Origin of the sequence: Pedobacter immunditicola, assembly GCF_037482985.1 — a bacterium.
GTDB lineage: Bacteria > Bacteroidota > Bacteroidia > Sphingobacteriales > Sphingobacteriaceae > Pedobacter > Pedobacter immunditicola.
On the sequence record NZ_JBBHKC010000001.1, the window covers coordinates 403,700 to 519,042 of the forward strand.

Consider the following 115,343-nt stretch of genomic DNA (forward strand, 5'->3'; position numbering starts at 1 on the left):
CACAAGGCACGATAAATGATTTTCCGGACCTTCCTTTCCGTGGTACAGTAGAAGGGTTTTATGGCGAGCCATGGAGTCATGAAGACCGCATCTCTCAGTTTCGTTTTTATGGAAAAATGAAATTGAATACCTATATCTACGGGCCAAAAGATGACCCTTACCATTCTTCACCCCACTGGCGTCAACCTTATCCTGAAAAGGAAGCTGCCCGAATTAAAGAATTAGTGGCAGAAGCAAACAAAAACCGCGTCGATTTTGTCTGGGCCATCCACCCCGGTAAAGATATCAAATGGACAAAAGCAGACAGCATCGCGGTATTACAAAAGTTTGATGCCATGTATGGTTTAGGCGTCCGTTCTTTCGCTGTCTTTTTTGATGATATTTCAGGTGATGGTACCCATGCAAACAAACAAGCGGGCTTATTAAATTATATACAACGGCAGTTCGTAAAAAAGAAAAAGGATGTCGCCAATTTGATCATGTGTCCTACCGAATATAACAAAGGCTGGTCTGATCCTAAACCTGGTACCTATCTTGATATTTTAGGAGCAGCGCTTGATCCGGACATTTATGTGATGTGGACGGGTAATACCGTGATTGCCGATGTCACTAAAGAAGGTTTAGAATGGGTGAATAAACGCATCAAACGCCCGGCTTTTTTCTGGTGGAACTTTCCGGTGAGCGATTACGTAAGAGATCATTTATTAATGGGACCGGCTTATGGCCTGGACACCAATGCGCGGGAGGATATGTCAGGTTTCGTTGCTAATCCGATGGATAAAGCAGAAGCCTCTAAAGTAGCGCTTTTTGGCGCTGCAGATTATGCCTGGAACATCCGTAAATATAATTCACAAGCGAACTGGGAGGCTGCTAATCAATATGTGATGCCGGAAGCAACAGCTGCTTTTCGCTTATTTAATTCTCATAACAGTGATCTTGGACCGAATGGACATCGTTACAGAAGAGCTGAATCAGTTGAGATTGAGCCGGTGATCAGCGCCTTTTCAAAAGGTTTTTCTGCTGGGCTTTATCCTGCCAAAGAAGCACAGGAAATTAGCGCTGAATTTGACCGGATCATTGCGGCGCCCCTTCAGATAAGATCAAATAGTAAAAATTTAAGGCTGGTAGAACAAATTTCTCCATGGCTTCAGCAATTCAGTCTTTTGGGGCATGCAGGTAGTGAAGCAATGAAAAGTGTTGCCGATTGGCAAAACAAAGCTTACCCTGTGGCATGGAACCATTACCTGGAAACTGAACGTTATTTAGATAGTATGGTCGTGTTGGACCAGACGCTTAATCAAAACCCCTATCAGCCAGGTGTTGAAACTGGATCTTTGGTGTTGATCCCTTTTGTCAAATCGGTGTTCGAGAAAATGGGACAGTATTTTGTTAACCAGGGGCAGGACAATTTTGCCACTAAAAATGCAATTGAAAAGCAAGTGCAGACCGCTTTGCTGACCAATACATTGAAGTTAAAGAGCCAGCCTTTACAGCTGACTAATGCTACAGTAGCTATTTCACCGGTGCTGGAAGTGGTGAAACTGAATCCTGGAGAATATCTAGGTGTTCAGATCAATCCTTTATTGAAAATAACGGATTTACAATTTCACCTCGAATCGGCTAACCTATTTACATGGGGCCGCTTAGAAACTTCATCAGATGGCCGTTCATGGATGCCTTTATTAGCGGAGCAAAAACGAGGAAAGGGTACGACAGACAAGTTCAATGCTGATACGAAAATGCTGCGCTTCTTGAATTTTTCTGATAAGGAACAAAGTGTTTTCCTGAAATTATTTAAGCTGAATGTGGCTGCAGTCAGTGAATTGGCTGAAACAGAATATGCATTTGATCAAAGCATAACCACTTTTAGCAACTTTTCGAAAGATAAGGCATTGGAAATTTCCCTGCCGAAAGAAATGCAAAAATCTGGTGTAAGGATTCTTGCCAGAAGTAACGGGGCGGATTACAGTATTTCCGGCTTGAATAAAAGAGGTAAAAAAATCATTTTATACCAGGGAAAAGGCAGCTATGTGGAGATCGAACCCGCTCAAATGAAAAAAATAAAAGGTCTGTATTTCAGTACATCCGCAAATGTGCCCATGCGCATTTATGAGATTAATAAATAGCCTTTTTTAACAATATATTTTAGCAGAAACTTCCACATGACTACCAACAATGGTCGTGTGGTAGTTATTGCAAACGGTTGTGCAGATCATTCAAATTAAGCAAGCACATTAATTGTTATTTTGGAACATAATTTAGCCCAATATGAATCGTATGTTTAAATCGGTAGTCATGGTAGTTTTTCTACTCTTGGCTCAAAAGTCACTGATGGCACAGGTCGGGAAACCTAAATATCCCGATTCTTTGTTTGCTACTTATTATCACCAACGACTTTCCTTATTTCAGTCCTTGCCTCAAACCAAGGGCGATATCATTTTCGTTGGTAATAGTATTACGGATGGTGGCGAATGGAATGAGCTATTCGACGATAAAAGAATCAAAAACCGTGGCATCAGTGCTGATATTACCGCAGGTGTGATTCATCGTCTGGATGAAATCGTGAACAGAAAACCGGCGAAAGTTTTTTTGATGATCGGAACCAACGACCTTGCAAGAAATATACCCGAGGATAGTGTAGTTAAAAATATCCTCATCATCGCTGATTACCTGCGTCAGCAGACGCCGGCAACAAAGCTGTTTATTCAAAGTATTTTACCGGTAAATGATGTCTACGGGAAGTTTGCGGGACACACCAATAAAGCAAATCAGATTAACAAGGTAAATGCCCGGTTAAAGTCTAAAGCAGCAGAAAAAAAGTACACGTATATTGACTTATCCACCCCATTTAGTGACCCGTCAGGGAAGTTAAAAGCTGAATTGAGTAATGATGGCCTGCACCTCAAAGGAGAGGCTTATCTCTTGTGGAAGCATTTAATTTACCCTTATGTTTATGACCTTCAGGCTAAACCTGCTATCATCCCCTTGCCACAATCGCTGACCTGGAATAAAGGCCATTTTTCTCTGTATGCCAGTAAGACTATTGTGATAAAGGATGAAGCCTTGCGAAAGGAAGCTGTAGCGCTGCAACAATATTTACGACAAAAAGGAGTAGAGGTCACGATTTCGAAGAACCTGAAAAACCTGAAAAAGGGTGAGCCTTTTATTGAATTGCAGTTAGATAAAAACTTTAAATCGCCACAATATACAGCGGAAGCTTACCGTTTAACGGTGGAGCCGGGAAAGATTAATATCCAGGCAAAAACCGCACATGGTATTTTTTATGGCGTTCAAACACTGCAGCAATTAATCCGCGATGGGGTGATGGTCAATGCCTGTGATATAGTGGACTGGCCAGCTTTTTCCTGGCGGGCTTATATGGTCGATGTGGGAAGAAATTACCAGTCTATGGCGTCACTTAAAAAACAGATCGATGTGATGGCAAAGTACAAATTAAATGTATTCCACTTTCATCCAACCGAGGATGTTGCCTGGCGCATTGCTATAAAACAATACCCTGAGCTTACTGCCCCTGAACACATGACGCGTAATAAAGGAATGTATTACACGGAAAGTGATATGAAGGAGCTGATTGCTTATTGCAAGGAACGCTACATCATGTTTGTACCTGAAATAGATATGCCCGGCCATAGTCAGGCTTTTAAAAGAGCCATGAAAACCGATATGCAATCAGATTCAGGACTGGCGATTGTAAAAAATATTCTTAGCGAGGTGATTGAGACCTATGACTTTCCCTATATCCATATTGGGGCAGATGAAGTGAAAATCACAAACAAGAACTTTGTGCCGGAAGTAACGGCACATATTCAACGTTTGGGAAAGAAGGTAATTGGCTGGGAGCCCGGAGGTAACTTCACTGCGAATACGATTCGCCAGATGTGGATGGAGGACAATAAGAGCATCTCCTCCAATGCCGCTATTCAGTATATCGATTCGAGACATTTGTATATCAATCATATGGATCCCCTGGAAGCTGTGGTCACGATTTTCAACCGACGGATATCCAATAAGGTGAAGGGTGATGATAATGCCATAGGCGCAACTTTATGTGTTTGGCACGACAGGGCGGTTTCCAAAGAAGAAGATATAGAAACGATGAATCCTGTTTATCCCGGCATCCTGACATTTGCTGAAAGAATATGGCGCGGTGGTGGAAAAGAGGGATGGGTTGCCGATATTGGCGAACCGAATACCGAGCGCAGCAATGAATTTATAGAATTTGAGAATCGCTTGCTTGATCAGAAAAAGCAAAACTTTTCAAACGAGTCTTTCCCTTATCAACAACAGTCGACTGTGACCTGGAAATTATATGGTCCTTATGAAAACCGCGGTGATCTGAAGAACAAGTTTGCTCCTGAAACCAGCGACATCAAGCAGTTGAAAGCCTCCAAGGAAGTTGTTGGCGGTACAATCGTATGGCGCCATTGGTGGGCACCGCTGATTAGCAGCGTTTTGGATAGTCCGAAAGAAAATACGACCTGGTATGCCGCCTCCCGAATCTGGAGTGATGAAGATAAAGTGCAGGATTTTTGGATCGGCTTCAATAATTTGTCGCGCTCTATGGCCACAAATTCTCCAATGCCCGGCACCTGGGATAATCACCAGAGTAAGGTTTGGGTAAACGGAACAGTGATCGATCCGCCAACCTGGAAAAGGGGAGGGCAAACTGGGCATCCGGAAATACCTTTGGCAGATGAAGGATATGAATACCGTGAGCCTACAAAAATCCGACTGAAAAAAGGCTGGAATGATGTCCTGATCAAATCGCCCATAGCAAGCTTTAAAGGGAAAAACTGGCAAAACCCGGAAAAATGGATGTTTACCTTTGTTGCTGCTGAATAGCAATAATATTACGCTAAATCACCTTTTTAGCTGAAATTTCATCGTCATTCCTGACTCCGTTTTTCGATCCAATTATAGATAGGAGAACGGGGTCCGGGATGACGTTAAACAGGTATTACACCCAGGATTTGCCGTTTCTCCTGTGAAAAAAATACTGACTAATTTCACTTATCAGTCAATATGCAAACGCTTGTGTGAAGATAATCCGTTGTTCTGTACCTGTAATCACCCAACATAAGGATAAAGAACGTTTCTGTCACTCATCTTAATTCTATTAATTTAAAGGTAAATAACCGGCAAACCATACGCCTTTTCACTCAATCGTTTGCGTTGACCTTAGTCCCTGTCCGTTTAATTTAAACATTTAGTTTAGAAGTTGAAAATTTACCTGTTTTCTTAATACAGGGTAAAGGTTTAATTAACATAACAACTAAAACCTATAATGATTAAAATTTTACTAAACGTGCTACTTCGAAAAGCGAAGTTAACCGCAGTATTCTTTTTTCTTGCGATACTGCAAGTAAGTGCTGCGGATCCGATTACTGTTAGTGGAACAGTAACTGACAGCCAGGGTCAGCCCATTCCTGGAGTGAGCATTAGAGTCAAAGGCACCACACAAGGTGTTGTTGGTGATGCAGACGGTAAGTACACCGTTAATGTAGCTGATCAAAATGCGACATTGGTATTTAGCTACCTAAATTACACCACAAAAGAAGTGGTTGTTGGTACGCAGAAAATCATTAATGTTTCTTTAACTGAATCAACCGAATTATTGAATGAGGTTGTGGTAGTAGGTTATGGTACACAGAAAAAAGTAAATTTATCTGGTGCTTTAAATACCGTGAGCACAAAGTCCATTACCAATAGACCAGTTACTTCATTAACTAACGCGCTGCAGGGTGCAGTACCGGGGATGGCCGTTCTTGCCCGTCCGGGTGATGTTGGTGCTGATATCGGTACCATCAATGTGAGGGGCCGCGGTAACCTTGGCGCTTCCAGTCCGTTATTCGTAGTGGATGGCGTTCCTGTAGAAGGTGGTGATTTTGCCCGTATCAACCCTAATGACGTGGAAAGCATGTCTGTGTTAAAAGATGCTTCTGCTTCCGCAATTTATGGTTCAAGAGCGGCTTACGGAGTAATCCTGGTAACCACTAAAAAGGGTAAAGAGGGCAAGATGGCAGTGAACTACAATGCCTATTATGGTATTCAATCTGCATTGATCCTTCCTGATTGGTTAGGTTCTTATGATTACGCTACCTTAAGAAACGAGGCAGCAACAAATGCCGGAAAATCTCCTGTATATTCTTCAGCAGAACTGGATAAAATTTTAAACCAGAGTGATCCTGATAATTTTCCTGATAATAACTGGTACGATTTAACCTTAGATAAAAATGCACCCATCATGGAGCATTCCCTTAATATTTCAGGTGGTGGTAAAACCAAGTATTATATCAGCGGATCTTATTTTGACCAGAATTCATTGAATGCTGGAAAGAACTTAAAGCGTTATTCTATCCGTTCAAACACAGATTCTCAGATCAGCGAAAAGTTTAAAATTGGATCTAACATCTCCTTCATCAGGGATAACCTAAAAAATGATGCAGGGAGCACCAATTTTGTTTCTTTGAACCGTGTAGTTCCTTTGTTAGTGAATAAACAAAGCAATGGTGAATGGGGAAGTATGAACGGTGGTAAAGTAGATGGTACTTTAGCAGCCAACAACCCATTGCGGATGTTGGAAGAAGGTGGTAGAAACTCTTATAACTACAGCAGGTTATTGACTTCTGTAAACGGAACGTATACGCCGATCAAAGGTTTGGATATTAACGGTATGTTATCTTATAACTATTACAATACAGTTTCTTCAGCCTTTATCAACAGGATGGATCCAATTAATAATTTCCTTACCGGAACACCAATTAATAGTACCGGTGTACCGATCAATCAATTGGATGAAAAATGGTATAACAGTGGAAAGTTTTTAGCTCAGGTAACAGCAGGTTATGAGAAAACAATCGGAAAACACTATGGCAAAATCTTAGCTGGTGCATCTTACGAGGATTTTGATGATAAATCTATCCAGGTGATCCGCAGGAATTTCGTAAACAATGATTTAGATGCGATTAATGCAGGATCAAGGGATCCATTGAATACCAATAGTTTTGGTTCAATCAATGAAAATGCATTTCAATCAGTATTTGGCAGGTTTAACTATGCTTATGATGATAAGTATTTATTTGAAGCCAGTATGCGTGTGGATGGTTCTTCGCAATTTGCTACAGGCAAACGTTGGGGTGCCTATCCATCATTCTCTGGTGCATGGCGTTTATCGCAGGAAGATTTCATGCAATCAGTATCCTGGGTTGATGAATTAAAAGTACGTGCTTCATGGGGTAAATTAGGAAACGTAAGTAACGTAGGGAACTACGACTTTTATGATGGTTTAAATACAGGAACCGCCGTAATCCTTGACCAAAGCAAACAAGATGGTGTATGGCCGGGAAGATTGGCTAACCCTACTTTATCATGGGAAAAAGTTAACATGACCAATATTGGTTTAGATGCGAGCATATTTAACAACAAATTAAGCGTTCAGGTTGATGCCTTCAACAGAGTAACCAATGGTATTTTGTTGGTGAATCCATCATTGCCTGATGAAGCTGGTTTAGTGGTTTCAACTGATCCTGCTGCTAACACAGCACCTTCAGTTAACCTGGCACAGGTTCAAAACAGAGGTGTTGAATTAAGTCTTACCCACAGCAATACAATCGGTGAATTCAGTTATTCTATTGGCGGTAACTTCAGCAAAATCTGGAATAAAGTGAGTGACCTTGGTGGAACAGGTGACCAGATCAGCGGTGTGTACATCAACCGTGTTGGTGCACCAATCGGTTCATTTTACATGTATGAAGCAGATGGCCTTTTTGTAGACCAGGCTGAAGTAGATAACCATGCTTTTCAGGCGGTGAACACCAAACCAGGTGATATTAAATTTAAAGATTTAAGCGGTCCTGATGGAAGTCCTGATGGTATCGTTGATGGCTTCGACCGTACCATTACCGGTACTGATGTTCCATATATCACTTACGGCCTGAACCTGAGTGCAAATTATAAAAACTTTGATTTATCTGTACTTGGTCAGGGTGTTGCTGATGTGGATGTTTACCTTACGGGAGAAGCTTCACAAGCATTTTTTAACGGTGCAGGTGTGAAAAGATATGCACTTAACCGTTGGACAGCTGAAAATCCTGATCCAAATGCAGATTACCATCGTTTACTTCAATCTGCAGACAATGCACAAAACATGAAAGGTTCGAGCTTCTGGTTGTACGATGCCGATTATTTCAGAATTAAATCAATTACGCTAGGTTATACACTTCCGAAAAGTGTTGTTGAACCCTGGAAAGTTTCAAACCTAAGGTTCTATGTATCCAGCAACAACTTGTTTACCGTTCGCGCTGATAAAAGAATGAAAGATTTTGATCCGGAAATGGCTTCTACAAGAGCTTCATACCCTCAAATGAAATCATTTTCTTTCGGAGTTAATTTAACCTTTTAGTCACCCTTTTTTAAAAGAACATGAAGAAAATATATTATTTACCCCTGGTGATATTTGCTGTAAGCACACTGACTGCATGCAAGAAATCATCTCTTGACAGGGTACCGCAAGACCAGCTTTCAAGTGAGACTTTCTGGACTTCTGAAAATGAGGCAAGATTGGCCTTGAACGGATTGTATACCTATCTAAGTAATGGTTATAATTATACCTATGATGATAGCGCTTCCGATAATGCTTATGCACAATACCCATGGGAAACCACTGCTGTTGCAGTAAGTGCAGGTAATGTCGACGCAACGATTGACGTAGGCTATAAATCAAGGTATACTCAAATCAGGAAATTCAACTACTTCCTGGCCAACGTTGACAAAACCCCGATGGACGAAACCTTGAAAAAGAGGTTCATTGCAGAAGCTAAAGTGATCAGGGCATTCGCTTATTTTGAACTGGCAAAAGTTTTTGGTCCTGTTCCATTGCTTACAGAATCTTATACAGATCCTGAAACAACAGGTGTAGCACCAACGCCTGAGGCTGAGGTGATCGCATTTTCTCTTGCTGAGCTGACTGCCGCAATTAATGACTTGCCGCAAAGTTATGCAGGTGGTAAAAATAATGAAACTGGCCGTATTACGGCTGGTGCAGCCTGGGCCATCAAGAGCAGGATAGAATTGCATTATGCTAAATGGGCAGATGCTGCTGCCAGTGCTCAAAAGGTAATGGGCATGGGCTACCAATTATTCAGGGTGCCTGCAGCTACCGCTGATGATATGAAAGATGATTATTCTGCTTTTGTAACTTTCGCTGATGAGGCCGAAAAGGAAAAATTCTATAAGGGTTTAGCAAGTTATGAGCAACAATTCTGGAAAGTAAATGAAAATAATAAAGAACCTATTTTAGTTTCTCAGAATATTGATAATTCACCTTATGATTATGGAAACGGATTAGGAACGATGTTTGTTTCTTCCGATTTAGGTGGATGGAGCTCCATTACGCCAACGCAAGAACTGGTTAATGCTTATTGGGATAGAAACGGGCGCCCTTTTACTCCGCCAACTGCTGCAGCACGTGCCACCAGCTATAATGATGGAAAGCCAACTGCAACTTATTACAACGAGTTTAAAAACAGGGATACACGTTTATATGCAAGTATTTTATTCCCTTCAAATCCATGGAACCACTTTAATGAGGGTTATAAATTTACATGGGGCCGTGGTGGTAATAACAACAGTAAGACAGGTTATAACTTCAGGAAACTGGTTGACCCGAAATTTGTTAAAGAAGAATTCGACGGAGCACAGGATTTCGCGATCATCCGTTATGCAGAAGTGTTGTTGACTTATGCTGAAGCACAGAATGAAGCATTTGGTCCTGATGGTACAGTTTATGCCGCCATCAACGACATTCGTGACCGTGCCGGAATGCCAGCTGTAGATCAGGCCGTGGTAAATACCAAAGAAGCCATGCGTGAGCTGATCAGAAATGAGCGCCGCATTGAGCTTGCCGCTGAAGGTCAGCGTTATGCCGATATCAGAAGATGGAAAATTGGTAAAGACGTGATGAAAAGCACTTATGACCTGACTAACAGTATCGTTCAGGAACGTATATGGCAAGATCGTTTTAACCTGATGCCTTATCCTCAAAGTGCTTTGGATCATAATGCTAATCTCAAAGCAGCACAGGCAACCAAAGGATATTAATAATTTTTGCGTTTGTGTTTTAGCCCCGGTTCTGAAAAGAGCCGGGGCTTTTTTGTGAAATGAGCGTTCATATAAGTTTCAGTTGAGGATTATCGAAGGATCTTTAGAAGATGGCTTGTTTTCTAGTTTAGCTTTGGTGTACTTTAAGGTATGAGTGATGCTAAGCTTATTCTTCAGTAAATTTGTTATTTTCCATTAACTATCGTAATATTGCAATGTATATGGGACTCACAAAAACCGAGATGTTTACGGCTGAACAGAATCAGCTCGCACGATTGTTAAAAGCGATGGCTCATCCTGCGCGTATTGCTATTCTCCAAAGAATCCTGGTATCTAATACCTGTATTTGTGGTGATTTAGTCGAAGAGTTAGGACTTGCCCAGGCTACGATATCGCAACACCTTAAGGAATTAAAAAACGCCGGAATCATACAAGGTACGATTGAAGGTGTAAGCGTTTGCTACTGCATTGATCCTGTAACATGGAAGTTGTTGGAAACACAAATAGGTGCCTTCCTTGGATCTTATAAAGCAGGGGCTATCTGCTGCTAATTTTTTGCATACATCGATCGTTTAATTGTAATATAACAAAGTTAAAAATATCAATCATGAAACTATCAGCTATAAAAAATCATTTGGCACAGGCCGAAAGCGTAAACTTTCAATTAGAAAACGGCACACTTGTTCCTGAACATTTCCATGTGACCGAAGTTGGCATGATCACAAAAGACTTCATTGACTGCGGCGGAACTGTTCGCCATGAAAAAGTAGCCAATTTTCAACTTTGGGACGCTAATGATTACGAACATCGTTTAAAAGCAGGCAAGTTGTTAAACATCATAGCGCTTTCAGAACAAGTATTGGGAATGGAAGATTTAGAGATTGAAGTGGAGTATCAGGCAGAAACAATCGGTAAGTATGATCTTGGTTATGACGGTACAAATTTCCTTTTAATCTCTAAAAAGACGGCTTGCCTTGCACCAGACAAATGTGGTGTGCCTGCAGAAAAACCGACAGTACAATTGCAGAATCTTGCTGTATCTGGATCAGCCTGTACACCAGGCGGAGGTTGCTGCTAATACTTTATCCTATGGAAATCGTTGAAATGTTACTGAGTCATTGGGATGAAGTCAAGTTAATCTATCAGCAGGGGATAGCTACAAAACAGGCGACCTTTCAAACAGAGGCACCAGGTTGGGAAGAATGGGACAAAAGCCATATACCCACTTTTAGATACATTGCGATCATAAATGATACCATTGCTGGCTGGGCAGCATTGACACCCGTTTCTAGCAGATGTGTTTATGCCGGAGTTGCCGAGGTGAGTGTATACGTTCACCAAGATTACAGGGGTAAAGGAGTTGGGAAATCTTTACTTGAAAAATTAATAGCTGAAACAGAGCAAGCGAATATCTGGACAATACAGGCAGGCATCTTCCCTGAAAACCTGTCAAGCATAGCCTTACATGAAAAATTAGGTTTTCGGCAGGTTGGCTTCAGGGAAAGTATAGGCAAGCTGGACGGGGTTTGGAGAAATACCATTTTATTAGAGCGACGAAGTAAAATTGCAGGACAAGGTTAACAGTAAATCATAACCACAGGTATAATAACGGCATAATCTTATGAAAACGATATTAATGCTAACGGATTTTTCGGAGACTGCGAACCACGCAGTTTCCTATTTGACTTCCATTGCAGGGCAACTGGGAACAGAAAAGATCATTTTGTACCACTCTACTCACGTCACTCATCCGGATATGGTGATGATCACAGATGTATTAGTGCCAATGCCAAGTGGACGTTATGAGGTATATAAGGAGGCATTAACGGAGCTCGAGAAGATCAAAATAAAGCTGGAGATTTTATTTGAACAGAAGATGTCTGTTGAACTCCTTACAGATGATCGTCCTGTTATCAAGGCTGTTGAAGAAATCGTTAGTGCTAAAAATGTTGACTTGGTCGCGCTTGGAATAAGCGGGATGCATGATCAGGGGAACAATAGTGTAGGCAGAATTCCTGCACATTTGATGACGAGACACGAATTCCCCTTACTTATTATTCCCTCTTTAGCTCCTGTTGGTAAAGTGGACAGCATCATGTTAGCTTGTGAATTGAAAGATATTTCTGATAGGTTGCCAACTGTTCAACTGAAAGCCATCGTTAAAACTTTCAATGCCTCCTTTTATATCGTTAATGTAAACCAAAATGAAAATACCGCTGCGCCAGAGCTCATTAAAGAACAAACTGATTTACATCGTCTTTTAGATGAACTTCAGCCGGAATTTCACTACATCGAAAATAAAGATATAGTAGCAGGGCTGCTTGAATTCGCTGATGTTCATCAAATAGATTTGATTGTGGCAGTGCCCAAACAACGAGGACTTCTGGAAAGGCTTTTCCATGAAAGTGCCACAAAAAAAATAGCTATAAAAGCGACCAAGCCATTATTATTACTTCATAAAAACAATTAAAATGTCAGCAACAAATTGCGCACCTGCAATTGAAAGAAAAAAATTAAGTTTTTTAGACCGTTACCTCACCCTCTGGATTTTCCTGGCGATGGCGATTGGTGTATCCATCGGTTTTTTTATTCCATCTTCTTCAGGTTTCATCAACTCTTTTTCTAGTGGAACAACAAATATCCCATTGGCAATAGGGCTGATTTTGATGATGTACCCACCTTTAGCGAAGGTTAAATATGAGCACATGGGCAAAGTATTTAAAGACACTAAGGTTTTAGGTGTATCATTGGTATTGAACTGGGTGATTGGCCCGATACTGATGTTTTTGTTAGCCATTACCTTTTTACGGGACTATCCCGAATATATGGTTGGATTGATCCTGATCGGCCTGGCAAGATGTATTGCGATGGTGGTGGTGTGGAATGAACTTGCTGAAGGAAATCGTGAATATGCCGCCGGATTAATTGCCTTGAATAGTATTTTTCAGGTATTGTTCTACAGTGTATTTGCCTATGTTTTTATTACTGTTCTTCCACCGTATTTTGGTCTTCAAGGTTTAGCTGTAGATATCACTATTTCCGAAATTGCTAAAAGCGTGGGGATTTACTTAGGTATTCCTTTTGCGATGGGTGTGATCAGTCGGTATGCTTTGATAGCACTTAAGGGAGAGGAATGGTTTCAAAACAAATTTATACCACTGATCTCGCCAATTACTTTAATTGCATTGCTCTTTACCATCGTCGTGATGTTTAGTCTGAAAGGAGAACTGATCGTTCAAATTCCTATGGATGTGGTAAGGATAGCTATTCCGCTTGTGATTTACTTTTCGATCATGTTTGTGGTGAGCTTTTTCGCAGGGCGATATTTTGGTGCCGATTATGCTAAAAGTACTTCAATTGCCTTTACTGCTACGGGAAACAACTTTGAACTGGCTATTGCTGTTGCCATTGGTGTGTTTGGCATCAATTCCGGGCAGGCTTTTGCCGGGGTGATTGGGCCGCTGGTGGAAGTTCCTGCTTTAATTGCCTTAGTAAACCTTGCTTTCTGGTTTAGAAAAAAATATTATAAAATCGCACCAGCTGTTTAATCGCTTTGATGTCGCATCAAATCTGCAGCATTCAGAAACCATTAAATAATAACTATGATATGAAAATAGCGTTATTCTCAGATATCCATGCCAATCTACCCGCGTTGGAGGCCTTTTTTAAAGATGTGGAAACACGAAACACAGATGCCATTTATTGCCTGGGCGATTTAGTTGGATATAACATCTGGCCCAACGAAGTAATTGATGAAATCCGCAGACGTGGAATTCCTACCATCGCCGGAAATTATGACTGGGGCATTGGCAGATCAAGTGATGATTGCGGATGTGCCTATAAAACTGATGAGGAGAAAGCCATGGGTAAAGTGTCCATATCTTATACGAACGAAATTATAAAAGAGGAGCAACGTGCTTATTTAAGAACGCTTCCTGCCCACATCAGGTTGGAATATCAGTTGAACCATGATAAACGCAATGTGTTATTTGTCCATGGTAGTCCTCGTAAGGTGAACGAATATCTATTTGAAGACCGTGATGAAAAAAGTATGCTTCGTATCATGGAGCAGGCTGATGCTGACATTATGTGTTTCGGCCATACCCATCAGCCTTATCACCGTATTTTAAATTCGGGTACAGAAGGAAATGACCATTACCGTCATGCCATCAATATTGGATCAGTAGGCAAACCCAAGGATAAAGATCCAAGGGGAGGTTATGTGATCCTGACGATCAATCCAGATAGCACAGTAACTGATAAAGACAGCATTAATGTGGAGTTCATCCGTTTTGAGTATGATATAGAAAAAGCGGCAAAAGCAGTTGAAGACAGTCCTTTACCTAATGGGTACGCTGATATGTTACGCAAGGGATAGGAGCTATTGATCGGCAGCAATAATTTTCATTGCCTTATCAAGGATCTCATCTTTTCCTTCTAGAATTCCTTTTATAGTCGGTTCAACGATAATGTCCGGTATGATGCCAATCCTTTGTGTTTCTTTTCCGTCGGGATAGTAAACGCCTAAACCAGTAAACAAAGTAGAGATGCCGCCAGGAAGGTTAAACAAAGGCGTTACATTACCATCAGCGCCTGCGGTTTGACTTCCAATAATAATTGCATTCTTAGCGGTGCTAAAGCCCATGGCTGTAAACTCTGCATTACTTTGCGTAACTTCATTGACGAGCATAATGACTTTACCTTTATAAAAGTCCGGGTTCTTTTTCCCTATTTCTAATGGTTCATCAAATAAAAAAAGCCCTGGTTGATCTGCAACTTTGGTGAATTTTACAAATGGTGTGGGTTTTTCAAGTAAATATTCTCCCATCTCTTTAACAATTGGTTCTCTCGGATATGATCTTAAATCTATGATAAGGTGTTTAGTTTTTGATACCGCCTTGAGCACATCAGCTAGATATTTTTTTTTAACGCTACCCGGATTAAAGTAAGCGACATCCTTATTCAAGATTTTTAAACAGGTGTCTTGATACGTTGAATTCTTGTATAGGTTTAATACCTGCCTGGTATAGGTTGGAATTTGGGTGTCGATAATAGAATTATTGCGACTATAGGAGATGTTCAACAGGGAATCGTTGGTTTTTAGAAGTTCGGAGCTTAGATTTCGAAGTTTTGTAGGATAATTTGAAGCAGATATAAAAGGTAAATGGTCTTTGACAAGTTGTTCTACTGGAGTTTTATTTACGGAAAGGAGGATATCTCCTCGTTTTAATCCAGAAGACCGCCCCAGTTTCTCATCCAAATAACCCGTTACTACTGGCTTGTCTTCAATAAATTTAACCTCGATTGCCGGAAATCGCAATCCCACCGTCCGGGATAATGCAGAATTGTCTTCTGTCATGTAGGCGTGTGAATCGTGAATCCTTGCTATTAAGGATTTAACTGTTCTTTTGTTTGCTATTTCGGAGGATGCTTTAATGTATTTTGGAATATATTCCTCTAGAACTGTGTTCCAATCCTCTGCTATCAGGTATTTGTAGGGGAAGTAATAGTGTATGATATTCCAGTAGCGGAAAAGGCTTAGCAGACGGAAGCCTACATCAGGATTTTTTATGGTAGCATAGCTGGATTCATGCTTAAACTGGGGCACTGGTACTTCATTCAGAACACTTACATAATAATTTGGTTTTCGTTCTGCATCATTGATCCTAAGAAGAAGTTCATATAACTCTGGGCCAAGAGTTTCTGTGTTTATCCATTTAGCATCCGGCACTATTTTTACTTTTCCTGCATTTGGCAATTGAGCTTTCTTCACTTTAAATGCACCAAGGCTATTCATCCAGGTTAGAAAAACTTTATTTCTATCTTCAACTGAGCCTGCTTTCAATACATTCGGCAATATCCTGAACAATTCGAAATCCCAATTGTAGGTCCCGGAATAGGCTACAGGATGATGATACTTTAAAAATCCCCAGATCTGCCCCAATAGTGCAATGTTCTTTATTTGCTGAGGCTCCAAATTCGTAATAGCCACTTTCGACCCTTTGAGAAAAGTAGTATCCAGCTCAGCGGGCATTTTAATTTTAGCTTTCGCCAAACTTATATCTTTGCCATCTATCAATACTTTTAAATCATCAGCCCAAACTTGACCGGTCCCGCCATATAATCCTACACCCACCCAAAGGGTTTTCACGTTTTCTGTTAATGGTAACTTAACTGAGTACCGGGCCCATTCTTTAGTTCCAGTTAAATTTTGTGTTCTCATGAAGTCATAAAAGAGCACGCCATTCTCTCCATCAGCACGTAAGAACAAGCCGGCATAACCACCAATCACCCTGTCTAACTTGAGATAGCCTTGTAACTCAATAGTTTTACCAGAAAAATCAGCAGAAAAGGTGATTGCGGTGATCCCCTGCTTATCCAACTTTCCTTCTGGCGATTTTATAGCAAGTGAATAGTTGCCATTATGTTTGATCGAACTATCTTTTCCGATGATGTAATTTCCGTAAAACGTAAACCAATCCGGTGACAAGGCACCCTTGATGCTCTTACGCTCCATATTTAGATCCAAATCTTTAACAGTGCTGATTTTCTGTGCAAGCAATTGCATAGCGCTTATTAAAAGGGTAAGGGTAAGGGTAAGGGTAAGGGAAAGGATTCCTTTTTTTAACATAAAGATGTTGGTGTTTATAGTTTTTGAAAATTCTACAGCAATATACGACCCTGTCCTTTCAAATATATCTATATACGATTGTTTAACATTTTTTAACGAAAATGTCTTGCTTTATTTTTACGGATTCAGAAGCGCCTCATGACTCGATCGATTTTAATTTAATTAAACCTTTACTTTTTTTAGTACTTTATGAGGTCGTACGTTTAGATATGTTATAACAAGGCTGATTAATAATCCTTTATTCTAATGATGAAAATCAGCTACTCAACATACTGCTATTTAACTATAAAAATGTAATTATGAAAAAACTACACGCTCTTTTACTTCTCTCTTTCTTTACCATTTCCCTTTTTTCATGTAAAAAGGATGACAGGCACTGTATTCAAGTGAGATATATAAGTGGTTATTGCTTTTACCCTGGTGCTGGTTTAGTCGAGGTATTACAACCCAATGACGATGCAACAGCTAATACGCATAACCGTCATACCACCTATACAATGGCTTTATTGGATTTACCTGAGGAATTTAGGGTAAGAGATAAAGTATTTTTCGTGAGATATTATCATGATGCAGATTTGCCGGAAGCTGAGCCAAGAGCCTGCCCACTCGACATTGTACCTGCCAATCTGTTTGTAGCTAAATCAGCAAGCCTGACAGGATGCGATAATTAAATATCCTAATTTTCGGAAAAACCAATTAACATTTACGATATGAAATATTTTTTGGCCTTTTTTTATTCATCAATTTTAATTCCGGTATCATCAATCGACAATGCGAAAAGGTAAGGACTATTTTACCATCTTAAAAAGACAATAAACGTCGTTTTGGCCAATTCTCCAATTCGTTTTAACCGTTACAAATTCAGTTAATGCTATCAGCGAGAGTCAAAAGCCTGCGCTGCTTCCCAGCCAATCATGGCTGTTTTTCGTGTTGGTCCCCAGTGGTAACCACCAAAAATGCCTGTCGACTGGATGACCCGGTGACAGGGAATAAGGAAAGCGATTGGATTTTTACCGATGGCTGATCCCACTGCGCGGCATGCCTGCGGCTGATTAATTCCCGCAGCAATGGTGCCATAGGTTGATAATCTGCCTGCGGGGATCTTCAATAAGGCTTCCCAGACTTTTAGTTGAAAAGGGCTTCCTTTTAAATGGAGTTTGATTTCTTGCGTTTGGCTCCAATCCCTGCCAAACAGCTGCATTGCCTGTTGATGTATTTGTGGTTTGTCCTGGAGGTAATGCGCATTGGGGAATGTTTTCAGCAGCAGCTGAAAGGCATTTTCTTCTGTTCCTTCCACAAAGGCCAAATAACAGATCCCCTTATCGGTGGAGGCAATGATGATTTTTCCAAACATGCTTTCCGCAAAGCTATACTGGATGCGGAGCTGCTCAGCTCCGTTTTTAAATTCTCCGGGAGTCATTCCTTCAATATTAAGGAATAGATCATGAAGGCGGCTGGTTCCCGAAAGTCCTGTTTCAAGGGCGACATCAAATAAGGTAGCCTGTTGGGTTTTCAGCATGCTTTTGGCGAAATCCAGACTTAAGTATTGCAGGAATTTTTTCGGACTCACACCTGCCCATTCGCTAAACAGCCGCTGGAAATGAAACGGACTAAGGTTTACACTTTCAGCAACTTCATTTAAATCAGGCTGTGATTTAAAATTAACTTTGATGTAATCAATTGCCACGGCTATACGTTGGTAATTAATTGAATCTTGTGTTGTATTGATCACGGTATGCATGGTATTGATTTTAATTCCCTTCTTCAATAATCAAAGTTAAGCTTGTTAGCGTAATTTGAAACCCGAATCTTGCTAATTTAAATGGCCATAAGCAGGTGGTTAATCTTTCAGGGCTTCTGCCAGCTTAATTAAGCCTGTGATGGAAAACAAATTCAAGCTCATAAAAAATCAGTATTTTAGCACAAAATATCAATGCTTTCGCCGAGGCAACAATTATGGAAATAAAAAAGAAGGAAAAAAAAGCAAGTATTTTTAGTTTACTTAAGCCCTATAAAAAGTTAATTGCCCTGTTAATCTTTTTGGCACTTTTAAGTAATGGTATCAATTTGCTTCTGCCGACCATTGTTGCAGGTGGAATAGATGCTTATACTGCTGGGGTTTTTGAGGTGAAGCCTACTTTACTGCAGTTTTCAATGGCTATTGTTGCGGTATTTGTTTTCACTTATCTTCAAAGCATTGTGCAAACCTTTGCTTCCGAAAGGGTGGCTAAAGATTTGAGGGCAAAACTCTCTGATCAGATCTCCCGGCAAAGTCATTCTTTCATAGAAAAAGCGAATCCTTCCAAACTGCTCACCAACCTTACTGCAGATGTGGATTCTATTAAATTGTTCGTTTCCCAAGCTATAGTTTCTATTTCTTCCTCAATCTTCCTGATCATCGGCTCCAGTATTTTACTGCTGATCATCAACTGGAAACTGGCGCTACTCATTATCTCCATCATACCTATTATAGGAATCACTTTTTATATGGTGTTGCGAAAAGTTAAAGTGTTGTTTAAAAAAAGCAGGGAGGTGATCGACTGGCTAAATAAAGTCATTAATGAAAGTGTGTTGGGTTCTTCCCTCATTAGGGTGATCAATTCACAGCAACTGGAATACCATAAATTTTTAACTGCAAATGCACAGGCCCGTGATTTAGGCTTAGCTATATTGCGGCTTTTCGCCGGACTTATTCCGGCCATCGTCTTTGTGTCTAATTTGGCCGGCTTATCTATTCTGGCTTTGGGTGGGCATTTTGTCATCCAGGGAACTATGACCCTGGGAGAGTTTGCTGCCTTTAACAGTTACCTGGCTTTGCTGATCTTCCCCATCCTGGTGATTGGTTTCATGAGTAACGTGATTGCACAGGCTTCGGCTTCTTACCAGCGGATAGAAAATGTATTGCTAACAGCAGAAATTCCTGATGCGGGTACCATCACCGATACTTTAACTGGTCATATCGAAATGAAGGATGTTTCCCTGTATTACGGGCAAAAGCCGGCACTGAAGCAAATTTCTTTTTCCTTAGCGGCAGGGTCAAAAACAGCCATCATTGGTCCCACGGCTGCCGGAAAAACCCAGCTTTTATACATCCTCACAGGTCTGACTAACCCTGCATCGGGTGAAGTTTTATTTGATGGACACGCCATCAGCGAATATAATCAGGAAGCCTTTCACCGCCAGCTGGGCTTTGTGTTCCAGGATAGCATTATGTTTAACCTGAGCATCCGTGAGAATATTGCCTTTAGTGATACGGTAACCGATGAATCCCTGCAAAAAGCCATTGAAACGGCTGAGTTAAAGGATTTTATTGATGCCCTTCCCGAACAACTGAATACCATCGTTTCTGAGCGGGGCTCAAGTCTTTCCGGCGGACAAAAACAGCGGATCATGCTGGCACGGGCATTGGCTTTAAACCCTAAAATATTATTGCTCGATGATTTTACGGCAAGGGTGGATACACAGACCGAACAAAGGATACTTGAAAATGTTCAACGCAATTATCCTGGCTTAACCCTGCTTTCTGTGACGCAGAAAATTGCTGCGGTGACACATTACGACAAAGTGATTGTGTTGATGCAGGGCGAGATCATTGCCGAAGGAACACATGAGGAACTGATGAAAAACAGTCCTGAATATGTTCAAATCTATACTTCACAACAGAGTACCAGCAATTATGAATTACAATCTTAATCAGCATACAGAGAAACAGGAAAAGAAGTCGACTTTAACGGCCCTTAAAAAACTTCTTCAACTGATCAGTGATGAACGCGGCAATCTTCTAAAGGCACTGCTGACCATTCTTATTAATTCAGGCTTGTTATTGTTAGGTCCTTTTTTAATTGGATACACCATCGATTCCTATATCCGTACCGGTCAATACGATGGGGTATTGAAGTTTACAGGTATTTTGCTGGTCATGTATTTAATTGCATTGTTTACCGGTTACCTCCAAACAAAATTAATGGGCGGGGTAGGACAGCGCATGTTATATACCCTGCGGAATGCTATTTTTAACAAATTACAGGAATTACCGGTTGGCTTTTTTAACCAGAATAAAGCTGGTGATTTGATATCAAGGGTGAACAATGATACCGATAAGTTGAACCAGTTTTTTTCGCAGGCTTTAATGCAGTTTATTGGCAGCATTGTGACTATGATCGGTGCGGGGATCTTCCTGCTGGTCATCAATTTTAAACTCGGTGCCGCCACACTTTTTCCTGCTTTAGTCATCCTCGTGTTTACTGCGATTTTATCACCATGGGTAAAACGTAAAAATGCAGTCAACCTGCAGAGCACCGGAAAACTGAGTGCTGAAATACAGGAAAGCCTGACTAATTTTAAAGTGATCATTGCTTTTAACCGGAGGGATTATTTCCGCAAAAAGTTTGATGAGGTGAATCAGCATAATTATGATACCGCCATCAGCGCTGGTATCGCCAACAATATTTTTACCCCTTTTTATGGCCTGTTTTCGAGCTTCGCCCAATTAATTGTGCTCCTTTATGGGATCTACCTGATTGCTGAAGGTCAATTTACCATAGGTTTATTGGTCAGTTACCTATCTTATGCCACTAATTTTTATAATCCCCTTCGACAATTGGCTGCCCTTTGGGCCAATTTCCAGGTAGCTATGGCTGGCTGGGACAGGATCTCACAAATTCTTTCGCTGGAAAGTGATCTTGTTGATGTGAAAGCGGAACCTGCGGAAACCAATGCTTCTTTTTTGGAATTCAGGGAGGTTCATTTTGCTTATGCCGGCGGAAGGGAAATATTACATGACATCAATTTTAAACTGGAGAAAGGGAAAACGTATGCTTTGGTTGGACCCACCGGTGGGGGGAAAACAACTACAGCTTCTTTAATTGCCCGTTTATATGATCCTACAAAGGGTAGAATTTTATTGGAGGGAAGGGACATCCGTTCATTTACTGCTGAAGAAAGGGCAAAAAAGATTGGTTTCATTTTACAGGACCCTTTCCTTTTTACCGGCACGGTAAGGGAAAATATTTTATACGGCAACCCGCATTATAAAGATTATGCAAAGGAAGAACTCGAGGTCGTGATCCGTGAAGCGGAGCTTGGAGATTTGCTGGCTATATTTGATGAGGGCCTCGAAACGGCCATTATTTCTAATTCAGACAGCATCAGCCTTGGCCAGAAACAATTAATTGCTTTTATGCGGGCTGTATTGCGTAATCCCGAATTGCTGATCCTCGATGAGGCTACCGCAAACATTGATACCATCACAGAAAAATTGCTGAGTCATATTTTAAAGAAACTTCCAAAAGAAACAACCTTGGTAATTATTGCACATCGGTTAAATACGATAGAAAATGCAGATGAGATCTTTTTCGTGAATTCGGGGGAAGTAGTAAGGGCAGGAACACTGAGCCATGCGATGGATATGTTGTTAGATGGGAAAAGAATAAGTTAATGATAAAAACGGGTACGCTTAAATATTATGTTGCAGGTATAATAGCTTTTGTGGTATGGGGTGCTTTTGCCATTCCGCTAAAATTACTTAGTGACTATGCTTCCATGCAGATTCTTCAATACCGCATTTTTACCGCATTGATTCTTATTGCACTTTTTATCCTTGTAGCGGGCAAAGCTAAATTAAAACAAGACCTGAAGGTTTTTAAGGCCGGTACCAAAAAAGAAAAAATTAAATTGAGTGGCCTGATTCTGTTGTCTTCGGTTTTACTGATGGGTAATTGGTTCACTTACATCTATGCCGTTAACCATGTTAGTTTAACATCGGCGGCCTTTGCCTATATGGTTTGTCCTCTTATCACCGCATTTGGGGGCTTTTTTATCCTGAAGGAGCACCTTACACCGCTTAAATTATTGGGTCTGGGCATTGCCCTGGTCAGTATCTTGCTCCTCGCCACGGGATCCATCAGGGAAGTCCTTTGGTCGGTGGGTATTGCCTCTGTTTATGCTTTTTACCTGATTATCCAACGATTTATTACCCAGGTGGATAAATTAAATATGCTGGCGATTAACCTCCTGATTTCAGCAGTGCTCATGCTGCCGTATTTTTTTATGGATGACACCCCTTTTCCAACAGAACCAATTTTCTGGATTGTGATTGTGATTATTGCATTGGCCTTTACGCTCATTCCATTGTTTTTGAATTTATATGCTTTAATTGAATTGCCATCATCTACGCTAGGCATTATCATGTATATCAATCCTATTATTGCATTTATGATTGCCTTTATGTATTTCGACGAGCCTTATCATCTCAATCAGTTGCTGGCTTATGGTTTATTGGTTATTGCTATAGTAGTGTTTAATTGGGGAGTGGTCAAAGACTTGTTCAGTACAAAAAATAGCGTTCTGCCTGAATAATTATATATTTGTAATAATTGATTTAATATTAATTTATTTTATATTTAAAATAGTAATGGAAGTAAAAGATGCAAATGGCAACCTGCTTGCCGATGGGGATTCAGTAGTCGTTATGAAAACTTTAAAGGTTAAGGGTTCATCTGTGAGTGTTAAAAAAGGCGCTGTAGTAAAAAGGATCAGGTTAACTGATGATCCGGAAGAAGTGGATTGCAAAGTTGACGGAATGAGCATCGTTTTGAGAACAGAATTCCTGAAGAAACAATAACAAAACCCTAAAAAATTATATTTAAAAACCAGTTCATTACATGAAGATCGCCTTTTTTAGTACACAGTCTTATGACAAGATTTACTTCAATGAGGTAAACGTCCATTATGGTTATGAACTGGTTTATTTCGATCCACCATTAAACGAGCGCACCGCTGTATTAGCAGAAGGATGTGATGCGGTATGTATTTTCGTGAATGACAAGGCGGATGCTGCAACAATGGAAAAGTTGATCAAGATGGGGATCAGCAATATGGTACTCAGGTGTGCAGGCTTTAACCAGGTTGATCTGGATGCGGCAAAAACATTAGGGATGAAAATTCTGCGTGTTCCCGCTTATTCGCCGGAAGCTGTTGCTGAACATGCCGTTGCCCTGATTCTTACGCTCAATAGAAAAACCCATAAAGCCTATAACAGGGTGAGGGAAGGTAACTTCTCCCTCGACCGTTTAACGGGTTTTAACCTTCATGGTAAAACTGTAGGCATCATTGGTTTGGGCAAGATTGGCCGGGCATTCTCCAGGATCATGCATGGTTTTGGTTGTAAAGTAATTGCTTATGATCCTTTTGAAGTCAATGTGGCCGATTATATACAGTTGGTTACTTTAGATGAACTATTCGACAGGAGTGATATTATCTCCATTCATTGCCCGCTAACTCCAGAAAACAAACACTTGATCAATAAAGATACGCTCGAGAAAATGAAGCCTGGTGTAATGCTGATCAATACAAGCCGCGGTGCACTGGTCAACTCTGCAGATGCCATTATAGCTTTAAAACACGGTAAGTTGGGCTATATGGGTATTGATGTGTATGAGCAGGAGGAAAACCTGTTCTTTAGGGATTTATCAGAAAGTTTGATTCCTGACGATGAAATCTTGCGCTTAATGAGCTTTCCTAATGTGCTGATCACCGCACATCAAGCATTCTTAACCATGGAAGCGTTGACGGAAATCGCCGAAACTACCCTTGAAAATTTGAAGAATCTTGAAGAGGGAATTGCATCGGTTAACAGCGTGCTTTAAAAACCTATTATTTAACTTGTATGACCTTTGGAATTAGGGACTTGTAAATTAACAGGTTCATCAACACCATGGCCATTCCATAAAAAATATCTTCAACAGGAATCGTGAAAATCCTGGTGCCGAATATTTCTGCTTCATTATACCATACCACCGGGTTTTCTAACCCCGTACCGGTAAGGACGCCGTTCACTATCAAAAAAGGGAAAAGCAGGATGCCATAAATGAGGTAAAATCTTGATAACCATTGTACTTTCATAATGTATTTTGCTAGGATCAGGAATAATGCGGCGCAGATAAATGCAAACAACGTATAAACCTGTTGGTAATGGAGGACCCCGATGAGGATAAAACTCAGCACAAATAAAAGCGTCAGTTTACTTTCCAATGGATGTTCTGCCCTGTCTTTAAGAAACAGATCGATGCAATGATAAGTATAAACGCAAGCGTAGGGGATACAGAAGAAGAAGAGGATCTCTTCTAGGGGCAAGTTTCCGATAAAAATACCGCTAACATATTGTTCATTAAAACCCCAGATACCCAGGCCTGTAAAGTAATTATCCCATAACACGAAGAACAAGCCGGTAAGCAACACGGCAGGAAAGAAGGCTCGCCAGGTTTTATAGAATTGCAGCTTAGGGTGAAAAGAGAATATAAAAGGAACAATGATGGTGAAGAAATTGACCAGCAGATAGGTATATTTCATGATTTAAAATACTTTAAAGGGACCCAAAGCATTCCAAAACATTCACCATGTTCCTTATTTAAATGTTTATGATGCATTTTATGGGCACGGCGTAATGCTTTAAAATAGCGGTTATCTGTTTTTCGTAATATTTTGAAGCGCTGGTGGATAAAGATATCGTGCACAAAAAAATAAGCGGCTCCATAGGCGGTGATGCCGATGCCAATATAGAAAGCCAGGGAGACATGGTAAATTGTACCCAATGCCAGGCAAATGATCCCAGGGATGGCGAAAATTAAAAAGAAAAAGTCATTCCTTTCAAAAAAACCGGGATGATCTTTTTTATGATGGTCCTGATGCAGAAACCAAAATAGCCCATGCATGAGGTATTTATGCGTGAGCCAGGCCACCGCCTCCATAGCGATGAAGGTGAGCAGAACCACCATCAGTTTAACTACCCAATGTTCCATATATTTTATGTTTAAAATCAACCACCTTTGGGAAACAAATATTCAACCAGGCACTGTAATGTTCAGGGTTTTTGATCAGGTCTTGCTCCAGTTCAGCTAAGCTCAGGTATTTAAAAGCAGCTACCTCCGCCGGATTGGCAAGGGGCAGTAAATCACTCGAGCCGAAAAACACATGGTCAAACTCATGTTCAATTAAATGATTACCGAAGTTTGCCTTATAGGTGAAATTAAAGCCATACTGAAGTTCCGTTTGCATACCCATTTCTTCCTGCAGCCTCCTGTTTGCGGCAGCTAAAGTATCTTCACCAGGCCTGGGGTGACTGCAGCAGGTATTGGTCCATAAACCGGGAGAATGATATTTATCCAGTGCGCGTTGCTGCAAAAGCAGTTCTCCCTTACTGTTAAAAATAAATATTGAAAAGGCACGATGGAGCAATCCGGAAACATGTGCCTCCTGTTTTTCCATGGTTCCCATTTCCTGGTCATCCTGATTTACAAGTATTACCCGTTCTTCCATTGTTTCAACTTATTCAATTCTTCTTTGGTGCAAACCTTTGCCGAAAGCAAAAAATTAAACACCCGGTTTCTCAGATCAGTATCGGTTATTTTTCTCAGCCTGTCTATTAACAGCTTTTTATCTGCCTGGATATCGGCAGAATAACCTAAAACAGGAGGTATATTAGTTTGAATGGCAAACCTGAGGTACCTTAATTCATAATTTAAACTATCAGCTTTTATCGCATCTTCTATCAATGCCTTACCTTGTTTGAATTTATTCCACCTGGCCAGCGGATTAAACATGTGCTTGGCTTCAATCATCACTGAGGCACCCTGATAACCATTGATCAGCGGGTTCTTAGGATTGCAGGCATCTAAAATGGTCTTCAGCTCTTTGTTGGCTTTTTTACTCTCTGCAGCCTGTATCAACAAAGTACGTATTTTGACAATAGGTACGTTTTCAACAGTATATATATTGTTTTTTAACGGTGATGAAGCTATCATCAGCTTATAGTCATTGCTTTTTGTAAGCTGCAAGCTGATGATGGTTTCAGCAGCATGATTTTTGAACGGGAGAAGGAAGGTCAACAAAATAAGAAGTAGTTTCATAATGCATTCATTTTATACCTGATCATGGAATCAAACATTAAACCAATTTTGTGACTATTGGAAATTCTAATCCGTTGGTCCATGATCTGGTGTGCCGAAGCCTGTTTAATTTTGTTAAATAGTTCCTTGTAATAGATGTAAGACAAATATACGCCGCTCCTGGAACATAAGGGTAATTGTTTAATGCCAATGAGTGCCTGTTTAAATTCCTCCTCAATCTCTTCTTCAATATGCTTCTTTTGCAGGTCAGAAAACTGTGCCAGGTCTACACCCGGGAAATAATTCCTGTTTAGTTGCTGGAAATCTGCTTTTACATCCCTTAAAAAGTTTACCTTTTGAAAGGTGGATCCTAATTTCATGGCATATGGTTTCAAACGCTCATAGTTTTGCTTGTCGCCCTCTGTAAAAACACTTAAGCACATTAATCCTACCACCTCAGCCGATCCTAATATATAGCTTTCATACTTCTCTTCGCTGTAAATGGCTGGCTCCAGGTCCATTTCCATGCTCCTCAGGAACTGGCGGATAAGTTCATGGTCGATTTGATATTCATGCACTACCTTTTGAAAAGAGTTCAACACCGGGTTTAAGCTTATGCCCTGTGCAATCGCTTCAAAGCAATCATTCTTGAACTTCTCGAGTAAGTATTTTTTGTCGTAATCATGGAAGCTGTCCACAATTTCGTCTGCAAAACGTACGAAACCATAAATTGCATAAATGGGGTTACGTATTCTTTTGCTCAGGAAATAGATCCCCAGAGAGAAACTGGTGCTGTATCTTTTTGTGGTGATCTTGCTGCATTCTGCAGACAACTGGTCAAATAGTTCTTTCATCACACGGTTGATTTAAAGTGTTTTATGACTTGGTTTGCAGCCACCTGTCCGGAAATTAAAGACGGCGGGACTCCCGGACCAGGTACAGTGAGCTGTCCCGCATAAAAAAGATTGGAAACTTTTTTATTTCTGATGGACGGTTTTAAATTGGCAGTTTGCGATAAGGTATTTGCCAGGCCATAAGCATTACCTTTAAAAGAGTGATAGTCCGCAATAAAATCCTTTACACAATAGCTTTTTTTATAATCAATGCTCTTGCGGATATCCTGGTTACAATAGGTTTCGAGCCTGTTCATGACCATGGTGAAATATTCCTCTCTTTTAAATTCTTCATCTTTCAAGTCCGGTGCAATTGGAATGAGCACAAAAAGGTTCTCATGTCCTGCCGGTGCAACGGAGTGATCTGTTTTAGATGGACAGCAAACGTAAAACAGCGGCTTGGATGGCCATTTAGGATTTGTATAAATTTCTGAAGCATGGACCTTTAAATCTTCATCGAAAAACAGATTATGATGCTCCAGTCTTTTTACAGAAGTGTTGATGCCAAGATAAAAAATCAGGCAGGAGGGAGCCATCACGCGGTTTTTCCAGTAAGCATTTTTATAGTTGCGATAAGGCTCCTGCAGTAGTTCTTGTTCCATGTGGTGATAATCTCCGGCAGCTACTACCGCATGATAATTGCTGTGCCTTTTTGAAGTCGTAATTGCTTTAGCCTGGTTATTTTCAATATGTATGGTTGACACCGGTTCCCCAAGATTAAATTGAACACCTAAACCATCGCATATCTTCCGCATGGATTTGATGACTTCACCGAAACCACCTTCAGGATACCAGGTGCCTAATTTCAAACCCGCATAATTCATCAGACTGTATAAAGCAGGTGTTTCCTCGGGCGTGGCACCCAGAAATAAAACCGGGAATTCCATTAAGGCAATGAGCTGGGGATTCTTGAAATACTTCTTTACGTGTTTGCTGAAAGAAGTAAATACCTGCAGCTTAAATATGCCCCTGATCAGGTCCATGTCGGCGAATTCAAATAACGACAAGCCCGGTTTATAAACGAGGTTTTCTATTCCCACTTCATATTTAAACTTGGCTTCTTCCATAAAAGCGGCTAAATTTATGGAGCTGCCCGGTTCTATCAATTCAAAAAGTTTGCAGAGTTCGGTATAATCATCCGGAATAGGATAGACTTTATTTTTTGGGAAAATTATGGTAAAGGCGGGGTCAAGACGGGTAAGTTTATATAAATCACTCACCTCATACCCGAAATCCCTGAAGAATTTTTCAAACACATCAGGCATCCAGTACCAGCTGGGGCCCATATCAAAAACATAGCCATCGGTGGTCAATTGCCTTGCGCGGCCACCAACTTCCTCATTCTTTTCAAATACTTCTACCTGAAAGCCATTTTTAGCTAAATACGCAGCCGCACTTAATCCTGCAAAACCTGAGCCGATAACAGCAACCCTTAATTTATTTGTAACTGTGCTCATACTGTCAACTCATTAGGGTGAATGAAATTTTCAAAGGCTCCGATATCATTAAACCAATTTACCTGTTGTGGCATTTTTAAATCTGACAGCAGTTTATGACTTCCAGAAAGGTGTATTTGTAAATCCGGAAATTGTGCCGTTAAATGATCGATATAACTTTGTGCATCGGTCGTTAACCTTGCATAAACCATGAAAAGTAACAGGTGGTCTACCGGATTGTCTTTTACGGCTTGTATTAAAGAAGGCATTGGAACATGGCTTCCTAAATAGATTACCTTTTCTCCAGCTTCCTTTAGTACATAATTAGCGTAAAGTAAACCGATATCATGTCCTTCATCTTCCGGTAGAAATAAAAGCCAGACAGACTGTGGATTCTCTGGCGTTGGCAGTGCATCAATGGCAGAATAAAGTTTTTGCCGGATCAGGTTGGATAAAAAATGTTCCTGTGCCGGATAAATACTATCTTTTTGCCAAAAGAGGCCAAGCCTGACCAATAAGGGATAAATGATGTGCTGATAGGTTGCTTTCAGTCCATAATGGTCTGTACATTTAGATAGCAACTTGTTTATGGTTATTTCATCATAAGTGAGGCCATGATGAAGCAACTGAGATATATAAGGCTCAAATTGTTTGTTGTCAGCACTTAAAGCCACAATTTCTCTTTCAATATAAGCCTGCAACTCCTGGTCTGAAAGCGCACATATTTGGGATATTTTCAATCCCGATTCGCTCAGGCTAACAATATTCAAGAGTCTTTTCACTTCATTATCATCGTAATACCGCGTATTCCCGGCCGTGCGACTGGGCTTCAAGGCATTGTAACGCTGCTCCCATATCCTGATGGTATGTGCCTGTATGCCAGATAACTTTTCTAAATCGGAAATGGAGTATTGCATCGTTGTTTAAATAAACGCGTTTAAATTTAAACAAAGGTAAATAAATATGGTGTTGATTCTACATTTTTATTAAAAAAAAAGGCCGTCATAAATAACTCTTTAATATACGCTTTAGGATCAATATCTAAATGTCGTATTATAAAAAAAAGCAGTGGTTTGATGAAAACGACCAATAAGTATTATTGAATGATTCTTGTTAACTTAGCTGCTTAATTAACTTTTTATTATCATGAAAAAAATAGTTTACCTGTTACTACTGGTGATGACATTCTCGTTTGCCAGTTCAGTAAAGGCAGATGAAGGGATGTGGATCCCTATGCTCATAGGAAAGAATTATGAGCAAATGAAGAAACAAGGCTTTAAGTTGACTGCCAAGGATTTGTATAATGCTAATGGTTCCAGTATGAAGGATGCCATTGTACATTTCGGTGGGTTTTGCACTGGTGAAATTGTGTCAGATAAGGGTTTGATTTTCACGAATCACCATTGTGGCTATGATGCAATTGCGTCGAATTCTACTGCGCAGAACAACATTCTTGACAATGGTTTTTACGCCAAAAATTATGGTGAAGAAAAACCTGTGGAGGGTTTATTTGTACGTTTTCTGTTAAAAATGGAGGATGTTACAGATCAGGTTAACTCGGCTACTAAGGGCCTTACCGGCGCAGCAAAAGAGGCTAAATTGACAGAAGTTTCCGCTGCTATTTCGAAAAAAGCAAGCACTGGTCCGAACATTGAAGCCAATGTAAAAGATTTCTTCAAAGCTAACCAGTATATCCTATGTATTTATGAACGTTTTGATGATGTTCGCCTGGTTGGTACCCCGCCTCAAAATATTGGAAAATATGGTGGCGACACAGATAACTGGGAATGGCCACGTCATACAGGTGATTTCTCTGTTTTCAGGGTTTATGCCGGCAAAGGAAATGTTTCTGCAAAATATAATGTAAATAATACGCCCTTTAAGCCTAAGCAATTCCTTCCGGTTTCTATTAAAGGTGTTGAAAAAGGTGATTTTTCCATTGTTTATGGATACCCTGGCCGTACCGACAGGTATTTAACTTCATACGGTGTTGACCTGGCGACGGAAAAGGTGAACCCTACCATCGTTAAATTGCGTGATATCCGTTTGAAATCATGGAAAGAGGATATGAACAAAAGTGTGGATACCCGTTTGAAGCTATCTTCTAAATATGCCAGTATTGCAAATTATTGGAAATACTTCATTGGCCAGACGGAACAACTGAAAAGATTGAAGGTTGCTGAATCTAAAAGGAATGACGAAAAAGCCTTTAGGGAATGGGCAGCTGAAAAGACTGAATTTGCAGGTCTAATGGATCAGTATGAAGAGATCTATGAAACTTTAGAGCCTATTGCTGTGCAACGCACCTACATCAATGAAGGTTTTCTGGCTTCTGCATGGGTGCCCAATGCCATATCACTGGGCAATACGCTGATCTCTAAAGACCAAAAGAAAACAGATGCTGCTTATGTTCAACAATTAGAGGAAAGAATAAATAAAAGCCTTAGCACCTATACCACTACTTATACAGAGGCGGCAGATAAACGCACATTTGCCAAAATCCTGGCTGAGTTTTATAAGGATGTACCGATAAAATCTCATCCGAAATTTTATACGGCTATTGTAGAAAAGTATTGGACAGGGAATCCTGAAACTACCTTCCAGAAGTATGCTGATTATTTATGGGAGAACAGTAATTTCATCAGACCGGAGAAACTAAAAGCTTTCTTAGCTTCCAATCCTTCTGCTAAAGCTGTAGAAAATGATCCTGGATATCAATATGCGGCTAACGTTAGTCCGACAACTTATATCAAAAATAATTTCGGAACTGTAGTTGCTGATTTTGAAACTAAAAAAACAGAATTGGACCACCTTTATTTAAAAGCTACTTTGGAAAAAAATAAGGGCAAGGTGATCTATCCTGATGCCAATTCTACCATGCGTATTTCCTATGGTAATGTACAGGATTATTCGCCTAAAGACGGGATAACATACAATACGACAACAACTATAGATGGCGTGATGCAGAAATATGTACCCGGCGACAGCGAGTTTGATTTACCGGCTTCTTTAATTGAAAATTACAATAAAAGGAATTTTGGTCAGTATGGTAATGATGGTACTTTAACCGTTAACTTCATTACTAACAATGACATTACCGGTGGTAACTCAGGTTCACCAGTGATCAACGGAAAGGGTGAGCTGATTGGCCTGGCTTTCGATGGTAACTGGGAAGCGATGAGTGGTGATATTGCTTTTGACAAGAAGTTTAAACGCAACATTAGTGTCGACATCCGTTATGTACTTTGGTGCATAGACGTGTTGGGTGGTGCTAAAAACATCATTGACGAATTAGAGATCAGGAAGTAACCTGCAAAATAACGTTTTAATAAAAAGCCCTCAATCATTTGTCAATGATTGAGGGCTTTTACTTTCGATCGCTTTAATTGAATACAGTATCTCATCGTCGCGCACGCACTGTGGGTCGTAAATAGATCCCGAAAGGACACGGACACGGGATGACCTTAATTTCCTTCTTTAACAGTCTGGTCTTTTACAGCCTCCTGTTTTGCGGCCTCTTCTTTAGCTTTCGCTTCTTCCTTGGCTTTCTTTTTAAAGAAGCCTCTGAAAAGGAAATTACTTTGAAGGGCTTCCAGATCTTCATCCAGTTTCTTGCTGCTGGTTTCCAGGTTGGTCACAATAGACCTCACCTGATCTGCAGTAGCCGTGTCATTAAGCAATAAACCCACCGCATTATCTGTTTGGTTTAATTTCGCTGAAGTCGCATTTAAATTCGCAGTCATGGCAGCAGCAGCTTTGGCTGTTTTCTGCATTTCATTTACCGAACGCTGTATTTGAGCAAACACTGCAGTGTCTGTCATCAGTTTATCCGCAAGACCACCTTCCGTATTCATTTTCTTGGTGAACTGGTCCAGGGCTACAGACATTCTGTTCGCAGTTACCGTGGTGGTTTTTAAATTTGCAACGATAGCTTTGAAATCGTTCGCTATCTTTTCATCAGCGAGTAAAGCCCCCGCAGTACCTTTACCTGCAACCAAACCCTGCGATAAGGTTTTAAAATCATTGGTAATATCTACCAGATTTTTATTATTCACCTGAAAGGTCTTCATGATCTCATCTGTTGACAGCGTCGTACTAACAGTCAGCCTGTCCCCATCCTCGATAAAAGGGAGTTTAGTGCTGCCGCCGGTAATTACAATAATTTTGTTTCCTATCAATCCATCTGAACTGATACTTGCAGTGGCATCTTTATGAATGTATTGGTGCGCTTCTTCATCAATGTCTACAATAACCAGTACCTGTGAAGTTCCGTGGAATTGTATCTTCTTGATCGTGCCTATTTTTACACCCGAAAACCAGACATTGTTACCGGTTTTTAATCCCTGGATGTCATCAAAAACAATACTCAAGCTGATACTTTTATTAAAAGTCTTTTTCTGGCCGCCAAGCGTAAATACTGCCAAAACAAAGATCAGTAAGCCAACGAATATGAATATCCCAACCGTTATCTGCCGGCGATTATCTGTTAATTGCATATATTTATTGTATAAAATTATAATCATAGAAAGGTTTCACCCTTTCATCTTCTGTATTAAATACTTCTTCAAAAGTTCCTACACGTTGGAAGTGGCCATCCAATAGCATGGCAACCCGGTTTCCCACAGCCTTGGCACAAGTTAAATCATGAGTGATGATGATGGAGCTCGTATGGAAACGTTCTTGTACTTCGTTAATAAGATTATTGATATCCAGGCAAGTGATAGGATCTAAACCTGCAGTAGGCTCATCATATAACATGATCTCCGGCTTAAGAATAAGGGTTCTGGCAATGCCGATCCTTTTTCTTTGCCCGCCGGAAAGCTCCGATGGCATTTGATTAATGGTGCTTAATAAGCCCACAGCATCTAAAACGCCTTCTACCGTCTTGTTAACTTCTCCCTTTGTTAAATCCCTTCGGTTGCGCACCAATGGAAACTCCAGGTTTTCTCTCACGGTCATACTGTCATAGAGTGCACTGTTTTGGAAAGAAAAGCCCACTTTAAGTCTGAGTTCAAGCAATTGTTTATAGGTAATCTGGTCAACAATGTTCCCCAGTACATTAACAATCCCGTTGTCTGGCGTTAATAAACCAATGATGATTTTTATCAAAACAGATTTTCCTGTCCCTGATTTCCCAAGTACAACCAGGTTTTCTCCTCGGTATAAGTTAAGATCGACATTCTGCAATACGTGGAAATTACCAAAAGATTTATCTAAACCTTTAATTTCAATAACTTTCTCCTTTTCCAGGTCGGTAAGTGTTTTCTGTAACATAAAAATTAGGATCTAAACAGGCTAAAAAACTGGACAGAAATAACTTCTTCAATAAAAATAAGGAACATAGATACCACCACAGCCTCATTTGCTGCTTTACCAACGCCTTCTGTTCCTTTTGAAGAGTTATAGCCTTTATAACAACCTACAATACCAATAGTGAAGCCAAAAAGTATGGCCTTCACGGTAGAAGCTGTAAAGTCTAGAAAAGTAATCTGTTCCAGTGAAGCGATAAAGAAAGCTCTGGCACTCGTATCTTCGAACATAGCCACGTTAAGCAGGGCGCCCAACATGCCGATCATGGCAGTATAGAACATCAAAATAGGCATGGTAATGGTTGCGGCCAATACCCTGGTGGTTACTAAAAACTTAAAGGGGTTGGTTGCAGAAACTTCCATGGCATCAATTTGCTCGGTAACTTTCATGGAGCCTAGTTCAGCACCAATGCTGGACCCCACCTTACCTGCAGCAATTAAGCCGGTGAGCAAGGGGGCCAATGTTCGCAATAAGGCAATGCCCACCAGTGAGGGCAGCCATGATGTAGCACCAAACTCGGCCAGTGAGGGCCTGCTTTGCTTGGTAAAAACGATACCGGTAATAAAACCAGTGGTAGAAATCAATAATGCTGAACGGTAACCGATATCGTAACATTGACGCCATATTTCTTTCCACTCATATGGTGGAAGAAATGCTTCTCTAAAGAAACGGGCAATAAATTTATAAACATCATATAATGATAAAAACATCCTGGCAAACAAACCAGGACCTTTTATTTCTTCCGTTACTACGGTGGGATTTTCTTTGCTCTCCATTTAGAGAAATAATATTTGAATAATTCGAAACACGTCTAATAAACGCCAAAGTTAAGAATAGCTTACAGCTTGAGGCTAAAAATTAATATAATTCCTTTTCATACTCCCTTACCATTCTTGTCGAATCAAATTGAGGCACCACCTCAGTGGCAGCATTTTTCAATATCTTCAACCATTTTTCATGTTCAGTATAGTATAAAGGGATGATGGTTTCTTCAAGTTTTACCAGTAAGGCTTCGGCTTCCAGGTGATCTTTCTGGTGTTCCGTAAGTTCATCGGCAGCAGGTTCAATCACAAAGCAATTTTCCATATCCCTGGCAAATTCCGGTACCCAGCCATCAGGGATAGATAAATTAATGCTTCCGTTCATCGCTGCGGTCATGCCACTTGTGCCTGATGCTTCCCGGTACATGCGCGGGTTATTTAGCCAGAGGTCAGAACCTTTCTTCAACAATGCTGATAAGCCTAATTCATAGCCTGTTAACACCGCACAGTTCTTTAAGCCTTTGGTTTTTGTGATCAGCTTATTAAACACCTCTATTGCACCCGTATCTTCAGGATAAGGTTTGCCGGCCCAGATTACCTGCACGGGGTATGCTGCATGATCTACCAGTTTTAAAAACCTCTCCCAATCTTGCATTAGAAGATCTGCACGTTTATAAGCTGCAAAGCGCCTTGCCCAAACGATAGTTAACACTTCGGGATCAAATAACTTTCCACATTGATCTTTAACCAATTTGAAAAGCATAGATTTCATTTCCTTTTTACGAAGTACAATAGCGTTGTCATCGTTTGCAGACAATGCCTTTTCAAAAATTTCATCTTTCCAATAGGTTTTATTCTGCGCATTGGTAATGGAAATGATCTCGCAAATGCCAGGATTACTGCTCCACATATCACGGGCCACGGCACCATGAAGTTTAGATACGCCGTTGGCTTTGCGTGCGAATAACAAGGAAGCCAGGGTGTAATTTAATTGGTCGCCATCAATGTTCAAAATATGTTTAACCTCATGATCCTGCAGGTGGTAGAAGAAAGACATATCCTGAAGGATGCGGTAACTATGTTCCTCATTGCCGGCCACTTCGGGTGTATGGGTAGTAAACACAACGCGTTTTTTAACCTCCTCCAGGCTTTTGTACTTCGCGTATAAATAAAAGTTGAGCGGCAAAGAATGGCCTTCGTTCATGTGATACACATCTATATCAAGGGCAAGTTTATCTATTAACATTGCCCCGCCGATACCCAATACCATTGACTGGGCTATACGTGTAGCCTCATTGGAATCGTACAGGCGGCGCGTGATAGAACGGGATTGTTCATCATTTCCATCGACATCGGTACTTAAGAGAAATAAAGGTGCGGAACCAAAAGTTTCAGATTCCAATAAATAAGCCTTTACCAATACCGGCGAGTTGTGAACCTGGATGGTGAAAGTAATTCCCGGATCTTTGAGGAAAGAATAAGCTTTCTCCACATAGAAAGGCTTCATGGTGGCATCCCTGTCACGAAGCTGATCATAATAACCATATTTCCATAACATCCCGATCCCTATGGTGGGGTGTTTCAATTCATAAACACTGCGCAAATGAGAACCTGCCAGAAATCCTAACCCTCCACTATATATTTTAAGGGACTGGTCTATGGCAAATTCCATTGAAAAATAGGCAACTGTCTTTTTATATTCGTCGTTTGGCTGATAGCCAAATATCTCCTCTTTTGTCATCATAGGGTATAGCGGTTGGGTCTGCCTGTTTACAGGCATGATTTTGCGTTAAATATCGTTTAAAATAGTGTTTTTTGGAATAAAATAAGCGCAGTTATGCGCATTTTACTTAAGGATGGCAACTAGCGGTTGCGTTTGATTTGTTCGAGTCTTATTCTCTGTTCTTCCAATCGACTGGCAAGCTGTGCTTTTTTATCCTCAGAGGTTTCTGTGGTGGGGGATGATTGTGCCTTGTCGATCCATTGCTGGTATTGTTTTTCCAGCTGATCAGCATTGTTAGTTAAATTTCTCTGCAGCTTTTCACGCGTATTCCTAAGGTCGGCCAGGGTGGCATTCCAATCTGCTTTTTCTGCACCATGAGCTTGCAGGTATCTTGTTTCTGCTTCTTTGATCGCATCATTAATTTTACCTAATTCCGTTTTTGCAGGTATAAAAACTTCATCGTGGACATTGAACCTTTGTACGTCTATCGAAATTGGCTTTAAAACAGCATCAACCGGGGTTTCCCAGTCTTCCCATAAGTGAGCTACCAATACTGATTTGCCATTTGGAACATTCAAAGAAACTTTGTCCAGGTAATTTGAAATTTCTTCGGCATGTAAAGTTTCACTGGCCGATCCGGCATACATCCCTCCGGCAACACCAACAATGAAGCCTAATGGCCCCGCCAGTAAGCCTAATAATCCTCCAACAAGGCCGCCGCTGATAATGCCGGTGCCTTCAGACTTATCCTTTGCGGAACGGATGGAGGTTTTACCTGTTTCATCTTTACTAAGAACATATGTTTCGCCCAGGGAGATATCTTTGGTAAGATCTAACTGTTGTAAAGCTTGTAACCCTGTAAATGCCTCTACTTCATTATTGAAGAGGGCTTGAATCATTTTTTCCATTTGTTGTACAACTATTTTTGTTGTAACTACAAATTAGGATGTGTTTTGGTTTTAAACATAAGGGGCTTAATTACGGTAGCCGGCAATAACTTTTCATTAATTAAAACAACAATAATGGGAACTTGTTAAAGCATTAGTGTTGGATGTTAGTCCATGAGGTTACGAAATGCTAGTCAGCTACCAGGGCTGTATCCAGGGAATGCGAAGTCTATAATTTACATTGTTAACAGCTAATCAACAGGAAATGGATATTATTTCAAAGGAAGAATTAAGAGAACTCATCAATTATCATGGCGACCCTTGTATTTCTATTTTAATGCCTGCCCACCGTTCGGGTGTAGCAGTTAATGAAAAACAGGATGCTATAATTTTCAAAAATGCACTTCAAAATATAAATAATTTACTTTTGGAAAAGGGGCAAAAGGCCCCTCAAATTGAAAAACTATTAAAACCAGGTTTTGATTTATATCACAATGACGTATTTTGGAACAATCAACAGGAAGGCTTAGCGGTTTTTCTTTCGAAAGATTTCGTTAAGGTGATCCAGTTGCCCTTTCAGGTTAAAGAACAAACTTTTGTAAACAGCTCCTTTTTAATCAGTCCGATATTACCGGCAGTAATCAATAAGGAAGAATTTTATTTACTTGTATTAAGCAAACATGACGCTAAGTTTTTCCATGGCAACGAATATGGTTTGCAACGCATGGAAATAAATGGCCTGCCTAAAGGTATGGCGGACGTGGTCCATTTTGAGGAGAAAGAGGATCAGGATTTATTTAGGCGGGGCAGCGGCGGGGCCGATCGCTCGGCTGCCTTCCATGGCCACGGAGAACAGTTAGACGACAAAGTAAATATCGCTCTTTATTTTCAGGAGGTTGACAAAACCCTGTTCGCTGAAGTTTTACATGATAAAAATAAACCTTTGTTACTTGCTGGTGTAGAATATTTAATTCCAATCTATAAAGGAATCAGTAAATATAAAAACATTGCTGAATTCGCGATTACCGGTAATAAGGAATATGAAGATACACATGCTATTTTTCAGAAAGCAAGGACTTTGCTGGCACCTTTTTTCGAGCAGCAGACAAAAGCGGCATTAAAGAATTATTATAACCAGATTGCTACACCGAATACTTCTTCTATGGCAGAGAAAGTTATTCCAGCAAGTTGTTTTGCACAGGTGTCAGATCTTTTTATTCGCAAGAACACCAATTTGTGGGGCAAGTTTAATGAAAATGACCATAAGCTGGAGATCCATGAGAAAAAGCAAGATGGTGATATATGCTTATTGAATAAAGCTGCGGCAAAAACTTATATCAATGGCGGGAGAGTGTATGTACTAGAAAAGGAACAGATGCCTAAAGAAAGTATCATTGCGGCATCGTTTCGTTTCTAATTGATTGGGTTGAATTTAAATATTGATGGGGCGGCGTAACCAGGCAAATCAAAATCCCTGGCTGCGCCTCCTATGGATACGCTGCTGACCAGCTCATAAAGCGACCGCTGTCGACAAAAGAAACATCAACAGTTACATCATGAATTAGAGGTACGAATGAGTACGTCGAAAAAAGCAAAAGCAATTGGGGGAACAGATGAAACGAAAACCGTATCAGATCGTATGGCTAAATTGTTAACATACTGTGTACAAAAAGCAACACAGGGTTACACAATTTTTAAGGTGTCGGGTGAGTTGATTATTCGGAGCGTAGCATTGAAACGGGAAATATGCTGGTTATATTTGTTTGATAAGGATATTGCTGGTTTTCTTTAAACTGTCAAGCGTTACTCGAATAGTTTTCACTGTTTCTGCTGGTGCTATTTCAATTTTAATTGCTGGTTTTGCTATTGGCTTAGCTAAAACAGCCGGTTCGACCGTGTCTTTCGATGCAGAAAAAATAAATGGAAAGGTCACTACGATGGACGCGTAGGTTAAGTGTTTCAAGTAAGGTAATGTTTTCATAAGTTTACAACTTTAGTTGATTCATGTAAACCAAATTAAATGCCAGAATTCATATTTTTGAGCAACGTCTCAAAAAATTGTTACAAATTGATTTATAAATAGTTATAGCTCTTATGCCCGGGCTTGTTAACTATAGCTAGCTTTAACTTTTGAAGAAATGATGCTGTGTATAAAGCAATACAGCATGTGTAATATACAGCATTAAATAAGACTAGAATTTATCCTTATGACTGATAAATTATAACTTGTAAATAAAAAGAATGAAATCGAAGGTATTGTTATCCAAATTACTGCTAATACTGATCATTTGCTGTAATATTGGATGTGATCAGCTCAGCAAATCCATTATTAGAAGAGAATTGACTAGTCAGGATCAACTAAAATTTTTTAACGACTCTTTAACAGTCCTTAAGGTGGAAAATTTTGGCGCTTTTTTAAGTTATGGAGATGATTTTCCGGAAGGTATTAAGTTTGTTTTTCTGTCTTTGCTTCCGCTTCTGATTTTAATGTATGCTGTCTACCATCTGCTAAGTAAAACAAGTCATGTAAAGCTCTATGCCACAGGCTTTTGTTTTCTAATTGGCGGTGGCATCGGAAATTTATATGACCGCTTATTATATGGTTCTGTAACTGACTTTTTACACCTTGATTTGGGTGTTGTGGAGACAGGTGTTTTTAACCTGGCAGACGTATCCATCTCAATAGGTAGTCTGATGCTATTTTTAGCGATCTATCGAAGGAGAAAATCGTCTGAAATGTTAGCATCAACCCCCAGCACAAAATGTTGATATGTTATAATGGAACTAAAATTGTAGTAGGATAATAAATGAGTAAAGTATTTACGATTACTGAAGGTCTGGAAAATATGGGTGCACTCCGTACGGGTGGCCAGGGTTCAGTGTATAAAGGAAGACGCACAGGCACCATTATTACAGCAGTCAAGCTGTTGCCAACGCCCATTCATACAGAAAGTGCCGAAGATAAAAATTTCCGCAACTTTCAAAATGAAGTAGAGAAACTAAAGAAAGTTAACGAAGAACCAAACCCTAATGTGGTTAAAATTCTTAATTCCGGCATTACTGAAAGCGGATCATTTCCTTTTATTGAAATGGAATTCATTGATGGTCCGGATCTGGAGGACTTATTGAAGCCACCTCATGAGCCTATTTTTCCAATAAAGGAAGTAATTAAAGTGGCTGATCAGCTGGCTAATGCGCTGGCGCATTGTCATAAGTTATCTGTAAAACATGGCGACATTAAAAGTAATAATGTCAAGTACAATGTCCATTCAGGAAACTATGTGCTGCTGGATTTTGGCCTGTCTGCGATGACAGACGATCAGCGCAGGACGAGTATACAGCATGCAGGTGCCATAGAATTTATGGCGCCGGAGCAGAATGACGGGCAATTGTTGTTACAAACGGATATTTACAGCTATGGTATCATCCTTTATGAGCTCCTGGCCGGACAAGTTCCTTTTCCATTGGTGGAACAAGGGCAGAAATCACGTAATGAGCTTATGTTGGCTCACATGGAACAGGAAGTACCTGATTTAATGGCGCTTCGGCGCAAAAATCTGCCTGAAAGTTGGTCTGAGCAAAAGAAGTTTCATGAAATGCAGGTACCAGCGTGGTTGTTGCAGGTTATTGAAAAGTGTCTTCAGAAAGAACCTTTACAGCGCTTCGGAAATGGTGTGGAATTGCAGGATTTCATCATCCATAACAGTATTTCTTCAGTAACTGATATTGCTGGTAATGAGTGGAGTACCGATCTTATGACAACTGAACAGGAGTTGGCAAAAGTGGAAGAGACTGAAACTTCAGATACCATCCGTGTTTCCAGGCCCGTCTTTTATTCCATGTTGGTTTTATTGGTGGTGATGACTGGAACATTAGGCATATTGTTGTTTGCTACTCCTGAGACAGAGAAAAACCCGGTTGAGCAGGTGAATAAAAAAGCAGATTCTACTCCCCAAAGGCCTGCCGAAAAGACTAAGGGTATTTCTCCTGAAACCGCCACCGTACTACAAACAGATACAAGAGCACCGGAAGATATCATAATTGATAGCATTTTAAATATGAAAAAAGCTATCAAGCCTGTCGAGCGACCCCCGGTAACAAAAACACCGGTGGATAGCACAAAATTAGATCTGGATACAACCGTTTATTTTTAGTCAGCACAACAATGGAATCAAAAACAACTTTCTGGAAGCGAATTGGTCTTCAGGATCTCTTTTTACCAGGCGAAAAGTCAGCAAGGTCAAAAGCAGCAAGGGCCCTTACTCCTGATAGCATTTATAAATATATCTTAGAAAAATTTAAAGAATCCGTAAGGGAATTGTCTTTTGCCGAGCGTGTTGTTTTTTATCATGAATATATGATCTGTTTCAACGCAGATGATTATAAAGAATTTTTAACGCAAAAACAAGGCTTGTTCGGGATCATCGTTGATGAATCGGTTAAGCAGTTTTATGAAATACTAAATGCCTATGAAAAAGAAGGCAAAAAAGTGCAGCCTTCCAGTTCCAAATGGGTGTTTCGTTTGGTTTCCCATCCGGATTATGAAAGGGGCGACATTGGGTTCATTGGTAAATTACTTCCGGGTAGTTCACTAAAAGACGATAACATGCGCGTAACTTTTATACCCCGACAAACAGGGGTGGTCCAGACTTTTGACGTGAACGAAGATATATTAAAAGGCTTTACCTATTACAGTGAGGGCTATTATGAACTACCTTATTTAAGGGAGCAGGAAGAAGAGGAACCTGGAGCCGTTAAAAAACCGAAGAAAATTTTCGCCCGGCTGGATACCATTATGCCGGATCAAAAATACTCAGGCAAGAAGTTTGAGTACCTGATGAAGGACGAGGAGATTGTGGTTTCGGGTGCGGAAGAAACCAGGGAAGAACCGAATGTTTTTAAAATTCCCTCAGACTGGGTAGACACGCCTCATTTGCGTATCAGGTTTAATGCTGCTGATGGCAAACTTTACCTGACTTCTTTTGGTGAGAAAACAATTATCAATGAAAATGAAGTGCTGCGCAGCAATATCAACTCGCCCGAATGGATGGAATTGCCGATCAACTCAAAGATCATGTTGAACGGAATTATTGGGATTAACGTATTTAAAGGATAAAGAATGTCACAATTATTGACCTGGGCATTATTGATCCTTTGTATAGGCTTATTAGTGAACCATTTTAGGGATATTAAAAAACATGGTGATGGACAATAATGTATTTGGCCAAACGGATATTGGTAGGGTAAGGGATAATAATGAAGATGCTTTCTTAGCGGAGGAATTATTGCATAGTGGATTTATTCTGGGATGTGTAATTGATGGTGTCGGTGGATACGATGGGGGAGAAGTTGCGGCAGCGATTACAAAGGAATGCATAAAAAGAAATTTGTTTGGTATTACTGCAGAAGATCCGATTCCACGGATGATTGGTACCCTTAAGCTGGCCAATGATGAAATTTATAACCGCAAACAACTTGATCCTTCCCTTGAAAAAATGGCCTGTGTGCTTACACTCGTTCTTGCGGATGTAGAGAATAATAAATTTTACTATGCTCATGTCGGCGATACGCGTTTATACCTGCTCAGGGATAAAGTATTGGTTAAAATTACGCAGGATCATTCTTTTGTCGGCTTTTTAGAAGATTCAGGCCGTTTATCTGAGTCGGCCGCCATGAGCCATCCTAAACGCAACGAAATTAACCAAGCCCTGGGTTTCAATAGCACTGAGGCGATGAAGGATGATTTTATTGAATCCGGTGAAAGCCCCTTTCTCCCTGGTGATACTTTATTGTTGTGTAGCGATGGTTTAACCGACGGTGTTGATAAAGATCAGCTCACCATACTCTTAACAAATCATGCTACATTGAAGGCGGCGACAGCCTCTTTGATTGATGCCGCAAACGATGCCGGTGGTCATGACAATATTACGGTAGTGTTGGTTAAAAACAATACCACGCCTTTAAAGCATCAAGCCTCCAAACCACAAAGCAGAACTGTTCCGGTCCATAGTGAGATTAAAGAGCCCTTGCCGAAGGAACAGGCGGTTGCAACTGATCGCCCCCAGGCTGTTGTCCAGCAAACCGTAAAGACTTCTAAAACCAGAGGCTGGATCGTATTTCTGCTGGCAGTAATCTGCTTATTGTTAGGGGTGCTGGGTTGGATGGCCTGGCAGGTCAACCAATTGCAAAAAAGAGACAGAACATTAGCGCCGGTTTTCGAAAATCCCTGGGTACTTCCGGTACCTAAAGAACAGGATACCATCAACACCCCCTTGCGTGATACCACTAATAGTAAAGATAAAGATACGATCCCTGAGAAAACAAAAGTAAATGGAACAAGAACAATTGAGTAAATACCAAAGTGGAAATGGAATAAGACGAAAAGAACGTTTATTTATTGGCCTCCTCTCGGTGGTATTGCTGTTGTTTTTTTTTAATTTATTCGGCGTATTGCAAGACCGCCTGGCGGGCACAGACAAGCAATTGGCAAATGGAAGTATAATCAACCTTAACGGTCCCGATCCCATCAACGACATAAGGCGTGTTTTAACCACCGGTAACTATGACCTCGACCGCCGTGACGTTGCTTATATCGGTTCGGTTCTTGAAAATCGCCTCCAAAGTGGGGAGGAATTCGAGAATATCGGAGAACTGAACAAAAGGGCATATTATGTGCCCGCAGAACAAGCTTATGTCAACGGCGGACAATCCTTTAAAAAAAGGGCACTTTTATCCAGAACCTTACTGGGCTATGATGATGAAAACGGTATCAATTACCAGCAGGAAAAGTCCAATCCAAAGGCGCATCCAGCCATAACAGATCTTCAGGCTGGTGAGTACCAGATCAGCGGTGAACTTTTGGATGAAGGCAAAGCCATACCTGGTGTACTTGTCATGCTGCAGATGATCATTCCCAAAGACAGCACTCATTTACAACCACTGACTGCTTTTACACGTACCGGTGCCGACGGGCGTTTTGAATTTAAAAACCTGGCTTCCGACAGGGCTTACGAGGTTTTACCTTTACGGCCGGGCTTCGAATTTGGAAGGACTCAGGGAATCGCTGAACTGAAGGGGGATAAAGAATTTACATTTAACCAGCAGGTCCATAGCATGAGGTTGCTTTCCTCGCGGGATTTTAGCACCTTAAAATCTGACGGTGCCTTTATCGTGCGTACACCTGATCAATTTTTCCAAGCTTTTTACACTATTGCAGGCGGTTTTATCGGCGCTTTTTTATTGCTCCATCTGCTGCTGTGCTGGAGAGCACCAGAGGCAGATCAATTTCTATTGCCCATCATCATGGTGCTGACCGGACTATCGCTGTTAACTTTACTGAGCTTGCAGGATCCCTTACGGGATCGTTTTTTGGCCCTCGATACCTTGTTTTTTCTTGGCATTGGCGTGCTCATTGTCTGCATTTTGCTTTTTATCAATTTCCGATTTTTCAACGCAGATGCTAAGTTGTACCGGATGTTCATTTTCCGGAAAGACCGAAGTGCCGCTAACGGCTGGCCATGGATTGTTTTTGCCATGCTGTTATTGCTAAGCACCATTGTGCTGGGCTCCGGCCCTGAGGGTAGTGGTGTGAAAGTAAATCTACTGGGTGTACAACCAAGTGAAGTGGTCAAATTTATGGTGATTCTTTTTCTGGCGGGGTTTTTTGCCTTAAATGAACGCTTTATTGCTGAATATTCCAGCTGGCAAAAACGCTGGGCATTCTTTTCTTTTGCCTTGGTAGCCATTGTGCTCACCTTGATGTTATTCCTCGCGCTTGGTGACCTTGGCCCTGCTATCGTGATCTGTTTTACCTTTATCATTCTGTTTTCTTTCTCCAGGGGCGACTTTATGAAAATGGCCGCCTTTGTAGGATTGTATGTGTTGGCTTCATTTTTTATCGATAATGTATGGCTTGCAGCGGCCATTACTTTTGCGCTGCTTTTTGCCTGGCAATTTTTTAGGTGGAAACAGGCCAGTGAATCGGCAATCATGGCCCTTGTGGTCATCACTGCCTTCCTCACCATTGATAAAATACCATTTTTAGATCAGATAGTGCCAGGTCCCATTGAGCGCCTTGCCGATCGGAAGGCGATATGGCAGGATGCATGGAATAATGAAGTTTATGGGGGCGACCAGGTGGCCAATGGCTTGTGGGCTATTTCCAGCGGTGGCTTTTCCGGACAAGGCACAGGCGAAGGTTTTGCCAAGACAATTCCAGAAGCACATACTGATATGATCTTACCTGCCATGGGCGAAGAATTTGGCTGGGCAGGCATGGTATGTATCTTTGTGCTGTTTTTAATTTATTTGCACCGGTCTATTTTGATAGGCAGACAAACAGGTAACCCTTTTCTATTTTACCTCTGTTCAGGCATCGGTATTGCGACTTTTATCCAGTTTCTCTTAATTGCCGCGGGTTCTACAGGAGCTTTGCCTTTATCGGGTGTATCGCTGCCTTTTGAAAGCTATGGCGGATCATCACTGGTGATTAACTTAGCTGCTGCGGGCTTTTTATTGTCGGTTTCGAAATTACGCGGCACTGCGGTGCAGCTGGAATATATTCAGAAACAGCAAGACAGCAACCTAGTTCCGGCACTGGCTGTTGCAACGGCTGGGATTCTTCTTCTGGTGGTTAACATTGGAATTTACGCTTTGTATAATGATAAGTGGATTGCCAAACCATCCCTCGTCGCCGATAGAAGTGGCTTGAGGATGTTCAGTTATAATCCGCGCATCGGTATTTTAATGCGCCGGCTGGAGTCGGGGAACCTGTACGACAGGGGTGGCAGGTTATTGGCCACGAGTGATCCCAAGCTGGTGATCAAACAGAAGAAATTATTGCAACAGGCAGGTGTGGGCAGCTACAACCTGGATTCTGTGCTGCAAAAACGTCCCAAACGCTTTTATCCATTTGAAGAGGAAATGTTTTTCTGGACGGGTGATGCCAATACCGGAATTTTCACCGGCGGCATGAACGGTTATTTTGCAGAGTATGAACATGCGGCAGAGCTCCGTGGCTTTCAAATGCCGATCAGCAATTTTAATGTAACGGCATCGCGCTACCGGGAAGATCGGTTTTTACCCCGTGGTGTCAGGGAAATGCCTGTACAGCACAGGGATTTCAGTGCGCTTACTTCTTTGTTATTGTCTGGTCTGGACACGGCACAAATTGCCGCCTTGAAGCGTAAAAACAGGGATGTCAAACTTACTGTCGACGCTTCCCTTCAAACACAACTTCAGCAATCTATTGCCGCGGATACTGCCTTACTGAAAAGCAGGGTTTCGGTGGTGGTCATGGAATCTTCAACGGGTGATGTACTGGCCTCAGCGGCCTATCCATTGCCTGAAGTAAACAGCTGGGAGCAAATGAACTTGAGCAATGCCGAGCAGAACAGACTACCGGGTTGGGTAACCAATGCGGATCCGGGTTTTACCATAGCTACCCAACCAGGTTCCATAGCGAAGCTGCTAACTGCTTTGGCTGCTTTTAACAAAATGGGCCATCAGGCCGTCAATAAAACTTTCCAGGTAAGCGCTCATGAGCGAATCCGTACCAAAGGGATAGAGCCTGATGAAACTGGCAGGATTACCATGCAACGGGCAATTGTTAGATCGAACAACGTTTACTTCATCAAGCTGGCAAATGAAGAGCAGTTGCAGGAAGAAATGGGAAGCTTGTATTTGAAAACAGGTATGTTTTTACATGGCGTCGGCGGGTATTATTACAACAGGCCACCTGTTAATAAAAAGCAGGAGGAGAAATGGTTTGACCTATGGCGCAAGACGGAATTTAACAGCCGTTATAACCCGAATAACATTCGTAAATACAGGGCTACTGGACTGTCGGGCATAGCCTGGGGGCAAGGAGAGTTAATCGCTACACCAGCATCTGTTGCTCGTTTGGCTGCAGGTATTGCCAATAAGGGGAATTTGGTGCCCCATCGTTATGCACTGCAGATCAGCGGCAAACCCGTGGCCCTAAAAAAAGGTGTGGATATTGCAAAACATCCAGATTATGCGGAAACGCTTCGTACCTTTATGATAGAGCAAAGTGCCAACAAGGAGTGGATTTTGAAAGCACAGGTAGCTGGTAAAACAGGAACTCCGGAAAGGGTATGGAAAGGTGAGCAGATTAATGATGGCTGGTATGTGTTTTTTGCTCCAAAGCCGGATGGGGTAGGGAATACAGTGGTTTGTGTCCGCATAGAATCTACTAAAGGTTCTTCTGTCGCGGTAAGGCTTGCCGGAAAGCATGTTATTCCGTTGTTAGTACAAAAGGGTTATATGAAAGGTGTTAAATAAACAATATGATGTTCAATTTATTCAAGAGAAATACAGAAGATCAACCCCTGGATGTAAAGGTGGTTCGCGATCTCATCCTGCAGTTTATCAAGGAAGAGCTACAAAAGTCTGAAGGTGGTGAAGGTGCAAATATCCATGCCTTAAAACTTTACGCCGCCCCTGCACCAACAGAAAAACACCTTTATGAGGCTGCAAGTTATAGCGCTGAACCCGACCGGTTAAAACAGGAGGTGCAACGCATTGCGGATAATTTCGCTGTGAACCTGCCAAAAGATTGGCAACTGGAGATCCACCTTGTAGAAACACTGCCAGCTCAGGGTATCAAGCATGATCGTCTGCCTATGGAATTAGACATTGAAACCACACCTGTCTTTGTACCTGAAGTGCATGTGGTAAAAACCTCGGCTATATTGAAGGTGATTAATGGGCAGGCAGAGCAAAGTAGTTACCTCATCAGCAGCAAGGATGGCAGGATCAATCTTGGCCGCGGCAATAATGCGACTACAGCCGGTGGTTCTATCAGGAACAACCATATTGTTTTTCCCGAAGATGTAGAATTTGTAGGCAACAGGTTTGTAAGCCGGCAGCATGCCCACCTGGAATGGGATGATAAAAAAGGTGGTTTTGTATTGTTTGCCGATGAAGGCGGGGTACCGCCGGGCAACAAAACTAAAATCCAGTCCCTGGATGAAGAAGCTCAGATTAAATTAAATTCCACCCTTGTTGGTCATTTTTTACAAGATGATGATCAGCTGATCCTGGGTGAATCTGTGGTGTTGCAATTTAATTACGTGGATTAAGCAGGATACCATCTAACGCACATACACAGTCTTGATGTTCACAAATTCACGAATACCATAAATCCCCAGCTCCCTGCCATAACCACTTTGCTTAATACCGCCGAATGGTAACCGGGGATCTGACTTGACAAGAGAATTTACAAAGCATGATCCTGCCTGGAAATAATTCCGGGCAATCTGTTCTCCTTTAATTTCATTGCGGGTAAAGATGGCCGCTCCTAATCCGAACGGTGAATCGTTAGCAATTTTTACGGCTTCTTCCGTATCTTTAGCATGGATCACCAGGGCCACCGGACCGAAGATTTCTTCAGAATAGGCTGGCATACCCTTTTTGATTCCCGTTAAGATGGTAGGGGTATAAAAGGCATGGTCGCCGTCTTTTTCAGGTATATTTCCGCCTAAGATACATGCTGCACCAGCTTCAATATTATCAAGTACTTGCTGGTGAAGTTGATCCCGAAGGTCTTTCCTGGCCATAGGACCTAAGTCGGTCGTTTTTTGTAAGGGGTCACCGGTTTTTTTCGCCGACATCTTTTTGATAAATCTTTTTGTAAATTCTTCGGCGATGCTTTCTACCAGAATAAATCGTTTAGCGGCAATGCAGCTCTGTCCGTTGTTGATTAAACGGCTTTCGGCACAAATCCCAGCAGCATATTCAAGATCTGCATCTTCCAGCACAAGATAGGCGTCACTGCCGCCGAGCTCAAGTACAGCTTTTTTTAACAACCCGGCAGCCTGTTGGGCAACCTGCATTCCTGCTGCTGTACTTCCTGTTAAGGTAACCGCTTTGATGATGGGATTTTCGATCACTTTTTTGATCCCTTCACTACCCATGATTAGGGTTTGAAAGACATTTTTTGGGAATCCGGCCTCTTTAATTACTTTTTCTATAGCCAGGGCACAGCCTGTTACATTCGACGCATGCTTCAAGAGGGCGCAATTTCCGGCCATTAAACCCGGCGCCAGAAAACGGAAGGTCTGCCAGAAAGGGAAGTTCCAGGGCATAATGGCCAAAACCACGCCCAGGGGCTGGTAACTCACGTAGCTGCGGGTAGCTTCGGTAGCGATAAGCTCATCTTTTAAATATTTCTCTCCATTCTCGGCATAGTACTCACAGACAGCAGCACATTTCTCTACCTCATCGAGGCCATTTTTTAAAGGCTTACCCATTTCCAGGGCCATGAGTGTGGCCAGTTCGTCCTGGCGTTTGCGAAGTACAGCAGCAGCTTTTCTGAGCAGGACGGCTCTTTCCTTGAATATACAATTACGCCAGGGGGTGAAGGCCGCCTGGGCCTGCTCAATCTTTTTATTGACCATTTCTTCAGAATCTTTCTGATATGTTTTCACGACTTCGCCGTTTACCGGATTGATGGATTGCATACTCATATGATAAATTTAGGCATTATTGAAGTAATTTTCTAAATTTAAACCCTATGATTTTACTGGAAAACGAAAATGTTAAAGTTTCTTTTGTTCAAAAAGGAGCTGAATTAAAAAGTCTTATTCATAAGCCAACCAAACAAGAATACATGTGGGCCGCCGAACCTGAATTCTGGGCTAAAACCAGCCCGGTTTTATTCCCGATTGTAGGTGCCTTAAAAGGAAATACTTATACTTATAAAAATAAAAATTATACGCTAGGTCGTCATGGTTTTGCCCGTGATAGGATTTTTGACCTTCAGCAAATCAGTGATGGTGAAGTGTTATTTACCCTTCAAGATACTGCCGACACATGGGTCAATTATCCTTTTAAATTCAATCTGGGGATCAGGTACCATTTATCGGCCTCCTCATTATCCTGTACCTATGAAATTTTTAACCCGGGTACCGAAGAATTACTATTCTCAATTGGAGGGCATCCTGCATTTGCAGTGCCTTTGCAGGAACAGGAACAGTATGGTGATTATTATCTGCAATTTAACAAGGACGAGGCACTCCAGGCAAATAAAATTGTGGACAACCTGATTGCTGATGAGACGACTACGATTGCACTGGCGGAAGGTAGGCTTGCCTTGAATCATGGTTTATTTTATGAGGATGCCCTTGTGTTTAAAAATTTAAAAAGTGACCGTATCGCTTTGTTAAACTCAAAGAATATCCATGGCTTAGGGTTTTCGTTTAAAGACTTTCCTTATTTTGGCATTTGGAGTGCCAGGGATGCTGATTTCGTTTGTTTAGAGCCATGGTGTGGTATTGCCGATGGTATTTATCATGATGGGCTGCTCGAAAACAAAGAAGGTATTGAAAAGCTGATGCCCCAATCAACATGGAAAAGAACATGGGAAATAGATGTTTTTTAATTTAGTTTAATTTCAAAAAATTGCTACTTTTGAAAATGTGCATTTAATATTTTCCTTTATGGTTAATACCTATAGTCTGATTACTGATACGATGTATGACAAGCTTACGAGAATGGCGGCTAAAACGCTTGACTATCCGGTTGTTATATTGTCTTTTTTGGATGCTGGATGTGTATCGTTAAAATCCATTTACGGCATAGATGCAGCTGACATTCATTATACTCAAGAAAATTATCCGGAATCTCTGTTCTTTAAAAACTTTGATGTTAAATTCTATGCCGCGGCGCCATTAGTGTCCAAGGACGGTGTTTTAATGGGTAATTTCTGTTTGCTGGACAATCAGCAGGGGTTTTTATCCAGCGAGAAGGAAGAGTTGCTTAACGATTTTGCGGCAATGGCCATGGCTTACCGGGAAACAAGCCTTGCTGCCGAACAGGCTGTTGCCTACCAGAAACAATTGTTACAAATTGCGGCTCATGACCTAAAGAACCCTTTGACCACCATTCCTGTTCGTGCCGACTTAATTAAGTTAAAAAAGCATGACCCGGACGCGGTGGACAGGATGTGTGACCAGATCAAACAAGCTGGTTTAATCATGACGCGCACCATAGATGAGTTATTGTCTGCCGCAAGTTTTGATGCCGGTAAATTGAGCCTGTATACTTTTAAACTTGATTTTGCTGCTATCGTTTCGCAAACCGTGGAGGCTAATGAAGCATTGGCGACAAATAAAGGGCAACGCATCGATCTTTACATTGAAAGCAGGCCTGCAGTAATCGCAGATGAACAAAGGTTGATTGAAGTGGTGGATAACCTGATCAATAACGCGGTTAAATATTCTCCTAAAGGAGAAGTTATTACCGTTACTGTAACCGAAAAGGATAATAAAGCAGTCATGCATGTTCAGGATAATGGTCCCGGGCTCACTGCGGAAGATAAAAGCAGGATGTTTCTGCCTTACTCAAAATTGAGTGCCCACCCCACAGGGAATGAAAAGTCTACTGGTTTAGGTCTTTCCATTGTTAAGCAGCTTGTGGAAGCACATCATGGAAAGGTATGGGCAGAAAGTGATGGGATTGGAAAAGGATCCAGTTTCTTTGTTGAAATTCCTTCCTTTATATCATAAAGGAATTTTTTATCCTCAAGGATATAGGTCTTTAAATTCTATATCCTTGAGGATTTGATCGTTAAAAGCCGCTATTTATTCGACGGGTATATTAAATCCTTCCGAGTGTAAACTCAGGGCATGTGTCGTCTGCTTTCTGATTTTATCACTTAAAACGGCGTCATCTCGTAATGACTGACCATAGGAAGGAACCATTTTCTGTAATTTCTGTTTCCACTCAGGTGTTGCAATATGTTCTGGAAAGCAACGCTCCAGCAAGCTCAGCATGATCGAAACTGCTGTAGATGCACCCGGTGAAGCACCAAGCAAGGCCGCAATAGAGCCATCAGCAGCACTAACCATTTCTGTGCCGAACTCCAGGATACCACCATGTTCAGCATCTTTCTTAATGACCTGCACACGCTGTCCTGCAGCTTCCAATTCCCAATCTTCCATTCTTGCATTCGGTAAGTATTCCCTTAATGCATCCATGCGTTGATCATCTGACTGTCTGACCTGGTGGATAAGGTATTTTGTAAGCGGGATATTTTTTAATCCTGCAGCTACCATCGGGTAAATATTGTTTAATTTAATAGATAGGGGCAGATCAAGCAAAGAACCTTTCTTCAGGAACCTTGTCGAAAAGCCAGCATAAGGGCCAAATAACAAGGCCTTTTTTCCATCAATCATGCGCGTGTCCAGGTGAGGAACTGACATTGGAGGTGAACCAACCGATGCTTTCCCGTAAACTTTTGCATTATGGCGTTCAACCACCTCCTGGTTAACGCATTTCAACCATTGTCCGCTAACAGGAAATCCGCCGAAACCTTTTCCTTCAGGAATATCAGATTTCTCAAGCAATGGCAGGGAGCCACCACCGGCACCGATAAAAACAAATTTAGACTTTACAACCTTTCTTTTTCCGGTTGCCTCGTTTCTTACCTTTATTTCCCAAAGACCATTAATTTGTCTCAGTTTTTTAACTTCGTGATTAAAATGGAGTTTAACATTATCTTTAGTTTTTAAGTAATCGAACATCATTTTCGCCAATGCCCCAAAATTCACGTCCGTACCTAAGGTCATCCTGGTTGCAGCAACTTTATCTTCTTCAGATCTGCCTTCCATCACCAACGGTATCCACTGCTCCAATATACTTCGCTCTTCCGTATAGGTCATGCCATGAAATAAATGATTCTTCTGAAGTTCTTTATATCTTTCCCTTAAGAATTCAACATTTTTATCACCCCATACAAAACTCATATGAGGAATGGTTTTGATGAAGTTTTCCGGAGAATCGATCATTCTGTTTTGAATCAGAAAAGACCAAAATTGTTTGGAAACTTCAAAAGACTCTGCAATGGCGATAGCTTTGGAAGTGTCAACAGTGCCATCTTCATGCTGAGGTGTGTAGTTCAATTCACAAAAAGCAGAATGTCCCGTGCCGGCATTATTCCATGCATCAGAACTTTCAGCTGCCGCCACATCTAAACGCTCAAATATTTCAATACTTATATCCGGATTTAACTCTTTTAAAAGTACGCCAAGCGTGGCGCTCATGATTCCTGCACCGATCAATACAACGTCCGCTGCTTCTTCAGAATTATTCATTATGCTACTCATGTCTTCAGTTAATTCAGCAAAAATACATAAAAACTTTTTTGATACCCTGACTTTAAGTAATGTTATCGCAATCTTCTTAAAAATCTATGGAGAAATGCGAAAAAATAAAAAACTCAATAAACTTGTTTTTCTTAATTTAATTGGCTGATAATGAGCCGAATGCTATCTTTCTTTAAATCACTTTTATCATTTAAATTATTTTTGAGTGAATTATTTTTAAAAAAAAATCATAATTATTACCATTGTAACAATAAAGAAATATATTTTTACCTTACTAAACTAAATTATGTATGACCTATAAATATAAAATCGAAGAATTTTTAGAAAATCTTCCCGTAAAACAGAACAAAATTTTGGTTAATCAGATTCCTGATATCCTGGGCGTTTCCTACAATACTTTTCGTAATTATTGTAAGATTCCCTATAGAAGCAAGAAAGATATTCCTTATGAATGTGTGCGGAAACTGGAGATATTATTTGGGATGAAATACGGCGAATTAATCAATATACCGCCTGTTGGTGAACATTATCTGGAATTGGTGAAGAGAAAACCTAGTCGGGAAGATGCGGGGGCCTTTTCAGCGTTACAACCGTAATTTCAGGCCATATCCCTATTCTGCCGGAAAAACCAAGGAATCCAAATCCGCGGTTAATGTTCAGGTAGCGGTTATTACCTTTTTTAATACCCGCCCAATGTGGATATCGATATTTTACCGGACTCCATTTAATACCCAAAGCCTCTAATCCAAACTGCATACCATGTGTATGCCCGGACAAGGTGAGCTGTATTTTAATGGGGTAATTTTTCACCTGTTCCTCCCAATGTGAAGGATCATGTGAGAGCAAAATGATAAAATTATCTGCGTCTACTTTGTGCAATGCTTTTTTTAAATCACCACGTTCTCCAAAACCTAAACCCCAGTTCTCAACGCCAGCAAGAATAATTTTTTCGTTCTCTTTAACAATTTCTACATGCTCATCTAACAGCAGGCGGTATCCCAATGCTTTATGGTAGTCTTTTAACTGCTGTAAATTAGCACTTTTATTTGCCTGGTTGTCCCATTTTACATAATCTCCATAGTCATGATTGCCCAGAATGGAGAACTGTCCGTAGGGGGCTTTTATTTGTGAAAAATAACTTAGCCAAGGCACAATTTCGCTGGCCTTGTTGTTTACCATATCACCGGTAAATACAAAAAGATCTGATTGTTGTTTGTTGATCAGGTCTATGCCTTTCTGGATAGCTTTTGGATTGTTAAAGCTCCCTGCGTGAATATCGGATATCTGCGTAATGGTAAAACCTTCAAAATTCTCGGGGAGATCCTCAAAATATAAGGTGTGTTTAATCACCCGGTAGGCATATTTTCCTTTAAGGATTCCATGCACAAACAGGAAAAAAGTAGCGATGGCTAAAAGAGAGGCAAATTCCACCCAATATAGATTTCGGGGTTGTTGGGTTACAAGTCTGTAAATATCACCGGGAATCAATACCGCAACAAAGACCAGTTCTACACAGATTAAAATGAGGAAGGCATGGGTAGAAAACTTAAAAAAGTAATCCATGCCGCTGCTTTCAATCCGTTTTATGGCATAAATTAAAGACAAACTGATCCAGGAAATCACCAGCCAGAAAGAAAGCTCCAGCAAGGGCTTATCGCTGTAAACATGAAGACCAGACAATACATACCAATGCAACAGGAAGTAAAAAAGGATAAATATGGCAATTGGAAGGAGTTTGATTTTTCTTTTCATGAGCTTTCGTAAATACAAAAGTACAGTATATTGCCTTATATTTATATCATGAACTATTTGGAAACCCTGGATCAGGTTAAAGCTTACGTTACCGGTTTATTCCAAACCGGCAACGATCAGGATTTACTTTATCATAACATTTCACATACGGAAGAAGTTGTGGAGAATGCTGTTAAAATTGCCAGTAACTACCAGTTGTCCGATCGTGATTTCTTCGTTTTAATGGCAGCCTGTTGGTTTCATGATGTTGGGTATTTGCAAGGGCTTGCTGCACATGAATTGGTTAGCGCCGACCGCGCAAAAGAGTTTCTGGCGCAAAAGAATGTACCACAAGATGTTATCCAGGAAGTCGAAGCCTGCATCATGGCTACAAGAATGCCCCAAAAACCTGTTAACTTATTACAGCAGATCATTTGTGATGCTGATCTCTATCATTTAGGTACCGAAGTGTTTAAGGAAAGAAGTAAAACCCTTCGAAAAGAGTTTGAAACCTTTTGTAAACAACCCATTTCAAAGGAAGAATGGCGATGTCAGAATTTGAAATTTCTTCAGGCGCATCAATTCCATACCACCTATGGTAAACAATACCTTAATGAGGGGAAAGCGGAGAACCTCGAAGAACTGAAAAAGAAGTCTGGACATGATGTGCAGAAATCAGATGAAGATAAAGTTGAAAATAAAAAGGTGAAGAAAGAAAAAAACGACAGACCTGATAAGGGCATAGAAACGATGTTCAGGATTACTTCCAATAATCACCAGCGGCTGAGCGATATGGCAGATAATAAGGCACATATTATGATCTCTACCAATGCCATCATCTTATCCATTCTGCTGAGTGTATTGTTGCGCAGGCTTGAAAACAACCCTCACCTTATTATCCCCACCATCATTTTACTGGTGATTTGTGTAGTCACGATGGTCTTTTCGATTTTGGCTACAAGGCCAAGCATTCCATCGGGAACATTTACGCAAACCGATATCCAAGCCAAAAGTGTCAACCTGTTGTTCTTTGGTAACTTTTATAAGATGAGCTTAAAAGACTATGAAAACGGTATGGAAAAGGTAATGGAAGACCGTGAGTTTCTTTATGGGAGTTTAATTATGGACCTCCACGGTCAGGGGGTAGTTTTAGGCCGTAAATACCGCCTTTTACGTGTTGCCTACAATGTATTTATGTATGGTATTATTGCTGCAGTTTTATCCTTCATCATTGCATTGATATGGGTGGCCTTATAGATCATAAAAAGTATACTTACATCAACCGCGACTTAAGCTGGATTGGCTTCAACGGAAGGGTTCTATTGGAAGCAGAAAAAGCGAAGGTGCCTTTGCTGGAGCGGATCAATTTTTTATCTATTTATTCGTCCAACCTTGATGAATTTTACCGGGTAAGAATCCCTGTTTTAATGGCCTTGAAAACTTTTAAGGTTAATAAAGAAGATGAAAGTGTGGAGGAGCAGATCAAAAACGGTATTCAGCAACAACAGGAGAAGTATGGAGAAATTATCCAGCAATGCATTTTACCCGAATTGGAAAAGCTGCAGGTCAATTGGATTTATCATAGGCCAATCCCGGCAGCACTCCATGAGAAGCTGAATGAGATATTTTTTAATGAGGTGATGGCCTGTGTTCAGGTGCTGAAAATCGGTGGGGCGGCAGAAAGTTTTTTTGCTGAAAATAATGCCTTGTATCAGGTTGTTATTTTACAAAGAAAGCAACAAACGGAAACCATTGCTTTAGTTCGTATTCCCAGCCATGTATTACCCAGATTTTACGCTATGGAAATTGACGGGCGCCGCTATGTCGTGTTCCTTGAAGATATCATCAAACATCACCTGAGTTATCTGTTCCCTGAGGAGCAAATTAGGGGGGTGTTTAATGTAAAAATAACCCGTGATGCTGAGTTGAACCTGGATGAAGAAGTTGGCGCCGATATGGCTGCCATGATTGAACAAAAGCTTGCCTTAAGGGATTACGGGTTTGCAACAAGGTTATTGTGCCAGCCGGGGATACCGCTCCGTTGCTTATATAGTGTAGTTTATGCGTTGAAACTGCAAAAAGCAGCTGTGGTGATCGGTGGCGTCTACCACAATTTAAAAGACCTGAGTCAATTCCCATTAAAAGACAAAACCTTAAAATATCCGGAATGGCCCGCCGTTCCGAGGCTGAAGATAGCCGAAAAGTCGACCCTTTTTTCCGCAATTGAAAAAAGGGATATCCTGATACATGTTCCTTATCAAAAGTATGATCCTGTACTCCGGTTTTTCAATGAAGCTGCCCAAGATCAGCAGGTTGAAGCCATTTATTGTACTTTATACCGACTTGCCAATCCATCCAGAATTGTACAGGCGTTGATCAGTGCATCGAAAAATGGTAAAGATGTAAGCGTCATGCTGGAATTAAAGGCCCGGTTTGATGAAGCAAATAACATTAAATGGGCCAGGCAAATGAAAGCTGCAGGTATCGCTATTTATTACAGCAGTATCGACTTTAAGGTGCATGCAAAGGTAGCGCTGGTAAAACGCAGGCCAGCAAGCCATAGTCTGCCTTACCTGGGTTTACTCTCCACGGGTAACATGAACGAAACCACCGCAAAGTTTTATACCGATCATGTTCTTTTTACCGCCTGTCAGCCTATGCTCGAAGAGTTGGAAGCCTTATTTCGTTTCCTGCCAAAGAAAAAGAAAAAACCTGCCACAGAAGATTTTATTCCTTTTAAACATTTGTTGGTTGCACAATTTAATCTTCAAAAAAAGTTTCTGGAGTTGATCGACCGGGAAATTGAAAATGTGCAGCAGGGTTTACCTGCTAAAATCACGATTAAACTAAACAACCTGGAGGAAAGGGTGTTAATCTCTAAGTTGTATGAGGCTTCACAGGCAGGTGTACGCATACAACTGCTCATCCGCACCATCTGTTGCCTGGTGCCTGGGCTGGAAGGGCAAAGTGAAAATATCACCGTAAAACGAATTGTTGGCCGTTACTTAGAACACGGCAGGGTGTTTATTTTTCATAACAATGGTGATGAGGAAGTATTTATGGGTTCTGCTGATTGGATGAACCGAAATATTTATACCCGTATTGAAGTTTGTTTTCCAATTTATGATCCGCAGTTAAAGAAAGAATTGATCGCATTAATGGCACTTCAGCTTGATGAAAACATTAATGACCCCCAGGAAGCTATTTACCAATATTTGAAACTAAGTAATGACACCCATTAACATGAAGAACTTCTATAACAATTACAAGTGGTTAATGCCGGCAGTCTTAGGGATCACATTTTTTGCTTGTAAACCCGCTGCTGATAAATATTCATGGCCGGCAGGATACGATTTTAGTTCCCCCGAAAAATTTATCATGCCCGGCAGTTTACTTGAAATCAGTGGTATTACTTTTTACCAGGGTAATGGCAAGGTGGTTTATTCCGTTCAGGACGAAGAAGGCCTGTTGTTTAAACAAAATTGGGGCGATGCTAAACAAACCAATGTTGAATTTGCATCAGGTGGAGATTATGAAGATGTTGCCATTTTAAACGAAACTGTATTTATTCTGAAAAGCTCAGGTACCATTCTTTCTTTTCCACTGGCCGAAACCAGCGGGCAGAAAACCAAAAAAGTTAAGGAATGGAAAAATATCCTGCCTAAAGGAGAATACGAAGGCCTCTATGCTGATCAGGAGAACCAAACTTTATACGCCCTTTGTAAGGACTGCAATGTGGATAAAAAAACAAAGGATGCTACAGGTTACCTGCTTAGTTATGAGCCTAAAAGTGGTGTGCTTGCTCTTGGCGGGGACTTCAAAATTATGGGCGAACAGGTGGAAGCCCTAGGGTATCCCATAAAGTCTGGTCTTAAAGCCGCTGCACTGGCAAAGAATCCACAAACCGGTGAATGGTATATGCTGTCCTCGGTTCATAAGTTATTGGTGATCGCCAATCCAGACTGGACCATTAAAGAGGCTCATGCCTTAAACCCGGCAGATTTTTTACAGCCTGAAGGGATGGCCTTTGATAATGAATTCAATTTATATATCTCCAATGAAGGAGATGAGTTAAGTGCAGGAAATATTTTGAAGTTTAAATATACACCGGCAAAATAAACCCATGAAGTTCATTTTTTTAATATTACTTACTTTTTTGCACTTAGGGAATTTGCATGGGCAGCCCGCAGATTCCATCGTATCAAGAGTGATTTTGATCGGAGATGCCGGCGAGGTTCATGTAGCACAAGCCGCAGTGATCAAACATGCTGCTGACAATATTTTAAGGCATAAAACAAACGTGCTATTTCTCGGGGATAATATTTACCCGGATGGAATGGGCTTGCCTGGAAGTGAAAACGAGGAAAAGACAAAAGCTATTCTACGTTCGCAGTTTATCCCCATGCGAAAAAATGGCGCCGCGGTTTATTTTATTCCCGGTAACCATGATTGGGATTATTCCGGAAAAAACGGTCTTGCAAAAATACAAAGACAGGGGCGGTTTTTAGAAGAACAGCTGGATAGCTTGCTGAAGCTGATCCCACCAAATGGCTGCCCTGATCCTATAGAAATTAAAATTTCCCCCGAACTTACCATCATTGCCTTTGACAGTGAGTGGTGGCTGAACAGCTATGCCAAAGAAAATCCTGCCGGCAACTGTTCCTGTAACAGCGAGAAGGAAATCCTGGATCGCTTTACTTTATTGATGAAGCGAAATAAAGATAAAATCATTCTCCTGGCCTCACATCATCCTTTTCAAACCTATGGTGCACATGGTGGTTATTATGGGGTACCCATTTTCGGGTCAATTTATCATGCTTTTCGCAAGGCTTTTCCATCAAAACAAGATGTAAACCATCCTTTATACAAGGAAATGATCCGCAAAATAAGCAGTATATTTGAAAGTGCATCCAATGTTATTTACGTGGCCGGGCACGATCATGGCCTGCAGTATATAAAAAGCAACAATATACAGGTGGTGAGCGGTTCAGGTGCAAAGAATAAAGCGGTTTTTAAAGGGGAAAACTCTTTGTTTGCAGATGCAAAGCCAGGTTATGTAATTGCTGATTTACTTTTAAACAAAACACTCAGAATTTCCTTTTATACACAAACCGACGGAAGTTTTCAAAACGTGTTCACTCAAATCATTAATAAAAATGCAAGCAATCAACCTAGATCTAAATAAAGCTATCGATGGCAGCGCTTGTGATATTGGCGTAGACATACAATTTTCTTTCAGGCCTTTTATAGATTATGTAATTAGAAAAACAGAAACTGAAAAGACCGATAAGGTTGTGTTCTATAAATATATATTAAAAAAATTTAAAGCGTATCCAGAATTGTGGCAGCCTGTTGAAACAGATCAGTTACCTAAATATGTCCCTGTATTTGACATGATCTATTCGGCTTTGTCGCCTTTATTGACAAGTGAAACCGATCAGCTTTGGGCAATAAGCAAGCCCGTTTGCCCTTGTTTTTATTTTGGAACAAGCTCTTTTTACCAGGAACTGATGGATAGTCGTACCAAACAGCTTAAATCTGATTTGCAGCTGCCAAGCCTCAACCAGATGAAAAGAAGTATGCTGACTAGTTTTTATAACCTGGTATTGGAAAGGTATTATAATTTCAATTTTACGGTTAGTGATTATACCGTAAGGTCCATTATGGACGCTGAAACAAAACTGTTGAAGTATTACCGGCTTAATGTGGATTCCCGGTTTCTGGAAATTTCATTTGATGGAGAACTTCCGGAGCTGAAACTTCAAAACATCAAAGAACACCTGTGGAATGCGGGAAATAGTTTGCAGATACTGGAATCCCTGCTGCCCCCCGAGAAGTTTAAAGTTTATGGCTTTGCTGTAGTCAATCTAGTTGATGTAACCGGGGAATATGCTTTAGAAACCATTAAAAACATCATCATCAAGCATCATAAATGCCGAACCGGTTTCCATCATCATGATGTTGAAATAGCCTTGAAAACCCTGGTTGGCTGTGCTGATGTAGAGTTTGGACTGACACCTTTTTTGCAGCTCAACGGCAAGCTGGTGATGAACCATAAAACGGGTTTCGAAAGCATTGTTGCTAAACTGGTGAAAAGTGATGCCAGCAAAGCAGCATTGTATGAGCAGCGTTTAAATAGCTATATTCAGAATCCAAGAAGAGTGATTTTTCCTGAAATCACCGAAAAAGACCAGCGGGCGTATCCTTTGTTAAAATTGCTGGTAGAGCAGGGGATCACCTCTTTTGCTGTTTTTCCCTTGTATTTTAACGATAAAATTGTGGGGGGACTGGAAATATATACCCGGGACCCGGAATTGTTTAAAAATTATATCTTATCTAAGCTCGAGTCTGCCATTCCCATGTTAAGCCAGCTGATGCAAAACCTGGTCATGGATTTTAATCATGAAATTATCAACGTCATTACAGACAAATTTACAGCATTGCAGCCTGCTGTTGAATGGCGTTTTTATGAGGCCGCCTATAATTATCTTTACAAGGGGGGGCAGGAAAATCAAGAGCCTATTGAGAACATCTTTTTTAAAAATCTCCAGCCTTTTTATGGGGCCATAGATATTAAAGATTCGAGCATCAAAAGAAACCTGGCCTTACGGGCAGATCTGGATAAAAATCTGCTGCTCTTACAGGAATTGTTGTGCGCTATGAGACAGACGTGTAATCAGCGTTTTAAACAAGGTGTTTTGAATAGCCTACCCGAGGGGGATGCCGGTAACATAGAGAAAATGACTGACCGTGAGGTGCTAAGGATTGAAGATTTTTTAACCCGTCAATTGCCTGCTGAGTTAATGGATATTGCACAGACTCAGCCCGAACTGGAAAAAATTATACAGGAATATTTACAGAAAACCAGTGACCGGAATCAACTGTATGTGCACAGTTTGCATTATGAAGAAAGCATGCAAAAAATCAATCAGGTGGTTAACTCCCACCTCGAACAGTTTAACGCGACCGTACAGGAAATATACCCTTGTTATTTTGAGAAATTCAGAACAGATGGAGTAGAGTACGACATTTATGCAGGCAAATCTATTTCACCTAACATTCCAGTGCCTACAAACCTGGTGCATACCTTAAGATTTAAACAACTGGAGGTCATGGCGGAAATTGCCAGGGCTACAGCAGCACTTTTACCTGATTTGCCTGTCCACATGCAAACGACACAATTGATTTTTGTATATGAAAAGTTAATCGACATCAGTTTCAGGCTTGATGAGCAACGATTTGATGTGGAAGGCAGTTATAACATCAGGTACCAAATGGTGAAAAAGAGGGTAGACAAAGCGACAAAAATCGATTCGAAAGAAAGACTGACTCAACCTGGAAAAATTACGGTTATTTATTTCAACAGTTGGGAGGCTGCAGAGTATAGAGGGTATATTAAAAAACTTCAGGAGCAGCAGCTGCTCCTGGATGATATAGAATACATAGATGTGGAAGAGCTACAAGGCGTACAGGGTTTAAAAGCAATAAGGGTCAGCGTGCTGACATGATATAAATAACCGAAATGAAGTTTACTATTACAGCCGTCACCATTTTGTTTTGTTCGCTTACAGCTCTTGGACAGCTTAACAACTCCCAGGATTCCATCACCATTGCCATAGCCCCTGCTTACGATCAGGTAGGGGACAGTCACCGGTTTTTTTTAGGGGAGAATTACCGCAAATTGTGGGCTACTCCTGTAAAGATGCGAATTATGGACCTCAGGAAAGAAAAAGGAGGTTTAACTATAGCAAAACTCGGCGGGGGCAACCAGACACGATCCATCAGATTTGTTGATCCCAATGGCAAGGAATGGGTACTGCGTACGGTTCAGAAGTATCCCGAAAGAGGTCTGCCTGAAAACCTGAGGCCAACCATTGCTAAAAAAATTGTGCAGGACCAGGTTTCCACTGGGCATCCCTTTTCTGCACTGGTAGTGCCGCCTTTGGCAGAGGCCCTTGAACTTCTCCACGCCAGGCCGGAAATTGTTTATGTAGGTGATGATCCGGGATTGATGGAATTCCGTAAGGAATTTGCCAATGCTGCTTATTTATTTGAAGAGCGTGAACCTGATCATGTGGAGGAAACAGATAATACGCTGAAAGTTCAACGCAAACTGCAGGAAGATAATGATGACCGTACACATCAAAAGTTAACTTTACGAGCCAGGCTGCTGGATTTTGTCTTGGGCGACTGGGACCGGCATGAAGACAACTGGAGGTGGCTGCCCATCGAAGATGAAAACGGTGACTTTTACCAGCCAGTGCCGCGCGACAGGGACAAGGTTTTTTATCGCACATCAGGGGTATTTCCCTGGATACTTTCTCACCAGTGGCTAAAATCAAATTTGCAGCCTTACAGTGAAACAATCAGGGATGTAGTAGGCTGGAATTATAATGCACGATTTTTTGATCGTTACTTTTTGAACGCAATGTCTGAAGCCGACTGGATAGCTGAGGTGAAACATGTTCAGAAAACCATTACGCCTGAACTTGTTGCGCAGGCAATTAACCGTATGCCTGCCCCTATAGTGGCGCTGAGTGGTGCTGAGCTGCAGAAATCGCTCAATGGCAGGGTCAGGAACCTGGAGCCCCTGGCTATGGAATATTATCAGTTCCTGGCAGAAACAGTAGAGATCCCCGCTTCCGACAAAACAGAGCAGTTCGAATTGCGCTACCAGCCTAAAGGTGTGATCGCGCTAACCATCAGAAATGTTAAAAAAGATGGAACCATCGGCAGAAAGCTATACGAACGTAGTTTTGATCCTGCAGTCACGAAAGAAGTCAGGTTGTATGGCTTTGGCGGTCCCGACAATTTCCAGGTGGAGGGCAATGCCAAATCCAGCATCAAGGTAAGAATGGTAGGGGGAGCTGGTATAGATCAGTTTGTGGTGGCGCCCGGATTTAAAAATAAAAAAAATACCTATCTCTACGACAGCCTTGCTGAGCAGAATAGGATGCCGGCAAAGGACCTGGTTAAATTACGTTTGAGCAATGACTCTACGGTCAATCAATATGATAAAACAAGCTTTATGTTTAACCGCTTCGGGCCACTGTTTGGAGCCAACTACAGTCTTGATCAGGGCTTGCAGCTCAACGCAGGTTTTATTTATGAGAAACAAGGTTTCAGAAAAAAACCTTATGCATTTAAAAATGAGTTCTGGGTAACTTATACTACCGGACGACAAGCATTTAATTTTACTTATGCCGGTGATTTTAAAGAAGTGGTTGGTCCATATGATTTTAGAATAGATGCCAGCTATTTAGGGCCAAATTATTTGAGCAACTTCTTTGGCATCGGTAATGAAACTGTTTTTGAAAATGAAGGTAACCGGAAGATGGATTATTTCCGGAACAGGTATAACTATCTGCTGGCAGATTTTAAACTTGGAAAATTTGTTGGGCAACATTTAAACCTGGAAGGAGGGTTGGCAACCGAATACTATTCAAGTCAGTTTGAAAATAATGAACAACGTTTCCTACAAGACTATGCTGCAGTTAACCCCACACAGGAGGTGTTTGACGACCGGTTTCACATGGGTTTAGTGGCTAACCTGATTTATGATACCCGTGATGTTGCAGCTATCCCCACAAAAGGTGTGTACTGGAAAACCAGCGTATCCTTTAAAAAAGAACTCGGCGGGCTGGATGACCATTATGGAAAGATACAGACGGAATTTCGCTACTATATTAAACCATGGAACTCAGATTTTGTGATTGCCAGCCGTTTGGGAGGTGGCCATACTGTTGGCAAGCCTACATTTTACCAGCGTATGGAATTGGGTGGATCGCAAAATTTAAGAGGCTTTCATTCTAAACGTTTCGTGGGCGAGTCAATGGTGTATTATAACCTTGATCTCAGAATAAAGCTTTTCAATTTTACGTCCTACATTGTGCCAGGCTCCGTCGGACTGATTGCTTTCAATGATATAGGCAGGGTTTGGGAACCCGGTGAAAAGTCAGGTAAATGGCATGATGGTTATGGGGGAGGCCTGTATGTGATGCCTGCAGAGTTATTTCTTATCCAGGCCGCTGTTGGAGGCTTCAAAGAAGGCGCTTTGACCTATATTTCTTTAGGCTTCAGCTTTTAACACACTCATTTGTATAAGTTTTATTTTTAGTGATAGTCAAGGTATCATCAGCTTGTATTGGATCTAGGGTGGATCCAATGTAAAGTTATTATCGGCTGTTTGCAAGCTGTAAGCTGAAGATGGTTTTATTTGCGGCTAAGGAAATCGTTTGCGTAAAATATAGTATTCGGAATTATTTGTCATTCTCATAAATAAATTTACATTTGAGTTGACCTAATATGAAATGAGCACTTTACACACCTACGATTATATCGTATTTCTTTTTTACTTTATAATAGTTTCTGCCTACGGTTTCTGGATTTATTATAAGAAGAAATCAGCCACCGCCGATTCAAAAGATTACTTTCTTGCTGAAGGTTCTCTTACCTGGTGGGCCATCGGAGCATCCTTAATCGCCTCTAATATCTCCGCCGAGCAGATGATCGGAATGAGTGGATCGGGTTTCAAACTCGGTCTGGCAATATCTGCATATGAGTGGATGGCTGCGGCTACTTTAATTGTGGTAGCCATATTTTTTATGCCGGTTTATCTCAAGAACAAGATCTTTACCATGCCGCAATTCCTTAGTCAGCGCTACAATGAAAAAGTAGCCATGATCATGGCGGTGTTTTGGTTAATGCTTTATATTGTTGTCAACCTGATGTCTATCCTTTATTTAGGGGCACTCGCTATCAGCGGCATATCGGGGCTCGACCTCACCATGTGTATTTTTGCCTTAGCCATTTTTGCGATTTTTATTACCCTGGGGGGGATGAAAGTGATTGGATATACGGATGTGATACAGGTGTTTTTCCTGATCCTGGGTGGACTGGTTGCTACTTACCTGGCCTTAAACCTGATCTCAGACCAGCAAGGAATGATTAAAGGTTTCGCCATGTTAACTGACGGGGCTTCGGAACACTTCAATCTGATATTTGATAAAGACGATCCCGGATATATGGATTTACCGGGCCTAAGCGTTTTGGTCGGCGGTATGTGGATTGCCAACCTGAGCTATTGGGGCTGTAACCAGTACATTACCCAAAGAGCATTGGGTGCTTCCTTACCTGTGGCACGTGCGGGCTTATTATTTGCTGCCTTTTTAAAAATGCTGATGCCTTTAATCGTTGTGATTCCTGGTATTGCAGTGTATTACATCGTTAAGGAAGATCTTGGTGGAATAAGCGGCGAAAATTTACTAACTTCTTCAGGTGTGGAGGACCCAAATAAAGCTTATCCAGCATTATTGGGTTTATTACCTGTGGGCTTAAAGGGTTTATCATTCGCAGCCTTAACGGCAGCGATTGTGGCTTCCCTAGCCGGTAAGGCCAATAGTATTGCCACTATTTTTACTTATGATATCTACATCAAGGCTTTTGATAAAAATGCCAGTGAAAATAAAATGGTAAACATTGGTAAGATCACTGTGGTGGTTTCCATGCTGATTGCTGTTTTATTATCGCTTGCTGTGGGCGATGCCTTAATGGGCGAAGGAAAACAAGGTTTCCAATACATACAGGAATATACAGGGTTTGTGTCCCCGGGTATTTTTGCCATGTTCCTTCTGGGCTTTTTCTGGAAGAAAACAACCTCGAATGCCGCTTTGTTCGCGACCATCGGTGGCTTCCTGATGTCTGTATTCCTTAAATTCTTACCGGGCTTTGTAGATTTATCTCCTTTGTATAACATCGGCTGGGCTGTTACCAATAGCAGCGGTGTATTCGAAATTCCATTTATGGACCGGATGTCGATTGTTTTTATGTTCTGTATCATTGGTATGTACCTGATTAGTATCTATGAAACTAAAAGAGGTGTGGTTGCAAAAGGATTGGAAATTGACGCTAAAATGTTCAAGGTTTCAACACCTTTCGCTGTGGGGTCATTAATAATTGTTACTTTGATCGTTGCATTATATGCCGCTTTCTGGTAACACCAGCATTACGTTATTATACATATTTAAAGAAATGAATACACAAAAATTACTTCAAACCTGGCGTTGGTACGGGCCTTCAGATCCCGTAACGCTTCAGGACGTAAAACAGGCCGGTGCTACAGGCATTGTTTCCGCTTTACACCAGATACCGCATGGAGAAATATGGCCTGTGGAAGCCATTCAGGAGCGTAAAGATATTATCGAGGCTGCAGGACTGCAATGGGCAGTAGTGGAAAGTCTGCCGGTTCATGAAGCGATCAAAACACGCAGGTCCGATGCAGACAAGTATATAGAGAACTATAAACAATCGCTGCAGAATTTAGCACAATGTGGAATTTACACGGTTTGCTATAATTTTATGCCTGTTCTCGACTGGACAAGGACACAATTAGACCTGACCATGATCGATGGTTCTAAAGCTTTGTATTTCAACTGGGCAGACCTTGCTGTTTTTGATATTTATATTTTAAAGCGTGAAGGTGCCGCTGCAGATTATAAGGAAAACATCAGAAAAGATGCTGAACAGCGCTTCAATACCATGACTCCCGAACAACTGGATGAGTTGAGGATCAATGTATTGATGGGTATTCCAAATGAGAAAGAAATTGAGTTGGAAGCCCTACAAAACAGTATCAACGAATATAAAGTGATAGGAACGCAGGGATTAAAAGAAAACCTGGTTCATTTTCTTTCTTCTATTGCTGAAACCTGTGAAAGTAATGGTGTTAAAATGACCATCCACCCGGATGATCCACCATATCCTATTTTAGGCCTTCCACGTATTGCAAGCACAAAAGAAGACCTGGTGTACATCATTAAAAATGTGGATTCACCTTTTAATGGCATTTGTTACTGTACCGGATCTTTGGGTGCGGGTATGACTAATGACCTGGTCGATATATTTGAAGCGGTTAAAGAACGTGTTTATTTCCTTCACCTGCGCAACGTTACCAAAGATGAGGATGGCAATTTTTATGAAGCAGACCATTTAGGTGGTGATGTCAACATGTATGAGGTAATGAAAGTTGTGACCGAGGAAAACAGTAAACGTGCGCAACCGATTCCGTTCAGACCTGACCATGGTCACCAGATGCTGGATGATTTAGCAAAAGTTACAAATCCCGGATATTCTGCCATTGGACGCTTACGTGGCCTTGCTGAATTACGCGGTTTAGAATTAGGGATTACCGGCAACTACTAATCCACACGTTTGGTGGAAGACCGGTATTGGATTTCATTTTCCAATAAAATTGTTTCAAAATCAGCATTCCACTGTGGATTTTCTATCTGTTCAATCAGTCTTCTGGCGGCCATTTTGCCAATCTTGAAGGCGGGTTGATAGACAGTAGTCAGAGAGGGGTTAAAGGCTTCAGCCATATCTGTATTACTAAAACCAATCAGGGCAAGGTCTTTGGGCACCTGATAAGCTGATCTAGAAAGTACAGAAACACATTTCATTGTAATTTGATCTGTAGCTGTAAAAAGTGCGTTAGGTTTATCTGGAAGTGTCATTAAGTGATCAATGATACTTTCCAGGTTTCCTTTGTCGTAGTCATAATAGTGAACAAAGTCTTCCCTGTAAGGGATGCCACTTTCCTTTAAAGCTTCCCGGTAGCCATTTAAACGTTCGGTGGTAATACTGAGTTCAGTGTTAGTATTGATGTGAGCAATTTTGCGAAAGCCGTTATGAATCAGGTGCATGGTTGCGTCATAAGCCCCCTTAAAATTATTTGAAGCCACCTTGTTCGTTTCTATAAGCGTGCTTAAACGGTCAAAGAGCACAATAGGGAGCCCTTCCTTTTGAAGGTTTTTAAGCTGCTTAAAATCTGTATTCTGATAGGCGGGAGAAATCAATAATCCATCAATCCCACTAGCGTGAAGCAGGTTGATACAGGCACTTTCCTGTTCCTGTAACTCTTTGCTCTGCATAATAATGATCTGGTATTCTTTACCTGTACAGAAACTATCAATGCCATCCAGCATCTGTGCAACATAACTATTGTCAAGTGAGCAAACAATTACGCCTATGGTCCTGCTTTTGCCTTCCTTTAAACCCCTTGCCATTCGGTTATGGACGAAGTTGTGTTTTTTAGCATAATCAAGCACCCTTGTTTTTGTGGCGTCTCCGATCTGGTAATTATCTCTCAATGCTCTGGATACCGTAGAAACAGATATATGAAGTGCGTTCGCTATATCCCTTAAGGTCATGTTCTTTTTCATTGGTATATACTTATTTTGACAGGTTGTGAAGCTATCATCAGCTCACAGCAGCTATGGCCACCAATATAACAAAAAGCCACGATTTAATGCAAAAAGCCTGTCACCATAAATGATGACAGGCTTTTTGCATTAATGTTTAAAAAAATAATTAGTTTTTAACAAACTGAACGTTAGCATTTAAGTTAACCTCATCGCTTAACATAGCAGTAGGGTATTTCGATCCGAAATTGAAATCAGATCTTTTGATTGTACCTGTAACTTTGAAACCAGCAGTTTCTTTTTTAGTAGCTGCATTAACATTGATACCTTTTAGAACAGCATCTAAAGTAACCGGCTTAGTTACACCATGGAAATTAAGGTTTCCAGCTACTTTGTATTTGTTGTTACCAACTTTTTTAAAGGAAGTACTTTTAAAAGTCAAATTAGGGTATTTTGCTGCATCAAAGAAATCAGCTGCTTGTAGGTGAGCATCTCTTTTTTCATTATCCGTATTTACAGAATTAACCTCTGCAGTTAATTCAACCACAGCATCAGAGAAATCAGCTTTAGAAGCCGTAATTTTCGATTCTACATTTTTGAATGAACCTTCAATATCAGTTAGCATTAAGTGAGTGATCTCAAATCCTAGTTTGGAGTGAGCATTGTCTACAGACCAAATGTTTGCAATTGGTTTGAAAGCTAAAAGACCAGTACTGATTACTGCAACAAATAAAATTAGTTTTTTCATATTTATATTTTTTTTTCTACAAAGAGAGCTAAAAAAAAATGAAAGCGAATTAACATAGGATAAGAAAAGCTTTTTAATCGTTCTGATAACGATTGCGCAAATAATTTTAAGTCATGAGACCGATTTTTATCTAATAATATGTAGAATTGTTTTTGACCAAATATTTAAAAGTTTATAAATGATCTTATCGAAGGAGAATTTAAAGAATTTAAAAGGAGCCAGTATCCTTATACCAGAAGCATCCCTGTTTGAACTTCCAGAAAAGGTTTTGCAATTCGGAACCGGAGTTTTACTTCGTGGTTTACCAGATTATTTCATAGATAAAGCCAACCGTAAGGGGATTTTTAACGGGCGCATCGTTGTGGTTAAATCAACGAGTAGTGGCGGTATCTCCGCTTTTGAGCAACAAGATAATTTATATACATTGTGCATAAGGGGCCTTGAAGAAGGCAAAACCGTTGAAGAAAATATAATTTCTTCTGCCATCAGCAGGGTTGTTGCCGCCGACAAGGACTGGTTATCAGTGCTGGAGTTTGCGCAAAACCCGGAGCTGAAAGTCATCATTTCTAATACCACAGAAGTGGGTATCGCCCTGGTAAAGGAGCAAATCACCCAAAATCCCCCGGCTTCTTTTCCTGCAAAATTGCTTGCGGTGCTTTATGAAAGGTATAAAAAATTTAAGGGGCACAGTGAGGGCGGCTTAGTTGTTATTCCTACCGAACTTGTTCCTGATAATGGTAAAAAGCTGGAAGGCATTGTGCAGGAATTAGCAAGATTTAATGAATTGGGAGACAGTTTCCTTTCCTGGCTTGACTTAAATGTGGAATTCTGCAGCTCGCTGGTAGACAGGATAGTTCCTGGTAAGCCTGATCCGGCAACTTTGGCTGCCTTGGAAAAAGAATTGGGTTATCAGGATCAACTGCTATCTATGGCAGAACCTTATCGCCTGTGGGCAATTGAAGGGAGCAAAAATGCAGCTTCCCTGTTAACCTTTAGCGAGGCAGATGCTGGTGTAGTGATTACGGATGATATTGAGCGTTTCAGGGAGCTAAAGGTAAGGCTGCTGAACGGAACACATACGTTAAGCTGTGGCATTGCAGTATTAGCTGAAATTGATACGGTTAAAAATGGAATGACAGACCCATCGTTGAAACCTTATATCAAGGAGTTGATGGAATTGGAAATAGGACCTGCAATACCCTATAAAATTGATAAAGAAGCGACACTTGCTTTTTCGAATACGGTGTCTGACCGCTTTGCCAATCCTTTTATTGAACACCTCTGGATCAATATCACGGTGCAATATGCCATGAAAATGAAAATCAGGATCCTGCCCTTGCTGTTAAATTATCAAAAGCTTTTCCAGGCAGTGCCAGAACATATTGCTTTTGGGTTTGCGGCCTTCCTGATTTTTATGAAATCTGAAGAAAAAGATGGGAAGTACTATGGTGGCAGCGGTGGGTTAAATTACCCGATCAATGATGACAGTGCTGCTTACTTCAATGAGAAGTTAAATTCAGCAACGTCGGAACAAGCCTATCTGGATTCCATTTTTAATGATACAGAATTCTGGGGTACAGATTTAAATGTGCTTCCAGGTTTTAAGGATGCTGTTTCTTCTTATTATGTTAGCATTCAGCAATTTGGAATCAAACAGGCGCTCCAGAAATCGCTTACTTCTGGAAAAAGAGGGTAACTTTATAAAGATTAATCGTACAAAGTCGTACAAAATAAAATATAGATGGAAGATATGAAAGTGTTGCATGCGGTTCACCCGGATGATTTTAAATCCTATGATACAGAACAGATCAGGTCAAGATTTTTACTGACAAATCTGAAAAAAGAAGATGAGGCAAGTCTTGTTTACACGCATTATGACCGCATGGTCGTTGGCCTTGTTTATCCTGTTTCAAAAACTGTTGCCTTAGGAAACTTCGCTAACCTTCGTTCAGACTATTTCCTGGAAAGAAGAGAAATCGGGATCATCAATGTTGGCGGCCCTGGTGTAATTGAAGCCGATGGTGAAGCCTATACTGTAAATAAATTAGATGCTTTATATATTGGGAAAGGTGTTAAAGAAGTGAACTTTAAAAGTGTGGACGCTGCGGCACCGGCAGTTTTTTACATTTTATCCACTCCTGCACACACTTCACACCCCGTTACCTTGTTAGAACGTAAAGATGCATTTTCAGCAGTAATGGGAAGCCTGGATACGGCAAATGAACGCAGGATTATCAGGTATATTCATAAAGACGGTATACAAAGTTGCCAGCTGGTAATGGGTTTAACCATTTTAGCAAACGGCAGTGTATGGAACACCATGCCTTCGCATGTCCATGACAGAAGAATGGAAGCTTATTTCTATTTCGATGTGGAAGATGACCAGCGTGTATTCCATTTTATGGGCGAACCACAGCAAACCAGGCATATCCTGATGGGAAACCATGATGCGGTAGTTTCACCACCATGGAGCATACATTCGGGCAGCGGAACGAAAAATTACAGTTTTATTTGGGGCATGGGCGGCGAAAACCTTGACTATGCTGACATGGATGCAGTTTTAATACAAGATATAAGATAATGGAAGGTTTATTCTCATTGAAAAATAAGGTCATCATTGTAACAGGTGGAACAGGAATTTTAGGTGGCGCTTTTGTCGACGCCATTGTTGAAGCCGGTGGAATTGTAGGCATACTGGGCAGGAATGCAAAAGTAGCCCATGAACGTGCGGCGGCCATTAACCAGGCAGGGGGGACAGCTTTAGCCCTTGTTGCTGATGTGATGGATGAACAACAGTTAATAACCTGCAGAGCACAGATACTCGAAAAGTTTGGCCGGATAGATGGCTTAGTGAATGCTGCAGGTGGTAACCAGCCTGAAGGTGTGTTGAAACCTGAAGAGGATATTTTTAAAATGAACCTTGAGGGAATGAAATCTGTGATGGACCTGAATTTATGGGGCACTATCATTCCTACACAGGTATTCGGTGAATCCATAGCGGCCACAGGCAAGGGAAGTATTGTGAATATTTCCTCCATGAATTCTAAAAGAGCGATCACCAAGGTGTTAGGTTACAATATGGGTAAGGCAGGGGTAGACTATTACAATCAATGGTTTGCTGTTGAGCTAGCTAACCGTTATGGTGATCAGATCAGGATGAACGCTATTGCTCCCGGTTTTTTCCTTACTGAACAAAATCGCAGTTTGCTGACCCTTCCTGAGGGGGGATACACAGACAGAGGCGGCCTGGTAATCAAACAAACTCCTTTTAAACGTTTCGGTAATCCGGATGAGTTAAAAGGTGCTTTGGTATGGTTGCTCAGTGATGCTTCAAAATTTGTAACCGGAACAATGATTTGTGTCGATGGTGGCTTCTCTGTTTTCGGTGGTGTTTAATTAGATAAAACAATTAAAATGAAAAAATTCATCGACGAAAACTTCTTATTGAATAATAAAACGGCGGAAATCCTTTATCATCAATATGCCAAAGATATGCCTGTGATTGATTATCACAATCATTTGCCTCCTGACCAGATTGCTGAAGATAAAAATTTCGAAAACCTGACGCAGGCCTGGTTATATGGCGACCATTATAAATGGCGTGCCATGCGAGCCAACGGGATCCCTGAGGCATATATCACCGGAGACAAAAGCGATTGGGAGAAATTTGAAAAATGGGCAGAAACTGTTCCTTATACCTTGCGCAATCCTTTATACCATTGGACGCACCTGGAGTTGCAGCGCTATTTTGATATTCATGATGTCCTGTCGCCGGCTACGGCCAGAAAAATCTATGAAGAATGTAATGCAAAACTACAGACGCCTAAATATTCGGTGCGTAACCTTTTGCGGAAAATGAATATAGTGGCGTTGGCAACTACAGACGATCCGATCGATGACCTTGCTTTTCATCAAAAGATTAAGGAAGATGGGTTTGAAATAAAAGTGCTGCCGGCTTTCCGGCCCGATAAGGCGATGCAGGCAGACAATTTAGCTGCACTTGTTGGTTATATTGGCAAGCTGGAAGAAGTTTCCGGTTTCTCGATAACGGACTTCAGTACTTATCTGCAGGCATTGAAGAGCAGACATGATTATTTTGCAGCAAATGGCTGTTCTGTATCTGACCATGGTCTTGAACAACTGTATGCAGAAGATGCTACAGACGAAGAAATCGAAACAATTTTCGATAAAATCATAACCGGAAAGGAACTCGACAGTATGGAGATCCGCCAGTTTAAAGCGGCCATGCTGTATCATTTTGCCGTTTGGGATCATGAAAAAGGATGGGTGCAACAATTCCACCTCGGTGCGTTAAGAAATAATAACTCCCGTTTACTGGAAAGCCTTGGCCCGGATACCGGATGGGATTCCATCGGTGATTTTCAGCAGGGACCCATGCTGTCCAAATTTCTTGACCGGCTTGATTCCAATAACCAGCTTACCAAGACCATTATTTACAATTTAAACCCTGCAGATAATGAGCTGATTGCCACGATGATCGGTAACTTTAATGATGGAACCGTGGCCGGAAAAATCCAATACGGATCTGGTTGGTGGTTTATGGACCAGAAAGAGGGGATGACCAGGCAAATCAACGCTTTATCCAATATGGGTTTGTTAAGCAGATTTATTGGTATGCTCACTGATTCAAGAAGCTTTCTTTCCTACCCGCGCCATGAATATTTCAGAAGGCTATTGTGTAATATGCTGGGTGAGGATGTAGAAAATGGGGAGTTGCCGGACGATATCGATTGGTTAGGGAAAGTAGTGAAAGACATCTGTTACCACAATGCTAAGCAATACTTTAACTTTTAGGATGAAAAAGGTATTAAATTTCGGTGAATTGCTATTGCGGATTTGTCCTGATCCGGAAGGTGAATGGTTGAAAAAGAACAATTTACCATTTTACGTGGGTGGCGCGGAACTGAATGTCGCCACCGCATTATCCTTATGGGGCATTCCAACCTCGTATATGACTGCATTGCCTCAAAATCTGCTGACTGAACAATTGGTTGGTTATGTAAATAGCCTGGGCATTGACACCTCAGTCATACAGTACCAGGGCGACAGGGTAGGCTTGTATTACCTGCACAAGGGTAAGGATATGAAAAATGCTGGTGTGATTTACGACAGGAGTAACTCTTCTTTTGCCAGCTTAAAACCAGGGGATATTAACTGGGATACGGCGTTTGAAGGTGTTTCATGGTTTCATTTCAGTGCCATTTGTCCTGCTTTAAGTTTAACTACGGCTGCTGTTTGTGAAGAAGCATTGAAGGAAGCTGTTGCCAGAAATATCAAGATATCAATAGATTTAAATTACCGGGAAAAACTTTGGAAATATGGTAAAGAACCAGTGGACATTATTCCGGACCTGGTAAAATACTGCGATGTAGTGATGGGGAATGTTTGGGCTGCGAATAAAATGCTGGGTATCCCTGTCGCAGAAAATTTAGCATCAAAAGACGATAAATCCTTATATTTAAAACAGGCAGAACAAAGTTCAGCATTGATTATGGAAAAGTTCCCTAAATGCAAGGTTGTGGCCAATACATTCCGATTTGATCACCTGCAGGGTGTTAAATATTATTCGACCCTGTTTACAGAAAATCGCCTGTTTGTTTCCAAAGAATACCTGGCAGAGCAGATTCTGGATAAGGTTGGCAGCGGAGACTGTTATATGGCAGGATTAATTTATGGTTCTTGCCACGATAAGGGGCCTGAAGAACTGGTTGATTTTGCAACGGCAGCAGGTTTTTCTAAACTTTTTATTGCCAGTGATGCAACTACATTACAACCGGAAGAGATTATTAAAAGGGTAAAAAATTATGAAAACTAAAGAAAGTTCTATAAAAGCGATAACAGATCAGGGACTCTTGCCCTTATTCTTTTATGAAGATGAAAAGGTAAGTCTTGAAATCATTAGAACATTATATAAAGCTGGTGTAAGGGTTTTAGAATATACCAACAGGGGTAAAGAAGCGCTGGTGAATTTCGACTACCTGATTAAAGCAGTAGAAATTGAGATGGAAGACCTGTATTTAGGTATAGGTACGGTAAAAAACACCAGGGAATTGCAGGATTTTATTGATGCCGGTGCACACTTTATCGTTTGTCCGGTGATTGATCCAGAAGTAGGCAAGATTGCCCACGACGCTGGTTTATTATGGATTCCGGGTTGTTTTACCCCTACGGAGGTCAATATTGCACACCAAATGGGTGCGGGCATTATTAAACTTTTCCCGGCAAACATGCTTGGGCCTTCGTACTTGTCTGCTATAAAAGATTTATTTCCTGAACAAAAGTTTATTCCAACAGGCGGTGTGGAAATTGAACAGGAAAACATGACTAACTGGTTTAAATCCGGTGTTTGTGCCGTAGGCATGGGCAGCAAGCTGATCAGCAAGGAAATCATGGAAACAAGAGATTATACTGCCTTAGCCGAACTCACCAGGAAAGCACTGGATATGGTGAAGACCACACGATAAACATCACAGAATTAACCAAATAAACCGAATCTAATATGAACCAAACCAAAAGCACCAGTGCTACCATAAAGCCAGCTGCTGTGGATAGTGCTTTGTCTGGCGAACAGACAAAAATCGGCAAATATCGCTGGACGATATGTGCCCTCTTGTTTTTTGCAACCACAGTAAATTACCTTGACCGGCAGGTGCTGAGTCTTTTACATACCCAGTTAACGGCAGAGTTCAATTGGACAAATTCAGATTATGCGAATATAACGGCTGCCTTTCAGTTTGTATATGCGGTTTCCATGCTTTTTGCAGGTAGAATCGTAGATAAAATGGGAACAAAATGGGGTTATGCGATTGCAATTATCGTATGGTCTTTTGGAGCAATCCTGCATGCTGAAGCTATTCCAATCGGGCATGGCCTGGTATCTGTATTAGCCGTTGTCGGTATTACCGGGATGTCGTTTTCCGTGCTGGGTTTTATATTTGCCAGGGCCGTATTGGCTATTGGAGAGGCAGGTAACTTTCCGGCGGCCATAAAGGCTACTGCCGAATATTTCCCTAAGAAAGAACGTTCACTGGCAACGGGAATTTTCAACTCGGGAGCAAATGTGGGCGCAGTATTGGCACCATTAACAGTTCCCTGGATTGCACATAACTATGGCTGGGAATCTGCCTTCGTCATCATCGGTGCGGTAGGATTTTTATGGCTCATCTTTTGGTTTATCTTTTATGAAATTCCGGCCAAACAAAAGCGTTTAAAGGATGCAGAACGGGCTTATATTTTAAGTGATGTGGAAGCAACGGAAAAAGTAGTTGCGGATCCGGATGCCAAGGAGGAAAAAGTATCATGGGTACAGCTTTTTAAATACAGACAAACCTGGGCTTTTACCTTTGGAAAATTTATGACAGATGGTGTTTGGTGGTTCTTCTTATTTTGGTTGCCAGCCTATTTAAATGTTCAGTATGGAATGGCCAATACAGATATCATGATCCCTTTAGCTGTTTTATACAGCATGACTATGATAGGCAGTGTTGGCGGTGGTTGGTTCCCGATGTACTTTATCAATAAGGGCTATTCTGCTTATGATGGAAGAATGAAAGCCATGCTGATTATAGCACTCTTCCCGCTGGTCGTGCTTTTAGCGCAACCGTTTGGCCATCTTACCTTTTGGATTCCTGTGCTATTAATTGGAGTAGGTGCCTCAGCACATCAGGCATGGTCTGCCAATATCTTTACAACGGTGTCTGATATGTTTCCTCAGAAAGCCATAGGTTCCGTCATTGGGATCGGCGGCATGGCTGGGGGTTTAGGCGGTGTAGTGATTTCGAAACTGGGTGGTGCATTATTTGATCATTATAAAGCCCTGGGACATGAGCAAACGGGCTACACCATTATGTTTGCTATTTGTGCTGTTGCTTATCTATTGGCATGGACGGTAATGAAAGCCCTTGTTCCTAAATACAGACCTATTACAGATTTATAATATATCAACTTAACCAATAACCAATAAACTATAATCAATGAATTTTAAAGAAAAGCTCAATTCCATTTTTGTTGAGGAGCATGATATTCCGGAACCTTACAGGCTGGAAAGTGAATTGCATCAACAGGAATACTTAAGCAACGGGGTAATGCTTCCATGGACTGGAGCAGTCCATACAGTTTTATCTCCTATTTGTATAAAAACACCAAACGGCTTAGAACGCAAGGTGATCGGTACTTATCCTTTATGTAATGAAAAAGAAGCGATGGAAGCACTTGATGCTGCTGTAACCGCTTATGATAATGGACGCGGTGAGTGGCCAACAATGAGTGTCGCCAACAGGATCAAGCACGTTGAAAACTTTACACACCGCATATTAGAAAAAAAGGCTGAGGTGGTAAAACTGTTGATGTGGGAAATTGGAAAGTCTTATGCAGATTCTGTTAAAGAGTTTGACCGGACGGTAGAATACATTCATGCAACCATTTTAGCGCTAAAAGACATTGACCGTCAATCATCAAGGTTCAGCATCGAGCAAGGTATTGTTGCCCAGGTACGACGCTCGCCTTTGGGTGTTGTATTGTGTATGGGTCCGTTTAACTATCCGTTAAACGAAACTTTCACCACCTTGATCCCTGCCTTGATTATGGGCAATACCATTTTATTCAAACCACCTAAGCATGGAACGCTTTTACATTATCCATTGTTGGAAGCCTTTAGAGATTGCTTTCCAAAAGGGGTGGTGAATACCATTTATGGCAGGGGAAATAAAATCATTCCGTCGATTATGACTTCCGGTAAGGTTAATGTGCTTACGCTGATCGGATCCAGTAAAGTGGCTAATGAGTTGAAGAAACTGCATCCAAAAGTAAATCGCCTGCGTGCTATTTTAGGTCTTGATGCCAAAAATGCGGCCATCGTTACGGCAAACGCTGATGTTAAACTGGCTGTTCAGGAAACAGTATTGGGCTCTTTGTCTTTTAACGGACAGCGTTGTACAGCATTGAAAATTATTTTTGTTCACCAGTCGCTTGCGGATGAGTTTTTAAAAGAACTGACAATTGCTGTAGCTAAATTAAAGTTTGGAATGCCCTGGGAAGATGGCGTGGCTTTAACACCGCTGCCTGAACTACAAAAGCCGGCTTATCTTAAAGAATGTATTGATGATGCGATCGCACATGGTGCACAGGTAATCAATGAAAATGGCGGTGCAACCAATGAGTCCTTTGTTTACCCGGCGATAGTTTACCCTGTAAATAAAGAGATGAAGCTCTATACAGAAGAGCAATTTGGTCCGATTATTCCGGTGGTTCCATTTGAACATTTAGAGGAGGCTATTGAATACCTGATCGAATCTACCCATGGACAACAGGTGAGTATCTTCAGTGAAGATGACCAGGAAATTGCCTCATTGATTGACCCTTTGGTTAACCAGGTTAGCCGGGTTAATATCAACTGTCAGTGTCAGCGTGGCCCGGATGTATTTCCATTTACGGGAAGAAAAGATAGTGCTGAAGGAACTTTATCTGTCGTGGATGCGCTAAGATCTTTCTCCATCCGGTCGTTGGTGGCAACTAAATTAAATGAAAGCAATAAAAAATTAATTAATGAAATTGTAGACAGCCACAGCTCTAATTTCTTGAGCACGAAGTTTATATTTTAATCACTCCGGCAGGCTGTATCATCAATAATTGTCATTGGTGATACAGCCTGCCTTTTTATAGATGATGGCTTTAATAAATTTCCTGTAATAAGCCTTTTCATCCAGTTTTACGTATTGGCCTTTTTCGAAATGAATGGAGGTGTCAGGAAGCGAAGCTGCTTCTACATTCGCAATTTTACGGAAAAAACTATACATCATTCGCAGTAAAATGCCCTTCCATTTTTCATCAGTCCCCGGTTGGTAAGAGAAATCTGTATAAAACCATAAACCGCCCGGTTTTAAGGCCTGGTGTAATTTCCTGAAAACTGTCGCTGTCCTTTCTCTGGCAAAATTATCAAAGAGAAATGCCGTATGAACGATATCATAGGGAGCTGTAAGCGTAAACTCCTCCATGGCACAGTTTACAAACTCAACACGATTTTCTCCTGTGTTTCTTTTCTTTGCAAGTCTGATCATTTCGGTGGAGATTTCAACATAGGTGATGTCAAGGCCCCGGTCCTGAATTTTTGCAAGTTCTTCCAGGATCCAGCCTGTTCCACCACCGGCAATTAAAATTCTGCTGTGGGAAGGAAGAAACTTTAATTGTTGTATTTGTGCATTTACCTGTGAACGATGAAACAGGAGCCTGCTAAGCACATCGTAATATGGGGCTATCTTGTCGTAATTATTAAGCATGATCTATTTGCTTAATGGGGTAAAAGTAGAACACCTGAAATGCCACAAAGGGCTTTAATTAAAATGAGGCCATCGATAACAATGAGATAAAATAAAATATTCTTTCTTTTGTTGAGTGAAAAACCCACAATCAGGGTTAACATAAAAGGAATTAAATTGAAAATTATGGTTAACAGGTGAAAATGGGCTATATAGGTGAAAATGAGTAAGGAAAGTATCCCTATACACAATAAAGGAATCAGGATCTTATATATTGTCTGCTTTAAACCCATCCTGACAGCAAAAGTTTTCAGTTCTTTGTTCGCATCAATAGCATAATCTTTCAGGTCGAACATGATGGCGTTAACCGTACAAAACATCCAGTTCTTGATAAACAGCCATATCCATAATGCATTTGTGGTTAAGTCGATTCCTGATTCAATTTTCAGTGCAATGAGTGGCAAGAGGTTCGCGGTGCATGCCCATACAAAACCGATGATAAAAGGCTTCAGCCAACCGGTGTTTCGGAGGTTAAGGTTAAAAAAATAGGATGGAAGTAATCCATAATAAAGAAGGGCGGCTAATAGAATTACACTTACTGCCAGCCAATAAAGCAACGGTAGCTGCAAAAATGCCTGAAAATTGCTGAGTAGCAAATAAGCAAAGGTAAGCAGGCAGATGACCGACAAGCTTACCTGGCTCCATTTGATCAGCTGATGATGGGTGATGTACCATTGGCTTCGCGGGTTAGTAGTTTTGCTCAGCCTGTTTACCCCCATATAAGCATAAGTATAGTAAACAACCGGGGCCAGTGCAACTAATATATAGTAGGGAAAGGAATTAAAAGGTAGGTGGAGTTGAATGGTAGATTCTATGGTAAGGGCAATGGCTAACAACCCGATGAAGTAATTTCCAAAGAAAATGAATTTAATAACCTTGATTGCCATCGGGTTGGTTTAATCTATAATCGTAGATTTTATTCAAACCTACGATTATAAATGATAGCTCTTAGTAACGTTATATGGTACACTTTATATAAAATTATGGCACACTTTATTAAAGTGTTTTATAAGTGATGATAAAAACCGTGCTGACACCCGCCTCCGTGATCGTAACCTTGGCCGGAAAATCATCAGTCTGGTATTCATAAGTGCAGCTATAATTATTTTTAGCAGGGGTTCCGGTCATCGTCAGCATATTGTTAACCAGAGAATTCAAGATTTTATGCTCAAATTCCAAGGAAATAAATGGCATATGGTTGACATGTTTAAAAATGCCATTTCTCTGGTCGAAAGTAAAAGTGCTTTTCTCCTCCGGTCCGGTTGAAGTGATGCTATTCCTGTTTCCAGCGGCATCATAAGCTAAGGTTTTTTTGTTAATTAAGACATTCTTATTTGAATAGGAAACAAAAGTGGTGATTTGATTCAAATCATTGTAGTCAAGGGTGTAATTGCCTCCAGGATTGCTTAATTTACCCTGGTAGGTATATTTCGAAACATTATAGATCTTTTGCTGCGCATCTCTGAGAAAACCTAAGGTGTAAAGCGACACATTGTTTTCAAGGAAACTATAGGCCGAGAGTTCGTTATTCACGTTATAGCTGATGATCGCTTTTGTTGTACGCTTACTATCTTCAATACTGGTTAATAAAGCCGTGTTCCCTGAATATTTCAAGGTTAGTGTTTGACCGGCGGATTCTATTTTGACAGGCACCAGTCTTGCAGCTGTTATTGGCGGTGTAGTTGGTGGGGTTGTTGGTGGGGTAGTCGGCGGAGTTGTTGGTGGGGTAGTCGGCGGAGTTGTCGGTGGAGTCGTTGGCGGAGTAGTTGGAGGAGTTGTCGGTGGGGTAGTTGGTGGCGTCGTTGGAGGTGTAGTTGGTGGTGTGACCGGAGGGGTTATAGTTTTTGGAACTGGTTCAACTGGCGGATCGGTTTTACTGCAAGCAGTTGCAATGGCGATTACCAGGAAAATTAAAAGTTTTTTCATTCTGCTTTCCATATGTAGCGTTATTTATTCTTAAAGGTGTATTTAATATTTTTTATAAAAAATAAATTACATTTTTTGTTTATGAATGTATACCTGCTCAATAAACAACCACGATTTTAACATAGCCAGATATTTTTCACTCTTATGATTAATTTTTTTAATTTCAGCCCATATTAACCTTCCACCTGAATGAACCTATCTTTCCAAAAAAACACATGTTACTTTAGAGTACTGCTGTTGCTTTTATCTGTTTCTTTTTCTCTGCACAGCAAGGCAGCCAAAGTGGATACTGTGAAAACCTACAGTGCTGCAATGAACAAAACAATCAAAGCGGTTGTGATTGTACCTGATACTTATCATAAGCAGCAAAAGTATTCGACGGTTTATTTATTACATGGTTATAGCGGGAATTATGCAGATTATATCAAAAAAGTTCCGGCATTAAAAAGCTATGCAGATGCTTATAATTTAATTATTGTTTGTGCTGATGGTAACTGGTCAAGCTGGTATTTTGATAGTCCGGAAGACCCGAAGTGGAAATATGAAACCTATATTTCCAAAGAATTGGTTAACTACATCGATCAGCATTACCAAACACTGGCCAACCGAAAAAACAGGGCAATTACGGGTTTAAGCATGGGTGGACATGGCGCACTATCCATTGCTATAAAACACCAGGATGTTTTTGGTGCTGCAGGAAGCATGAGTGGCGGTTTAGATCTACGGCCTTTCCCTGCAAACTGGGATATTTCAAAAAGATTAGGCACTTTCGCTAAATACCCTCAAAGGTGGAAAGAGAATAGTGTAACAGAAATGACACCGCTTTTAGCTACGCTTCAGTTGGCTTTAATCATCGACTGCGGGAAGAATGATTTCTTCTACCAGGTCAATAAAGAGTTTCATGAAAAACTGCTATACTACAACATTCCGCATGATTTCATCAGTCGGCCGGGAGGTCATAACTGGGACTACTGGAGCAATTCCATCACTTATCAATTACTTTATTTCAAGAATTATTTTGATAGTAAAGCCCTTTAAACCCTAAATAAGGCTGATTTTAATTTTATTTAAAATAAAGCCTGATTAAAAGACTATATATTCTATATACTTTATATATTTGTAAAAGATGAACAACATGAACCCGGTTAAAAATAATATGATGTCCTTATGCTGTAAAAGCAGCACTTAGACTGTTATGGGGTAAAATATTTATATAAACTTCTCAGTCTAAACAACTAAGAAGTTTTTTTTTAATCAAAAATTTAGAGCAACAACATGCAGAGTTTTAGAACCGAACTTGAGAATCCAATTGTAGAACAAGACATCATTGATTTAGAAAAGAAGATCCGTCTATTTAGAGAGGGTGCAATTCATGATGAAAAGTTTAGAAGTTTACGCCTTGCACGTGGTATTTACGGACAGCGCCAACCTGGTGTTCAAATGATCCGCATTAAATTACCATTTGGAAAAGTAACCTTCAAACAACTGTTAAAGATAGCAGATGTAGCCGATGAGTATGGAAGTGGCAATTTGCATTTAACCACCCGTCAGGATATACAAATGCACTACGTAAGTTTGGACCGTACCCCAGAATTGTGGGATCAGCTGGAGCGTGAGGACGTGACGATCCGTGAAGCCTGTGGTAATACAGTAAGGAATGTAACTTCATCTCCTGATGCAGGAATCAATCCAGAAGAACCTTTCGATGTTTCTCCATATGCACATGCATTCTTTTCGTATTTCTTGCGTAATCCAATTTGCCAGGAAATGGGACGGAAGATCAAATTTGCATTTTCAAGCTCTGAAAAAGATACAGCTTTTAGTTATATCCACGACCTTGGTTTCATTCCTAAAATAAATGAAGAGGGAGAAAGAGGTTTTAAAGTGTTGTTTGCCGGTGGTTTAGGGGCACAACCTTTTTTGGCTCACGTTGTCTATGAATTTTTACATGAAGATCAGATCATTCCTTATGCAGAATCCGTATTAAGGGTATTTGACCGTTACGGTGAAAGAAGCAACAGAAATAAGGCGCGTTTAAAATACCTGGTTCAAAAAATAGGACTGGAAGAAGTGTTAAGGCTGATCGAAGAAGAACGTATCGCTAATAAATCCAAGACTTTTAAAATAGACAGAGATGCTGTTTTATTGCCAGAACCAGCACCACTTATAGCTTATGAAGAAACTGGTTTAGAAGAGACATTAGGTTACCAGCATTGGTTGGCGACCAACGTTTTTGAACAAAAACAACAAGGTTTTTACGGTGTTTACCTGAAAGTAACCATTGGAGATATCAGGACTTTTAAAGCGAGAGAGTTGGTGGATGCTATCCACCTTTATGCTGCTGATGAAATCCGTGTCACTCAAAACCAGGGCTTATTGTTGAAATTCGTTAGAAAAGAGGCTTTGCCGTCCTTATATAAGCAATTATTGGCTATTGGTTTTACTGCGGCGGGTTTTGATAGCCTGGCAGATGTAACCACTTGTCCGGGGACAGATACCTGTAACCTGGGAATCTCTAATAGTATGTCTCTTGCCGCTACACTGGAAGATGTGGTGTATGAAGAATATCCGAATTTAATTTTTAATAAAGATATAAAAATCAAGATCAGCGGTTGTATGAATTCCTGTGGTCAGCATGGCCTTGCTCATATTGGTTTCCATGGTAGTTCTGTGAAAGCGAATGGTAAAGTTGTTCCTGCAGTGCAAGTTTTGCTCGGTGGTGGAACAGTGGGCAACGGCGCCGGCAGGATTTCTGAAAAAGTCATCAAAGTACCTTCGAAACGTGCCACAGATGTTTTAAGGACCATTTTGAACGACTATAATGCTAAAGCCCTTCCGGAGGAAGTTTTCAACAGCTATTATGACCGCCAGGGGAAAGACTATTTCTACCAGTTATTGAAGCCACTGGCTGATTTAACCAATCTTAAAGATGAAGAATATATTGACTGGGGTCATGAAGAGACTTTCCAGACGGCCATCGGGGTTGGTGAGTGTGCCGGCGTGATCATTGACCTTGTTGCTACCTTATTATTAGAAGGGGAAGAAAAACTGGGCTGGGCAAAAGCATCATTTAAATCTGGTGCATGGGCTGATTCCATCTACCATTCTTACAATGTGCTGATCAATACGGCAAAAGCCATGTTGCTTGATAAAGGAGTAAACAGCAGTACACAAGCAGGCGTGATCCGCGAATTTGATGCACATTACGTGTTGACCGGAGAACTACAACTGGAAGGCAGTTTCAATGACCTGGTCTTACAGATTAATAAAAATGAACCAACAGCAAGCTTTGCGGCATCTTATTTACAAGAAGCAGAAGGCTTTTATAATGAATTGAAAACTAAAAGGGAGGCAGCGTTACAATCATGATAATAACGAACACAAAAACAGGGTTCAAAGAACCTAAAATAACATTAGTGGGCGCTGGCCCGGGAGATCCTGAATTGATTACGCTGAAAGGTGCAAATGCTTTGAAGTCGGCAGATGTGGTATTATATGATGCCCTGGTGAACGAGGCGCTGTTAACGTATGCAAATCCGGCTGCCATCAAAATATATGTAGGGAAAAGATCTGGTGCACATTCATTTTCTCAGGATGCGGTAAATAAATTAATGGTTGATTATGCCTTGAATTACGGACATGTGGTGCGTTTAAAAGGTGGCGATCCATTTGTTTTTGGCAGAGGTTATGAAGAACTGGATTATGCTTTGAACTACAACATCCCTACACAGGTAATTCCTGGATTATCAAGCTCTATTTCTGTTCCTGGTTTGCAGCAGATTCCTGTTACCCACCGTGGTTTAAGTGAAAGCTTTTGGGTAGTTACAGGAACAACAGCGTCAGGGGAGATGTCTAGTGATCTTTATGAAGCGGTAAGAACCAAAGCTACTGTTGTGGTATTGATGGGCTTGAATAAATTGTCTGAAATTGTGAAGTTATATCAGAATGAAGGCAAAGGCAAGTTACCGGTAGCAGCGATACAAAGTGGCTCTACAAAAGAAGAAAAAATTGCCGTAGGACTTGTGAATACAATTGAAGAACTGGTGTTGGAAAAAGATATAAAAGCTCCTGCCTTGCTTATTTTTGGCGAAGTGGTATCTTTACACCCATCCTTCCAGCCTATCAAGAATTTTTACAGGATCTTGCAGGAAGAACAACAATAAAAGATTGCATTGGAAGGTAACGAATTATTTCCGGTTTTTTTAAAGCTGAACACGCTGCACACACTCCTAATCGGGGCGGGGCCCGTGGGTCTGGAAAAGCTAAATGCTTTGTTAGCCAACAGTCCGGAAGCTAAAATAACGATCGTTGCACAGGAAGTATTACCTGAAATAAGTGCTATTGCTAGTGCGGCCTCCAATGTTGTCATTTATGAAAGGGCTTTTGCCGAGGAAGATCTGGATGATGTGGAGCTGGTGATGGCTGCGACCAATAATGAACAGCTCAACACACAGATCAGGTTATTGGCTAAAAAGAAAAAGCTGCTGGTTAACTTTGCGGATAAACCAGCTTTATGTGATTTTTATTTGGGTTCTGTTGTTAAAAAAGGTGATTTGAAAATTGCTATTTCAACCAACGGAAAATCACCCACGATAGCCAAGCGGTTAAAGGAAATATTAAATGAAAGTTTACCTCAGGAAATAGATACCACACTGCAGCATATGTCGGCCTTAAGGAATAAACTAGAGGGGGATTTTGCCTTGAAAGTCAAAAAGCTTAACGAGGTTACTGCTGTGCTTGTGGAAGATCAGGACAGCAGTGCTGTGAAGTTAAATGTTAAATGGTTAGTATGGGCAATGATTGCCATGATGCTAGCTGCAATGTTATTTTTTGTTTTATAAAAATTTACCAAATGAACACCCAATTAGCTGAAATAGCTGAGCACATAAAGGATAAGGATCCGGTTGCGGCCCTGCAATATTTTGCCGGGCAATACCCAGGGTTGATTACCTTTTCTACCAGTTTTGGCTGGGAAGATCAGGTTTTAACAGATTTGATTTTCAAAAATAATATCCCTATCGAAGTTTTTACCCTGGAAACAGGAAGATTATTTCCTGAAACTTATTATGTTTGGAACCGGACGCTGGAAATCTATCAGAAACCGATTCATGCTTATTTTCCACAAACCGAAGCTATACAACAGCTCGTGGAGAAAAAAGGACCCAGTAGTTTCTATGAGTCCGTTGAAAACCGCAAGGAATGCTGCCATATCAGGAAAATAGAACCTTTAAAACGTGCTTTAAGCGGTAAAAAGATATGGGTTACCGGTATTCGTGCTGAACAATCCTTAAACCGGCATGATATGACTAACCTGGAATGGGATGAGTCGAATCAGCTGTTAAAGTTTCATCCGCTGTTTGATTGGAGTTTGGAAGAAGTTAAGGCCTATATAAAAGAACATAACGTAGTTTATAACACCCTTCATGACAAGGGTTTCCCCAGTATTGGTTGTGCACCCTGCACCCGCGCAGTTGCTCCCGGTGAAGATTTCAGAGCCGGAAGATGGTGGTGGGAAGATCAGTCGAAAAAGGAATGTGGCTTACATGCCACTCAATAATATTAAAATATGAGTAAGAATAATTTAGATTATTTAGATGAATTAGAAGCGGAGGCCATTCACATTTTACGCGAAGTGGCCGGTCAGTTTGAAAAGCCTGCTTTATTATTTTCAGGAGGAAAGGATTCCATTACGCTGGTAAGACTTGCTGAAAAAGCCTTCCGCCCGGGAAAATTTCCATTTCCATTGGTACATATTGATACAGGACACAACTTCCAGGAGACAATCGATTTTCGTGATCAGCTGGTTGAACGCATTGGCGAAAAGTTAATTGTAGGTTATGTACAGGAATCTATCGATCAGGGAAAAGCAGTAGAACAAAAGGGTAAGAACGCCAGTAGAAATTCACTTCAAACGGTGACTTTACTGGATACCATTGCTCAACATGGCTTCGATGCCTGTATTGGGGGTGCAAGAAGAGATGAGGAGAAAGCAAGAGCTAAAGAGCGGATTTTTTCTATCAGGGATGAATTTGGACAGTGGGACCCTAAACGTCAGCGGCCTGAATTATGGAATATTTACAACGGCAGAATTCACAAAGGTGAGAATGTGCGTGTATTCCCTATTAGTAACTGGACGGAACTTGATGTCTGGAATTATATCAAAAGGGAAAAAATGGACCTGCCCTCTATCTATTTCGCCCATGAACGGGATTGTATTACCCGTAATGGACAATTGATGGCAGCATCGCCATTCTTAAACATGGATGATGAAGATCTTGTTGAACGTAAAACGGTACGTTTCCGTACGGTAGGTGATATGAGTTGTACTGCAGCTGTTGCTTCGGATGCCATAGAACTAGATGACATCATTGAGGAAATTAGTCAATCAAAAATAAGTGAACGCGGAGCCAGGATGGACGATAAAGTATCGGAAGCTGCTATGGAAGACCGCAAAAAAGGAGGATACTTTTAATGAATATATTAAAATTTTTTACAGCAGGAAGTGTTGACGATGGTAAAAGCACCTTAATTGGCCGCTTGCTATATGATACAGACTCCATTCTGGCAGATCAGCTAGAAGCTTTACAACAGTCGAACCGTAAAAATGATGACGGTACAATTGATCTTGCTATTTTAACCGATGGTTTAAGGGCAGAAAGAGAGCAGGGGATTACCATTGATGTTGCTTATAAATACTTTCAGACAGAAAAAAGAAAATTCATTATAGCAGATACACCCGGCCATATTCAATATACCAGAAATATGGTGACCGGTGCTTCCAATGCAAATCTTGCCATTATTTTAGTGGATGCAAGAAATGGTGTGGTGGAGCAAACTGTGAGACATTCTTACCTGGTTTCTTTGCTGGGAATTAACAATGTAGTGGTTTGCCTGAATAAAATGGATATGGTGGATTACAGTGAAGAGGTATACCAATCCATCACGGATAGCTATAAATCACTTGCCGCTAAGCTTAACCTGAAGGAGGTGAACTTTATCCCTGTAAGTGCTTTAAAGGGTGATAACATTGTCAATTCCTCTATCAATATGCCTTGGTATAAAGGCGAGAGCCTATTACATTTCCTGGAGAATGTGGAAGTTGATGGCGGTGCGAAATCACCGTTTGCAAGAATGCCTGTGCAATGGGTGATCAGGCCGCAAACAGATGAGTTGCATGATTACCGTGGTTATGCAGGTAGAATTTTAAGTGGCTCTTTTAAAGTAAATGATAAAGTTACGGTGTTACCCTCAGGTTCTCAGTCGGAGGTGGAAAGAATAGAAGTATTTGACCAGACCCCTGAAGAGGCCACTGCAGGAATGTCGGTGACGATACACCTCAAAGATAACATTGATATCAGCAGGGGTGATATGCTGGTTAATTCAGATCATATTGCCAAAAATTCACAATTAATCGAGACTGATATTTGCTGGATGGACAAACGTCCGCTTGATGAAAGTATAACTTACCTTATTCAGCATAACAGTAAGGTGACTAAGTGCCATATTAAAGAAATTATATTTAAAGTGGATATCAATACCCTTGAGAAAAACGATGCTTATGATTTCTCTTTAAATGAAATTGGTCGGGTAGTCATTAAAACTGCTGATGCTTTACCATTTGATTTATATGAAGATAATAGGGCAAATGGCTCTGCTATATTGATTGATAGCAGAACAAATTTAACCGTAGCCGCATTGATGTTCAGGGCTGTAGTAGAATAATAGCTTCTTTTTACCGGGTAACACGTTTGGAATTTAAGACAGGCGTATAATTATTGCATATGGAAAATAACAGTAGTTTATAAATAGTTTATTTATTTTACTGTTATTTTTCATTAATAATTCATACTTTAAGGACAATATTGAAGTCGTTTAAAATATGGAAATTATACACGTAAGTGCAGAGTGTTACCCGGTAGCAAAAGTTGGCGGATTGGGTGATGTAGTTGGCGCTTTACCTAAATACCAGAACAAACTTGGACATATAGCCAAGGTAGTCATGCCGGCCTATGATACCCGGTTCATGAAGGAGAATGAGTTTGAAGTGGTATATGATGGATGGGGTAATTTGGGTTTCCAGGACTTTGCCGTCAGGATATTCCGGGAAAAGACCAATAAATTAGGGTTTGACCTGTTCCTTGTTCATATTGCCAATTTCACAGACCGCCCGCAAGTATATGGCTATCCAGATGATACAGAGCGTTTTATCGCTTTTCAGATCGCAACCCTTGACTGGATAGCGCAGTGGCAGCATTTACCGGATGTTGTACATTGCCATGATCACCATACAGGTTTAATTCCTTTTATGATGTCCAACTGTTTAAAGTACAGGAAATTAATTGCTGTGCCTACGGTTCTGACAATACATAATGCACAATACCAGGGTCAATTTGGTTGGGACAGGTTGAACTATATACCTGCATTTGATAGCTGGAAAGCCGGTCAGCTGGATTGGAAGGGTATAATTAATCCGCTTGCTGCTGCAATTAAGTGTGCTTGGCGAATTACGACCGTATCACCGAGTTACCTTGAGGAGATTAGTTATCATGCCAACGGGCTGGAAGATCTCCTGGCCCAGGAGCGCGGAAAATCTTTTGGAATACTGAATGGAATAGACAATGACGTATGGAATCCGGCAAAAGATGCCATGCTGGAGCAGGGTTATAACATAAAAACACTGGAAAAAGGAAAAAAAGCAAACAAAGAGGCCCTGTGCCGTGTTTTCAACCTTGATCCGTCGAAACCATTATTTACATTTATTGGGCGTTTGGTGGGTGAAAAGGGAGCAGATCTATTGCCTGATATTTTTTACAATGCACTTCATCACTATCATGGGGAAATCAATGTATTGATATTGGGTTCAGGTGACCACCAGGTAGAAGGCAGGTTGATTCATTTAAAAGAAGCCTTCCCCCAACATTATAATGCTTACATAGGGTATAATGAACAGTTATCGCATCAGATTTATGCAGGTGCAGATTTCCTGCTCATGCCGTCAAGGGTTGAACCCTGTGGCCTAAATCAGTTATATGCACTTCGTTACGGCACAATTCCTATTGTGAGGAGAATCGGAGGATTGAAAGATACTGTGGTTGATATAGGGGATGGGGGATATGGTATCTGCCACGACCAGACCAGTGTCTGGGATGTGGGCCATGCCATAGGAAGAGCATTCGATCTTTACAAGGATAGCAAACGGATGAAAGAAATACGCAAGTTTATGATGCAGCTGGACCATTCATGGGATAAAGCTGCACAACAATATATTGACCTGTACCAATTGTAAAACTATAAATATGACTGAAAAAGTATTGGGAGTAATCCTTGGCGGTGGCCAGGGTTCCAGATTGTCTCCGCTCACTCAAACACGATCAAAACCAGCTGTTCCGATAGCTGGTAAGTACCGTTTAGTAGATATTCCGATATCGAACTGTCTCAATTCAGGCATACACCGTATGTTTGTTTTAACGCAGTTTAACTCAGCATCGCTAAACAAACACATTAAAAACACGTATCATTTCAGTCATTTTAGTGATGCCTTCGTAGATATCCTTGCAGCAGAACAAACTCCTGATAATCCTACATGGTTCCAGGGGACAGCAGATGCAGTAAGGCAAACCATGCACCACCTGCTTAACCATGAATTTGAATATGTGCTGATTCTCTCTGGTGACCAATTATACCAGATGGATTTTAATGAGATGATCAATGCACATATCGAAGGGGGTGCAGAGATTACGCTGGCAACGATTCCGGTAAATGCAAAAGATGCAACAGATTTTGGAATCCTTAAAGCGAATGAGGCACATCATATTACTTCGTTCATTGAGAAACCGAATGCTGAAGTATTAAAAGGTTGGGCTTCTGATACTGGGGAAGCGATGCAGGCCGAAGGCCGTAATTACCTCGCTTCTATGGGGATTTACCTTTTCAACAAAGACTTGCTGATTAAGATCTTTGCAGAGAATGCAGATGAAAAAGACTTTGGAAAGGAGATCATTCCACGGGTAATCCAGAGTTACAAAGTCTTCAGTTACCAATATGAGGGCTATTGGACAGATATTGGTAATATCTCCTCATTTTTTGAAGCAAATCTTGGTTTGACTGATGACATTCCGAAGTTCAATTTATTTGATAGTCACCACAGCATCTTCACCCGCCCAAGGATGCTTCCGCCTTCTAAAATTTTAGGTACTACACTTGATAAAACGGTCATTGCCGAGGGTTGTATCCTGCAGGCAGATGATATTAAACATGCTGTTATCGGCATCAGGGCCAGGATCGGGAAAGGTTCCAAAGTTGAGAATGCCTATATTATGGGAAGTGACAGGTACCAGACGCTGATCGAGATACAGGAAGAAACAGATTTTGGCCGTCCGTTGATCGGGGTAGGCGAAAGATGTATTATCCGGAATGCCATCTTAGATAAGAACTGCAAGATTGGTAACGATGTGAGTATTGAAGGTGGACCACACCTGGCAGATGGAGATTTTGGTACCTATGCTGTTAAAGATGGTATTGTTGTCATTAAGAAAGGTGCTATTATACCAGACGGCACAAAAATTTAAATTGTTTATTTAAACACCAGGGGAAATCAGTTTGATCGAAAGAAGCTGTTTAAATTCAGCAATCCCCGGTGCATTATCATATTGGTTCGGTAGTGGTTAATCCATTATCCGAACCTTTTTTTTGTGGCGAAAGGTGGCTTTGAAATACGAGTAGCTGATTTGTGTTATCTTTGCAATATGCAAAGAACCTTTACTGATCAGCTGCACAGGGAAGTTATCCTTGATTATCCGCCAAAAAGGATTATATCCCTGGTGCCTTCTCAAACCGAGCTGTTATTTGACCTGGGGTTAGATGAGGAGATCATCGCTGTGACAACATTTTGCATTCATCCGGGGGAAAAAGTTAAAGGAAAAGCTAAAGTTGGCGGAACCAAAAACCTGGATATAGAACTGATCAGAAGTTTAAAGCCAGACCTGATCATTGGCAATAAAGAAGAAAATGTAGAAGGGCAGATTGTTGAACTTATGCTGGAATTTCCTGTCTGGATGAGCGATGTCAATACACTTGAAGATGCGAAGCTTACGATACATCAACTTGGTGAGATGGTAGACCGGGCACCTGAAGCTGCTTACCTGAACCATTTGATCTCGGCAGGCTTTAATGATTTGCAGACGCTTGCACTGCAGCATAACATCAACAAAAAGGTAGCCTATTTTATATGGAAGCATCCTTATATGGTTGCCGGGCAGCATACCTTCATCAATCATATATTGGCCATGATTGGGTTTAGCAATGTGGTAAAATCTTCAAGATATCCAGCGGTAGAATTAAGTGACCTGCAATTGCTGGATCCTGATGTCGTGTTTCTTTCTTCGGAGCCCTATCCTTTCCGGGAGAAGCACATTAAGGAGATAGAAGCGGCCTTACCGCGGGCGGCAGTAATGCTGGTAGATGGAGAAATGTTCTCCTGGTATGGCAGCAGGCTGGTCAAAGCTGTTCAATATCTTTTTCAACTCCAAAAAGAATTTAAATAATCATACCTCATCCTTAAAAAGGTTGAAGAAAATAGGCATAAATAAATAAATAAAATAGGCATTCAATAAAAAAGCATTTTGTTTAAGGTGTATCCATTAAACAAAATGCTTTTTGCCCCATGAGAATGCTTTATTTTAACTCAGCGATGGCTGCATCGATATAAGCTAAACTAGCCTGATCGCTTTGTTTTTGTTGTTTCAGCTGCACCAGGAAATTGGTGACAAATGCATTGGCACCATAAGATTTATATTTCACACCTATCGTTTTTACGGCATCAACACCAGTTTTTACCGCGTTGATATCGTTCACCTTGCCCAACATATTCATGTAGGCGGGGATGAGCTGAATTTGTTCCTGGGTTCCCAGCGTTGAAAACTTCTCAGAGATGAACGGCAATTCTTTCTCCGTACCAAACTTTGAATAAACGTTGACGATCGCTTCGGTCAATGCTTTTTTACTGTTCTTTTCAAATGCTTTTGCCGTAACCATGGCATCCTGTGGTTGTTGTAGCGCAATGGCCATTAACGATGCACCTTGAACAGCATAGGAGTTACCTTCCAGGCCTTTTTTAAATAGCGGCAGATCAGCCGGATTGTTAAAATAGGCCAATGCGGTGATAGCCTGTGCCTGGACCCTGGAATTGGAATCCCCTAGCGCCATAGTTTTAATTGCTGGCAGCGAAGCTTTGGCTAATTCAGGATGACTAAGATCAAGTTTCTGCAGGGCGCTCAACCTTAAACCATGGAATTTGTCCTTCAAGGCAGCCAGCATAATTTTCACACCTTCAGGATCTTTCTGGCTTTTAGCGGCTGCATCAATAGCTTCCAGTCTATCCAGGTATAACGGTGCATTGGCATATTGAAATGCATATTCCTTCATTGACTTGTTATCCGTTTTTTCCGCAAGCAAGATCTTATCTGCATCCACATTTACCATGTCAGGTTGACCTGCGGTCTTAAAGGCGAAGCTTTGTACGGCATCCTTAACCACTACCTGATGACGTTGTTTTTGTCCGCCTGCATAAATATCAATAGCTATCGGTAAGGTGAATGCCATCCCTTCCTGCGTTTGTTTGATGGTCACTTTTTGTGTTTTAGTGACCTCATCCCAGCTGTAATCGATCGTTAATTTTGGGTGACCAGCGTTAAAATACCATTGGTCAAAGAACCAGTTCAGGTCTTTTCCACTCACTTCTTCCATCGCCAAACGCAATTGGTGTGCCTCGCCGGTTTTAAAGGCGTTTTGCTTTAAGTAAAGGCTCATGCCTTTATAAAAAATATCATCCCCTAAAAAGTTGCGCATCATGTGTAAAATGCGTCCGCCTTTCTGATACGAGACTAAGTCAAAAACATCTTCTTTATCATGATAGTGAAAACGAACCAATTTTTTTAGGGCCTCTTTCTCAGAACCCAGGTAATTGGACATATCGACAAAGTTATGCTCGTCGGCCACATCTTTGCCATATTTATGTTCTGCCCATAAATATTCGCTGTAATTTGCAAAAGATTCATTTACCGTTAAATTGCTCCAGCTTTCCGTAGTCACATAATTGCCAAACCAATGGTGGAACAACTCGTGGGCAATGGTACTTTCGGCCGTTCCATAAGTTTCATCCAAAATCTCTTTTGGTGTACGTTGCACATAGTCGCCATGAAGGGTAGCCGTGGTGTTTTCCATGGCCCCGCTTACAAAATCACGCACAACAACCTGGCTATATTTGTTCCAGGGATAATCCAGGTTAAGAATTTTGGAGAAAAAGGTCATCATTTCTGGTGTTTTTCCGAAAATATCTTTTGAGAAAGGTGCGTAAGCAGGCTCCAGGTAATAGCTTACCTCTTTATCCTTCCACTTGTCTTTGTAGATTTTAAAATCCCCAACTGCCATCATAAACAAATAGGGGGCATGGGGTAGATCCATTTTCCAGGTATCGGTACGTGTACCATTATTGTTCTTCAATTGTGTAACCAGTTTCCCATTGGATAGGGTCACATATTTTGAAGGCACCGTCATGCTAATTTCAGAAGTGGTCTTTTGGTTGGTTTTGTCAATGGTGGGGAACCATACAGACGAAGCTTCGGTTTCACCTTGTGTCCATATCTGGACTGGCTTTCCCGCCACCGTACTATCAGGATTTATAAAATACAGCCCTTTGGCATCAGTAATCGCTGCGCTACCCTTGCTTTTCAGCTCGTCAGGCTTAGCAATATACTCAATGAACAAGGTGTATGACTGCCCCGGTAGATATTTCTTGTCTAACTGAATGTGGATCTGCTCCTGGTCATAAGTATATTTAAGCTTTTGAACTGCCTTCCCATTTACCAGGGCTACTGTTTTTAACTCCATGCCTTTGGCATCCAGCGTTAAAGAATCTGTTGCATAGGCATAAGGCTGAAGGGTAACCCACGCTGCACCTAATAGCTGTCTTTTGGCATAGTCAAATTTAACATCAAGTTTGGTATGCACCAGAGCATTTACTTTGGTCGGTGTTGCACGGTAAGTTGAATTTATTTTGGCAACAGCAGCGGTATCCTGTTGTGCATAAACACTATTGGTGGCGAGCACAAACACCAGGCATGCATAAGCTGATCTTCTTATTATATTTTTCATTAGCATATATTTTGTTACTTAAATTTGAAGAAGCTATCTAAGCCAGCTTCAATGTATTCTCTTAAAAAATTAAAAATACTCAATCCGCCTTTGCCATAAAAATAATTTCTTCCCAAATCCTTGATGTATCAGGTTTTATACGGAAAAATGACGGAAAGATAACCTTTAAAATTTCATAATTAGCGCCATAAATTAAGTATATGTTTAATTAACTGAGGTATACTGTATAAGTAAGATAATTGTTGTTATTATTATTAATGAGGAGTGGTTTTTGATTGGTTGATTGTGGTAGAGATCTTGCCATCAACATTTAACCTATTAAAAATACATTATGAAAAACAAATCAATATTCAAAAGTCTGCTTACAGGCTTCGCGATTTTAGCCATCACTACTGGCTTAACATCCTGCAAAGATAACGATGAAGATGAAACAGGTACAGTGAATCTTAAGGTGGTGAATGCCTCACCGGGCTCAACTCCCCAGGGTTTTTTCCTTGCGAATAGTACGGTAGTTTCGGGTGGACTGGCTTTTGGAGATGCCAGTGACTATATAGTCACTAATTCAGGCAACAACATGGAAGTTCAATTTAGAAATGATGGTTCTGCCTCCCCCTATGCTACAGGCAACTTTGATTTTGAAAGAGGACGGTATTATACCATTTTCTTAGCAGGTCAGGGACAATCAGCCAGAATTAAAGTGTTTAATGATGATATGTCTGTCCCAGCATCCGGACAAGTCAAGGTGAGATTTATACACCTGAGTGATGCCGCCCCTGAAGATGTCGACATCCGACGCGGGTCAGGGGATAATTTAATTGTTGATCTTGAACGTGATGAGGCCAGTAATTATGTAACGGTGGCTCCAGGCATTCTGAGCCTTGATGTGTATGCAACCGGTCAAACTACCAGTTTAGGTAATTTTGACTTGACTGCTTTATTACCTGATAAAATTTATACCGTTTTTATTACAGGTTCAACAACAGCAGACATCGAAGTGCAACAGGTTGTTCACAATTAAAAGCAGCTTATTTATAAAGAATTGTAAAAGTATTTCAAAAAAGCCGGTCCTCAACCGGCTTTTTTTATGGAACGCACACTCGTCCCAATGGTTATTTTTTGAAGTTAATTATCGAATATTTAAATCTTATCTAAAATTTTGATATTTAAAGAGAGTTTCCTACCTTAATACAAGATTAATTCTATGTTTATTAAACTTAAAAATTTAAAAACTTAAAAAGCAAATCTTAAGGCCAAGAGATAAACAAGGCAATCAGAATCTTCAAATTCATTTTTATTAAAGGAATTTAAAAGCAACCAAATATTCTGTTAGAACTCCCAATCGGTTTATCATTCTCAAGCATCCCTTCTTCCTTTATTAAGAATCTTTTTGTTTCTGATCATTTTTTATTGCAAGTAACCATAGCAAGCTCCCTTGCAATTTTTTTAGCGCTAAAAAATATTGATCAAATCGAAATCATTACTAATCTAAGAACCCATATGAAACTTAAACATTTACTTTGTACAGGTATTCCTGTGCTCTTGTTGATGGGGAATCAAGCTTTTGCAGCATCCACTGCAGAAGTTAGCGGTAAGAGTGATGCTCTAAGTCTTTTCTTTTACCAGAATTCACCACAAAAAATTCTAATTACCGGAATCGTCCTCGATGAAAGTTCTAATCCTGTTCCGGGTGTCAGCGTTAAATCAGTTAAAACCGGCAGATCAACGGTAACCGATGAAGGCGGAAAGTTTAGCATCGAGGTGGATAGTCCTAGTGAAACGCTAACCTTTAGTTACTTAGGCTATAACCAACAAACCCGGACCGCCGGCTATGGCACATCACCGTTAACCGTCAGGCTCGAGCCGTCGGAGGGGGTCAGGCTGGATGACATTGTGGTTGTTGGTTATGGTACACGGCGAAAATCTGACTTAACAGGATCGGTTGGTTCTGTGAAACAGGAACAGTTAGCAGAACGTCCGGCGGCTTCCCTAAACCAGGCGTTGTCAGGTCGTATTGCCGGTGTGCAGGTCAACTCCAATTCCGGTCGCCCGGGCGGACAAACCAATGTCCGGATTCGTGGTTTCAGTTCCATCAATACCACCAATAATCCCTTGTATGTTATTGATGGCGTTATTCTACCCGTTGGTACACAAACACAAAACAGTAATGCCATTGATTTCCTCAATCCCGGGGATATCGCTTCAGTGGAAGTACTTAAAGACGCATCATCTATTGCCATTTATGGAGCCAGGGGTGCCAATGGTGTAATTTTAATCACCACTAAAAAAGGAACTTCTACCGGCGGCAGAATTACTTATGATGTTGATTTCAGTGTGCCTACCATTGGTCCGAACCGGCTGGAGATGCTCAATGCAAGAGAATATCTTGATGTGGAGAACCTTGCTTATGAAAACGCTGCAATTTATGACCCGGCCGGCTTCGCCGCAGGCAACTATACAGATCCAAGGATCAAAAGACTCTCGTTGCCATTGCTATTCGATGCCAGCGGTAATCCGCTCTATGACACCGACTGGTTTGAAGAAGCCTCACAAAATAAATTGTCTCAAAACCACCAGCTCGGATTTTCAGGTGGAAATAATGAAACTACTTTTGGTGTTTTCATCAATTACAGGGATGATAACGGCTTGTTGCGAAACTCTTACTTGACACGCTATTCAGGCAGATTTACCGTAGAGAGTCAGTTAAAACCATGGGCAAAGATAGGGGGTAACTTAAACTACACTAACCAGGAAGAAAACCTCGTTGATATCGGTACAGGCGGCCTCAACTCCGTGCGTATGATTACGGAAAGTTTTTCATTTCTACCCGTAACTTACCCTGATGGCACCTGGGCTGATAACCAGAATTACCCGGGTGCAGAGGGCGGGTCTAACCCTGTGCACATTTTATCCGACAGGCAATATAAACTGCAAACGCAAAACACTTTGGGAAATATTTATGCCAACATCACGCTGATGGAGGGATTAGAGTTCCGCAGTGTTTTAGGCGCCAATGTAGTTACACGTGGCCGGAGCGAGTACAATGGTCGTTCTTTGTATGGACTTTCTTTTGACCAGAGAGGTACAGCGCTCCTTGATAACAACCGGGAGAATTACTGGTCATTTGAAAATTACATGACCTATAACAATACCTTTAAAACTGACCATGCGGTGAATGCGGTGTTGGGTTTATCGTGGCAGGAGACCAATATTTTTGGCTTCACGGCTTCCGGCGAAAACTTCTCCACAGATTATTTTGGGGAAAATAATTTAGGTTCTGCCAGCAGACCGCTTCCGGGAGCATCCAGAAGATCCAGGTTTTCTTTTAATTCCTATTTCGGAAGATTAAATTATACCTGGAAAGACAAGTATTTATTTACTTTCACTGGTCGTGCAGATGGTTCTTCTAAATTCGGTGAAAATCATAAATATGCATTTTTCCCTTCAGGTGCCTTCGCCTGGAGAGCTTCTGAGGAAGACTTTTTAAAAGATCATAAAGTCATTTCCAATTTGAAATTACGTGCAAGTTATGGTGTAACGGGTAACTCCGAAATCAATACTTATGCATCTTTGTCTTTATTGGGTACTGACTATGCCGCCATCATCGACAATACCAGGATCGGGGGTGTGGGTACCAACAGACTGGCCAACCCTGATTTAAAATGGGAGAAAACAGCGCAGACAGATATTGGTATGGAGCTTGGATTATTCGATAACAGGATTAATATAGAAACCGATTATTATTACCGGAAAACAACGGACATGTTACTTGCCGCCCCGGTGCCTACTTCAAGCGGTTATACATCCATCACCAGAAATGTGGGTAGTATGCAGAATAGAGGCTGGGAGTTTGCCATCAATACCACCAATATCACCACCAAAGATTTTACCTGGAATACATCTTTCAACATCTCTATCAACAGAAATAAAGTGTTGGAATTGGCTACACCAGCAGATATTTTTGGATTGGGTAACCCGAGTTTCACCAACGAAACAGGAATCATCAGGGTGGGAGAGCCCGTTGGTTCTTTCTGGGGTTTAAACCGTCTGGGTACCTGGAGTGAAAGTGAGCGGGCAGAAGCGGCCAAATATACTTACAGGGGCGGAAAGCCTTTGTTGCCGGGAGATGTTAAATATGAGGATGTAAATGGTGATTATGCCATTAACGATGCCGACAGGATGATTATTGGTAATGGAAATCCAGATGGATGGGGTGCTTTGATCAATAACCTAAGGTATAAAAACTGGGAAATGGTGCTGGATATTCAATATTCCTATGGCAGTGATGTTTTAGATATGAGTACCCACTCGGCAGAAGACCGTGTTGGTATTGCCAACAGTTATAAATCTGTACTCAATGCCTGGACTCCTCAAAACCAAAATACACCAATTGCTGCCATTCGTGATACCAGGGCTGGTTATGTCACCAACGTTGATACACGCTGGGTACAGGACGGTTCTTTTATCCGCGGGCGTAACCTCTTGATTGGCTACACCTTCCCAACTGATATTACACAAAAGCTAAGGCTGGGCAGGTTGAGGGTGTATGCTTCCGTGCAAAATTTCTTTTTGATTACCGACTACAGGGGCAATGACCCTGAAGTAACCACTTATTCAAATGCCTTTGCACAGGGACAGACGTTTTTCGATTACCCTAAGCCAACTACTTACTTACTGGGTTTAAACATTGGTTTATAAGTTAACTATTCTTCATTAAACATTGATCATCATGAAACTCAATATAAAACAAATTCAAACCCTACTTTTGCTGGTATTCCTGGTGTTTGGCAGTAGTTGCAAAAAATTCCTGGAGGAAGAAGATCCATCAAATTTATCTCCTGATACTTATTATACACTTCCTGAGCATGCCGAAGCAGCGGTTGCTGCCGCTTATGCAAGGACCAGGTTTATCGGTGAGGGTGCAGGTATCTTTGTAGTCAATCTTTCCATGCTGGAAGTGGTAACGGGAACGGCAAAAACAGAAACCGGACAGAATTCTGACCTGAATAACCTTGTTGGTTTATCCTATAACGGTGATAATCTACTGGTTAGAAACTGGTGGACCGGCTTGTATAGTGTCATTGCCCAATGTAACCTTGTGCTGGACAAAGTGCCAGGCATTACGCCAATGGATGAAAGCCGGAGAACGCAGATTTTGGGAGAGGCCAGGTTTCTGCGTGCCTGGGCCTATTTTTACCTGGTGCGTTTATATGGTGATGTACCTTTAATAACCGCACCACAGGAGGCTAATTCCGAGAACTTTTTTCCTTCCAGGAGTCCTTCAGAAGAGGTTTATAACGTTATTTTGGATGACCTTAGCCAGGCAGAAGCTGCAGGCTTGCCCTGGAAAGATGCCAGTGGCAGGGTGACCCTCGCTGCTGTAAAATCTTTAATGGCTAAGGTATACCTCACCATGGCTGGTCAGCCGCTTAATAAAGGCGCTTCCCATTATCAACTGGCCAGGGATAAAGCGCTCGATGTGATCACCAACAGTGGCATCAGTCTGTTTCCTACCTATGCCGATTTACACAGCCTCACCCAGGAAAACAGGGAAGAACATATCTTCCAAATCCAGTACCTGGCTACCATTTCAGGTAACACGATGCAGCAGGAATTCCTGCCGAATTTTAAGAATGTTTCCGCTTATAGTGATGAGATAGGAACTACCGTGCCTACGGTACAATTTTATAACTCTTACGAAGCAGGTGACCTCAGGGCCGTAGACCGGGAAGGTTTCTTCTATACTTCCTATTATGACGGCGGAAATGGCCCTTTAAAGCCTTTAAATGCGCCCTATATCTTTAAGCACTTTGATGTGGTTGCACACGGCACACAGGGTGTTGCGGGAACAACACAGTCTGATTTAAATTGGCCTCAAATCCGCTATGCAGAAGTGCTGTTAATTTATGCAGAAGCACAAAACCGTGCAGACGGTAGTCCGAATGCACAGGCTTATGATGCCGTTAATGCCATTAGAACCCGTGCACAGTTGGCTCCACTGGCAGGGTTAACCCAGGCTGCTTTTGAAGAAGGCGTTTGGAGGGAGCGCTGGCATGAACTGTGTTACGAGGGAATTACCTGGTTTGATATGGTACGGTTAAGGAAAGTTTATAACGAAACTACAAATGGCTTTGATGATTTTGTAGGACATAGTTTCCCGGATAACCCAACGATCGTATTAGCGGAGCGGCACCTGTTGTTTCCGTTGCCTACAGCAGAGTTGAGGAACAACCCAAACTTAACCCCTCAAAATCCTGGTTATTAATTTTTAATGCGGTAAATGATTTTAGGGCTGCCCTTAGTGAGGCAGCCCTAAAATCATGTTTTTTATAAGGTGATAAATTATTTGGCAATTAAAACCTATAGCGATGAGTACTTCAGATCAAACCCATGACCACAAGACCATCCAAAACTGGGTGGAGAAAAGAAAAGGTGTACCTTCCAAAATTAAGGGCACGAATAAAAAAGAAGATGAAGGTGTATTAAGGATACATTTTCCTGAACACAGTAAAAGCGATAATTTCGAAGAGGTTAGCTGGGAGGAATTCTTTGCAGAGTTTGATGCCAAGAAACTTGATTTCCTTTATCAGGATAAAAAGGCCGACGGTGAAACCAGCACCTTCCATAAATTTGTAGCGCGCAAGTAATTTACCGGTTATTTTTAACCGTTTACCGTTGATTTTCCTTTGCACACCACTAGCATCTGGATCTGCCTTGTTTTCTGTGGTAGTTTTGAAGAAAAAAGATCATGGAAACGCTAAATAACAAAAAATCAAAACGCTATTTTATTATAGGTGTCCTGTTAATGGCAATAGGAATTATTTCATTGGTGCAGAACATTGGTGTATTCATACCCGGCTGGGTCATCAGCTGGCATACCATCCTATTAACCATTGGATTGTTAATCGGCTACCGTAAGCACTTCAAAGCAGGGGGCTGGATCATCCTGGTATTTATTGGCGGCCTGTTTACCTTGCAAAGCATTTTAACCATTTCCTTGTCGCCTTATATGTTTGCATTGGTTTTAATAGGCCTCGGACTGTACCTTTTGCTTAAACCCACGCACACACCCGGCAATTGCAGGTTCAGCGCAGAAAACGAACACTAATTACCCTAAATTATCGACATAGCGGCCGTTTCATTAAAATGATACGGCCGTTTTTTATGTAAGTTTTCGTCGATTGTGCAAAACCTATAATTTTATCTTAAAACAATTTATTTTATCTATTAATAATTATTATTTTAAATATATAGTTATAAATTTAAAAATAAATATATTTTCCAACTCTCTTGGTAGTTCCCCAAAATTTCATCAATTTTAATAAAGTGCAATAACCAAATAAAAACCTCATTATGAAAAAACGATTTACTATTTATCTCAGGCCTCGGTTTGAGAAAAAAGCAGGTATGTTGTTATGCAAAAGTTTCTTTCTCTTAACTTTTGTCACCAGCACAGCATTTGCTGCATCCCCGGTCAGCGAGACCGAAAGATCCCTTAATTTATCAAGCCTGAAATTCTTTCAGCAAAGCGACATTCCGATCAGGGGTACTGTCAAAGATGAAAACGGTTTACCACTACCTGGAGCCTCTGTGGTGGTAAAGGGTGTAAAAAGCGGTACCGTCGTTGATGCGAGCGGAAACTTCGCCCTCAACGTTCCTTCACAATCGGCCATCCTTGTGGTAAGTTTTACTGGTTATAACTCGAAAGAAGTTGTTGTGGGCAGTCAAACTACCATTAACATTCAACTTAGCCCGACAGATGAATCTTTAAATGAAATTGTTGTCATTGGTTACGGTACCGCCAGGCGGTCTGACCTTACCGGAGCAGTAGGATCTGTAAAAGCGGAACAACTGCAGGAACGTCCGGCTGCATCTTTAAACCAGGCCCTGAGCGGAAGGATCTCCGGTGTGCAGGTAAACAGCAACTCGGGAAGGCCGGGCGGAAGAGCCAACGTAAGGATACGTGGTTTCAGCTCCATTAACTCCTCTAACAATCCCTTGTACGTGGTTGATGGAATCCAGATGCCGGTGGGTAATCAAGCCCAGGCAAGTCAGGCCATTGACTATATCAACCCGAATGATATCGTTTCGGTGGAAGTATTAAAAGATGCTTCCTCTACGGCCATTTATGGTTCAAGAGGTGCAAACGGTGTAATTTTGATTACCACTAAACGCGGATCGACCGGTGAAGGAAAAGTTACGTATAATGTGGATTTCAGTGTTCCTACAGTTGGCCCGAACTTCCCTGAGGTGTTAAATGCTGCAGAATACCTGGCCGTGGAAGACCTTGCTTATGCCAACATGCAGAAGTATGACCCGGAAGGATGGGCCGCCGGCAGGTTTGTGACCAGGAATCCAGCTTTGGCAAGAAAGGACCCAAGGGTGTTTGACAGCAATGGAAACCCATTATTTGATACCAACTGGCTGGATGAAGCCACGCAAAGTAAATTATCACAGAACCACCAGTTAGGCTTTAGTGGTGGAAATGAGCGTACCAATTACTCTTTTTCTGCAGGTTACAGGGATGACCAGGGGTTAATTAAAACCTCTTACCTTAAACGCTATTCAGGTAGGTTCACCATAGACGACCAGGTAAAGAAATGGTTGAAAGTTGGTGGTACATTAAGTTATACCAACCAGGATGAAAACCTGGTGGATCATCATGACCAGACGGTTCGTAGTATCCTGGAAGATTTTCCTTTTCTACCGGTAACTTATGCAAATGGTGTTTATGCAGACAACAGGCATTATCCAAATGCTGAAGGTCGTTTTAATGTAATTCACCGTTTAAATGAAACTAAGTTTTTGCTGGAAACACAAACTACCTTAGCTAGTTTATATTCTAATATCACGCTGACAGAAGGTCTGGAGTTGCGTACTTTAATCGGCGCAAACATTATTGGCCAGGAAAACAATGAATTCACCAGTCGTACCCTAAATATTGGTGAACGTGGTTTTGCTGCCGCCAGAAATAGAAATGAGACTTTTTGGTCTGTGGAGAATTTCCTTACTTACAACAAACGCTTTAAAGAAATTCACTCCTTTACAGGTTTGGCAGGTATTTCCATTCAGGAAAGTAACTTCAATAACATGAGTTCCCAGGTAAGGGGATTTTCAACCGATTATTTTGAATTCAATAACTTAGGTGCTGGTAGTTTAAACCCTCAGGTAGGAACAGGAAAGTCCAGACAATCACTGAATTCTTATTTTGGAAGGCTTAATTACAGTTTGAAGGACAAGTATTTATTCACTGCCACAGGTCGTGCGGATGGTTCCTCAAAATTCGGGGAAAACAACAAATTTGCATTCTTCCCTTCTGCTGCCCTAGCCTGGAGAGTTTCTGAAGAAGGCTTTTTAAAAGACAGCAAAACAATCTCCAACTTAAAACTTCGTGCCAGTTACGGGGTGTCAGGTAACTCTGAAATTCCACCTTATTCTTCTTTATCCCTGCTAAGTTCTAATTACAGTGCTGTTTTTAACAATGAAAGGGTAGTAGGAACGGGTATCAACAGGTTGCCGAACGAAGATTTGAAATGGGAAAAAACTGCGCAGAGCGATTTTGGTGTAGAGCTGGGTTTATTTGATGGTAAAATTTCCCTGGAAGCAGATATTTATTACCGTAAGACCACTGATATGCTTTTGGATGCGCCAGTACCACGTACCAGTGGTTATGCGACCATCAGGAAAAATATCGGGTCAATGGAAAATAAAGGTATAGAGCTAGCGATCAATACCCGGAATTTCAACAGCGAAAATTTCTCATGGAATACCACGTTCAATATCTCCATGAATAAAAATAAAATCCTTTCCCTTGCAACTCCTGCTGATATCTTCGGTATCGGCGGACCAAACTTCACCAATCCGACCAACATTATTCGTATTGGAGAAGAAGCCGGTTCTTTCTGGGGACTTACCCGTTTAGGTGTATGGTCTGAGGCTGAAAGAGCAGAGGCAGCAAAGTTTGTAAGTTATCGTAATGGTAAAACCATTTTGCCTGGTGATATTAAATACCTGGACGTGAATGGAGATTATGCCATTAATGATGCTGACAGGATGATCATCGGTAATGGTAGCCCGGATGCATGGGGTGCTTTAACGAATACTTTCCGCTATAAAAACCTGGACCTTACCGTTGAACTACAGTATTCAATAGGCAATGATTTGATGGACATGACCTCACACTCCAGTGAAGACAGACAATCCCTGGCGAACAGTTATAAAACAGTCTTGAATGCCTGGACACCGCAAAATCAAAACACCCCAATTGCAGAAATACGGGATACTCGTGCAGGTTATGTAACCAATGTGGATACCCACTGGATCAAGGATGCTTCGTTTATACGCGGAAGGAACTTGTTGCTGGGCTATACCTTCGGTGATGCCATGGCCCAAAAAATGCGTTTGAACAGGTTCAAAGTTTTTGTGTCTGCACAGAATTTTTTCCTGATCCATAAAGACGAACTTCAGGGTGATCCAGAAGCAACGCCAACGGGTGGTTATGCTAATGATGGCAATAACGTGTTCTCGCAAGGGATGAACTGGCAAAGCTATCCAAGACCGACCATTTTTATGGTTGGATTGAATGTTACCCTATAACGTGTTTTATTTAAAAATATTAAGCTGATATGAAACTTAACATCGCAAAAAATATATGCAGCATTTTCATCTTCGGAAGTGTCATGCTCGGATCCGGCTGTTCCAAATTTCTGGACGAACAGGATCCCTCAAATCTTACCCCCGAAAGCTTCTACACGATACCTGAACATGCTGAATCTGCTATTGCATCAGTATATGCAGATACCAGGTTTATCGGTGATGGTGCCGGTATCTTCTCCTCTAACTGGCAATTATTAGAAGCCGTTACGGGGACCGCAACTACCGAGACGGCCCAGAATTCTGACCTTAACAACCTTTTAGGGTTAATCCATGATGGAAACACAGGCCATGTGATCAATTGGTGGAATGGTCTTTATCGTGTAATCGCTCAAGCCAACCTTGTGCTGGAAAAAGTTCCGGGTATCCCCGAAATGGATGAAGCTCAAAAGAAACGCATTTTGGGTGAAGCGCACTTTTTACGTGCATGGGCTTACTTTTATGCAGTAAGGTTATGGGGCCCGGTACCCATCATTACCAAACCACAAACTACCGCCTCTGAAGACTTCCTTCCTGCGCGTGCCCCTGTTGAAGAGGTGTATAACCTTATTGTGTCTGATCTGACAACTGCAGAAGCTGCAGGCCTGCCCTGGATGGATAAAAGAGGCAGGGTTTCAACGGCAGCTGTGAAATCTGAAATGGCCATTGTTTACCTAACCATGGCCGGACAACCTTTAAATAAAGGTGCATCACATTATAAGCTGGCTGCTGATAAGGCTAATGAAGTAATTACCTATGCCAACAGTAACCCCAATGTGATTAATCTTTTTGATACTTACGCAGACGTCCACAGAGAAAGTTTAAAGAATGAGCGGGAGCATATTTTTATGCTGCAATACAATTCTCTGGTGGCCAGCAATCCGATGGATAATATGTATCCAAACTTTAAGCCGGTGACTTACAATGGTGCTTCCGGTACAGGTAGTACCGTGCCTACGGCTCAGTTTTATAGGTCTTATGAAAATGGTGATCTTCGTGCGGTGGACAGGGAAGGTTATTTTTATACCAGTTATTTTACAGATGGTAATGGTGCTTTATTTCAATTAGGTGCTCCTTATATTTTTAAACACTTTAATACCGTTGCTAATGGTAGTTCAGGGGTTGCTGGTACAAGAACGAACAACCTGAATGTGCCTTTGATTCGTTATGCTGAAGTTTTATTGGTTCATGCTGAAGCTCAAAACGAATTAGGCGGTCCGACTCCGGAGGCTTACAACGGCCTTAAACGGATAAGGGACAGGGCTAAGCTGGTTACTCCTGATTTAGGAACTTATACACAATCTACTTTCCGCGAGGCGGTTTGGAGAGAAAGATGGCATGAGCTGTGTTATGAGCAGATCACCTGGTTCGATATGGTACGCTTGAGAAAAGTATATAACGAAACGACTAATGGATTTGATAATTTCGTAGGTCATGTTAACCTAAGTTCTAATCAGGCCTTGCAGGAAAAACATTTGTTATTCCCTCTTCCGAGACCTGAATTGCAAAATAACCCTAATTTGACTCCTCAAAATCCGGGATATCCAAATTAGGACTTTTCATTACATTTTGTCTCTCCAATCGACACCCCACAATCATAAATGTGGGGTGTCTTTTTTTGGTGTTTTCTTTTGATTATCTTCACAGCTGGCAAAAAAGTCGTTACATGACACCAGGTAAAGCATTCGCTACTCTTAAACCTTTTAAAAGAAAATAAAAAAACCGATGAATAGATCCATTAAACACAGTCTGGTTATTCTTGTTACATTGTTTCCTATTTTTGTGCAGGCACAAAAAAGTAATACACTACAAAAAAGCGGAATGATGTATCCAGAAACAAAAAAAGAAAACATACAAGACAATTATTTCGGTACTGTCATTCAAGATCCATATCGCTGGCTTGAAGATGACCGTTCTGAAAAAACAAAAGCCTGGGTGGAAGCTCAGAATAAAGTAACTCAAAACTATTTATCCCAGATTCCTTTCCGCGGCGCTATCAAAGAGCGTTTGAAACAACTGATGAATTATGAAAAATATTCACAGCCGTTTAAGGAAGGGGAGTATACCTATTTCTATAAAAATACGGGTCTTCAAAACCAAAGTGTACTGTACCGTCAAAAAAACGGTGACGAACCAGAAGTTTACCTTGATCCGAATACTTTCTCTAAAGATGCGACCACTTCCCTGGCAAATCTTAATTTTTCCAAAGATGGCAGTTTATTAGCTTACCAATTGTCTAAAGGCGGTTCCGACTGGACCGACGCTGTAGTGATGAAAGCGGTTGATAAGACCATGATCGGTGATACTTTGAAAGACATCAAATTCTCCGGAATAGCATGGCATGGCAACAAAGGCTTTTATTACAGTACTTATGATAAACCAACAGAAGGTAGCCAGCTGAGTGGCTTAACCCAGTACCATAAACTCTATTACCATCAGCTTGGGACTTCACAGAAAGATGATCAGCTGATTTTTGGTGGCGATAAAACACCACGCCGGTACATCGGTGCTGGGGTAACAGAAGACGAGCGTTACCTGATCATTTCCGCTGCCAATTCTACTTCCGGCAATGAATTGTATATCAAAGATTTGTCGGTTCCCGGTTCTCCTATTTTACCTGTGGTGAGCAATTTTGAAAGAGACCACGATATGATTGACAATGTTGGGAGCAAACTTTATATTTATACCAGGTTAGATGCTCCAAATGGACGTGTGGTAACCGTTGATGCGGCAAATCCTGGCCCAGAGAACTGGAAGGACCTTATTCCTGAAACTCAAAATGTATTGAGCCCATCTACAGGAGGTGGAAAGATCTTTGCAAAATACATCAAAGATGCGGTTTCTATGGTGTTGCAATATGATCGCAATGGCAAGCTGGAGCATGAAATTGAATTACCTGGCATCGGTACGGCATCTGGTTTCAGCAGCAAGGAGCATGAAAAAGAGCTTTTTTATATTTTTACATCCTATGTTTATCCAACAACAATCTTCAAATATTCCCTGCTTACCGGGAAATCTGAAGTGTATAAAAAACCAGGGGTAGATTTTGATCCTGCAAAGTATGAATCAAAGCAGATTTTTTACAGCTCAAAAGATGGCACCAAAGTTCCAATGATCATCACCTATAAAAAAGGACTTCAACTGAACGGCAAAAATCCTACCCTGTTATATGGTTATGGAGGCTTCAGTGTAAGCTTAACGCCGGCTTTCAGTACGTCGGTAGTCGCTTTGCTGGAACAAGGAGCAGTTTATGCGGTACCGAACCTGCGTGGTGGTGGTGAATATGGTGAAAAATGGCACGTGGCAGGAACCAAGCTGCAAAAACAAAATGTATTCGACGATTTTATTGCAGCTGCCGAATACCTGATTGCACAGAAATACACCTCGAAGGATTACCTGGCTATTATGGGTGGCTCGAACGGCGGTTTATTGGTTGGAGCAACCATGGCGCAGCGCCCTGAGCTGGTGAAAGTTGCCTTTCCTGCTGTTGGGGTGTTGGACATGCTGCGGTACCATAAATTTACCTCTGGTGCCGGCTGGGCCTTTGATTATGGCACGAGCGAAGATTCCAAAGAGATGTTCCAATATCTTCACAAGTACTCCCCGTTACATGCGCTAAAACCTGGTGTAAAATATCCCGCAACAATGGTCACCACCGCTGATCATGATGACAGGGTAGTGCCCGCTCACTCTTTCAAGTTTGCAGCTAAGCTACAGGAAAGTCAGGGTGGACCTGCACCGGTGCTGATCAGTATACAAACCAATGCCGGCCATGGTGCAGGTAAGCCTACAGATAAAGCCATCGAAGAAACAGCCGACAAATGGGCGTTCTTATTTTACAATATGGGCTTAAACTATAAGCAATAAGTTAAGCCTCAATGGCACCAATATACTGACTATCGGCTACATCCAGACGATCGTTAGACACAAATGAAACATAGAGCTCAAAACGCTCTTGATGCAAGGAGGCTGGGATTTCTAAAATATCCCAGCCTTTTGTTCTTTTAGCTCCGCTGGTTACATAAAAATGAAGGTCCTTTTCCGTTGTATAAGCCAAGAGCATCACCTGGTCTTCTGTTTCAGGCCAGACGGGCTTCACCGCATGTTCCCATGTGAATTTTAAACCTTCCTCCACCCAAGTCGCATTAACGTTGGTGGCTTGCGTTAAACTGCCCTTGCTAAGTATAATTTTTGAATAATCTATTGTGATGTCTGGATAGTAGCCGGTCATTGCTTGTGGCTTGTTGTACTGAACAGCCAGGTTGTGAAAGTTCTTTTTCGTGCCCACAGCGCCCGGATGAAAACCTGTTTTGATAAAAGCTTCAGCGCCTTTGACAAATGCATTGATCACTTTCATTTGCTTTTGGTTGTTCAATTGTGCGATTGTAGCTGGTTTTTTAGAAGGCCCCGCTACCGATTTGAGGATCTGCTGACCGTTTAATTCATAGGATACAAGGTTATTCACCTTTCCTGTAAAGCCGCCAAATGGTCCGTTTTTTAATATTCCCATGATTAATTTGCTTAATGATTTATAGGTTGATATTAATCTATAAAATTATACTGTTAATTTAACGATAATAATTTACATTAAACAAATGATTACCAAAGTTTTTCTTAAGTATTGGCAGGGCCTTTTCAGGGCGTTGGAAGGGCTGGCAACCCTGGTTAGACCCTGCCAAGGCCCTAGCAACGCCCTACCAATGCCTCCCCAACCGTCGGTGTTCTCTTCCTTCTCGCCAAATCATTTGATGGTGTGCTCTAAATTTTGTAACTTATAGTGTTGAACCTTAACTTTATAAAAAGAATATGAAAAGAACGATGTTATATACCATGCTGGCTGCGATGCCCCTGGTTTACAGTTGCGGACAAAACACGGAGAAGTCTACTGGTGATGCAGCCGCCAAGCAGGATTCGCTTTTTACGAATGAATGTTATGCCGCTGTGGATTCTAGTGATAAGGCAGATTTAAAGCTTAAAATACATGATGGTAAAGAAGTTACAGGCAACCTGGTCATTAATTATTTTGAGAAAGGAAAAAATGATGGGGTAATCGATGGAGCGTACCGTGGTGATACCCTGTTTGTAGATTATACGTTCAAGATCGGCACGGACAACCCTACAGTTTATAAAAATCCATTAGCATTTTTAAAACGCGGGGATAGCCTTATTCTAGGCGTAGGGCAGATTGAAACAAGTTTGGGAAGATCTTATTTTGTGAAAGGTAAGCCCATTCGCTTTGACAGAAGTAAATTTATTTTTGGTCCGGTGGTTTGTAAATAGTGGATGTTGATAACAGGTGGATAAACCCGTTGATAACCTGTCGATAACCTGTCAGTAACCAGTGAATAACTTGTCAGTAACCAGTGTGAATTATGTTAATAATATGTGGAAATCGAAGGTTAGTCTGTTAATAAAATGTTGATAGATATTTTAAAATAACACTTGACAAGTATAGATAAAATGTTGTAAATTAGATCTATCAAATAAAAAGTACCTTGACAATCTGAGAGAAATCATCCAATAGAAGGATTAAGCCTAAGGGCAGAAACATTCAGGATATTTCGAAGGATCAACAGCTATCAGCATCAAAGGAGACTGCGATGATGAGCTTAAAGTAACCAGGTTGAGAAACCAAGTGAAATAAACTGAATCCCAATCAGAACTTACAAGCTATACGGGTGTCTACGGAACAGGATATAGCGAAGTAACGATAAAGTGTATAAACTGGTTTGAAAAGATCAGGCATACCAATATTTGTCAAAAGGAAACAATATTTGATGACTTTATGGTCGCTACGGCAATCATAAAACGGAACCGGGGAACCAATTCGAACGATGCGGAACTCCGGTTTCATTATTTATAGTCTTTTCATTTTATTTTGTTCTGGCTGTTTGCTTTAACAGGCTGATTGCCGAATCTGAGGCGACCAATAAACCAGCACCTAACATGATTACGTCTTTAATGACCAATCTTCCGGCAACACTCAGGTAAGGAAAACCATGGTGTTCACCTCCTAATGCGGGCACCCAAACTTCTGGCGTGGTCATCATAAAAGTCAGGGTAACCACCGACATCCCCACGGTGAGCAAACCGCCAATTAAGCCCAACTTTGCATTATAAATGCCCAGTAGCGCTAAAACACCGATCATAACAATGACTGTACCCAGCAGGTAGGAGAAGATATAGGTATTATTGGCATGGTGCCACTCGATATTTTTTGGCACATGCTGGCCCTCTTTATTTTTATGTTCATTGTATTCCGGAGCTGGTCTGTCCAGCATGAAACTCATCAGCGGACTGTTGGCAACAAAGGGAATGATTCCTTCTGCTTCATATGGAAAGGCTTTTAATCCGCCAATCCATGCCATGACAATAAATATTGCAATCCGGGTAAAGTTGACAAAATAGCGCTGTGAATTCGCCATGAAATTTAGAAACTGATGCAGTGTTTTTTCCATTCAGCAAAATTAACCCATCCAATTGCACCGGTAAATGGATAAATCTTCCTAAATGATGGATAAATCTGCCACAATAGAAATCCCTACGTCGGCCCTGAACTCGGTAGGAGATACACCGGTGTATTTTTTAAAATAACGGCTGAAATAGTGTTGGTCATCGAAATTCATCAATCCTGCTATTTCCTTAATACTTTTATAGGAAAGGTGTAAATGCTTCTTTGCTTCTAATATCACCCTTTCCTGGATCAAAATAGAGGGTGATTTCCCGAAATATTTGGTGCATTGTTTGGTAAAGCTGTTCGGTGCCAATGACAGTGCATTGGCGTAAAATAAGGGTGATCGCTGTTGAATAAAATTTTCTTCCAGCAGATCCCTGAACTTTTCAATCGCTGAACCAGGTGCAGGCGCCTCATCGATTTGGTCGACCTTCTTGATCCTGCTGGAAACAGCGAGGATCAGCTGTAGGTAGCTTTTTAGAATAGGCTCTGTAAAGGGTAGATTTTTCTCCTTCTCCTTTTCGATCTTTTCAAAGATAGCGTTCAATTCGTTATCTATGAGGTAGATGAAAGGTTGCTGGTAAATATTGTTGAACAACAATCCGTTACAGGCCACTTCTTTCTTATGGTATTCTATACAATAGAAATCACCATGAAAACTAAGTTTCTCCATCCCTTCTTCGATCGTTCCAGAAATTTTGATGTGCTGGTAGGGGGTGGTGAATAAGGCAATCTGACCATCAAATTCTAAATCTACAAAATCGGCACTGATCATGCCTTTTCCCTTCAATAGGAAAATATTGTAAAATGGTACTGCATAATAATCTTTGAAATGATCAGGATCAATTCTTTCAAGTATCAGGTAATCTTTATTTAAAGTCATGTTGCGTTCTCCTCTGCAGCGCCAATAACTGCCGCCAGATTGATTTAAATATAGCGAATTAGCAGAGATAGCAGATTAAATCTCATATTCTTTAACAAAATTCCTAATTTTAAAATCATGAGTAAAGCCCGCAGACCTACATCCGATCAAAAAAAGATATTTGTGCTGGATACTTCCGTTATCCTTTATGATCATAATGCATTTAATAACTTCCAGGAACATGATGTGGCTATCCCCATCCAGGTACTTGAGGAGCTGGATGAGATGAAAACTGGAAATGAAACCAGGAATGCGGAGGCACGAAGTTTTATCCGGTTGATGGACCAGGCTTCGGGCGACAAGATCATGAATACCTGGATTCCTATAAAAGGGGGCAAAGGAGGAAGATTTAAGGTCGTGATGGATTTTCCCGGTGGGGAAGTTAATGCGGAAGCGGTTTTTGGTAAAGGTAAATTTGATCACCGCATTTTAAATGCAGCTCTAGGTCTTAAGCATGAATTTCCGAAGAAAAAGGTGGT

The 115,343-nt window shown here is 41.1% G+C and carries 90 protein-coding genes (2 of these 90 running past the window's edge); 63 read left to right on the top strand and 27 right to left on the bottom strand.

Going from position 1 to position 115,343, the window contains the following annotated elements:
• The 10 genes from WG905_RS01700 to WG905_RS01745 form a co-directional block, all read left to right on the top strand.
• A protein-coding gene (locus WG905_RS01700; RefSeq protein WP_339589959.1) for a beta-N-acetylglucosaminidase domain-containing protein crosses the window boundary here: on the top strand, positions 1 to 2,126 show its 3' portion. It extends 421 nt beyond the left edge of the window; 2,126 of the gene's 2,547 nt are visible here — the last part of the coding sequence; its start codon lies beyond the left edge, outside the window; it ends in the stop codon at positions 2,124 to 2,126.
• A gap of 169 nt (positions 2,127 to 2,295) precedes the next feature.
• Positions 2,296 to 4,863: a family 20 glycosylhydrolase gene (locus tag WG905_RS01705; protein ID WP_339589960.1), complete on the top strand. Its 2,568-nt coding sequence runs from the start codon at positions 2,296 to 2,298 to the stop codon at positions 4,861 to 4,863.
• Positions 4,864 to 5,305: 442 nt separating this feature from the next.
• On the top strand, positions 5,306 to 8,422 hold the full coding sequence (locus WG905_RS01710; RefSeq protein WP_339589961.1) for a SusC/RagA family TonB-linked outer membrane protein: 3,117 nt from the start codon (positions 5,306 to 5,308) through the stop codon (positions 8,420 to 8,422).
• A 20-nt stretch (positions 8,423 to 8,442) separates the two neighbouring features.
• Positions 8,443 to 10,119 carry a RagB/SusD family nutrient uptake outer membrane protein gene (locus WG905_RS01715; RefSeq protein WP_339589962.1) on the top strand — a complete coding sequence of 559 codons (1,677 nt, stop codon included), beginning with the start codon at positions 8,443 to 8,445 and terminating at the stop codon, positions 10,117 to 10,119.
• A 221-nt stretch (positions 10,120 to 10,340) separates the two neighbouring features.
• Entirely contained in the window at positions 10,341 to 10,670 is a 330-nt protein-coding gene (locus WG905_RS01720; RefSeq protein WP_339589963.1) for an ArsR/SmtB family transcription factor, read from the top strand.
• Between the two features lie 56 nt (positions 10,671 to 10,726).
• Positions 10,727 to 11,197, top strand: a complete 471-nt coding sequence (locus tag WG905_RS01725; protein WP_339589964.1) for a DUF6428 family protein — start codon at positions 10,727 to 10,729, stop codon at positions 11,195 to 11,197.
• Between the two features lie 11 nt (positions 11,198 to 11,208).
• Positions 11,209 to 11,700 carry a GNAT family N-acetyltransferase gene (locus WG905_RS01730; RefSeq protein ID WP_339589965.1) on the top strand — a complete coding sequence of 164 codons (492 nt, stop codon included), beginning with the start codon at positions 11,209 to 11,211 and terminating at the stop codon, positions 11,698 to 11,700.
• Positions 11,701 to 11,740: 40 nt separating this feature from the next.
• On the top strand, positions 11,741 to 12,589 hold the full coding sequence (locus tag WG905_RS01735) for a universal stress protein (protein WP_339589966.1): 849 nt from the start codon (positions 11,741 to 11,743) through the stop codon (positions 12,587 to 12,589).
• A gap of 1 nt (position 12,590) precedes the next feature.
• A complete protein-coding gene (arsB, locus tag WG905_RS01740; RefSeq protein WP_339589967.1) occupies positions 12,591 to 13,667 on the top strand; it encodes an ACR3 family arsenite efflux transporter in 1,077 nt (358 codons plus the stop codon).
• Between the two features lie 59 nt (positions 13,668 to 13,726).
• A complete protein-coding gene (locus WG905_RS01745) occupies positions 13,727 to 14,497 on the top strand; it encodes a metallophosphoesterase family protein (protein WP_339589968.1) in 771 nt (256 codons plus the stop codon).
• 3 nt (positions 14,498 to 14,500) lie between these two features.
• Here the strand turns inward: WG905_RS01745 and WG905_RS01750 are convergent, their stop codons facing one another.
• Positions 14,501 to 16,750: a S41 family peptidase gene (locus WG905_RS01750; RefSeq protein WP_339589969.1), complete on the bottom strand. Its 2,250-nt coding sequence runs from the start codon at positions 16,748 to 16,750 to the stop codon at positions 14,501 to 14,503.
• Between the two features lie 299 nt (positions 16,751 to 17,049).
• On the opposite strand from WG905_RS01750, the gene WG905_RS01755 reads away from it, so the two are divergent.
• A complete protein-coding gene (locus tag WG905_RS01755; protein ID WP_339589970.1) occupies positions 17,050 to 17,421 on the top strand; it encodes a hypothetical protein in 372 nt (123 codons plus the stop codon).
• 203 nt (positions 17,422 to 17,624) lie between these two features.
• On the opposite strand, the gene WG905_RS01760 is transcribed toward WG905_RS01755, so the two are convergent.
• The gene (locus WG905_RS01760; RefSeq protein ID WP_339590128.1) at positions 17,625 to 18,491 is read right to left on the bottom strand and encodes a methylated-DNA--[protein]-cysteine S-methyltransferase; all 867 of its coding nucleotides are present in this window, start codon (positions 18,489 to 18,491) and stop codon (positions 17,625 to 17,627) included.
• 215 nt (positions 18,492 to 18,706) lie between these two features.
• On the opposite strand from WG905_RS01760, the gene WG905_RS01765 reads away from it, so the two are divergent.
• From WG905_RS01765 to WG905_RS01785, 5 genes are read left to right on the top strand one after another with little or no spacing between them, the layout of a single operon-like run.
• Entirely contained in the window at positions 18,707 to 20,443 is a 1,737-nt protein-coding gene (locus WG905_RS01765) for an ABC transporter ATP-binding protein (protein ID WP_339589971.1), read from the top strand.
• Positions 20,427 to 22,187, top strand: a complete 1,761-nt coding sequence (locus WG905_RS01770; protein WP_339589972.1) for an ABC transporter ATP-binding protein — start codon at positions 20,427 to 20,429, stop codon at positions 22,185 to 22,187. Before WG905_RS01765 ends, WG905_RS01770 begins: the two co-directional genes overlap by 17 nt.
• Positions 22,187 to 23,107: an EamA family transporter gene (locus tag WG905_RS01775; protein ID WP_339589973.1), complete on the top strand. Its 921-nt coding sequence runs from the start codon at positions 22,187 to 22,189 to the stop codon at positions 23,105 to 23,107. Before WG905_RS01770 ends, WG905_RS01775 begins: the two co-directional genes overlap by 1 nt.
• A gap of 55 nt (positions 23,108 to 23,162) precedes the next feature.
• The gene (locus tag WG905_RS01780; protein ID WP_339589974.1) at positions 23,163 to 23,372 is read left to right on the top strand and encodes a zinc ribbon domain-containing protein YjdM; all 210 of its coding nucleotides are present in this window, start codon (positions 23,163 to 23,165) and stop codon (positions 23,370 to 23,372) included.
• A gap of 40 nt (positions 23,373 to 23,412) precedes the next feature.
• On the top strand, positions 23,413 to 24,396 hold the full coding sequence (locus WG905_RS01785) for a 2-hydroxyacid dehydrogenase (RefSeq protein ID WP_339589975.1): 984 nt from the start codon (positions 23,413 to 23,415) through the stop codon (positions 24,394 to 24,396).
• 7 nt (positions 24,397 to 24,403) lie between these two features.
• On the opposite strand, the gene WG905_RS01790 is transcribed toward WG905_RS01785, so the two are convergent.
• Genes WG905_RS01790 through WG905_RS01820 form a run of 7 tightly spaced genes read right to left on the bottom strand, consistent with a single transcriptional unit; the run spans position 24,404 to position 29,880 of the window.
• Positions 24,404 to 25,099: a lycopene cyclase domain-containing protein gene (locus tag WG905_RS01790; protein WP_339589976.1), complete on the bottom strand. Its 696-nt coding sequence runs from the start codon at positions 25,097 to 25,099 to the stop codon at positions 24,404 to 24,406.
• Entirely contained in the window at positions 25,096 to 25,548 is a 453-nt protein-coding gene (locus WG905_RS01795) for a sterol desaturase family protein (protein WP_339589977.1), read from the bottom strand. Before WG905_RS01795 ends, WG905_RS01790 begins: the two co-directional genes overlap by 4 nt.
• Complete coding sequence (gene idi / locus WG905_RS01800) at positions 25,529 to 26,065, bottom strand: isopentenyl-diphosphate Delta-isomerase (RefSeq protein WP_339589978.1); 537 nt, start codon at positions 26,063 to 26,065, stop codon at positions 25,529 to 25,531. The genes WG905_RS01795 and idi overlap by 20 nt, the downstream gene beginning before the upstream one ends.
• Positions 26,050 to 26,655, bottom strand: coding sequence for a hypothetical protein (locus WG905_RS01805; protein ID WP_339589979.1), 606 nt, complete (start codon positions 26,653 to 26,655; stop codon positions 26,050 to 26,052). Before WG905_RS01805 ends, idi begins: the two co-directional genes overlap by 16 nt.
• A complete protein-coding gene (locus tag WG905_RS01810; protein ID WP_339589980.1) occupies positions 26,652 to 27,488 on the bottom strand; it encodes a phytoene/squalene synthase family protein in 837 nt (278 codons plus the stop codon). Before WG905_RS01810 ends, WG905_RS01805 begins: the two co-directional genes overlap by 4 nt.
• Positions 27,488 to 28,984, bottom strand: coding sequence for a phytoene desaturase family protein (locus WG905_RS01815; protein WP_339589981.1), 1,497 nt, complete (start codon positions 28,982 to 28,984; stop codon positions 27,488 to 27,490). Before WG905_RS01815 ends, WG905_RS01810 begins: the two co-directional genes overlap by 1 nt.
• Complete coding sequence (locus WG905_RS01820; protein WP_339589982.1) at positions 28,981 to 29,880, bottom strand: MerR family transcriptional regulator; 900 nt, start codon at positions 29,878 to 29,880, stop codon at positions 28,981 to 28,983. Before WG905_RS01820 ends, WG905_RS01815 begins: the two co-directional genes overlap by 4 nt.
• Positions 29,881 to 30,109: 229 nt before the next feature.
• Here WG905_RS01820 and WG905_RS01825 point away from each other — a divergent pair, with 229 nt between their 5' ends.
• Complete coding sequence (locus tag WG905_RS01825; protein ID WP_339589983.1) at positions 30,110 to 32,272, top strand: S46 family peptidase; 2,163 nt, start codon at positions 30,110 to 30,112, stop codon at positions 32,270 to 32,272.
• A 155-nt stretch (positions 32,273 to 32,427) separates the two neighbouring features.
• Here WG905_RS01825 and WG905_RS01830 read toward each other — a convergent pair whose 3' ends face one another.
• From WG905_RS01830 to WG905_RS01850, 5 genes are all read right to left on the bottom strand, one after another.
• Positions 32,428 to 33,459 carry an MlaD family protein gene (locus WG905_RS01830; RefSeq protein WP_339589984.1) on the bottom strand — a complete coding sequence of 344 codons (1,032 nt, stop codon included), beginning with the start codon at positions 33,457 to 33,459 and terminating at the stop codon, positions 32,428 to 32,430.
• 4 nt (positions 33,460 to 33,463) lie between these two features.
• Positions 33,464 to 34,237 (bottom strand): ABC transporter ATP-binding protein, encoded by a 774-nt coding sequence (locus tag WG905_RS01835; RefSeq protein WP_339589985.1) that lies wholly within the window; start codon positions 34,235 to 34,237, stop codon positions 33,464 to 33,466.
• Positions 34,238 to 34,242: 5 nt separating this feature from the next.
• A complete protein-coding gene (locus tag WG905_RS01840; protein WP_339589986.1) occupies positions 34,243 to 35,049 on the bottom strand; it encodes an MlaE family ABC transporter permease in 807 nt (268 codons plus the stop codon).
• An 82-nt stretch (positions 35,050 to 35,131) separates the two neighbouring features.
• Positions 35,132 to 36,778 carry an alpha-glucan family phosphorylase gene (gene glgP / locus WG905_RS01845; protein ID WP_339589987.1) on the bottom strand — a complete coding sequence of 549 codons (1,647 nt, stop codon included), beginning with the start codon at positions 36,776 to 36,778 and terminating at the stop codon, positions 35,132 to 35,134.
• 119 nt (positions 36,779 to 36,897) lie between these two features.
• Positions 36,898 to 37,665: a hypothetical protein gene (locus WG905_RS01850; protein WP_339589988.1), complete on the bottom strand. Its 768-nt coding sequence runs from the start codon at positions 37,663 to 37,665 to the stop codon at positions 36,898 to 36,900.
• A 244-nt stretch (positions 37,666 to 37,909) separates the two neighbouring features.
• Between WG905_RS01850 and WG905_RS01855 the strand changes: the two genes are divergently transcribed.
• Positions 37,910 to 39,061, top strand: a complete 1,152-nt coding sequence (locus WG905_RS01855; protein WP_339589989.1) for a baeRF7 domain-containing protein — start codon at positions 37,910 to 37,912, stop codon at positions 39,059 to 39,061.
• Positions 39,062 to 39,397: 336 nt separating this feature from the next.
• Here WG905_RS01855 and WG905_RS01860 read toward each other — a convergent pair whose 3' ends face one another.
• A complete protein-coding gene (locus WG905_RS01860) occupies positions 39,398 to 39,625 on the bottom strand; it encodes a hypothetical protein (protein ID WP_339589990.1) in 228 nt (75 codons plus the stop codon).
• Positions 39,626 to 39,885: 260 nt separating this feature from the next.
• Here WG905_RS01860 and lspA point away from each other — a divergent pair, with 260 nt between their 5' ends.
• The 6 genes from lspA to WG905_RS01890 all read left to right on the top strand — a co-directional run bounded on the left by lspA (position 39,886) and on the right by WG905_RS01890 (position 48,746).
• Complete coding sequence (gene lspA / locus WG905_RS01865) at positions 39,886 to 40,413, top strand: signal peptidase II (RefSeq protein WP_339589991.1); 528 nt, start codon at positions 39,886 to 39,888, stop codon at positions 40,411 to 40,413.
• 38 nt (positions 40,414 to 40,451) lie between these two features.
• The gene (locus WG905_RS01870; RefSeq protein ID WP_339589992.1) at positions 40,452 to 41,798 is read left to right on the top strand and encodes a serine/threonine protein kinase; all 1,347 of its coding nucleotides are present in this window, start codon (positions 40,452 to 40,454) and stop codon (positions 41,796 to 41,798) included.
• An 11-nt stretch (positions 41,799 to 41,809) separates the two neighbouring features.
• The gene (locus WG905_RS01875) at positions 41,810 to 42,760 is read left to right on the top strand and encodes a hypothetical protein (RefSeq protein ID WP_339589993.1); all 951 of its coding nucleotides are present in this window, start codon (positions 41,810 to 41,812) and stop codon (positions 42,758 to 42,760) included.
• 88 nt (positions 42,761 to 42,848) lie between these two features.
• Positions 42,849 to 43,997 carry a PP2C family protein-serine/threonine phosphatase gene (locus WG905_RS01880; RefSeq protein ID WP_339589994.1) on the top strand — a complete coding sequence of 383 codons (1,149 nt, stop codon included), beginning with the start codon at positions 42,849 to 42,851 and terminating at the stop codon, positions 43,995 to 43,997.
• Positions 43,975 to 47,946: an FtsW/RodA/SpoVE family cell cycle protein gene (locus WG905_RS01885; protein WP_339589995.1), complete on the top strand. Its 3,972-nt coding sequence runs from the start codon at positions 43,975 to 43,977 to the stop codon at positions 47,944 to 47,946. Before WG905_RS01880 ends, WG905_RS01885 begins: the two co-directional genes overlap by 23 nt.
• Positions 47,947 to 47,951: 5 nt before the next feature.
• Positions 47,952 to 48,746, top strand: a complete 795-nt coding sequence (locus WG905_RS01890) for an FHA domain-containing protein (protein WP_339589996.1) — start codon at positions 47,952 to 47,954, stop codon at positions 48,744 to 48,746.
• Positions 48,747 to 48,758: 12 nt separating this feature from the next.
• Here the strand turns inward: WG905_RS01890 and WG905_RS01895 are convergent, their stop codons facing one another.
• A complete protein-coding gene (locus WG905_RS01895) occupies positions 48,759 to 50,132 on the bottom strand; it encodes an NAD-dependent succinate-semialdehyde dehydrogenase (protein ID WP_339589997.1) in 1,374 nt (457 codons plus the stop codon).
• A gap of 47 nt (positions 50,133 to 50,179) precedes the next feature.
• On the opposite strand from WG905_RS01895, the gene WG905_RS01900 reads away from it, so the two are divergent.
• The gene (locus WG905_RS01900; protein ID WP_339589998.1) at positions 50,180 to 51,046 is read left to right on the top strand and encodes an aldose 1-epimerase family protein; all 867 of its coding nucleotides are present in this window, start codon (positions 50,180 to 50,182) and stop codon (positions 51,044 to 51,046) included.
• Positions 51,047 to 51,104: 58 nt separating this feature from the next.
• Positions 51,105 to 52,172: a GAF domain-containing sensor histidine kinase gene (locus WG905_RS01905; protein WP_339589999.1), complete on the top strand. Its 1,068-nt coding sequence runs from the start codon at positions 51,105 to 51,107 to the stop codon at positions 52,170 to 52,172.
• A 75-nt stretch (positions 52,173 to 52,247) separates the two neighbouring features.
• Here the strand turns inward: WG905_RS01905 and WG905_RS01910 are convergent, their stop codons facing one another.
• Positions 52,248 to 53,795 (bottom strand): malate:quinone oxidoreductase, encoded by a 1,548-nt coding sequence (locus WG905_RS01910; RefSeq protein ID WP_339590129.1) that lies wholly within the window; start codon positions 53,793 to 53,795, stop codon positions 52,248 to 52,250.
• A 266-nt stretch (positions 53,796 to 54,061) separates the two neighbouring features.
• On the opposite strand from WG905_RS01910, the gene WG905_RS01915 reads away from it, so the two are divergent.
• A complete protein-coding gene (locus tag WG905_RS01915) occupies positions 54,062 to 54,367 on the top strand; it encodes a hypothetical protein (RefSeq protein WP_339590000.1) in 306 nt (101 codons plus the stop codon).
• Here the strand turns inward: WG905_RS01915 and WG905_RS01920 are convergent.
• Positions 54,324 to 55,523, bottom strand: coding sequence for a metallophosphoesterase (locus WG905_RS01920; RefSeq protein WP_339590001.1), 1,200 nt, complete (start codon positions 55,521 to 55,523; stop codon positions 54,324 to 54,326). The two genes, WG905_RS01915 and WG905_RS01920, sit on opposite strands and share 44 nt — an antisense overlap.
• Positions 55,524 to 55,571: 48 nt before the next feature.
• Here WG905_RS01920 and WG905_RS01925 point away from each other — a divergent pair, with 48 nt between their 5' ends.
• The 8 genes from WG905_RS01925 to uxuA all read left to right on the top strand — a co-directional run bounded on the left by WG905_RS01925 (position 55,572) and on the right by uxuA (position 68,702).
• Positions 55,572 to 56,759, top strand: coding sequence for a Pycsar system effector family protein (locus WG905_RS01925; RefSeq protein WP_339590002.1), 1,188 nt, complete (start codon positions 55,572 to 55,574; stop codon positions 56,757 to 56,759).
• Positions 56,744 to 58,744, top strand: a complete 2,001-nt coding sequence (gene ppk1 / locus WG905_RS01930) for a polyphosphate kinase 1 (RefSeq protein WP_339590003.1) — start codon at positions 56,744 to 56,746, stop codon at positions 58,742 to 58,744. The genes WG905_RS01925 and ppk1 overlap by 16 nt, the downstream gene beginning before the upstream one ends.
• 1 nt (position 58,745) lies before the next feature.
• Complete coding sequence (locus WG905_RS01935; protein ID WP_339590004.1) at positions 58,746 to 59,621, top strand: SdiA-regulated family protein; 876 nt, start codon at positions 58,746 to 58,748, stop codon at positions 59,619 to 59,621.
• Between the two features lie 4 nt (positions 59,622 to 59,625).
• A complete protein-coding gene (locus tag WG905_RS01940; protein WP_339590005.1) occupies positions 59,626 to 60,687 on the top strand; it encodes a metallophosphoesterase in 1,062 nt (353 codons plus the stop codon).
• Positions 60,659 to 63,010 (top strand): GAF domain-containing protein, encoded by a 2,352-nt coding sequence (locus WG905_RS01945; protein WP_339590006.1) that lies wholly within the window; start codon positions 60,659 to 60,661, stop codon positions 63,008 to 63,010. The genes WG905_RS01940 and WG905_RS01945 overlap by 29 nt, the downstream gene beginning before the upstream one ends.
• A gap of 14 nt (positions 63,011 to 63,024) precedes the next feature.
• Positions 63,025 to 65,589 (top strand): BamA/TamA family outer membrane protein, encoded by a 2,565-nt coding sequence (locus WG905_RS01950; RefSeq protein ID WP_339590007.1) that lies wholly within the window; start codon positions 63,025 to 63,027, stop codon positions 65,587 to 65,589.
• 223 nt (positions 65,590 to 65,812) lie between these two features.
• Positions 65,813 to 67,498 carry a sodium/sugar symporter gene (locus tag WG905_RS01955; RefSeq protein ID WP_339590008.1) on the top strand — a complete coding sequence of 562 codons (1,686 nt, stop codon included), beginning with the start codon at positions 65,813 to 65,815 and terminating at the stop codon, positions 67,496 to 67,498.
• A 34-nt stretch (positions 67,499 to 67,532) separates the two neighbouring features.
• On the top strand, positions 67,533 to 68,702 hold the full coding sequence (gene uxuA, locus WG905_RS01960) for a mannonate dehydratase (protein WP_339590009.1): 1,170 nt from the start codon (positions 67,533 to 67,535) through the stop codon (positions 68,700 to 68,702).
• Here uxuA and WG905_RS01965 read toward each other — a convergent pair.
• Both WG905_RS01965 and WG905_RS01970 read right to left on the bottom strand, forming a co-directional pair.
• Positions 68,699 to 69,721, bottom strand: a complete 1,023-nt coding sequence (locus tag WG905_RS01965) for a LacI family DNA-binding transcriptional regulator (RefSeq protein WP_339590010.1) — start codon at positions 69,719 to 69,721, stop codon at positions 68,699 to 68,701. The two genes, uxuA and WG905_RS01965, sit on opposite strands and share 4 nt — an antisense overlap.
• 148 nt (positions 69,722 to 69,869) lie before the next feature.
• Positions 69,870 to 70,448, bottom strand: coding sequence for a YceI family protein (locus WG905_RS01970; protein ID WP_339590011.1), 579 nt, complete (start codon positions 70,446 to 70,448; stop codon positions 69,870 to 69,872).
• A 178-nt stretch (positions 70,449 to 70,626) separates the two neighbouring features.
• Between WG905_RS01970 and WG905_RS01975 the strand changes: the two genes are divergently transcribed.
• The 8 genes from WG905_RS01975 to WG905_RS02010 are packed head-to-tail and all read left to right on the top strand — an operon-like array spanning position 70,627 to position 80,068.
• The gene (locus WG905_RS01975; RefSeq protein ID WP_339590012.1) at positions 70,627 to 72,144 is read left to right on the top strand and encodes a tagaturonate reductase; all 1,518 of its coding nucleotides are present in this window, start codon (positions 70,627 to 70,629) and stop codon (positions 72,142 to 72,144) included.
• 45 nt (positions 72,145 to 72,189) lie between these two features.
• The gene (kduI, locus tag WG905_RS01980; RefSeq protein ID WP_339590013.1) at positions 72,190 to 73,029 is read left to right on the top strand and encodes a 5-dehydro-4-deoxy-D-glucuronate isomerase; all 840 of its coding nucleotides are present in this window, start codon (positions 72,190 to 72,192) and stop codon (positions 73,027 to 73,029) included.
• The gene (locus tag WG905_RS01985; RefSeq protein WP_339590014.1) at positions 73,029 to 73,844 is read left to right on the top strand and encodes an SDR family oxidoreductase; all 816 of its coding nucleotides are present in this window, start codon (positions 73,029 to 73,031) and stop codon (positions 73,842 to 73,844) included. The genes kduI and WG905_RS01985 overlap by 1 nt, the downstream gene beginning before the upstream one ends.
• A gap of 18 nt (positions 73,845 to 73,862) precedes the next feature.
• A complete protein-coding gene (gene uxaC, locus WG905_RS01990; protein ID WP_339590015.1) occupies positions 73,863 to 75,263 on the top strand; it encodes a glucuronate isomerase in 1,401 nt (466 codons plus the stop codon).
• A gap of 1 nt (position 75,264) precedes the next feature.
• Complete coding sequence (locus WG905_RS01995) at positions 75,265 to 76,284, top strand: PfkB family carbohydrate kinase (RefSeq protein WP_339590016.1); 1,020 nt, start codon at positions 75,265 to 75,267, stop codon at positions 76,282 to 76,284.
• Complete coding sequence (locus WG905_RS02000) at positions 76,274 to 76,933, top strand: bifunctional 4-hydroxy-2-oxoglutarate aldolase/2-dehydro-3-deoxy-phosphogluconate aldolase (protein WP_339590017.1); 660 nt, start codon at positions 76,274 to 76,276, stop codon at positions 76,931 to 76,933. The genes WG905_RS01995 and WG905_RS02000 overlap by 11 nt, the downstream gene beginning before the upstream one ends.
• A gap of 35 nt (positions 76,934 to 76,968) precedes the next feature.
• Positions 76,969 to 78,405: an MFS transporter gene (locus WG905_RS02005; RefSeq protein ID WP_339590018.1), complete on the top strand. Its 1,437-nt coding sequence runs from the start codon at positions 76,969 to 76,971 to the stop codon at positions 78,403 to 78,405.
• A gap of 37 nt (positions 78,406 to 78,442) precedes the next feature.
• Complete coding sequence (locus WG905_RS02010) at positions 78,443 to 80,068, top strand: NADP-dependent glyceraldehyde-3-phosphate dehydrogenase (RefSeq protein ID WP_339590019.1); 1,626 nt, start codon at positions 78,443 to 78,445, stop codon at positions 80,066 to 80,068.
• 21 nt (positions 80,069 to 80,089) lie between these two features.
• Here the strand turns inward: WG905_RS02010 and WG905_RS02015 are convergent, their stop codons facing one another.
• The 3 genes from WG905_RS02015 to WG905_RS02025 all read right to left on the bottom strand — a co-directional run bounded on the left by WG905_RS02015 (position 80,090) and on the right by WG905_RS02025 (position 82,708).
• Positions 80,090 to 80,743 (bottom strand): class I SAM-dependent methyltransferase, encoded by a 654-nt coding sequence (locus tag WG905_RS02015; RefSeq protein WP_339590020.1) that lies wholly within the window; start codon positions 80,741 to 80,743, stop codon positions 80,090 to 80,092.
• A gap of 11 nt (positions 80,744 to 80,754) precedes the next feature.
• On the bottom strand, positions 80,755 to 81,669 hold the full coding sequence (locus WG905_RS02020; RefSeq protein ID WP_339590021.1) for a UbiA prenyltransferase family protein: 915 nt from the start codon (positions 81,667 to 81,669) through the stop codon (positions 80,755 to 80,757).
• Positions 81,670 to 81,778: 109 nt separating this feature from the next.
• On the bottom strand, positions 81,779 to 82,708 hold the full coding sequence (locus WG905_RS02025) for a hypothetical protein (protein ID WP_339590022.1): 930 nt from the start codon (positions 82,706 to 82,708) through the stop codon (positions 81,779 to 81,781).
• 189 nt (positions 82,709 to 82,897) lie between these two features.
• Here WG905_RS02025 and WG905_RS02030 point away from each other — a divergent pair, with 189 nt between their 5' ends.
• The 10 genes from WG905_RS02030 to WG905_RS02075 all read left to right on the top strand — a co-directional run bounded on the left by WG905_RS02030 (position 82,898) and on the right by WG905_RS02075 (position 94,251).
• Positions 82,898 to 83,746 (top strand): alpha/beta hydrolase, encoded by an 849-nt coding sequence (locus WG905_RS02030; RefSeq protein WP_339590023.1) that lies wholly within the window; start codon positions 82,898 to 82,900, stop codon positions 83,744 to 83,746.
• Between the two features lie 237 nt (positions 83,747 to 83,983).
• A complete protein-coding gene (locus WG905_RS02035) occupies positions 83,984 to 86,077 on the top strand; it encodes a nitrite reductase (protein WP_339590024.1) in 2,094 nt (697 codons plus the stop codon).
• The gene (gene cobA, locus WG905_RS02040) at positions 86,074 to 86,871 is read left to right on the top strand and encodes a uroporphyrinogen-III C-methyltransferase (protein WP_339590025.1); all 798 of its coding nucleotides are present in this window, start codon (positions 86,074 to 86,076) and stop codon (positions 86,869 to 86,871) included. Before WG905_RS02035 ends, cobA begins: the two co-directional genes overlap by 4 nt.
• A gap of 9 nt (positions 86,872 to 86,880) precedes the next feature.
• Entirely contained in the window at positions 86,881 to 87,549 is a 669-nt protein-coding gene (locus WG905_RS02045) for a precorrin-2 dehydrogenase/sirohydrochlorin ferrochelatase family protein (protein WP_339590026.1), read from the top strand.
• Positions 87,550 to 87,560: 11 nt separating this feature from the next.
• Positions 87,561 to 88,265, top strand: coding sequence for a phosphoadenylyl-sulfate reductase (locus tag WG905_RS02050; protein ID WP_339590027.1), 705 nt, complete (start codon positions 87,561 to 87,563; stop codon positions 88,263 to 88,265).
• A gap of 9 nt (positions 88,266 to 88,274) precedes the next feature.
• Positions 88,275 to 89,180 (top strand): sulfate adenylyltransferase subunit CysD, encoded by a 906-nt coding sequence (gene cysD / locus WG905_RS02055; protein ID WP_339590028.1) that lies wholly within the window; start codon positions 88,275 to 88,277, stop codon positions 89,178 to 89,180.
• The gene (locus WG905_RS02060; RefSeq protein WP_339590029.1) at positions 89,180 to 90,430 is read left to right on the top strand and encodes a sulfate adenylyltransferase subunit 1; all 1,251 of its coding nucleotides are present in this window, start codon (positions 89,180 to 89,182) and stop codon (positions 90,428 to 90,430) included. The genes cysD and WG905_RS02060 overlap by 1 nt, the downstream gene beginning before the upstream one ends.
• Positions 90,431 to 90,587: 157 nt before the next feature.
• Entirely contained in the window at positions 90,588 to 91,994 is a 1,407-nt protein-coding gene (locus WG905_RS02065; protein WP_339590030.1) for a glycogen synthase, read from the top strand.
• A gap of 10 nt (positions 91,995 to 92,004) precedes the next feature.
• The gene (locus WG905_RS02070) at positions 92,005 to 93,276 is read left to right on the top strand and encodes a glucose-1-phosphate adenylyltransferase (protein ID WP_339590031.1); all 1,272 of its coding nucleotides are present in this window, start codon (positions 92,005 to 92,007) and stop codon (positions 93,274 to 93,276) included.
• Between the two features lie 177 nt (positions 93,277 to 93,453).
• A complete protein-coding gene (locus tag WG905_RS02075) occupies positions 93,454 to 94,251 on the top strand; it encodes a helical backbone metal receptor (RefSeq protein WP_339590032.1) in 798 nt (265 codons plus the stop codon).
• Between the two features lie 130 nt (positions 94,252 to 94,381).
• Here WG905_RS02075 and WG905_RS02080 read toward each other — a convergent pair whose 3' ends face one another.
• Entirely contained in the window at positions 94,382 to 96,859 is a 2,478-nt protein-coding gene (locus WG905_RS02080) for a M1 family aminopeptidase (protein ID WP_339590033.1), read from the bottom strand.
• Between the two features lie 331 nt (positions 96,860 to 97,190).
• On the opposite strand from WG905_RS02080, the gene WG905_RS02085 reads away from it, so the two are divergent.
• The 8 genes from WG905_RS02085 to WG905_RS02120 all read left to right on the top strand — a co-directional run bounded on the left by WG905_RS02085 (position 97,191) and on the right by WG905_RS02120 (position 111,355).
• Complete coding sequence (locus tag WG905_RS02085; RefSeq protein ID WP_339590034.1) at positions 97,191 to 97,877, top strand: DUF4397 domain-containing protein; 687 nt, start codon at positions 97,191 to 97,193, stop codon at positions 97,875 to 97,877.
• 479 nt (positions 97,878 to 98,356) lie between these two features.
• Positions 98,357 to 101,554, top strand: a complete 3,198-nt coding sequence (locus WG905_RS02090) for a SusC/RagA family TonB-linked outer membrane protein (RefSeq protein WP_339590035.1) — start codon at positions 98,357 to 98,359, stop codon at positions 101,552 to 101,554.
• A 31-nt stretch (positions 101,555 to 101,585) separates the two neighbouring features.
• Positions 101,586 to 103,121 carry a RagB/SusD family nutrient uptake outer membrane protein gene (locus tag WG905_RS02095; RefSeq protein ID WP_339590036.1) on the top strand — a complete coding sequence of 512 codons (1,536 nt, stop codon included), beginning with the start codon at positions 101,586 to 101,588 and terminating at the stop codon, positions 103,119 to 103,121.
• A gap of 103 nt (positions 103,122 to 103,224) precedes the next feature.
• Positions 103,225 to 103,503: a hypothetical protein gene (locus WG905_RS02100; RefSeq protein WP_339590037.1), complete on the top strand. Its 279-nt coding sequence runs from the start codon at positions 103,225 to 103,227 to the stop codon at positions 103,501 to 103,503.
• 101 nt (positions 103,504 to 103,604) lie between these two features.
• Positions 103,605 to 103,964: a LiaF transmembrane domain-containing protein gene (locus WG905_RS02105; protein ID WP_339590038.1), complete on the top strand. Its 360-nt coding sequence runs from the start codon at positions 103,605 to 103,607 to the stop codon at positions 103,962 to 103,964.
• Between the two features lie 245 nt (positions 103,965 to 104,209).
• Positions 104,210 to 107,452 carry a SusC/RagA family TonB-linked outer membrane protein gene (locus tag WG905_RS02110; protein WP_339590039.1) on the top strand — a complete coding sequence of 1,081 codons (3,243 nt, stop codon included), beginning with the start codon at positions 104,210 to 104,212 and terminating at the stop codon, positions 107,450 to 107,452.
• 29 nt (positions 107,453 to 107,481) lie between these two features.
• Complete coding sequence (locus tag WG905_RS02115; RefSeq protein ID WP_339590040.1) at positions 107,482 to 109,041, top strand: RagB/SusD family nutrient uptake outer membrane protein; 1,560 nt, start codon at positions 107,482 to 107,484, stop codon at positions 109,039 to 109,041.
• A 172-nt stretch (positions 109,042 to 109,213) separates the two neighbouring features.
• Entirely contained in the window at positions 109,214 to 111,355 is a 2,142-nt protein-coding gene (locus tag WG905_RS02120; RefSeq protein WP_431844499.1) for a prolyl oligopeptidase family serine peptidase, read from the top strand.
• Position 111,356: 1 nt separating this feature from the next.
• Here the strand turns inward: WG905_RS02120 and WG905_RS02125 are convergent, their stop codons facing one another.
• Entirely contained in the window at positions 111,357 to 111,998 is a 642-nt protein-coding gene (locus WG905_RS02125; protein WP_339590041.1) for a DUF6266 family protein, read from the bottom strand.
• A gap of 296 nt (positions 111,999 to 112,294) precedes the next feature.
• On the opposite strand from WG905_RS02125, the gene WG905_RS02130 reads away from it, so the two are divergent.
• Positions 112,295 to 112,768 (top strand): hypothetical protein, encoded by a 474-nt coding sequence (locus WG905_RS02130; protein WP_339590042.1) that lies wholly within the window; start codon positions 112,295 to 112,297, stop codon positions 112,766 to 112,768.
• A gap of 593 nt (positions 112,769 to 113,361) precedes the next feature.
• On the opposite strand, the gene WG905_RS02135 is transcribed toward WG905_RS02130, so the two are convergent.
• A complete protein-coding gene (locus tag WG905_RS02135; RefSeq protein ID WP_339590043.1) occupies positions 113,362 to 113,946 on the bottom strand; it encodes a DUF417 family protein in 585 nt (194 codons plus the stop codon).
• 48 nt (positions 113,947 to 113,994) lie between these two features.
• Positions 113,995 to 114,825, bottom strand: coding sequence for a helix-turn-helix domain-containing protein (locus tag WG905_RS02140; RefSeq protein WP_339590044.1), 831 nt, complete (start codon positions 114,823 to 114,825; stop codon positions 113,995 to 113,997).
• Between the two features lie 117 nt (positions 114,826 to 114,942).
• Here WG905_RS02140 and WG905_RS02145 point away from each other — a divergent pair, with 117 nt between their 5' ends.
• Positions 114,943 to 115,343: the start of a PhoH family protein gene (locus WG905_RS02145; RefSeq protein WP_339590045.1), read on the top strand. The gene runs 949 nt beyond the window's last position; 401 of the gene's 1,350 nt are visible here — the first part of the coding sequence; the start codon lies at positions 114,943 to 114,945; its stop codon lies off the right edge, out of view.

Coding starts and splice junctions, on each gene's coding strand:
- WG905_RS01720 (WP_339589963.1), top strand. CDS start 10,341: ATGGGACTCACAAAAACCGAGATGTTTACGGCTGAACAGAATCAGCTC.
- WG905_RS01970 (WP_339590011.1), bottom strand. CDS start 70,448: ATGAAAAAACTAATTTTATTTGTTGCAGTAATCAGTACTGGTCTTTTA.
- WG905_RS01715 (WP_339589962.1), top strand. CDS start 8,443: ATGAAGAAAATATATTATTTACCCCTGGTGATATTTGCTGTAAGCACA.
- WG905_RS01985 (WP_339590014.1), top strand. CDS start 73,029: ATGGAAGGTTTATTCTCATTGAAAAATAAGGTCATCATTGTAACAGGT.
- WG905_RS01840 (WP_339589986.1), bottom strand. CDS start 35,049: ATGGAGAGCAAAGAAAATCCCACCGTAGTAACGGAAGAAATAAAAGGT.
- WG905_RS01935 (WP_339590004.1), top strand. CDS start 58,746: ATGAAGAACTTCTATAACAATTACAAGTGGTTAATGCCGGCAGTCTTA.
- WG905_RS01875 (WP_339589993.1), top strand. CDS start 41,810: ATGGAATCAAAAACAACTTTCTGGAAGCGAATTGGTCTTCAGGATCTC.
- WG905_RS01905 (WP_339589999.1), top strand. CDS start 51,105: ATGGTTAATACCTATAGTCTGATTACTGATACGATGTATGACAAGCTT.
- WG905_RS01705 (WP_339589960.1), top strand. CDS start 2,296: ATGGTAGTTTTTCTACTCTTGGCTCAAAAGTCACTGATGGCACAGGTC.
- WG905_RS01955 (WP_339590008.1), top strand. CDS start 65,813: ATGAGCACTTTACACACCTACGATTATATCGTATTTCTTTTTTACTTT.
- WG905_RS01750 (WP_339589969.1), bottom strand. CDS start 16,750: ATGTTAAAAAAAGGAATCCTTTCCCTTACCCTTACCCTTACCCTTACC.
- kduI (WP_339590013.1), top strand. CDS start 72,190: ATGGAAGATATGAAAGTGTTGCATGCGGTTCACCCGGATGATTTTAAA.
- WG905_RS02095 (WP_339590036.1), top strand. CDS start 101,586: ATGAAACTCAATATAAAACAAATTCAAACCCTACTTTTGCTGGTATTC.
- WG905_RS01710 (WP_339589961.1), top strand. CDS start 5,306: ATGATTAAAATTTTACTAAACGTGCTACTTCGAAAAGCGAAGTTAACC.
- WG905_RS02140 (WP_339590044.1), bottom strand. CDS start 114,825: ATGACTTTAAATAAAGATTACCTGATACTTGAAAGAATTGATCCTGAT.
- WG905_RS01965 (WP_339590010.1), bottom strand. CDS start 69,721: ATGAAAAAGAACATGACCTTAAGGGATATAGCGAACGCACTTCATATA.
- WG905_RS01950 (WP_339590007.1), top strand. CDS start 63,025: ATGAAGTTTACTATTACAGCCGTCACCATTTTGTTTTGTTCGCTTACA.
- uxuA (WP_339590009.1), top strand. CDS start 67,533: ATGAATACACAAAAATTACTTCAAACCTGGCGTTGGTACGGGCCTTCA.
- WG905_RS01825 (WP_339589983.1), top strand. CDS start 30,110: ATGAAAAAAATAGTTTACCTGTTACTACTGGTGATGACATTCTCGTTT.
- WG905_RS01745 (WP_339589968.1), top strand. CDS start 13,727: ATGAAAATAGCGTTATTCTCAGATATCCATGCCAATCTACCCGCGTTG.
- WG905_RS01900 (WP_339589998.1), top strand. CDS start 50,180: ATGATTTTACTGGAAAACGAAAATGTTAAAGTTTCTTTTGTTCAAAAA.
- WG905_RS01860 (WP_339589990.1), bottom strand. CDS start 39,625: ATGAAAACATTACCTTACTTGAAACACTTAACCTACGCGTCCATCGTA.
- ppk1 (WP_339590003.1), top strand. CDS start 56,744: ATGGGTGGCCTTATAGATCATAAAAAGTATACTTACATCAACCGCGAC.
- WG905_RS01815 (WP_339589981.1), bottom strand. CDS start 28,984: ATGAGCACAGTTACAAATAAATTAAGGGTTGCTGTTATCGGCTCAGGT.
- WG905_RS01855 (WP_339589989.1), top strand. CDS start 37,910: ATGGATATTATTTCAAAGGAAGAATTAAGAGAACTCATCAATTATCAT.
- WG905_RS02100 (WP_339590037.1), top strand. CDS start 103,225: ATGAGTACTTCAGATCAAACCCATGACCACAAGACCATCCAAAACTGG.
- WG905_RS02010 (WP_339590019.1), top strand. CDS start 78,443: ATGAATTTTAAAGAAAAGCTCAATTCCATTTTTGTTGAGGAGCATGAT.
- WG905_RS02030 (WP_339590023.1), top strand. CDS start 82,898: ATGAACCTATCTTTCCAAAAAAACACATGTTACTTTAGAGTACTGCTG.
- WG905_RS01995 (WP_339590016.1), top strand. CDS start 75,265: ATGAAAAAGGTATTAAATTTCGGTGAATTGCTATTGCGGATTTGTCCT.
- lspA (WP_339589991.1), top strand. CDS start 39,886: ATGAAATCGAAGGTATTGTTATCCAAATTACTGCTAATACTGATCATT.
- WG905_RS01830 (WP_339589984.1), bottom strand. CDS start 33,459: ATGCAATTAACAGATAATCGCCGGCAGATAACGGTTGGGATATTCATA.
- WG905_RS01770 (WP_339589972.1), top strand. CDS start 20,427: ATGAATTACAATCTTAATCAGCATACAGAGAAACAGGAAAAGAAGTCG.
- WG905_RS01730 (WP_339589965.1), top strand. CDS start 11,209: ATGGAAATCGTTGAAATGTTACTGAGTCATTGGGATGAAGTCAAGTTA.
- WG905_RS01790 (WP_339589976.1), bottom strand. CDS start 25,099: ATGAAATATACCTATCTGCTGGTCAATTTCTTCACCATCATTGTTCCT.
- WG905_RS02075 (WP_339590032.1), top strand. CDS start 93,454: ATGCAAAGAACCTTTACTGATCAGCTGCACAGGGAAGTTATCCTTGAT.
- WG905_RS02085 (WP_339590034.1), top strand. CDS start 97,191: ATGAAAAACAAATCAATATTCAAAAGTCTGCTTACAGGCTTCGCGATT.
- WG905_RS01835 (WP_339589985.1), bottom strand. CDS start 34,237: ATGTTACAGAAAACACTTACCGACCTGGAAAAGGAGAAAGTTATTGAA.
- WG905_RS01885 (WP_339589995.1), top strand. CDS start 43,975: ATGGAACAAGAACAATTGAGTAAATACCAAAGTGGAAATGGAATAAGA.
- WG905_RS01920 (WP_339590001.1), bottom strand. CDS start 55,523: ATGAAAAGAAAAATCAAACTCCTTCCAATTGCCATATTTATCCTTTTT.
- WG905_RS01925 (WP_339590002.1), top strand. CDS start 55,572: ATGAACTATTTGGAAACCCTGGATCAGGTTAAAGCTTACGTTACCGGT.
- WG905_RS02135 (WP_339590043.1), bottom strand. CDS start 113,946: ATGGAAAAAACACTGCATCAGTTTCTAAATTTCATGGCGAATTCACAG.
- WG905_RS02130 (WP_339590042.1), top strand. CDS start 112,295: ATGAAAAGAACGATGTTATATACCATGCTGGCTGCGATGCCCCTGGTT.
- WG905_RS02115 (WP_339590040.1), top strand. CDS start 107,482: ATGAAACTTAACATCGCAAAAAATATATGCAGCATTTTCATCTTCGGA.
- WG905_RS01890 (WP_339589996.1), top strand. CDS start 47,952: ATGATGTTCAATTTATTCAAGAGAAATACAGAAGATCAACCCCTGGAT.
- uxaC (WP_339590015.1), top strand. CDS start 73,863: ATGAAAAAATTCATCGACGAAAACTTCTTATTGAATAATAAAACGGCG.
- WG905_RS01805 (WP_339589979.1), bottom strand. CDS start 26,655: ATGAAACTACTTCTTATTTTGTTGACCTTCCTTCTCCCGTTCAAAAAT.
- WG905_RS02090 (WP_339590035.1), top strand. CDS start 98,357: ATGAAACTTAAACATTTACTTTGTACAGGTATTCCTGTGCTCTTGTTG.
- glgP (WP_339589987.1), bottom strand. CDS start 36,778: ATGATGACAAAAGAGGAGATATTTGGCTATCAGCCAAACGACGAATAT.
- WG905_RS02060 (WP_339590029.1), top strand. CDS start 89,180: ATGAATATATTAAAATTTTTTACAGCAGGAAGTGTTGACGATGGTAAA.
- WG905_RS02110 (WP_339590039.1), top strand. CDS start 104,210: ATGAAAAAACGATTTACTATTTATCTCAGGCCTCGGTTTGAGAAAAAA.
- idi (WP_339589978.1), bottom strand. CDS start 26,065: ATGGAAGAACGGGTAATACTTGTAAATCAGGATGACCAGGAAATGGGA.
- WG905_RS02005 (WP_339590018.1), top strand. CDS start 76,969: ATGAACCAAACCAAAAGCACCAGTGCTACCATAAAGCCAGCTGCTGTG.
- WG905_RS01945 (WP_339590006.1), top strand. CDS start 60,659: ATGCAAGCAATCAACCTAGATCTAAATAAAGCTATCGATGGCAGCGCT.
- WG905_RS01810 (WP_339589980.1), bottom strand. CDS start 27,488: ATGAAAGAACTATTTGACCAGTTGTCTGCAGAATGCAGCAAGATCACC.
- WG905_RS02070 (WP_339590031.1), top strand. CDS start 92,005: ATGACTGAAAAAGTATTGGGAGTAATCCTTGGCGGTGGCCAGGGTTCC.
- WG905_RS01975 (WP_339590012.1), top strand. CDS start 70,627: ATGATCTTATCGAAGGAGAATTTAAAGAATTTAAAAGGAGCCAGTATC.
- WG905_RS01775 (WP_339589973.1), top strand. CDS start 22,187: ATGATAAAAACGGGTACGCTTAAATATTATGTTGCAGGTATAATAGCT.
- WG905_RS01895 (WP_339589997.1), bottom strand. CDS start 50,132: ATGAGTATGCAATCCATCAATCCGGTAAACGGCGAAGTCGTGAAAACA.
- arsB (WP_339589967.1), top strand. CDS start 12,591: ATGTCAGCAACAAATTGCGCACCTGCAATTGAAAGAAAAAAATTAAGT.
- WG905_RS01915 (WP_339590000.1), top strand. CDS start 54,062: ATGACCTATAAATATAAAATCGAAGAATTTTTAGAAAATCTTCCCGTA.
- WG905_RS02050 (WP_339590027.1), top strand. CDS start 87,561: ATGAACACCCAATTAGCTGAAATAGCTGAGCACATAAAGGATAAGGAT.
- WG905_RS02065 (WP_339590030.1), top strand. CDS start 90,588: ATGGAAATTATACACGTAAGTGCAGAGTGTTACCCGGTAGCAAAAGTT.
- WG905_RS01765 (WP_339589971.1), top strand. CDS start 18,707: ATGGAAATAAAAAAGAAGGAAAAAAAAGCAAGTATTTTTAGTTTACTT.
- WG905_RS02025 (WP_339590022.1), bottom strand. CDS start 82,708: ATGAAAAAACTTTTAATTTTCCTGGTAATCGCCATTGCAACTGCTTGC.
- WG905_RS01785 (WP_339589975.1), top strand. CDS start 23,413: ATGAAGATCGCCTTTTTTAGTACACAGTCTTATGACAAGATTTACTTC.
- cobA (WP_339590025.1), top strand. CDS start 86,074: ATGATAATAACGAACACAAAAACAGGGTTCAAAGAACCTAAAATAACA.
- WG905_RS02125 (WP_339590041.1), bottom strand. CDS start 111,998: ATGGGAATATTAAAAAACGGACCATTTGGCGGCTTTACAGGAAAGGTG.
- WG905_RS02105 (WP_339590038.1), top strand. CDS start 103,605: ATGGAAACGCTAAATAACAAAAAATCAAAACGCTATTTTATTATAGGT.
- cysD (WP_339590028.1), top strand. CDS start 88,275: ATGAGTAAGAATAATTTAGATTATTTAGATGAATTAGAAGCGGAGGCC.
- WG905_RS02035 (WP_339590024.1), top strand. CDS start 83,984: ATGCAGAGTTTTAGAACCGAACTTGAGAATCCAATTGTAGAACAAGAC.
- WG905_RS02020 (WP_339590021.1), bottom strand. CDS start 81,669: ATGGCAATCAAGGTTATTAAATTCATTTTCTTTGGAAATTACTTCATC.
- WG905_RS01725 (WP_339589964.1), top strand. CDS start 10,727: ATGAAACTATCAGCTATAAAAAATCATTTGGCACAGGCCGAAAGCGTA.
- WG905_RS01755 (WP_339589970.1), top strand. CDS start 17,050: ATGAAAAAACTACACGCTCTTTTACTTCTCTCTTTCTTTACCATTTCC.
- WG905_RS01795 (WP_339589977.1), bottom strand. CDS start 25,548: ATGGAACATTGGGTAGTTAAACTGATGGTGGTTCTGCTCACCTTCATC.
- WG905_RS02120 (WP_431844499.1), top strand. CDS start 109,214: ATGAATAGATCCATTAAACACAGTCTGGTTATTCTTGTTACATTGTTT.
- WG905_RS01870 (WP_339589992.1), top strand. CDS start 40,452: ATGAGTAAAGTATTTACGATTACTGAAGGTCTGGAAAATATGGGTGCA.
- WG905_RS01780 (WP_339589974.1), top strand. CDS start 23,163: ATGGAAGTAAAAGATGCAAATGGCAACCTGCTTGCCGATGGGGATTCA.
- WG905_RS01735 (WP_339589966.1), top strand. CDS start 11,741: ATGAAAACGATATTAATGCTAACGGATTTTTCGGAGACTGCGAACCAC.
- WG905_RS02000 (WP_339590017.1), top strand. CDS start 76,274: ATGAAAACTAAAGAAAGTTCTATAAAAGCGATAACAGATCAGGGACTC.
- WG905_RS01940 (WP_339590005.1), top strand. CDS start 59,626: ATGAAGTTCATTTTTTTAATATTACTTACTTTTTTGCACTTAGGGAAT.
- WG905_RS01880 (WP_339589994.1), top strand. CDS start 42,849: ATGGACAATAATGTATTTGGCCAAACGGATATTGGTAGGGTAAGGGAT.
- WG905_RS02015 (WP_339590020.1), bottom strand. CDS start 80,743: ATGCTTAATAATTACGACAAGATAGCCCCATATTACGATGTGCTTAGC.
- WG905_RS01850 (WP_339589988.1), bottom strand. CDS start 37,665: ATGGAAAAAATGATTCAAGCCCTCTTCAATAATGAAGTAGAGGCATTT.
- WG905_RS01820 (WP_339589982.1), bottom strand. CDS start 29,880: ATGCAATACTCCATTTCCGATTTAGAAAAGTTATCTGGCATACAGGCA.
- WG905_RS02080 (WP_339590033.1), bottom strand. CDS start 96,859: ATGAAAAATATAATAAGAAGATCAGCTTATGCATGCCTGGTGTTTGTG.
- WG905_RS01760 (WP_339590128.1), bottom strand. CDS start 18,491: ATGCATACCGTGATCAATACAACACAAGATTCAATTAATTACCAACGT.